Raw genomic sequence first — 115,343 nt, forward strand, 5'->3', positions numbered from 1 at the left:
ATCTAATTTTTCAATAATACGATCCATATCTATTGCACTACCTTTGCTTCACTGGCATGTTGTTAACATTATATTTACATTTTGGTGAGCAGATTTTAAATCAAAACTAGCGGAGTCAATCATGCTAAACCAGCTGGAAAACCTGACGGAGCGCGTTGGCGGTAGTAATGAACTGGTCGATCGCTGGCTACAAGTGCGTAAGCATCTGCTCGTGGCTTACTACAATCTGGTTGGCCTGAAACCGGGCAAAGAGTCATTTATGCGGCTAAACGAAAAGGCGCTGGATGACTTTTGCCAAAGTTTGGTGGATTACCTCTCATCCGGTCATTTTAGTATTTATGAACGCATTATTGGCGAAATGGAAGGCGATACCCCACTTTTAGCCGCCAACCGGCTTTACCCACAGCTGGAAGCCAATACCCAGCAGATGATGGACTACTACGATACCTGCCTCGAAAACGCTATCGATCACGATAACTACCTTGAATTTCAGCAGGCGTTGTCGGATATCGGCGAATCGCTGGAGGCGCGTTTCGCGCTGGAAGATAAACTCATCGCCCTCGCCGTCGCCCATAATCTGAGCAATGACGTGCGCGATAATATTGCGCCGACCGCTTGAGTTGTGAACCGTTAACGAGTAATTTACGTACATTATCCCTCTGCGGAGGGATTTCATCTTGTCGGAGTGCCTATTTTCCACACGAAAGCTGAAGTGGAAAAGGCTGAGACCGTTTATTCGGGATCCGCGGAACCTGATCAGGCTAATACCTGCGAAGGGAACAAGAGTAAACTGCTGGTCGCACCTGCCCGTTCCGGGCTGGTCGCATCTGTTACTCCATCCGTCGTCTGACAAGCCATCTCCTTTTTTAACTGGAATGCGCTATGTCTACTACCAAACTCACCCGTCGGGAACAACGCGAGCACGCGCAGCGATTCATTGATACGCTGGCAGGTACCGCTTTTCCCAATTCGCGCCGCATCTACATTCAAGGCTCACAGGCTGATATCCGCGTCCCGATGCGTGAAATCCAGCTCAGCCCGACGCTCATCGGCGGCGATAAAGATAATCCCCGGTACGAAGCCAATGAACCGATACCGGTGTACGACACCTCCGGCCCTTATGGCGACCCGGAGATCAACATTGATGTCCGCCAGGGACTGGCAAAACTACGCCAACCGTGGATCGACGCGCGTAACGACTGCGCGCCGCTCAGCGAACGCAGCTCGGCCTATACCAAAGCGCGGCTGGCCGACGATGGCCTTGATGAACTGCGCTTCGGCGGCCTGCTGACGCCTAAACGCGCCGTCGCTGGCAAATGCGTGACGCAACTACACTATGCCCGCCAGGGGATCGTCACCCCGGAGATGGAATTCATCGCCATTCGCGAAAACATGGGCCGCGAGCGTATCCGCAGCGAGGTGCTGCGCCAGCAGCATGCCGGAGAAAGCTTTGGCGCCCGCCTGCCGGACAACATTACCGCCGAGTTCGTCCGCGATGAAGTCGCTGCCGGGCGAGCCATCATCCCGGCCAATATCAACCACCCGGAATCCGAGCCGATGATTATCGGTCGCAACTTCCTGGTGAAAGTGAATGCCAATATCGGCAACTCGGCGGTGACCTCTTCCATCGAAGAAGAGGTCGAGAAGCTGGTCTGGTCAACCCGCTGGGGCGCCGACACGGTAATGGACCTCTCCACCGGCCGCTATATCCACGAGACCCGCGAATGGATCCTGCGCAACAGCCCGGTGCCGATTGGTACCGTCCCGATTTACCAGGCGCTGGAGAAGGTCAACGGCATTGCCGAGAACCTGACCTGGGAAGCCTTCCGCGATACCCTGCTGGAACAGGCCGAACAGGGCGTCGACTACTTCACGATTCATGCCGGGGTGCTGCTGCGTTACGTGCCGATGACCGCGAAGCGGCTGACCGGGATCGTCTCGCGCGGCGGTTCCATCATGGCCAAGTGGTGCCTGTCGCATCATCAGGAAAACTTCCTCTACCAGCACTTCCGCGAAATCTGTGAAATCTGCGCCGCCTATGACGTGTCGCTGTCCCTCGGCGATGGCCTGCGCCCCGGCTCGATTCAGGATGCCAACGACGAGGCGCAGTTCGCCGAGCTGCATACCCTCGGCGAACTGACGAAAATCGCCTGGGAATATGACGTGCAGGTGATGATTGAAGGCCCCGGCCACGTGCCAATGCAGATGATCCGCCGCAATATGACCGAAGAGCTGGAGCACTGCCACGAAGCGCCGTTCTACACTTTAGGCCCGCTCACTACTGATATCGCGCCGGGCTACGACCATTTCACCTCCGGTATCGGCGCGGCAATGATTGGCTGGTTTGGCTGCGCCATGCTGTGCTACGTCACGCCAAAAGAGCATCTCGGCCTGCCCAACAAAGAGGATGTCAAACAGGGGCTGATTACCTACAAAATCGCCGCCCACGCCGCCGACCTCGCGAAAGGCCACCCCGGGGCGCAGATCCGCGACAACGCGATGTCAAAAGCGCGTTTTGAATTCCGCTGGGAAGACCAGTTTAACCTCGCGCTCGACCCCTTCACCGCGCGGGCCTATCACGATGAAACCCTGCCGCAGGAGTCCGGCAAAGTCGCCCACTTCTGCTCCATGTGCGGGCCGAAATTCTGTTCGATGAAAATCACTCAGGAGGTCCGCGACTACGCCGCGAAGCAAAGTATCGAAGCCGGCATGGCCGATATGTCGAATAACTTCCGCGCCCGCGGCGGCGAAATCTACCTGAAACAGGAGGAAGCCTGATGTATCAACCTGATTTTCCACCCGTCCCGTTTCGTCTCGGACTCTACCCGGTGGTGGACAGCGTGGCGTGGATTGAACGCCTGCTTGAAGCTGGGGTACGTACCCTTCAGTTACGCATCAAAGACCGGCGCGACAGCGAAGTGGAGGATGACGTCATCGCCGCCATCGCCCTTGGTCGCCGCTATCACGCCCGACTGTTCATTAACGATTACTGGCAGCTGGCGATTAAGCACCAGGCCTATGGCGTGCATCTCGGACAAGAAGATCTGGAAACCACCGACCTGAGCGCCATCCGCCAGGCCGGGCTGCGTCTTGGCGTCTCTACTCACGACGATATGGAGATTGATGTCGCCCTGGCGGCACGCCCCTCTTACATCGCCCTGGGTCACGTCTTCCCGACGCAAACTAAACAGATGCCTTCGGCGCCGCAGGGCCTCGAACAGCTTGCCGGGCATATTCAGCGTCTGGCCGATTATCCGACGGTAGCGATAGGCGGCATCAGTCTGGAAAAAGCGCCGGGCGTACTGGCGACCGGCGTCGGCAGCATCGCCGTAGTCAGCGCTATTACCCAGGCGGCGGACTGGCGGGCAGCGACCGACCAGCTGCTGGCACTGGCGGGAGCGGGCGATGAATGATCATGACTTTATGCGCTATAGCCGCCAGCTGCTGCTGGAAGATATCGCCATCGAGGGGCAGCAGAAACTGTTAGCCAGCCGGGCGCTGATTATCGGCCTTGGCGGGCTGGGATCTCCGGCGGCGCTCTATCTTGCCGGGGCTGGCGTCGGGACGCTGATCCTGGCCGATGACGACGCCGTACATCTCAGCAACCTGCAGCGGCAAATCCTGTTCACCAGCGAGGATATCGACCAGCCAAAAGCCGCGGCGGCACAGACCCGGCTTAGCCAGCTAAACCCCCAGATCAAACTGGTTGCGCTGCAGCAGCGTCTGAGCGGTGAGGCGCTGCGCGCTGAGGTGGCAAAAGCGGACGTGGTGCTGGACTGCACCGATAACATGGTGACCCGCCAGGCGATCAACGCTGCCTGCGTGGCCCTCGATACCCCGTTAGTCACCGCCAGCGCCGTCGGCTTCGGCGGTCAGCTGATGGTGCTCACCCCGCCCTGGACGCAGGGCTGCTATCGCTGCCTGTGGCCGGATAGCGACGAACCGCAGCGTAACTGCCGCACCGCGGGGGTCGTCGGTCCGGTGGTCGGCATGATGGGCACGTTGCAGGCGCTGGAGGCCATAAAGCTCCTTATCGGCATGGCGACGCCGCGCAACACGCTACGGCTGTTTGACGCCCGCACCAGCAACTGGCGCAACCTTGCGCTGCAAAAAGTGCAGAACTGCCCGGTATGCGGAGGGCAACATGCAGATTTGGTTTAACGACGAGCCGCTGGCATGTGCGGACAACCTCAGCGTCAGCGCCCTGCTGACCCAGCTCGAACAGCTGCAGCCGGGCGTTGCGCTGGCGCTCAATCAACACATCCTGCCGCGCGAACGGTGGGAAGATCATCTCTTGCAGGAAGGCGATCGAGTCCTGCTTTTTCAGGTTATCGCTGGAGGCTGACATGTTACGTATTGCAGACAAAACATTTGAATCCCATCTTTTTACCGGTACCGGTAAATTCGCCGCCCCAGAGGTGATGGTCGAAGCGATTCGTGCCTCGGGCAGCCAGCTGGTAACCCTGGCAATGAAGCGCGTCGATTTACGCCAGCACAATGACGCCATCCTCGCCCCGCTGCTGGCGGCGGGGGTCAGCCTGTTGCCGAATACCTCAGGCGCCAAGACGGCGGAAGAAGCGGTGTTTGCCGCCCGCCTGGCGCGGGAAGCCTTAGGCACCCACTGGCTGAAACTGGAGATCCACCCGGACGCCCGCTGGCTGCTGCCCGACCCGATTGAAACCCTGAAGGCGGCGGAGCTGCTGGTGCGCGAAGGGTTCGTGGTGCTGCCCTACTGCGGTGCCGACCCGGTGCTGTGTAAACGACTGGAAGAGGTGGGCTGCGCAGCGGTGATGCCGCTGGGCGCGCCGATCGGCTCCAATCAGGGGCTGGAAACCAAAGCCATGCTGGAGATCATTATCGAGCAGGCGACGGTCCCGGTGGTGGTCGACGCCGGGATCGGCGTCCCGAGCCATGCGGCGCAGGCGCTGGAGATGGGCGCGGATGCGGTACTGGTCAATACCGCTATTGCCGTCGCCGACGATCCTGTCGCCATGGCTCGCGCCTTCCGCATGGCGGTCGAGGCAGGCTTGCTGGCCCATCAGGCCGGACCGGGGGCGCGCAGCGCGCAGGCCCAGGCCACCAGCCCGCTCACCGGATTCCTGGAGGCGCTGGCATGAAAACCTTTAGCGATCGCTGGCGGCAGCTGGAGTGGGACGACATCCGCCTGCGCATCAACAGCAAAACCGCCGCCGATGTCGAACGGGCGCTGGCGGCAAAACAGCTGACCCGCGATGACATGATGGCCCTGCTTTCGCCGGCGGCGGCTAACTATCTTGAACCGCTGGCCCAGCGCGCGCAGCGGCTTACCCGCCAGCGCTTCGGCAATACCGTCAGCTTCTACGTGCCGCTGTATCTCTCCAACCTGTGCGCCAATGATTGCACCTACTGCGGCTTCTCAATGAGCAACCGCATTAAGCGCAAGACGCTGGATGCCGCCGAGATTGCCCGCGAGTGCGCCGCGATCCGCGACCTCGGCTTTGAGCATCTGCTCCTGGTGACCGGCGAGCATCAGGGCAAGGTGGGAATGGATTATTTCCGCCAGCACCTGCCAGCTATCCGCCGCCAGTTTGCCTCGCTGCATATGGAGGTGCAGCCGCTGGCGACCGAAGAGTATGCCGAGCTGAAAACCCTGGGGCTCGACGGGGTGATGGTCTATCAGGAGACCTATCATGAAAGCATGTACGCCCAGCACCATCTGAAAGGGAAAAAGCAGGATTTCTTCTGGCGACTGGATACGCCGGATCGCTTAGGCGCGGCGGGGATCGATAAGATCGGTCTTGGCGCGCTCATCGGCCTTTCCGACAGCTGGCGGGTGGACTGCTTTATGGTCGCTGAACACCTGCTGTGGCTGCAGCAACGCTACTGGCGCAGCCGCTATTCGGTCTCCTTCCCGCGCCTGCGTCCCTGCGCTGGCGGCATTGAACCGGCCTCGCTGATGGATGAGCGCCAGCTGGTGCAGACCATCTGCGCCTTCCGCCTGCTGGCGCCGGAGGTTGAGCTGTCGCTCTCGACCCGCGAATCACCCTGGTTCCGCGACCGGGTTATCCCGCTAGCGATTAACAACGTCAGCGCCTTCTCTAAAACCCAGCCTGGCGGCTACGCCGACGATCATCCGGAGCTGGAGCAATTTGCCCCGCACGACGATCGCCGCCCTGAAGAGGTCGCCAGCGCGCTGGCCGCTCGCGGTCTGCAGCCGGTATGGAAAGACTGGGATAGCTGGCTGGGACGCGCTTCGCAAACCTCATGATGCACAGTGTAAGCGCCTGATAATTTTGCGTGCCTGCACGAGAGATGAAAAACCGAGGCTGGTCCGCCCAGCGCCGTTTTTCTATTCTGCCCGGGTCAGCAGCGGACGCTGACCAGGGCGAACCTTTTCTTCCTCATTTTCGCCCTGCCTCTCCGCGCTGCACGGGCTCAATTCATCATCAAAAAATATAAATCACGATAGATGAAAGTCTCAGAGTTATAATTAAGCGATAGTTAACTGATTCGATCGGCAGGCGTCGCAGACGCAACCTGCGTTCGGACCCTTGGTTTATACATCCGGGACGATTAACGATTCATGGCGCTACACAACAGAAAGCTCTCTTTTACGACACCGATCGTCGTAGGGTTTGCCGGAATTTTGCTCAGTTTTATGATGATTGCTGTTTTTGTCACCCTGGCGCAGCGGAAAGATTTTCTCGAAGATTATCACGATATTAACCGCAACTTTACCCATAACCTGGCGATCAACTATACGGAAACCCTGCTGCGGGAAAACGATTTTATTCTCGGGCGCGCGGCCATCTTCTTTGCCCGCAATGACGAACTGAATCGCGCGGTAAACGTGGAGCCGGAGAAAGGGTTAACCACGCTGATGCAGTTACAGAACATGATGCCAAGCGTCTCTTCCATTTCACTGGCGGATACCGAGGGCCACTATCTGCGCGCCCCGGAGGTGCTGGAAAATGAAGACAGCCGGGCTTTCGATCCCAAAACGCGGCCCTGGTTTATCAAACAGGCGGAAGCCAGCACCTTCAGCCATTACACCAGCCCGTATATGGACTATTTCACCCACCATCCGACGATTACCATTTTCAAACCTGTCATCACCCCAGAGGGGAAACTCAAGGGAAGTCTGGCGTTTCATCTCGATCTCACCTCCATGGGTTTCGCGCTACGGCAGATGGTGGCGCCCGTGCAGGGGGAATTTTTTGTGGTGCAGCGGGATGGCAAAGTGGTCCTGCACTCCGACCCGGGGGCGCTGTTTAAACCCTTCGTCAGCGACGAGCTGATGGATAAAATGACCAGCGGCGAGGGGCAGCTTTACGATACTAAAAGCGACACCTGGTATTACTACTACTCTTTTACCAATCCCGACTGGTTCGTGATTTTCCGTGTCGATAATACAACCCTGGTCAATCTGACGCGCCATGAGACCAATTTAGTGATCGGCGGTTTCACCCTCGCAGCGATCATCATCATCCTGTTCGGCCTTTATCTGCGTCATGCCTCCCGTACCGTGCTGATGAATATCATCAATGCGATTAAAACGGGCGATGTCAAACGCGCCCCGCGCCTTGAGGCGATGCTGAGTAAAGCGATTGAAACCAATAAACAGCGTGAACTGACCTACGTCCGTCAGGCGACTATCGACGCCCTTACCGGCTGTAAAAACCGCCGCGCCTTCGACAGCGATATCGCGGCGTTGATGAACGATCACCAGCCGTTTGCTCTCGCGCTGGTCGATATCGATAACTTTAAATCGATCAACGATACCTGGGGGCACCTGAACGGCGATATCGTCCTGCGCAACGTCGCCCGCGAAGGGCTGCAGGTTCTCCAGCCGCTGGAAATATCCCTTTATCGCTACGGCGGTGAAGAGTTCGCCGTGGTCTTTCCTGCCGAACATATCGATAACGCTCGTACGCTGCTGGAAACGTGGCGGGTCAACGTCGAGCGGCGCACCTGGCGCGAAGATGGCCTGACGGTCACCTTTAGCGCCGGACTGGGGGAATGGAATATGGAGCCGCTGGATAAACTGGTGGTGAGCGTCGATGAGGCACTTTACAAAGCCAAGCAACAAGGTAAAAACCGCATCCTCCGCGCGTGAGACAACAGGACGCGGCCGCCCACTTCGGTGGGCTTTTTTATTTTTATCGGCAAAAATGAAACCGGTTTCAATTTTTGTGTGATGACTTACACACAATCATGGTAAAGCGGTTGTCGCATCGCCAGGGCCGCGATAAAGATAAGACATCACGGAACACAAGGGCCACTGACTATGAAGAATATCGTTTTGTGCTGTGCCGCCGGTATGTCTACCAGCATGCTGGTTCAGCGTATGCAAGATGCCGCGCAGAAGAAAGGTGTTGAAGTCTCAATCAAGGCCGTACCGGTCGCCGAGTTTAAAGATAATCTGGCCGCCGCCGACATTATTCTGCTCGGCCCGCAGGTGAAATATGAGCAGGCGAAGCTGCAGGCGCTGGCCGATCCGTTCGGCAAGAAGGTCGCGGTAATCGATATGATGGACTACGGCATGATGAAAGGTGATGCCGTCCTGGATAAAGCCCTTAAGATGCTGGAGTAAGCGATGGAAGATTTAGAAACGATCATCATGGAGCTGTTGGTCAATGCCGGTTCCGCACGCAGCGCGGCGCTCACCGCACTCCAGCTGGCGCGCAAAGGTGATTTTGCCGCAGCCGAACAGGCCATGGCCGAGTCGCATGAGTTCGTCAAACATGCGCATAAAATCCAGACCCAGCTTATCGGCCTGGATGAAGGCAGCGGTAAGTTACCGGTCAACCTGATCACCGTGCATTCTCAGGACCACCTGATGAACGCGATGGTCATCCAGGATCTGGCGACCGATATGATCGAGCTCTATCGTCGTCTGCCCCTCGCGCAATAATCTCGCGGATTTAACGGGCGTCGCTGCCGGCGCCCGTCCTCTCTTACAGAAAGCCGTACATCGCAGCGAATACCCAGCCAAACACGCAGGAGACGCCGACGCCGATGAGCCCGGGCAGGATAAAGCTGTGATTAATGACAAAGCGGCCAATATGGGTGGTGCCTGAGCGGTCAAACTGGATCGCCGCCAGATCGCTTGGGTAAGTCGGCAGAATATAGTAGCCATAGCAGGCCGGCGCAGAAGCCACGATATAGGCCGGATCGACGCCGATGGCCAGGGCCACCGGCACAATCGCCGCCAGCGCTGCCGCCTGTGAGTTCACAAACTTCGATACCAGTAGCAGCACAATGGCATAAGCCCACGGGTACTCTTTTACCATCTCCCCGAGTACGCCTTTAATTTCGGTCATGTGCGCGCCGAACATGGTCTCCGCCATCCACGCGATGCCGTACACCGCGACGATAGCGATCATTCCCGAACGAAAGACCTCATTTTTGGAAATCGACGCCGGGTTAGTTTTGGTGATGATAATGATCAGCGCTCCGGAAAGCAGCATGAACATCTGGATCACCAGCACCATCGACAGCGGCTTACCGTTAAATTCCGGGCGCAGTTCGGAAAAGGCGCCGAGCAGAGCAACCACGGCAATGGAAGCCAGAAAAATCCACATCGCAATCCAGTTACTGGTGGGCAGCTTTTTATCCAGCAGCGTCGCCGTATCGCCATAGACGTAATGGCGGTTCTCCGGTACCGCAATAAACGCCTGGAAGGCTTCATCTTTATCCAGATCTTTGCCACGGAACCAGCTGAAGATGCCGATAGCTAAAATGCCCAGCAGTGTGGACGGAATGGTTATCGCCAGCAGATCGAGAAACTCCAGGTGTTTCCCGTTAAAGGTAAAATTCCCCAGCATCGCCACCAGCGAGACCACCGCCACCGAAACCGGGCTGGCGATGATCCCCATCTGGGCACCTATGGAGCTGGCCGCCATCGGCCGCTCCGGACGAATGTTATTCTTAATCGCCACATCGTAGATAATTGGCAGGATCGTGTAAACCACGTGTCCGGTACCGCAGAGGATGGTCAACGTACAGGTGACAAAAGGCGCCACAATAGAGACATATTTCGGGTTACGCCGCAGCAGCTTCTCGGCAATCTGTAACATGACATCCAGCCCGCCGGACGCCTGTAGCGTCGCCGAGGCGGCCACGACGGCAATGATCACCAGCATTACATCAACCGGCGGTTTTCCCGGCTGAAGATGGAACACAAAGACGAGGATAACCAAACCGATGCCGCCCAGCAGCCCCAGCGCAATACCGCCTTTTCGGGCACCATAAAACAGACAAATTAAGATAATAATGAGTTGTATCGCAAATTCCATGCAGCCCCCAGAGCCTGTCCACGCAGACCAAAAGAAATGACCAACACCTGCCTGCCGGTATTATTTCTGCGTCTTATCGGGAGAAGCATGAGATGCGGCGATCCCTCTCCAGAGCAGTCGCTCCGAAGATAAAGCAGCAGAAGTAATCCCATGATTCATTAGGTATTTTGAATATATCCCCTTTGAATTGATTATTTTTTGATATGAGTAGAAGTTTTACCCATATATAAACAAAGGTTTTAGGAATAGGCTTTTAATTGATATTTTGTATTAATTAATTGCTAAGAAAATGCAGATTTAATATGGCGCAAATGTAATTAGAGGCAAGTAAGGCGGCGAACAGACAATAAAAAAGCCGGTCAGGGAACCTGACCGGCTTTTTAGCAGTGCATCAACGATTAATCGTTGTCAGAACCGCCCAGACCTGCGTTCAGCAGCTCTGCCAGGTTGGCAGACGCTTCTTCCACGCTCACCTGCGGTGCTGCCGGCAATTCGCCAGCCGCACGACGGCGCATACGATCCTGGTGGTACGCATAACCGGTACCCGCCGGGATCAGACGACCCACGATGACGTTCTCTTTCAGACCGCGCAGCTCGTCGCGTTTGCCCGCAACGGCGGCTTCGGTCAGCACGCGAGTGGTCTCCTGGAACGATGCCGCGGAGATGAAGGACTCGGTGGCCAGAGACGCTTTGGTGATACCCAGCAGATCGCGGGAGAACGTTGCGCCCACTTTGCCATTCGCTTCCAGTTCGCGGTTCGCGATCTTGACGCGGGAGTATTCAACCTGCTCGCCTTCGAGGAAGTCGGAGCTGCCTGCGCTTTCAATGGTGGCTTTACGCAGCATCTGACGAACGATAACTTCGATGTGTTTATCGTTAATCTTAACGCCCTGCAGACGGTATACGTCCTGGACTTCGTTAACAATGTAACGGGTCACAGCATGTACGCCACGCAGACGCAGAATGTCGTGCGGTGCTTCCGGACCGTCGGAAACCACGTCACCACGTTCTACACGTTCACCTTCGAACACGTTGAGCTGACGCCATTTCGGGATCATCTCTTCGTACGGCTCGCTACCGTCTACCGGGGTGATAACCAGACGACGTTTCCCTTTGGTTTCTTTACCGAAGGAAATGATACCGCTGATTTCAGCCAGGATCGCCGGCTCTTTCGGACGACGTGCTTCGAACAGGTCCGCAACGCGCGGCAGACCACCGGTGATATCCTTGGTACCGCCGGATTCCTGCGGAATACGCGCCAGGGTGTCACCGGAGCTGATCTGTACGCCATCTTCCAGCTGAACAATTGCTTTACCCGGCAGGAAGTACTGAGCAGGCATATCGGTGCCTGGGATCAGAACGTCATTGCCCTGAGCATCAACAATTTTCAGTGCCGGACGCAGATCTTTACCACCTGCGGTACGTTCTGCAGAGTCCAGAACCACCAGCGAAGACAGACCGGTCAGCTCGTCGGTCTGACGAGTAATGGTCTGGCCGTCGATCATGTCAGTGAAGCGGATGAAGCCGCTAACTTCGGTGATGACCGGCATGGTATGCGGATCCCAGTTTGCGACGGTTTCACCGCCGGCAACCTGCTCGCCGTCGCCTTTCGCCATAACCGCACCGTAAGGCACTTTATAGCTCTCTTTGGTACGACCGAATTCGTCGATCAGCTTCAGCTCGGTGTTACGGGAAGTGATGACCAGTTTACCGCTGGAGTTCACAACCGACTTCGCGTTGCTGAGCTTGATGCTACCTTTGTTTTTCACCTGGATGCTGGATTCAGCAGCCGCACGAGATGCCGCACCACCGATGTGGAACGTACGCATCGTCAGCTGTGTACCCGGCTCACCGATGGACTGTGCCGCGATAACGCCGATAGCCTCACCTTTGTTGATGATGTGGCCACGCGCCAGGTCACGACCATAGCAGTGCGCACATACACCAAAGTCGGTGTCACAGGATACAACGGAACGCACTTTGACGGAGTCAACGGAGTTCGCTTCCAGCAGATCACACCAGTGCTCGTGCAGCAGCGTGTTGCGTGGAACCAGAATATCCGCGGTACCCGGCTTCAGAACGTCTTCAGCAGTCACACGACCCAGTACGCGATCGCGCAGCGGCTCTTTAACGTCGCCACCTTCGATAACCGGCGTCATGGTGATGCCTTCCAGGGTGCCACAGTCGTCTTCAGTAACAACCAGGTCCTGCGCAACGTCAACCAGACGACGCGTCAGGTAACCGGAGTTCGCTGTCTTCAGTGCGGTATCCGCCAGACCTTTACGCGCACCGTGGGTCGAGATGAAGTACTGGAGTACGTTCAGACCTTCACGGAAGTTCGCGGTGATCGGCGTTTCGATGATGGAGCCATCCGGCTTCGCCATCAGACCACGCATACCAGCCAGCTGACGAATCTGTGCCGCAGAACCACGCGCACCGGAGTCGGCCATCATGTAAATGCTGTTGAAGGAAACCTGCTGTTCTTCCTGACCGTCACGGTTAATCACGGTTTCGGTTTGCAGGTTATCCATCATCGCTTTGGATACACGATCGTTCGCCGCAGCCCAGATATCGATAACTTTGTTGTAGCGTTCGCCCGCGGTCACCAGACCAGACTGGAACTGTTCCTGAATCTCAGCAACTTCCGCTTCCGCTTCGCTGATGATTTCGTATTTTTTCTCCGGGATGACCATGTCATCGATACCAACGGACGCACCTGAACGCGCTGCATAAGCAAAGCCGGTGTACATCGTCTGGTCCGCGAAAATAACGGTCGGTTTCAGGCCCAGAATACGGTAACAGGTGTTCAGCATCTTGGAGATCGCTTTCTTACCGAGCGCCTGGTTCACGATAGAGAACGGCAGACCTTTCGGTACGATCATCCACAGAATGGCACGGCCAACGGTCGTGTCTTTCAGGCTGGTTTTCGCGACAAATTCACCATTGTCGTCTTTTTCGTATTCAGTGATACGCACTTTAACGCGCGCATGCAGAGAGGCCAGGCCAGCGCGATAAATACGCTCAGCTTCTTTCGGGCCAGTCAGCACCATGCCTTCGCCTTTGGCGTTAACACTGTCACGGGTCATGTAGTACAGACCCAGTACAACGTCCTGAGACGGAACGATGATTGGTTCGCCGTTCGCCGGGGACAGGATGTTGTTGGTAGACATCATCAGCGCACGCGCTTCCAGCTGGGCTTCCAGCGTCAGCGGTACGTGAACAGCCATCTGGTCACCATCGAAGTCGGCGTTATAGGCCGCACAAACCAGCGGGTGCAGCTGGATGGCTTTACCTTCGATCAGAACCGGTTCGAACGCCTGGATACCCAGACGGTGCAGGGTCGGCGCACGGTTCAGCAGTACCGGGTGTTCGCGGATAACTTCATCCAGGATATCCCAAACGACAGCTTCTTCGCGCTCAACCATTTTCTTAGCGGCTTTGATGGTGGTGGCCAGGCCACGCAGTTCCAGCTTGCCGTAGATGAACGGTTTGAACAGCTCCAGCGCCATTTTCTTCGGCAGACCGCACTGATGCAGACGCAGGTATGGACCTACGGTGATAACAGAACGACCGGAGTAGTCAACACGCTTACCGAGCAGGTTCTGACGGAAACGACCCTGTTTACCTTTGATCATATCGGCCAAAGATTTCAGAGGACGTTTGTTAGAACCGGTGATCGCACGACCACGACGACCGTTATCCAGCAGGGCGTCAACCGCTTCCTGCAGCATACGTTTTTCGTTGCGTACGATGATATCCGGCGCAGCCAGATCCAGCAGACGTTTCAGACGGTTGTTACGGTTGATCACGCGACGATACAGATCGTTGAGGTCAGACGTCGCGAAACGACCACCATCCAGCGGAACCAGCGGACGCAGATCTGGCGGCAGTACCGGCAGAACGGTCAGGATCATCCACTCCGGCTTGTTGCCAGACTGTACGAAGGCTTCCAGCAGCTTAATGCGTTTGGTCAGCTTTTTACGCTTGGTTTCGGAGTTGGTTTCGTTCAGCTCTTCACGCAGCTGCTCGCATTCCTGCTCCAGATCCATATTGCGCAGCAGCGCCTGGATCGCTTCCGCACCCATCTTCGCGTCGAATTCGTCACCGAACTCTTCCAGCGCGTCCAGGTACTGTTCTTCCGTCAGAATCTGGTTGCGTTCGAGGTTGGTCATGCCACCTTCGATAACCACATAGGATTCAAAGTACAGTACACGTTCGATATCGCGCAGCGGCATATCCAGCAGCAGGCCGATACGGGACGGCAGGGATTTCAGGAACCAGATGTGCGCAGTCGGACATGCCAGCTCGATGTGGCCCATGCGCTCACGACGCACTTTGGTCTGGGTCACTTCAACGCCGCACTTCTCACAGATCACACCGCGGTGTTTCAGGCGCTTGTACTTACCGCACAGGCACTCATAGTCTTTTACCGGCCCAAAGATACGGGCGCAGAAAAGGCCGTCACGCTCAGGCTTGAACGTACGGTAGTTAATGGTTTCCGGCTTTTTAACTTCACCGAAAGACCATGAACGGATCATGTCTGGCGAAGCCAGAGCAATTTTGATCGCATCAAACTCTTCGGTTTTAGTTTGCGCTTTCAGAAACTTTAATAAGTCTTTCACGGATTTGCTCCCGTCGGAGTTAGCACATTCCGCTGCCGGGGGTTAACCCGGCAGCAGTGACCTGTTTGAGCGAGAATTACTCGTCTTCCAGTTCGATGTTGATGCCCAGCGAGCGAATTTCTTTCAACAGTACGTTGAAGGATTCCGGCATGCCCGGTTCCATCTGGTGATTGCCGTCCACGATGTTTTTATACATCTTGGTACGACCGTTCACGTCATCAGACTTAACGGTGAGCATTTCCTGCAGGGTGTAGGCCGCGCCGTATGCTTCCAGCGCCCACACTTCCATCTCACCGAAGCGCTGACCACCGAACTGCGCCTTACCACCCAGCGGCTGCTGAGTAACCAGGCTGTAAGAACCGGTGGAACGCGCGTGCATTTTGTCGTCGACCAGGTGGTTCAGTTTCAGCATGTACATGTAACCCACGGTTACCGGACGCTCGAACTGCTCACCGGTGCGGCCGTCAAACAGGGTGATCTGACCGGAAGTCGGCAGGTCGCCCAGCTGCAGCAGCGCTTTAATTTCCGCTTCTTTCGCACCGTCGAACACCGGCGTTGCGATCGGCATACCTTTACGCAGGTTTTCAGCCAGACGCAGAACTTCTTCATCGCTGAAGGTATTCAGGTCAACTTTCTGACGAACGTCAGCACCCAGATCGTAGGCACGCTGGATGAACTCGCGCAGTTTCGCGACTTCCTGCTGCTGTTTCAGCATGGCGTTGATCTTATCGCCGATGCCTTTCGCAGCCATACCCAGGTGAGTTTCCAGGATCTGACCGATGTTCATACGAGACGGTACGCCCAGCGGGTTCAGTACGATATCTACCGGCGTACCGTTAGCATCGTGCGGCATATCTTCGATCGGGTTGATCTTAGAGATAACACCCTTGTTACCGTGACGACCTGCCATCTTGTCACCAGGCTGGATACGGCGTTTAACGGCCAGGTATACCTTAACAATCTTCAGCACGCCCGGTGCCAGATCGTCGCCTTGGGTGATTTTACGGCGTTTCGCTTCGAGTTTTTTCTCGAACTCGTGTTTCAGTTCGTCGTACTGCTCAGCCAGCTGTTCCAGCTGATTTTGTTTCTCTTCGTCGGTCAGGCCCAGTTCCAGCCAGCGATCGCGCGGCAGTTTGTCGAGCTTCTCAGCTTCAACGCCACCGGCAACCAGCACGGCATAGATACGGCTGAACAGACCAGCTTCGAGGATCTGCAGTTCTTCAGACAGGTCTTTTTTAGCCTGCTTCAGCTGCATCTCTTCGATCTCAAGAGCACGCTTGTCTTTTTCTACGCCGTCACGGGTAAACACCTGAACGTCGATAACGGTACCAGAGACACCGTTCGGTACGCGCAGAGAAGAGTCTTTAACGTCAGACGCTTTCTCACCGAAGATCGCGCGCAGCAGTTTCTCTTCCGGCGTCAGCTGGGTCTCGCCTTTCGGGGTTACCTTACCAACCAGAATGTCGCCGCCGGTCACTTCCGCACCGATATAAACGATACCGGATTCATCCAGTTTGGAGAGCGCAGCTTCACCCACGTTCGGGATATCAGCGGTGATCTCTTCCGGCCCCAGCTTGGTGTCACGGGACACGCATGCCAGTTCCTGAATGTGGATGGTGGTGAAACGGTCTTCCTGGACCACACGCTCGGATACGAGGATGGAGTCTTCGAAGTTGTAGCCGTTCCACGGCATGAACGCTACGCGCATGTTCTGACCCAGCGCCAGTTCACCGAGGTCGGTGGACGGGCCGTCGGCCAGGACGTCGCCGCGTTCAATGGGTTCGCCCAGGGACACGCAAGGCATCTGGTTGATGCAGGTGTTCTGGTTAGAACGGGTGTACTTGGTCAGGTTATAGATGTCGATACCTGCTTCGCCCGGGTACATCTCGTCTTCGTTAACTTTGATAACGATACGGGAAGCATCCACGTACTGAACGGTACCGCCACGTTTAGCCACCGCAGTAACACCGGAGTCAACGGCAACAGCACGTTCCATACCGGTACCAACCAGCGGCTTATCAGCGCGCAGAGTCGGAACCGCCTGACGTTGCATGTTCGCACCCATCAATGCACGGTTGGCGTCATCGTGTTCCAGGAACGGGATCAGGGACGCACCGACGGATACCACCTGCTGGGTGGATACGTCCATGTAGTCAACCTGGTCGCGGCTGAACAAGCTGGATTCGCCTTTACTACGGCAGGTAACCAGATCTTCAACAAAGTGGCCTTCGTCATCCAGGTTGGAGTTCGCCTGAGCGATGACGTAGTTACCTTCTTCGATAGCAGACAGGTAATGAATTTCGTCGGTAACAACACCGTCGGTCACTTTACGATACGGGGTCTCAAGGAAACCGTATTCGTTAGTCTGTGCGTACACGGACAGGGAGTTGATCAGACCGATGTTCGGACCTTCAGGCGTTTCGATTGGACATACGCGACCATAGTGAGTCGGGTGTACGTCTCGAACTTCGAAGCCTGCGCGTTCACGGGTCAGACCGCCTGGGCCGAGTGCGGAGATACGACGTTTGTGCGTAATCTCAGACAGCGGGTTGTTCTGGTCCATAAACTGGGACAGCTGGCTGGAACCAAAGAACTCTTTCACTGCTGCGGAAATCGGCTTGGCGTTGATCATATCCTGAGGCATCAGGGTATCCAGATCGCCCAGAGACAGACGCTCTTTCACCGCACGCTCTACACGCACCAGGCCAACGCGGAACTGGTTTTCCGCCATTTCACCAACGGAACGGATACGACGGTTGCCGAGGTGGTCGATATCATCGACTTCGCCTTTACCGTTACGGATATCGATGAGCTTCTTCATCACTTCGATGATGTCGTCTTTGCTCAGGATACCGGAACCTTCAATTTCGTCACGCAGCAGCGAACGGTTGAACTTCATACGACCAACCGCGGACAGATCGTAGCGGTCTTCGGAGAAGAACAGGTTCTCGAACAGACTTTCAGCGGCTTCACGAGTCGGCGGCTCACCAGGGCGCATCATACGGTAGATTTCTACCAGCGCGCTCAGACGATCGTTAGTCGGGTCGACGCGTACCGTTTCAGAGATGTACGGGCCGTGGTCCAGATCGTTGGTGAACAGCGTTTCGATACGCTTGTGGCCAGACTGGCTCAGCTTAGCCAGCAGATCCAGGCTCAGCTCCATGTTCGCCGGGCAGATCAGTTCGCCAGTCGCTTCATCGATATAGTCTTTAGCCGCCACTTTGCCCGCGATGTATTCAACCGGCACTTCGATATGCTTGATATCGTCTTTTTCCAGCTGACGGATGTGACGCGCCGTGATGCGACGACCTTTCTCAACGTACACTTTACCGTTGGCTTCGATATCGAAGGAGGCGGTTTCACCGCGCAGACGCTCCGGAATCAGCTCCATCTGCAGCTTGTTGTCGCGAATTTCAAAGACCACTTTTTCGAAGAACAGGTCAAGGATCTGCTCAGTGGTGTAATTCAGCGCGCGCAGGATGATGGTAGCCGGCAGCTTACGACGACGGTCGATACGAACGAACAGGTTGTCTTTCGGGTCGAATTCGAAGTCCAGCCAGGAACCGCGGTAAGGAATGATACGTGCGTTATACAGGACCTTACCGGAAGAGTGGGTCTTACCTTTGTCACTGTCAAAGAAGACGCCCGGGCTACGGTGCAGCTGAGAAACGATAACACGCTCGGTACCGTTGATGACAAAGGTACCGTTGTCGGTCATGAGCGGGATTTCGCCCATGTAGACTTCTTGTTCTTTGATGTCTTTGACGGTGCCTTCCGGCGCTTCACGCTCGTAGATCACCAGACGCAGTTTTACACGCAGCGGTGCAGAATAAGTCACGCCACGGATCTGACATTCTTTAACATCAAAAACCGGTTCGCCCAGACGGTAGCTGACGTATTGCAGCTCGGAATTACCGCTGTAGCTCTGAATCGGGAATACGGAACGGAAAGCAGCTTCCAGACCATACTGCCCTTCAGGATCTTGCTCGATAAACTTCTGGAACGAGTCAAGCTGGATAGAAAGGAGATATGGAACATCCAGAACTTGTGGACGTTTACCAAAATCCTTACGAATACGTTTTTTCTCGGTATAGGAGTAAACCATAGGGTTCCTCAGCTCGCTGACAAGTCGACCCATCTGCCCGCAGAGGGCAGTTTTTTATGCAACACTATTTTGTTGACCGGAAAATGGAACACTTTCCGCAATGCCTGTTGCTATCACGCTTAAACCATTTCATTGCGATTTACACAGCCCAGGAACCCTAACCTGTCGCAGTATATTAAGTCGTCGATAGAAACAAGCATTGAGAGGCAAACCAGTAGTCAAACAGCGTGAAACGCTACTGGCGCCTTACAGCGCAAAAAGGCTGGTGACCAAAAAGTCACCAGCCTCAGCCTGATTTCTCAGGCTGCAACCGGAAGGGTTGGCTTATTTAACTTCAACTTCAGCGCCAGCTTCTTCCAGAGATTTTTTCAGAGCTTCAGCGTCGTCTTTGCTGATGCCTTCTTTCAGTGCAGCCGGAGCAGATTCTACCAGGTCTTTAGCTTCTTTCAGACCCAGGCCAGTTGCGCCACGTACTGCTTTGATAACAGCAACTTTGTTAGCGCCAGCAGCTTTCAGAATTACGTCGAATTCAGTTTTTTCTTCAGCAGCTTCAACCGGGCCAGCAGCTACAGCTACAGCAGCAGCAGCGGAAACACCGAATTTTTCTTCCATTGCAGAGATCAGCTCAACAACGTCCATTACGGACATAGCGGATACTGCTTCAATGATTTGATCTTTAGTGATAGACATTTAAATTGTTCCTGAATATCAGAATAAGTTTATACGTAAGCGAATGCTTTACAAAGATAACTGCGATTAAGCAGCTTCTTTCGCATCGCGTACAGCAGCCAGAGTACGAACCAGTTTGCCAGCCGAAGCTTCTTTCATGGTTGCCATCAGGCGTGCAATTGCTTCTTCGTAGGTCGGCAGAGTTGCCAGGCGGTCGATCTGCGACGCCGGGATCAGCTCACCTTCAAAGGCAGCGGCTTTGACCTCAAATTTTGCATTCGCTTTCGCGAACTCTTTGAACAGACGAGCAGCAGCGCCCGGGTGTTCCATAGAGTATGCAATCAGGGTCGGACCAACAAACGTGTCTTTCAGGCACTCGAACTGAGTACCTTCAACGACGCGGCGCAGCAGGGTGTTACGAACAACACGCATGTATACGCCAGCTTCACGACCTGCTTTACGCAGTTCAGTCATTTTATCTACAGTTACGCCACGGGAATCCGCAACTACTGCAGACAGCGCGCCTTTGGCTACTTCGCTGACTTCAGCAACAATCGCTTGTTTGTCTTGAAGATTTAAAGCCATTAGCTTTGCTCCTGGATGTTTGCCAGAGCCTATGCTCTGGAACTCACTTCACTCAATTCAACGAAAAGAGCGTCTAAATACGGTGAGCAGAAACAAGCCAGAATATCCAAAAATAATCTTAGCGTTCTGTCACCGTCTACGCAGGGGATTAAGTTTCTTGCGAAACACCTGCGGTCTTCGACGGAGGCCTGGATAGGCCAGGCTCCAACGAACAAATTCTTCCTATGCCTTCGTTCTTCGAACCGCAGCGGCGTTAGCTGCTCTCGTTCACACCGGTCATGTAGTTAACTACACTCCCGGTGATTCACCCGATTGCTGCCTTGCTGCAATTCAAATGACTCGCATAGCGTCTGTCTTATTGACAGAATCGTGGGGGTAAGATTGTAGACAAAATCACCGCCCACGTAAAGGCATTAGTTTGCAGAAGCGTTCAGGCCAGCCTGATCTACTGCAACACCTGCACCCATGGTGGTGGAGATGCTAACTTTCTTGATGTACACGCCTTTCGCCTGAGTCGGTTTTGCTTTTTTCAGCGCAACCAGCAGAGCTTCCAGGTTTTCTTTCAGTTTGTCAGCGTCAAAGTCCACTTTACCGATGGTGGTGTGGATGATGCCGTTTTTGTCGTTACGGTAACGAACCTGACCTGCTTTCGCGTTTTTAACCGCTTCAGCAACGTTCGGCGTTACGGTACCTACTTTCGGGTTCGGCATCAGGCCACGCGGACCCAGAACCTGACCCAGCTGGCCAACAACGCGCATTGCATCCGGGGAAGCAATAACAACGTCAAAGTTCATTTCGCCTTTTTTGATCTGCTCAGCCAGATCTTCCATACCTACCAGCTCAGCGCCTGCAGCTTTAGCAGCTTCAGCGTTTGCGCCCTGGGTAAATACGGCTACGCGAACGGAACGGCCAGTACCGTGCGGCAGTACAGTTGCGCCACGGACGTTCTGGTCAGATTTACGCGCGTCGATGCCGAGGTTAACGGCAACGTCTACGCTTTCGGTAAATTTAGCGGTGGCCAGCTCTTTCAGCAGAGCGATGGCTTCGTTGATGTCGTACTGTTTAGTTGCATCAACTTTCTCACGGATCACGCGCATGCGCTTGGTCAGTTTAGCCATTTCTTAGTCCTCCACTACCAGGCCCATGGAACGTGCAGTACCTTCGATGGAGCGAGTCATCGCTTCAATGTCGGCACCAGTCATGTCGGCAGCTTTGGTCTGCGCGATTTCCTGCAGCTGAGCGCGGGAGATTTTACCCACTTTATCTTTGTTCGGCTTACCGGAACCAGACTTGATGCCTGCAGCTTTCTTCAGCAGAACAGCAGCCGGCGGAGTCTTGGTAACAAAGGTAAAGGAACGGTCAGCGTAAACGGTGATAACAACCGGGATCGGCAGACCTTTCTCCAGGGAATCAGTTTTGGCGTTGAACGCTTTGCAGAATTCCATGATGTTCACGCCCTGCTGACCCAGTGCTGGGCCGACCGGCGGGCTCGGGTTCGCCATACCAGCTGCAACCTGCAGCTTGACGTAGGCTTGGACTTTCTTAGCCATTCTTAAATCCTCAAATTGGGTATTAACGCTTCAGAGAAGCTCCCCGTGATTAAACATCGTTTTACGGGCCGGGCCCATAAAAACAAAAGGCGCGAAATTGTATGCCAATTTCGCGCCCTATGCAACGATTAAATCGCTGCTTTTTTGATCGCCGGCTTACGCCTTCTCAACCTGGCTGAAGTCCAGTTCTACCGGGGTCGCGCGACCGAAGATAGAAACGGAAACTTTCAGGCGAGACTTCTCGTAGTCCACTTCTTCAACCACGCCGTTAAAGTCAGCGAACGGACCGTCGTTAACACGAACCATTTCACCCGGTTCAAACAGCGTTTTCGGACGCGGCTTATCGCCAACCTGCTGCAGGCGGTTCATGATAGCGTCGACTTCTTTGTCGCTGATCGGCGCCGGACGGTCAGAGGTGCCGCCGATGAAGCCCATCACGCGCGGTACGCTGCGCACCAGGTGCCAGCTTGCGTCGTTCATGACCATCTGAACAAGGACATAGCCCGGGAAGAATTTACGTTCGCTTTTGCGACGCTGACCGCCACGGATCTCAACCACTTCTTCAGTCGGAACCATGACTTCGCCAAACAACTCTTCCATGTTGTGTAATTTGATATGTTCACGCAGCGACGTGGCTACGCGACCTTCAAAACCGGAAAACGCCTGAACGACGTACCAGCGCTTTTTAGGAGCTTCAGACATCTCAGAACCTCAGGCCAGTGATAAAGGAGACCAGGCGAACCAGAATACCATCCAGTCCCCACAGGATCAGTGACATTACTGCAGTCACGGCAGCAACAATCAGCGTAGTATGCAGCGTTTCCTGGCGAGTCGGCCAAATCACTTTACGAACTTCGGTTCTCGCTTCGCGAGCAAAAGCAACGGTCGCCTTACCTTTCGTCGTCAACAGCGCGACGCCACCGGCAGCAGCAATAAGAATAACCACGGCCAGCGCACGCACCGCCAGCATAATGTCGCGATAAAGGAAGTTGCCCACGATCGCCACGATCAGCAGCACGGCAACGATAATCCACTTCATCGCTTCCAGGCCGCGCCCGCTCCCTTGAGCTTCGGTATTCGCACTCATAAACCAACCTGTCAGAAGTATTCTACAAACAATTTCACCCCGCGGGGGCGAGGCGATCCAAACCGAAATTAAGTTTCGGATTATACACTTAACTATTCAAATTGCTTCAATGTTGACGGTCGTGTCACCCCTGCCCTGCTGTTGCAAAAAAGGAGTTGATTGGCCGTCGCCCTGACGCTCGAATGGTTTGGTGTATAAACGCCCTCTTCAGAGCCTGTCTCAGCAATGATTATGACAAATAAAATCACTGATGAGCCAGGTTCTGGTGTGAAAGCGTGCAAAAAGGGCATCAAATGATGCCCTTTTATTGCGCATTGCGTCAAATGTTATCAGCAATTAGCCGAGAACTTTAGCAACCACGCCCGCGCCAACGGTACGACCGCCTTCACGGATTGCGAAACGCAGACCATCGTCCATCGCGATCGGGTGGATCAGGGTAACAACCATTTTGATGTTGTCGCCCGGCATTACCATCTCTACGCCTTCCGGCAGTTCGATGGTGCCAGTCACGTCAGTAGTACGGAAGTAGAACTGCGGACGGTAGCCTTTGAAGAACGGAGTATGACGGCCGCCTTCGTCTTTGGACAGAATGTACACTTCAGATTCGAACTTGGTGTGCGGGTTGATGGTGCCCGGCTTAGCCAGTACCTGACCACGTTCGATTTCTTCACGTTTGATACCACGCAGCAGAACACCTACGTTCTCACCAGCACGGCCTTCGTCCAGCAGTTTGCGGAACATTTCAACGCCAGTACAGGTGGTTTTCGCGGTTTCTTTGATACCAACGATTTCAACTTCTTCACCTACTTTGATGATACCGCGCTCTACACGACCGGTAACAACGGTACCACGACCGGAGATGGAGAATACGTCTTCGATCGGCAGCAGGAACGGCTTGTCAATCGCACGCTCTGGTTCCGGGATATAGGTATCCAGGTGGCCAGCCAGTTCGATGATTTTCGCTTCCCACTCTGCGTCGCCTTCCAGCGCTTTCAGAGCAGAACCACGAACGATCGGGGTGTCGTCGCCCGGGAAATCGTACTGAGACAGCAGTTCACGAACTTCCATCTCTACCAGTTCCAGCAGCTCTTCGTCATCAACCATGTCGCATTTGTTCAGGAACACGATGATGTACGGAACGCCTACCTGACGACCCAGCAGGATGTGCTCACGAGTCTGCGGCATCGGGCCGTCAGTCGCAGCAACAACCAGGATCGCGCCGTCCATCTGCGCAGCACCGGTGATCATGTTTTTAACATAGTCGGCGTGGCCCGGGCAGTCTACGTGCGCGTAGTGGCGAGTCGGGGTGTCATATTCAACGTGAGAGGTGTTGATGGTGATACCACGAGCTTTTTCTTCCGGCGCGTTATCGATCTGGTCGAATGCGCGAGCGGAACCACCGTAGGTTTTAGCCAGTACGGTAGTGATGGCAGCGGTCAGCGTTGTTTTACCATGGTCAACGTGGCCGATAGTACCGACGTTAACGTGCGGTTTTGTACGTTCAAACTTTTCTTTAGACATCGATTGTCCCTCTAAGACACGGATAAATCGGTGATATCACCACATCAACCAGGCAACATGCCCGACTTGTTGAATGAAAATAACAGAAGAGAAACAGGGAAGGAGAGAAAAGAAGTGGTGCTGATACCCAGAGTCGAACTGGGGACCTCACCCTTACCAAGGGTGCGCTCTACCAACTGAGCCATATCAGCACGTCTGGAGCGGGCAGCGGGAATCGAACCCGCATCATCAGCTTGGAAGGCTGAGGTAATAGCCATTATACGATGCCCGCATCCTGAAACTCGGCTACCCAGTTCTTTCTGTAACACTAAAGAGACTGCTCTCTTTAGTATTGAGCTGATTAGTTTACCCAACCAACTCCGGCTACGCAAAGCGTCGCCAGAAAGTGGTGGTGGGGGAAGGATTCGAACCTTCGAAGTCGATGACGGCAGATTTACAGTCTGCTCCCTTTGGCCGCTCGGGAACCCCACCCAAATTGTTATGGTGCCGACTACCGGAATCGAACTGGTGACCTACTGATTACAAGTCAGTTGCTCTACCTACTGAGCTAAGTCGGCATCAAGTAGCGCGCATTCTAGGGAGAGGAGCGAGTTCATGCAACTAAAAATTTGCATAAAACGTTCTCTTGCTCACATTTTGTGCTCTTACGCGAAAAAACGGTGTAATTTCAAACAATGGAGTGCAAATAATCGCCAGCATAGCGGCCCATCAGGCGCGGTTTCCATCATCCACTGATGCCCTGGAGGCATGACTGAGTGCTGGTAGAAAGGTAACGGGTCGTTAGCAGTATCCAGCGGGCAAAGGATATTCTTTACAAAGAATAAGAAACTTATTCCGCTCTTGTGATGCTGGCGCGAGAAAGCAGCATTCGATAAGTTTTTTTCTTATTATTCCCGGCAATCTGGTGTTACCCTCCTGCCCATTGTCCTGATTAACTCGTGTGAAGCATCGCCGTTTCAACGTATACGGTGATGGTAAGAACATGCTTATGAGCCAAAAAGAGCAGACGTTAATGACACCGTACTTACAATTTAACCGCCACCAATGGGCTGCACTTCGTGATTCTGTCCCGATGACATTGACCGAGGAAGAAATCACGCGGTTAAAAGGCATCAACGAAGATCTCTCTCTGGAAGAGGTTGCCGAGATCTATTTGCCGCTGTCGCGTTTGCTCAACTTCTATATCAGTTCTAACCTGCGTCGTCAGGCTGTTCTTGAACAATTTCTTGGCACTAACGGCCAACGAATTCCCTATATTATTAGTATCGCTGGCAGCGTTGCGGTAGGAAAAAGCACCACCGCTCGCGTACTTCAGGCCTTGCTGAGCCGCTGGCCGGAGCACCGTCATGTCGAACTCATTACCACTGACGGATTCTTGCACCCTAACTCGGTTTTAAAAGAACGCGGGTTAATGAAGAAGAAAGGCTTCCCGCAGTCCTATGATATGCATCGGCTGGTGAAGTTTGTCTCCGATCTCAAATCAGGGGTACCACAGGCAACTGCACCTGTTTATTCCCATTTGATTTATGATGTTATTCCCGACGGCGATAAAACCGTCGCGCAACCGGATATTCTCATTCTTGAAGGATTGAACGTTCTGCAAAGTGGAATGGATTATCCACACGATCCCCATCATGTATTTGTATCCGATTTTGTCGACTTTTCTATTTATGTTGACGCCCCGGAAGAATTATTAAAAAGCTGGTATATCAACCGCTTTCTTAAATTCCGGGAGGGAGCATTTACCGATCCGGACTCTTATTTTCACAATTACGCCAAGCTGTCTAAGGAAGAAGCTGTGGATATCGCCACCTCGCTATGGAATGAGATTAACTTAATGAATCTAAAAGAAAACATTCTTCCAACCCGCGAGCGAGCCAGCCTGATCATGACCAAGAGTGCCAATCACTCAGTGAATCAGGTACGCTTACGTAAATAACGAAAAAGGGAGCCGAAGCTCCCTTTTTTATTCTGCACTGCGCAATGATATTTCACCACCAACCCAGGCTTTTATTACACCATCCTGTTCCAGCAATAGTGCGCCCTGGGCGTCAATGCCACGGGAAATGCCGTAAATTTCTTTATCGCCGATAATCAGTTTTACCGGGCGATGAATAAAGTTATCCAGTTTTTCCCAGCGCGGCAGATAGGGCGCCAACCCCTCCTGCTCGAACAGCTCCAGACCCAGACGCAGCTCTTTTATCAGCCGCGCAGCGAGGAGGTTGCGATCAATGACAACCCCTGCTTCCTGAAGGCTGATCCACCCCTGATTGACAACATCAGACTCCACACGACGCATCACAAGATTGATACCTGCACCACTGACGATTTGCGCAGCATCGCCCGTCTTCCCCGTCAGTTCCACGAGGATCCCGGACAGCTTACGATCCTGCAGGTAAATATCGTTTGGCCATTTCACGCGAACCTGTTCAGCCCCGAGCTGCTGCAGAACTTCAGCGATCACGATACCGATCACCAGGCTGAGTCCAATGGCCGCTGCCGGGCCCTGCTCCAGTCGCCAGTACATCGAGAGATAGAGATTAGCGCCAAAGGGGGAAAACCATTTTCTGCCTCGCCGGCCTCGTCCTGCCTGCTGATATTCAGCCACACAGGCATCACCGGACGTCAGCTCGTCAAGCCTGTCCAGCAAATACTGGTTAGTGGAGTCGATGACGGGAAGAACTGTTACTCGGCCATGTTCTATCTGTTGGGAGATCTTTTTCTCATCCAACAGATGAATGGGCTCTGGCAGGCTGTAACCCTTGCCCGGCACGGTAAATACATCGACACCCCAGTCGCGCAAGGTCTGGATATGCTTATTAATCGCCGCCCGGCTCATGCCTAACTGCTCACCAAGCTGTTCGCCTGAGTGGAATTCACCATCAGCAAGGATAGAAATCAACGTTAAAGGGATAGTATGGTCTTTCACGCAATGCTCTCCTCTGCGTTGACTTCCCCATGTGTTCCTATGAAGCGCACCTCGGGCTGAAGCCATACATCGAATTTCGTCCCTACCTGCTGGCGAACGTAGTGGGCTAGTTTTACCACATCTTCGCTGGTCGCTCGATCTTCGTTAACCAGTACCAGCGCCTGCTGTCGGTGGACGGCTGCGCCGCCGATGCGTTGCCCTTTCAGCTGGCATTGATCGATTAGCCAGCCAGCGGCCAGCTTGACGGTACCATTTGCCTGCGGATAGTGCGGTGCATGAGGAAACTGCGCCAGCAGTGTTTCAGCAACCTGAGCACTAACGATAGGATTCTTAAAGAAGCTTCCGGCATTACCGTTAATCTTGGGATCCGGTAACTTAGTCATTCGCATATGACAGACGGCATCAAACACCTGCTGCGGGGTGACGGTCTGCGGATCGAGACGCGTTAGATCACCATAACTCAGTACAGGCTGCCATGCTTTCGCTAACGTTAAGCCAATCGCGACGATGGCGTAGCGATCCTGGTATTCATGTTTGAAGATACTATCGCGATAGCCAAAACGGCATTCCGCTGCTGAAAGACGTTGCTTACGCCCGGTTTCCAGCTCAACGCAGTCAACATATTCGCAAACCCGCTGTAGCTCAACACCGTAAGCGCCAATATTCTGGATCGGCGATGATCCTGCGCATCCAGGGATTAATGCCAGATTTTCCAGACCTGGCATCGCATGCTGTAGTGTGAACTGCACCAGTTTATGCCAGTTTTCACCGGCACCAACGTGCAAACGCCAGGCTTCAGGGGTTTCGCTCACCTCGATCCCCATAATCCGGTTGAGGATCACCGTACCGGCATAGTCGTTCAGAAACAGGACATTACTGCCTTCCCCAAGGATCAGCGTGGGTTCGCCTACCGCGACAGCGGTTTGCCAGGCGCTTAGCAACTGTTGCTCGGTTTCGGCGCGAACTATCGTCCTGGCGGAGCGTTCAATGCCAAAGGTATTCCAGGGTTTGAGGGAGTGGTTCATAGTGGCTTCCTGATGCAAAATCGGCGTTAGTTTACCGTATCTGGCGGGGGAAGGCTTGCCTGATTGCAGGGGCAATAACATTGCGGGGCGTTACCGGTGGTGATGCGAGGTACCGGTCCAGGCTACAGGTTGTGCAGGGCGGGTACGAATCCGTAGCCCCGGTAAGCGCAGCGCCACCGGGGGAGGCATGCCGGCACGCTGGCCGGACCACAAAAACGCAAAAAGCCCATCCGTCAGGATGGGCTCTTCACTTGTTTGATGCCTGGCAGTTCCCTACTCTCACATGGGGAGACCCCACACTACCATCGGCGCTACGGCGTTTCACTTCTGAGTTCGGCATGGGGTCAGGTGGGACCACCGCGCTAGTGCCGCCAGGCAAATTCTGTTTTATCAACACGTCTCACGGACGCATCGATTAATCTGAATCAGAGCTGAAAATCTTCTCTCAATTCCGCCAAAACATCTTCGGCGTTGTAAGGTTAAGCCTCACGGTTCATTAGTACCGGTTAGCTCAACGCATCGCTGCGCTTACACACCCGGCCTATCAACGTCGTCGTCTTCAACGTTCCTTCAGGAGACTTATAGTCTCAGGGAGAACTCATCTCGGGGCAAGTTTCGTGCTTAGATGCTTTCAGCACTTATCTCTTCCGCATTTAGCTACCGGGCAGTGCCATTGGCATGACAACCCGAACACCAGTGATGCGTCCACTCCGGTCCTCTCGTACTAGGAGCAGCCCCCCTCAATTCTCCAGCGCCCACGGCAGATAGGGACCGAACTGTCTCACGACGTTCTAAACCCAGCTCGCGTACCACTTTAAATGGCGAACAGCCATACCCTTGGGACCTACTTCAGCCCCAGGATGTGATGAGCCGACATCGAGGTGCCAAACACCGCCGTCGATATGAACTCTTGGGCGGTATCAGCCTGTTATCCCCGGAGTACCTTTTATCCGTTGAGCGATGGCCCTTCCATTCAGAACCACCGGATCACTATGACCTGCTTTCGCACCTGCTCGCGCCGTCACGCTCGCAGTCAAGCTAGCTTATGCCATTGCACTAACCTCCTGATGTCCGACCAGGATTAGCTAACCTTCGTGCTCCTCCGTTACGCTTTGGGAGGAGACCGCCCCAGTCAAACTACCCACCAGACACTGTCCGCAACCCCGATAAGGGGCCAACGTTAGAACATCAAACATTAAAGGGTGGTATTTCAAGGTTGGCTCCACGCAGACTGGCGTCCACGCTTCAAAGCCTCCCACCTATCCTACACATCAAGGCTCAATGTTCAGTGTCAAGCTATAGTAAAGGTTCACGGGGTCTTTCCGTCTTGCCGCGGGTACACTGCATCTTCACAGCGAGTTCAATTTCACTGAGTCTCGGGTGGAGACAGCCTGGCCATCATTACGCCATTCGTGCAGGTCGGAACTTACCCGACAAGGAATTTCGCTACCTTAGGACCGTTATAGTTACGGCCGCCGTTTACCGGGGCTTCGATCAAGAGCTTCTCCTTACGGATAACCCCATCAATTAACCTTCCGGCACCGGGCAGGCGTCACACCGTATACGTCCACTTTCGTGTTTGCACAGTGCTGTGTTTTTAATAAACAGTTGCAGCCAGCTGGTATCTTCGACTGGTCTCAGCTCCGTCCGCAGGGACTTCACCTACACACCAGCGTGCCTTCTCCCGAAGTTACGGCACCATTTTGCCTAGTTCCTTCACCCGAGTTCTCTCAAGCGCCTTGGTATTCTCTACCTGACCACCTGTGTCGGTTTGGGGTACGATTTGATGTTACCTGATGCTTAGAGGCTTTTCCTGGAAGCAGGGCATCTGTCACTTCAGTACCGTGGTACCTCGTCATCACACCTCAGCCTTGATTATCCGGATTTGCCTGGATAACCAGCCTACATGCTTAAACCGGGACAACCGTCGCCCGGATGACATAGCCTTCTCCGTCCCCCCTTCGCAGTAACACCAAGTACAGGAATATTAACCTGTTTCCCATCGACTACGCCTTTCGGCCTCGCCTTAGGGGTCGACTCACCCTGCCCCGATTAACGTTGGACAGGAACCCTTGGTCTTCCGGCGAGCGGGCTTTTCACCCGCTTTATCGTTACTTATGTCAGCATTCGCACTTCTGATACCTCCAGCAGCCCTCACAGGCCACCTTCACAGGCTTACAGAACGCTCCCCTACCCAACAACACATAGTGTCGCTGCCGCAGCTTCGGTGCATGGTTTAGCCCCGTTACATCTTCCGCGCAGGCCGACTCGACCAGTGAGCTATTACGCTTTCTTTAAATGATGGCTGCTTCTAAGCCAACATCCTGGCTGTCTGGGCCTTCCCACATCGTTTCCCACTTAACCATGACTTTGGGACCTTAGCTGGCGGTCTGGGTTGTTTCCCTCTTCACGACGGACGTTAGCACCCGCCGTGTGTCTCCCGTGATAACATTCTTCGGTATTCGTAGTTTGCATCGGGTTGGTAAGTCGGGATGACCCCCTAGCCGAAACAGTGCTCTACCCCCGAAGATGAGTTCACGAGGCGCTACCTAAATAGCTTTCGGGGAGAACCAGCTATCTCCCGGTTTGATTGGCCTTTCACCCCCAGCCACAAGTCATCCGCTAATTTTTCAACATTAGTCGGTTCGGTCCTCCAGTTAGTGTTACCCAACCTTCAACCTGCCCATGGCTAGATCACCGGGTTTCGGGTCTATACCCTGCAACTTAACGCCCAGTTAAGACTCGGTTTCCCTGCGGCTCCCCTATACGGTTAACCTTGCTACAGAATATAAGTCGCTGACCCATTATACAAAAGGTACGCAGTCACACCCGAAGGTGCTCCCACTGCTTGTACGTACACGGTTTCAGGTTCTTTTTCACTCCCCTCGCCGGGGTTCTTTTCGCCTTTCCCTCACGGTACTGGTTCACTATCGGTCAGTCAGGAGTATTTAGCCTTGGAGGATGGTCCCCCCATATTCAGACAGGATACCACGTGTCCCGCCCTACTCTTCGAGTTCACAGCCTGTGCATTTTGGTGTACGGGACTATCACCCTGTACCGTCGGACTTTCCAGACCGTTCCACTAACACACAAGCTGATTCAGACTCTGGGCTGCTCCCCGTTCGCTCGCCGCTACTGGGGGAATCTCGGTTGATTTCTTTTCCTCGGGGTACTTAGATGTTTCAGTTCCCCCGGTTCGCCTCGTTAACCTATGTATTCAGTTAACGATAGTGTGACGAATCACACTGGGTTTCCCCATTCGGACATCGCCGGCTGTAACGGTTCATATCACCTTACCGACGCTTTTCGCAGATTAGCACGTCCTTCATCGCCTCTGACTGCCAGGGCATCCACCGTGTACGCTTAGTCGCTTAACCTCACAACCCGAAGATGTTTCACTTCTGATTGCGAAAATTTGAGAGACTCGAACACACTTAAACAGTGTGTCGTTTCAATTTTCAACTTGATCCAGATTTTTAAAGAGCAAAACTTCGCAGTGAACCTTTTCAGGTACACTCTGAAGTTTTCTTGTTTTTGCAGTAAAGATGGTGGAGCTATGCGGGATCGAACCGCAGACCTCCTGCGTGCAAAGCAGGCGCTCTCCCAGCTGAGCTATAGCCCCATCGTAGTATCTCATCAACCTTAATTCTTTCTGAGACAAGGCGTGGAACGGCGAAGCATACTCAGGTATGCGAGTCGTTTCACAACGCGGTATCAGGAAGAATTTGGTAGGCCTGAGTGGACTTGAACCACCGACCTCACCCTTATCAGGGGTGCGCTCTAACCACCTGAGCTACAAGCCTGCAGAGATTACTTACTGCTCTATTTTCATCAGACAATCTGTGTGAGCACTACAAAGGCAGGTTCTTTAAGGTAAGGAGGTGATCCAACCGCAGGTTCCCCTACGGTTACCTTGTTACGACTTCACCCCAGTCATGAATCACAAAGTGGTAAGCGCCCTCCCGAAGGTTAAGCTACCTACTTCTTTTGCAACCCACTCCCATGGTGTGACGGGCGGTGTGTACAAGGCCCGGGAACGTATTCACCGTAGCATTCTGATCTACGATTACTAGCGATTCCGACTTCATGGAGTCGAGTTGCAGACTCCAATCCGGACTACGACATACTTTATGAGGTCCGCTTGCTCTCGCGAGGTCGCTTCTCTTTGTATATGCCATTGTAGCACGTGTGTAGCCCTGGTCGTAAGGGCCATGATGACTTGACGTCATCCCCACCTTCCTCCAGTTTATCACTGGCAGTCTCCTTTGAGTTCCCGGCCTAACCGCTGGCAACAAAGGATAAGGGTTGCGCTCGTTGCGGGACTTAACCCAACATTTCACAACACGAGCTGACGACAGCCATGCAGCACCTGTCTCACAGTTCCCGAAGGCACCAATCCATCTCTGGAAAGTTCTGTGGATGTCAAGACCAGGTAAGGTTCTTCGCGTTGCATCGAATTAAACCACATGCTCCACCGCTTGTGCGGGCCCCCGTCAATTCATTTGAGTTTTAACCTTGCGGCCGTACTCCCCAGGCGGTCGATTTAACGCGTTAGCTCCGGAAGCCACGCCTCAAGGGCACAACCTCCAAATCGACATCGTTTACGGCGTGGACTACCAGGGTATCTAATCCTGTTTGCTCCCCACGCTTTCGCACCTGAGCGTCAGTCTTTGTCCAGGGGGCCGCCTTCGCCACCGGTATTCCTCCAGATCTCTACGCATTTCACCGCTACACCTGGAATTCTACCCCCCTCTACAAGACTCTAGCCTGCCAGTTTCGAATGCAGTTCCCAGGTTGAGCCCGGGGATTTCACATCCGACTTGACAGACCGCCTGCGTGCGCTTTACGCCCAGTAATTCCGATTAACGCTTGCACCCTCCGTATTACCGCGGCTGCTGGCACGGAGTTAGCCGGTGCTTCTTCTGCGGGTAACGTCAATCGATGAGGTTATTAACCTCACCGCCTTCCTCCCCGCTGAAAGTGCTTTACAACCCGAAGGCCTTCTTCACACACGCGGCATGGCTGCATCAGGCTTGCGCCCATTGTGCAATATTCCCCACTGCTGCCTCCCGTAGGAGTCTGGACCGTGTCTCAGTTCCAGTGTGGCTGGTCATCCTCTCAGACCAGCTAGGGATCGTCGCCTAGGTGAGCCGTTACCCCACCTACTAGCTAATCCCATCTGGGCACATCTGATGGCATGAGGCCCGAAGGTCCCCCACTTTGGTCTTGCGACGTTATGCGGTATTAGCTACCGTTTCCAGTAGTTATCCCCCTCCATCAGGCAGTTTCCCAGACATTACTCACCCGTCCGCCGCTCGTCACCCGAGAGCAAGCTCTCTGTGCTACCGCTCGACTTGCATGTGTTAGGCCTGCCGCCAGCGTTCAATCTGAGCCATGATCAAACTCTTCAATTTAAGTTTGATGCTCGTGAATTAAACTTCGTAATGAATTACGTATGTTCACTCAGAGACTTGGTATTCATTTTTCGTCCGAGGACGTTAAGAATCCATGTCACTTTGAGTGCCCACACAGATTGTCTGATAAATTGTTAAAGAGCAGTGCCGCTTCGTTTTTCGCTGCGGCGCGGGGTGTGCATATTACGCTTTCCCGCTGCAGAGTCAAGCATTTATTTTTGCTTTTCTCTGCGAGGTTCTCACCGGAACCCCGCTGACCCGGCGGCTTGCTTGCCGTTGTTCCGTGTCAGTGGAGGCGCATTATAGGGAGTAATTCTGAAGTGACAAGGGGAAATTTAAAAAAACTTTTCGTTCGCTCGATTTTCCATCAAGGCGCTGTTTAAACGCCCTGTTTGCGGATCATTTGCGCGATTTCGCGGGCAAACCGGGATACCTGTTGCCAGTCGGTATAGACCACTTCTTTACGGATATCCGTTTCCCCCCCGGTCATTTTCATAATCAGGCGGATCATAAGCCGATCGTACCAGCGGTAACGTGGGTAGCGCAGCGCGCCGGCAAACACCGCGCAGCTCTGCGGCTGCCACGGCGAATTAAGGAGAAACTTGCGTGTATAGCTGTTGGTCTGTGGCGTGCGCTTCTCAGGTTTGCGCGCCACCAGGTTGACCGAGAAGAATGCGCCCGGCAACGCCTGCAATGATGTGAGATGCTTTTTGACAAAGCGATCTACGGCCGGATGAAAGTGCCCATAGCGAATCGACGCGCCAATCACCACCCGATCGTAGTGATGCCATTCGACGACATCGGTACGGTTCAGGTTCAAGGTATCCGCGTCGATGCCCAGCTCTTTCAGCTCGGAGGCGAGAAACGAAGCGATTTCACGGGTCTGCCCGTCGCGGGTGGAGAAAAGAATTAAAGTTTTCACGAGCACTCCTGTTATTCGCGCCAGAAAGTGGGGGTAAAGAGCACCAGTAAGGTAAACACTTCCAGACGACCAAACAGCATATTAGCAATCAGGATCCATTTCGCGACCGGGTTCATGGTGGCAAAGTTGTCCGCGACGACGCCGAGCCCAGGCCCGAGGTTGTTCAATGTCGCTACCACGGAGGCGAAAGCAGAAAAGTCATCCACCCCGGTGGCGATAATAGCCAGCATGCTAATGATAAAGACCAGCGCATAGGCGGAGAAAAATCCCCATACCGCTTCCAGAATACGCTCTGGCAGCGCGCGGTTGCCTAATTTGATGCTATACACCGCATTCGGGTGAACCAGACGCTTCAGCTCACGGTTGCCCTGCTTAAACAGCAGCAGGATACGGATCACCTTTAAGCCGCCGCCCGTGGAGCCAGCACAGCCGCCGATGAATGCAGAGCAGAGCAGCAGCACAGGCAGGAACAGCGGCCAGCGCGCAATGCTATCGGTGGTAAAGCCGGCGGTGGTCGCCATCGACACCACCTGGAAAAACGCCTGGTTCAGCGTCGTCAACACCGAGCCGTACACGTTATGAAGCCATAGCACCAGCGTACAGACGATGACCAGCGTCAACTGGACGCCAATGAACATGCGAAACTCAGGATCACGCCAGTACACCTTCAGGCTGCGTCCGCTCAACAAAGAAAAATGCAGACCATAGTTACAGCCGGAGATCAGCAAGAAGATGGCAATGATGGAGTTGATCATCGGACTGTTGAAATAGCCGACGCTGGCATCGTGAGTCGAAAAACCGCCGATGGCGATAGTGGCGAAGCTGTGCCCAATCGCATCGAACGCCGGCATACCGGCAAACCAGAGCGCCAGTGCGCAGGCTATCGTCAATAACACATAGATAAGCCAGAGGGTCTTCGCCGTCTCGGCGATACGCGGACGCATCTTGTTATCCTTCAGCGGGCCGGGCATTTCCGCGCGGTAAAGCTGCATCCCCCCGACGCCAAGGATAGGAAGAATCGCCACCGCCAGCACAATGATCCCCATACCGCCGAACCATTGCAGCATCTGCCGATAAAAGAGGATCGCATGCGGTAACGAGTCCAGCCCCACCAGGGTGGTCGCCCCGGTCGTCGTCAGGCCAGAAAATGATTCGAAGAAAGCATCCGTCACCGTCAGGTTCGGCTGCTCGGCGAAAATAAAGGGCAAGGCCCCCACGCTCCCCAGCACGGTCCAGAACAGCACCACGATGAGAAACCCTTCACGGGATTTCAGTTCGCCTTTTTGCTTACGGTTCGGCCACCACAGCATGGAGCCAATCGCCAGCGCGACAAAGAAGGTTTGAGTGAAGGCCCGTCCCGCACCGTCGCGATATATCAGGGCCACTAATCCCGGGACGATCATCGTCCCCGAAAACAAGATGACCAGCAGTCCAACGATTCGGGTTATGGCGCGAAAATGCATCTCTGGCGCTTCCTTTGATAGGCAAAAAACAGAGGGGATTATTCGTTAATCTTCAGTAATTGCAATGAACCGCGACTAAAATCAGCCAGTTTTGCTGAAAAAGCCGCCACTTCGGCCTGGGGAAGCGCCACGCGCAGTCGAACCGACGCCAGATATTCGCTTTCAACAACCTTTCCGGAGAATTGGGCGAGCAGCGCTTCGACACCGGCCAGTTGCCCATACTCACATTGCAAAGTATATGCCGTTAACGGCGTCTTGCGCAGCGTCGTCAACTGCGCCAGCGCCTGATGAACACCGCCGCCATACGCCTTCACCAGCCCGCCGGTGCCCAGCAGGATACCACCGTAGTAACGCACGACGACAGCGGTTATCTCGCCGACGCCGCACCCCATCAGCTGCGCCAGCATCGGTTTACCTGCGGTCCCCGCCGGTTCGCCATCGTCAGAAAACCCCAGCTGTTGCGAATCATCAGGCGGCCCGGCGACCCACGCCACGCAATGGTGGCGGGCATCAGGGTGATCCGCTTTGACGGACTCGACAAAAGCTTTTGCCGCCGCCACGCCGTCGGTATGCGCCAACAGCGTGATAAAACGGCTTTTTTTAATCTCCTCAACGACGGTAACCGGCGCCGCCGGGATTAACCAGCTCTCCATCAGGCCAGCTTCAGATCGCGCGTCATATTTTCGATGCTGTTTTCGTGAACCACCACGTTATCTTCGATACGGATCCCGCCAAACGGCTTCATGGCGTCAATTTTTTGCCAGTTGAAGTGCTTGCTGAATGGGCCTTCACGCCACGGCGCCAGTAACGACTCGATGAAGTAGATGCCGGGTTCAATGGTCAGCACCATACGCGGCTCGATAATACGGGTGCAACGCAGGTACGGATATTTCGACGGCGCCGCCAGATGCGTACCGGTATCGTCCTGCATAAAGCCCGCAACATCATGCACCTGCAGACCCAGCGGATGACCAATCCCGTGCGGCATAAATGGCCCGGTCAGATCATTCTCCACCATCGCCTCTTCGCTTATGTCAGTGACTAACTGGTGTTTACGTAACAGCTTCGCAATGCGCTGATGGAACTGAATATGATAATCAACGTAGCGCGTCCCGGCTTTCATGGTGCTAATCAGCGCCAGCTGCTCGTCGTTAACGTCTTTAATCAGATGGGCAAAGTCGTTGTCGCCGTGTGCCGCCCAGGTCCGGGTCAGATCCGCGGCATAGCCGTTATATTCTGCGCCAGCGTCGAGCAGGAAGCTGCGCATCTCCGCCGGGGCGCGATGATCCAGTTTGGTGTAGTGCAGGACGGAGGCATGCTCATTCAGCGCGACAATGTTGCTGTAAGGCACGTCGGTGTCACGATGGCCGGTGGCGGTAAGATAGGCCTGGTTGATATCGAATTCGCTCATTCCGGACTGGAAAGCTTCGTAGGCCGCACGATGGCCATTGACCGCTGACTTCTGCGCTTCACGCATGCAGGCCAGCTCGTAATCGGTTTTGTAAGCCCGGTAGTAATGCAGGTAATCGATAACCCCTTTCGGATTGATCTTATCCGCGGCGATACCCAGGCCCAGCGCGCGCTCCGCTACCGGCCCAATATAGCCGATATTACCGCGAGCGGCAGGTAACTGGCTGCCGATACCATCGGCCTTCGGCAGCGCAATGACGTCAATCTCTTCGGTCCAGAACGAGGTTGGCAACGGCTCGACGTTATGCCAGTAATCGACCGGCAGATAGAACCACAGCTTCGGTTTGTTGACGCCATCCACCAGCAGCCAGCAGTTAGGCACCTGGGTCACCGGCACCCAGGCTTTAAACTGCGGATTGACCTTGAACGGGTACGGATGGTCATCGAGGAAGACGTTAACCAATTCACCGGAGTGAATCAGCAGAGCATCCATCTGAAAACGGGCCAGGACGTCGCGGGTACGTTCTTGTAGGGTAACAATATGATTTTTATAGAGCGCGGCCAGGGATTCCATCTTTTGTCCTTTGCTTTTATGGGATCGTGATACACCGCATCTTAGCACATCGCCCTGCGTGCGGGTGATTTCCGCCGGATGTGATCCGACCAGCAATTATTTAAAGAGTTATTTGCAATTCTTTAACATAAATTCCACACTCCGTTTCATCTGGTATGACCAGATCATATTGCTGGATTCAGGAGACTGACATGCTCTACAAAGGCGACACCCTGTACCTCGACTGGCTGGAAGATGGCATCGCCGAACTGGTGTTCGATGCCCCAGGTTCGGTCAACAAGCTTGATACCGCAACCGTAGCCAGCCTCGGTCATGCGCTGGACGTACTGGAAAAACAAAGCGATCTCAAAGGTCTGCTGCTGCGCTCTGAAAAAGCGGCGTTTATCGTCGGCGCGGATATCACCGAATTCCTCTCGCTGTTCCTGGTCCCTGAGGAGCAGTTAAGCCAGTGGCTGCATTTTGCTAACAGTGTCTTCAATCGTCTGGAAGATCTCCCCGTCCCCACTATCTCTGCCGTCAATGGCTACGCGCTGGGCGGCGGTTGCGAATGTGTGCTGGCGACCGATTACCGCCTGGCGACGCCGGACCTGCGCATTGGGCTGCCGGAAACCAAGCTCGGCATTATGCCCGGGTTTGGCGGCTCAGTCCGTCTGCCACGCCTGCTCGGCGCCGATAGCGCGCTGGAGATCATTGCTGCCGGGAAAGATGTCAGCGCCGATCAAGCCTTGAAAATCGGCCTGGTGGATGGCGTGGTCGCCGCGGAAAAACTGCACGACGGCGCGCTGGCGATCCTGCGTCAGGCCATGAATGGCGACCTGGACTGGAAAGCGAAACGTCAACCGAAGCTGGAGCCGCTGAAGCTCAGCAAAATTGAAGCCGCCATGAGCTTTACGATTGCCAAAGGCATGGTCGCGCAAACGGCCGGGAAGCATTACCCGGCGCCGATCACCGCGGTGAAAACTATTGAAGCCGCTGCACGTCTTGGTCGTGAAGAAGCCCTGGTGCTGGAAAATAAAAGCTTTGTCCCGCTGGCCCATACCAACGAGGCCCGCGCGCTGGTTGGTATCTTCCTGAACGACCAGTACGTCAAAGCGAAAGCGAAAAAGCTGACCAAAGATATCGAGACGCCGAAGCACGCTGCCGTATTAGGCGCCGGCATTATGGGTGGCGGCATTGCTTACCAGTCAGCCTGGAAGGGCGTGCCGGTGGTGATGAAAGACATTAACGACAAATCGCTGACCCTGGGCATGACCGAAGCGGCGAAACTACTGAATAAACAGCTGGAACGCGGCAAAATCGACGGTCTGAAGCTGGCAGGAGTGATAAGCACCATTCAGCCAACCCTGGAATACAGCGGTTTTGATCGCGTGGACGTGGTTGTTGAAGCGGTGGTCGAAAACCCGAAAGTGAAAAAAGCGGTACTGGCGGAAACCGAGGCAAAAGTACGTCCGGATACCGTGCTGGCCTCTAATACCTCAACGATTCCCATTAGCGAGCTGGCCAGCGTTCTGCAGCGCCCGGAAAACTTCTGCGGTATGCACTTCTTTAACCCGGTGCATCGCATGCCGCTGGTTGAAGTCATCCGTGGCGAAAAAACCTCGGATAAGACCATTGCCACAGTCGTGGCCTGGGCCAGCAAAATGGGCAAAACGCCGATCGTGGTCAACGACTGCCCCGGCTTCTTCGTCAACCGCGTGCTATTCCCTTACTTCGCCGGCTTTAGCCAGCTGCTGCGCGACGGGGCGGACTTCCGCAAAGTCGACAAAGTGATGGAGAAACAGTTTGGCTGGCCAATGGGCCCGGCTTATCTGCTGGACGTGGTCGGCATCGATACCGCGCACCATGCTCAGGCGGTCATGGCGGCGGGCTTCCCGCAGCGGATGCAGAAAGATTATCGCGACGCTATCGACGCCCTGTTTGACGCCAGCCGTTTCGGCCAGAAGAACGGCCTCGGCTTCTGGCGCTATAAAGAAGACAGCAAAGGCAAGCCGAAGAAAGAAGAAGATGCCGCAGTCGACAGCCTGCTGGCCGACGTAAGCCAGCCGAAGCGCGATTTCAGCGATGAAGAGATTATCGCCCGCATGATGATCCCGATGGTTAACGAAGTGGTTCGCTGCCTGGAAGAAGGTATTATCGCCAGCCCGGCGGAAGCGGATATGGCGCTGGTATACGGCCTGGGCTTCCCTCCGTTCCACGGCGGCGCATTCCGCTGGCTCGATACCATTGGCAGCGCGAAGTATCTCGATATGGCACAGCAATACCAGCACCTTGGCCCGCTGTATGAAGTGCCAGCCGGTCTGCGTGACAAAGCGCGCCATAACGAAGCGTATTATCCCCCGGTAGAGCCAGCCCGTCCGGTTGGCGCTCTGAAAACGGCTTAAGGAGTCACAATGGAACAGGTTGTCATTGTCGATGCTATTCGCACCCCGATGGGCCGTTCAAAGGGCGGCGCATTTCGCCACGTGCGCGCGGAAGATCTTTCCGCCCACCTGATGCGTAGCCTGCTGTCGCGCAACCCGTCGCTTGAGGCAAGCGCAATAGACGATATCTACTGGGGCTGCGTGCAGCAAACCCTTGAGCAGGGCTTTAACATCGCCCGTAACGCGGCGCTGCTGGCGGAGATCCCGCACTCGGTACCGGCAAACACGGTTAACCGGCTGTGCGGTTCCTCTATGCAGGCGCTGCATGATGCCGCCCGTATGATCATGACCGGCGATGCCAACGTCTGCCTGATTGGCGGCGTGGAGCACATGGGCCATGTGCCGATGAGCCACGGCGTTGATTTTCACCCGGGACTGAGTCGTAACGTGGCGAAAGCCGCCGGTATGATGGGGTTGACTGCGGAAATGCTGGCACGTCTGCACGGCATTAGCCGCGAAATGCAGGATCAGTTCGCCGCACGCTCTCACGCTCGCGCCTGGGCAGCGACGCAATCCGGCGCATTCAAAGCCGAGATCATCCCGACCGGCGGCCACGATGCCGATGGCGTGCTGAAGTCCTTCAATTACGACGAAGTGATCCGCCCGGAAACCACCGTCGAAACGCTGTCCACGTTGAGACCGGCGTTTGACCCGGTGACCGGCACGGTAACGGCAGGTACCTCTTCCGCCCTTTCCGACGGCGCGGCGGCGATGCTGCTGATGAGCGAAAGCCGCGCCCGCGAGCTGGGGCTGAAGCCACGCGCCCGCGTCCGTTCAATGGCGGTGGTCGGCTGCGACCCGTCCATTATGGGTTATGGCCCGGTTCCAGCCTCGAAGCTGGCGCTGAAAAAAGCGGGCTTATCCACCAGCGATATCGACGTCTTTGAAATGAATGAGGCTTTTGCCGCGCAGATCCTGCCGTGCATTAAAGATCTGGGCCTGATGGAGCAGATCGACGAGAAGATCAACCTCAACGGTGGGGCGATCGCTCTGGGTCACCCGCTCGGCTGTTCCGGAGCGCGCATTAGTACTACGTTGATCAACCAGATGGAGCGTCAAGACGCACAGTTTGGTCTGGCGACTATGTGTATCGGCTTAGGTCAGGGGATCGCTACTGTATTTGAGAGAGTGTAAATCAGGAAAAGTATCTCAAAGCCAATGACGTCAGAACAAGGCGGCAAGCGAGCGAATCCCGATGAGCTTACTCAAGTAAGTGATTCGGGTGAGCGGGCGCAGCCAACGCAGTGATGGCGTCATTGGCGAAGAGAGACAGTTTAGTTGCCGTTCTTCCCGCCTGTCAGGGGCGGGTTTTTTATTGTCAGATAAAGGCAAACGCGTCGCCAAACAGGCGTTCTTCGCGCGCGCCGCGTTCGTTGCAGAACAGATCGCGGGCGATCTTGGCCATCTCAAAGCGCCCGGCAATATAGATGTCGTGGTCGGCCAGGGTACCGTAATCCTGCAGCACCGCGGTCAGTACCGTACCGGAACGCCCGCGCCATCCCTCTTCCGGCTGCTCAACCACGGGTTCGATACGCAGATTCGCATGCTTGATACTCAGGGCTTCCAGTTCGGCCAGATCGTACAGGTGCTTGGCCTCGCGGCCGCCCCAGTAGATGGCGATATCGCGGTTCGGATTACGCGCCAGCGCGGTTAACAAAATAGAACGCACATAAGAGAAGCCGGTACCGCCGGCAATTAAAATCAGCGGACGGTCTTCATCTTCACGCAGCCAGGCTTCACCGTGTGGGATATCAACCTCAATTTCACGCTCTTGCAGAATGCGATCCATGACCGCCATCGCGTACAGATTGAGCTCAGAGGCGCCGATATGCAGCTCGATAAATTCCTGTTCCGCCGGCGTGGAAGCCATGGAGAACGGGCGCTTGTCGCGCTCATCCATTACTACCATCAGATACTGGCCAGCACGGAAGGAAAATGCCGCTTCCGGCACTAATCGAACACGATATACGGTATCGGTAATCGCCTCCACCGAGGTCACTTTACAGCTTAAGGTTGTCATGCGTCCCCTCTGTCGGGTCAATAGAGCAAAACAGCGGCGTTAGCCCCGCTTACGGTTGTTTAAAGATGGCCAGCTCATCCCAGATGGCGTCAATCCGCGCCGTGACGGCAGGATCTTTTTTGATTGGACGACCCCATTCACGCTGGGTTTCGCCAGGCCATTTATTCGTGGCATCCAGCCCCATTTTTGAACCCAGGCCGGAAACCGGCGAGGCAAAATCCAGATAATCAATTGGCGTATTTTCTACCAGTACCGTATCACGAGCCGGGTCCATACGGGTAGTGATCGCCCAAATCACATCGTTCCAGTCGCGCGCATTGACATCGTCATCGCAGACAATCACGAACTTGGTATACATGAACTGCCGCAGGAACGACCAGACGCCCATCATCACGCGCTTGGCATGACCTGCGTACTGTTTTTTCATCGTCACTACCGCCAGGCGATAGGAACACCCTTCCGGCGGTAGATAAAAGTCGACGATTTCCGGAAACTGCTTTTGCAGGATCGGCACAAAGACTTCGTTCAGCGCCACACCCAGTACTGCAGGTTCATCGGGCGGTCGGCCGGTATAGGTCGAATGATAAATCGCGTCTTCACGCTGGGTTATATGGGTCACCGTAAATACCGGGAAGCTGTCCACTTCGTTGTAGTAACCGGTGTGGTCGCCATACGGCCCTTCCGGCGCCATTTCACCGGCCTCAATGTAGCCTTCAAGCACAATTTCCGCGCTGGCCGGGACTTCAAGGTCATTGGAAACGCACTTCACCACTTCGGTCTTGGTGCCGCGCAACAGGCCTGCGAAAGCATATTCCGACAGGGTATCCGGCACCGGGGTCACCGCGCCAAGAATGGTTGCCGGATCGGCGCCGAGCGCCACGGAAACCGGGAAGCGTTCGCCCGGACGCGCCGCACACCACTCCTGGAAATCCAGTGCGCCGCCGCGATGAGACAGCCAGCGCATAATCAGTTTGTTTTTACCAATCAGCTGCTGGCGATAAATCCCCAGATTCTGCCGCTCTTTGTGCGGCCCGCGGGTCACCGTCAGCCCCCAGGTGATCAGCGGCGCGGCATCTTCCGGCCAGCAGGTCATTATCGGGATTTTATTCAGGTCGACGTCATCGCCCTGGATGATTTTTTGCTGGCAGGGCGCGCCGCGCAGGCGTTTGGTCGGCATATTCAGCACTTGCTTGAACTGCGGCAGCTTATCAAACAGATCGCGGAAACCTTTGGGTGGCTCAGGCTCTTTCAGGAAGGCTAACAGCTTACCCACCTCGCGCAACGAACTGACATCCTCCTGGCCCATCCCCAGCGCCACGCGCCGCGGCGTGCCGAAAAGATTGCACAGTACCGGCATGCTATAGCCTTTTGGGTTCTCAAACAGCAGCGCCGGGCCACCGGCGCGCAGGGTCCGGTCGGCAATTTCAGTGATTTCCAGATGAGGATCGACCGGCAGAGTGATACGTTTCAGTTCGCCCTGTTGTTCCAGTAGTGTCAGAAAGTCGCGAAGATCGTGGTATTTCATGAAAGTGTTATTGACCTCTATACAGGCGGCTAATTATACGGTGTTCAACGGCGCGATGCTGTAATTTTGTTAAATTAGCGTGAAAGAACGCTGAAATTTGGATTTCAATTATAATGGCTTTCGCGATTACACCAGCCATTTGTTATGCTTGCCGTTATTAGAAGTGGAATGAGTTATTATGCAAGCCTGGTACTTACTGTATTGCAAACGTGGGCAGCTACAACGAGCCCAGGAACATCTGGAACGTCAGTCAGTTAAGGAAGGTGCGAATAAGCAGGTCATTTCTTCCCAAGCTGACTCGCTGATTAAAATTTCGCGGATCTGGGCCGATTTTTTTCCCGCAAACACATCGAATCAGCCTATTTAGGCTATTTTTTCCACCATTTCTGGCGTTATTTCCGGTTTTTACTGAGATCTCTCCCACTGACGTATCATTTGGTCCACCCGAAACAGGTTGGCCAGGGTGAATAACATCGCCAGTTGGTTATCGTTTTTCAGCAGCCCCCTGTATCTGGCTTTCACGAAGCCGAACTGCCGCTTGATGATGCGAAACGGGTGCTCCACCCTGGCACGGATGCTGGCTTTCATGTATTCGATGTTGATGGCCGTTTTGTTCTTGCGCGGATGCTGCTTCAAGGTTTTTACCTTGCCGGGACGCTCGGCGATCAGCCAGTCCACATCCACCTCGGCCAGCTCCTCGCGCTGTGGCGCTCCTTGGTAGCCGGCATCGGCTGAGACAAATTGCTCCTCTCCATGAAGCAGATTACCCAGCTGATTGAGGTCATGCTCGTTGGCCGCGGTGGTGACCAGGCTGTGGGTCAGGCCACTCTTGGCATCGACACCAATGTGGGCCTTCATGCCAAAGTGCCACTGATTGCCTTTCTTGGTCTGATGCATCTCCGGATCGCGTTGCTGCTCTTTGTTCTTGGTAGAGCTGGGTGCCTCAATGATGGTGGCATCCACCAAAGTGCCTTGGGTCATCATGACGCCTGCTTCGGCCAGCCAGCGATTGATGGTCTTGAACAATTGACGGGCCAGTTGATGCTGCTCGAGCAGGTGGCGGAAATTCATGATGGTGGTGCGATCCGGCAGGGCGCTATCCAGGGATAATCGGGCAAACAGGCGCATGGAGGCGATTTCGTACAGGGCATCTTCCATGGCACCGTCGCTCAGGTTGTACCAATGCTGCATGCAGTGAATACGCAGCATGGTCTCCAGCGGATAGGGCCGTCGGCCATTGCCCGCCTTGGGATAAAACGGCTCGATGACAGCGGTCATATTCTGCCATGGCAGAATCTGCTCCATGCGGGAGAGGAAAATCTCTTTTCGGGTCTGACGGCGCTTAGTGCTGAATTCACTATCGGCGAAGGTGAGTTGATGGCTCATGATGTCCCTCTGGGATGCGCTCCGGATGAATATGATGATCTCATATCAGGAACTTGTTCGCACCTTCCTTAACTGCCTGATGCCGACGATTGCGCTGGAAAAAATCATTCGCGGTAAACGCACCATGGTCAGCGAACCGCTGTTCCCGAACTACCTGTTTATTGAGTTCGATCCAGAGGTGATTCATACCACCACCATCAGCGCCACCCGCGGGGTTAACAACTTCGTGCGCTTTGGCGCGCTGCCCGCTGTCGTTCCCTCGGCGGTTATTCATCAGCTCTCTATCTATAAACCGGAAGGTATCACCGACCCGGAAACGCCGCACGAGGGCGATAGCGTGCTGATCACCGACGGCGCGTTTGAAGGCCTGCAGGCTATCTTTACCGAGCCGGACGGCGAAGCACGCTCTATGTTGCTGTTAAACCTGCTGAATAAGCAAGTCCTGCAGAGCGTTAAAAATACCGACTTCCAGAAAATCTAAACGCCGTTAACGTCGACGCCAAACAGCGCCCTGACGTTTGCGTCCGTTTGCGCCTCCAGCCATTGTGCCTCTTCGCCGCGCCAGGTCGCGACGCTTGCCAGGATATGCGGCAAATACGCAGGCTCGTTACGCCGCGAGGCCGGCTTTGGCTTGAGGTCGCGCGGCAGTAGATAAGGCGCATCGGTCTCCAGCAGCAGACGATCTGCCGGGATCGCCGGCAGCAGCTCGCGCAGCTCGAGCCCCCGCCGCTCATCGCATACCCAACCGGTAATACCGATAAACAGGCCCAGATCCAGGCATTCCTGCACCTCGCTGCGGCTGCCGGTAAAGCAGTGCAGCACCGCGCCCGGGAGCTTCTCGAGCCAGGGTTTAAGCAGCGTCAGAAAGCGGTCGTGGGCGTCGCGGCAGTGTAAAAACACCGGCATCGACAGCTCGGCCGCCAGCGCCAGCTGGGCGCTGAACGCAGCCTCCTGCTCCTGCGGCGTGGAAAAATTCCGGTTAAAATCCAGACCGCACTCGCCTATCGCTACTACCTGCGGCTCGCGGGCGAGGGTATAAATCGCCTCGGCGACCGCTGGCGTCCAGCTGCTACCGTCATGGGGATGAACCCCCGCCGTGGACCAGCAGCCGGAATAGCGGCTCGCCATTCTCTGGGCCTGTTGGCTCTCCGGCAAGTTTGTACCGGTCAGCAGCATGCCGTGAACCCCCGCCGCCCGGGCGCGCGCCACCACCTCATCATGGTCGCGGGAAAACTGCGAACTGGTCAGATTAACGCCGATATCAAACATGAACACTCCTATATGACAACCGCCCTGGCGGGCGGTTGGCGGTATTACTCTTCTCTGTGCTCTGTGGCTTCAGCTTCGGCCGCGGCGTCATCATCGCGCGTCAGGCGCTTCCCGGTGTAGAAGCGGGCGAAGAACACCCCGACTTCAAACAGACAGTACATCGGAATGGCCAGCAGCGTCTGCGAGAATACGTCCGGCGGCGTCAGCAGCATGCCCACCACGAAGGCGCCCACCAGCACATACGGCCTTTTTTTACGCAAGTCTTCCGGCGTGGTAACGCCCATCCAGCAGAGCAGCACGATGGCGACCGGCACCTCAAAAGAGACCCCGAAAGCCATAAACAACGCCATCACGAAGTCAAGATAGCTGCGGATATCGGTCGAGACCAGCACCCCTTCCGGCGCCGCATGGGTCAGGAAGCCGAACGCCAGCGGAAACACAACAAAATAGGCGAAAGCCATGCCGATATAGAACAGCAGGGTACTGGATACCAGTAAAGGCACCACCAGCCGGCGTTCGTGCTTATACAGCGCTGGTGCGACAAAGGCCCATACCTGATAAAGAATAATCGGCACCGACAGGATCACCGACACCATGAAGGTCAGCTTTATCGGCGTAAAGAAAGGTGAAGCGACATCAGTGGCGATCATCGTCGCGCCCACCGGCATCTTGCTGATAAGCGGGGCCGAGACCAGCTGATAGATATCATTGGCGAAATAGACCAGCGCCAGGAAGATCACCAGAATAGCAATGATGCTGTTGAGCAGACGCTTGCGCAGCTCAATCAGATGCGAAATTAGCGGTTGTGTATCGTCTACGCCCATGTTTACGGTTTATCACTCGATGCGGGGGAAGATTGAGGGGCTGCCGCCGTAGCGGATGTTTTCTCTGCCGGAAGTTCAGCCGGTGACGCGGGTGGCTCATCGACAACCGGATCCGGCACATGAGCCGGAGCGCTGACCTGATGTTCTGCCGTCGCCGGCGTGACGTCCTGGCGTTGCGCTTCGCTGCCTTTGACCACCGGATTATGGATGGTATTGGCTTCGTCGCTGGCCTTTTCAGGATCGTGGGCGCTATAGGAGCGCTTCATCGACTCTGCGGCTTCGCGCAGTTCATCCATGGAGGCTTTCAGCTCCGGCGTCAGGTTATTCAGACTGGCCTTCTCCACCTTCTTAAGGCTCTCCTGAAACTCCTGCAGTTTTAGCTCCTGGGCCAGTTCATTCTGTACCGTGGTCGCCAGCGAGCGTAACGTCCGGATCCAGCCAACCACCGTTTTAACCGCGACGGGAAGCCGCTGTGGCCCCAGAACAATGAGGCCAATTACAAACACCAGCAGTAGTTCACTAAAACCAATATCGAACACGAATTACACCTGCTCTTTGTCGTGGCGTTTTGTCTCGTCTTTTTTTGCATCATCCTGTTTATCGGCGATGGTTTTCGCCGTGAAATCTGCATCTGGCGCCGACTTTTCAGGTTTGTCATCATCACTCATGGCTTTTTTAAAGCCTTTGATCGATGCCCCTAAGTCCGACCCCAGCGAGCTCAGCTTCTTCGTCCCAAAAAGCAGAACTACGATGACGACAACAATTAATAACTGCCAAATACTGATACCACCCATACACGTTCCCCTATGACAGATGATGAATTGTGTGGACGCATTATACACGCCATCCTGCGGGCCGCCTCTTCGTCAGGCCACCGGCATGATTTTGCGCAAATAAGCCTGCGTCATGAAGAGGCGAACCGATCAGCGGGTTTTCCGCCAGCCAATCAGCCAGGTCACAATACCGCCGGCCATCAGCCAGCCGGGCATCATTCCCCACTCAGGGCGGTGGATAAAGAGCAGCGTACCACTGAGCAATAAAACCGCGCCTATACCAAACAGGTAACGGGACTGCCCCTGGCGGACATGACGCACATGCATATCCCGCACGATGGTATCGACGCTGGTCTGCAGCTGTTTGCTCTGCTGCAGGCTCTGATACACCAGCTCAGGTATTTCCGGCATTCTTTCGATCCAGAACGGCGCTTTATCTTTAAACGCACGCACCAGCGCCGGAATGCCGACCTGATCTTTGATCCACGACTCGAGGAAAGGCTTCGCCGTTTTCCACAAGTCTAACTGAGGATAGAGCTGCCGGCCTACCCCTTCTACGTAAAGTAATGTCTTCTGTAGTAAAACGAGTTGCGGCTGGACTTCCATATTGAAGCGCCGCGCGGTGTTGAACAGATTAAGCAGCACGTGGCCGAACGAGATCTCCGCCAGCGGCTTCTCAAAGATCGGCTCGCAGACCGTGCGGATCGCGAACTCAAACTCTTCGACGTTGGTATCGGGCGGAACCCAACCGGAATCGACGTGCAGCTCGGCAACCTTACGATAATCGCGGTTAAAGAAGGCGATAAAGTTTTCCGCCAGATAGCGCTTATCTTCTTTGTTCAGCGAGCCGACAATACCGCAGTCGATACCGATATACTGCGGATCTTCCGGGTGCTCGTAGCTGACAAATATATTGCCAGGGTGCATATCGGCATGGAAGAAGCTGTCGCGGAACACCTGGGTGAAGAAGACCTGCACACCCCGCTCCGCCAGCAGCTGCATGTTGGTCCCCTGGGCCTCCAGCGCCTCTACGTCAGACACCGGGATACCGTAAATGCGCTCCATCACCATCATGCTTTCGCTGCAGTAGTCGGGGTACACCTCCGGCACGTACAGCATCGGGCTGTCTTCGAAATTGCGCCGCAGCTGAATAGCGTTGGCGGATTCCCGCAGCAGGTTCAGCTCGTCCAGCAGCGTTTTTTCATATTCGCGAACTACCTCCTGTGGGCGCAGACGGCGGCCGTCAGGCAACAGACGCGGTACCCAGCGCGCCAGGCGATAGATGAGCTTCATGTCCGCTTTAATGATCGGCAAAATATCCGGGCGGATAACCTTGATCACCACCTCTTTGCCATTCTCTTTCAGACGCGCAGTATGCACCTGAGCAATAGACGCCGAGGCTAACGGCTCAACGGAGAAATCATCAAACCAGGCCTCCACCGGCAGGCCCCCCATCGCTTTCTCTATCTGCTGCTGCGCGAGCTTTCCTTCAAAGGGCGCCACGCGGTCCTGCAACAGCGCCAGCTGATCGGCAATTTGTGGCGGAAAGAGATCCCGGCGGGTGGATAGCATCTGGCCGAATTTAATCCACACCGGCCCCAGCTCCTGGAGCGCCAGACGAAGACGAGCACCGAGGGGTTGGTCCTGATGACGGTTTGGCATCCAGAACAGCATCCGCCGCCAGATACGCAGCGGTAGCGTGATCCGCATTTTGGGGATGAGCTCATCGAGCCCGTAGCTCAAAAAGGTGTGGATGATGAAATACAGGCGCCGTAATTCTCCTGGCGTCATTTGCCCTCCAGCGTTTCCAGCCGTTTTTCCAGTGCGGCCAGCGCGCGTTCAATAGCCGTTGTCTCTTCAGCAAACCAGGCTAGCTCCAGCGCCCCCGGAGCCAGTCGCCACTCTTCAGTGATCGCTTCCGCGACATAGCGCTGCTGGCGCTGCGCGCCCTTCAGCAGAAACTGAGCGCCACCGCGCAGAACTTTGCCGACGCCTTCGGCCACGATATCGCCGGTATAGGGCGCCAGCAGTTCAGCAGGATCGAACTCCGCCAGGTCGCACAGGGAGACCAGGTTTTGCACCACCTGCAGATCGCCCTGCACTTCCAGCTCACCGCTGCGAATAAGCGCCGTGAGCTGCTGACGATTGCGCAGTTTTGGCAGCACGCTGAGCCGGGTAATCACAGTGCAGTCGGCCTCTCCGTCCCAGGCGCTCAGGACATCGACCTGGCGTTCGCTGAACACCAGCACCACGGGCGTGGCGAAATCCTGCAGCTGGACCCGCAGCACCTTGCCCAGCAGGCGCTGGCGAGCGGGTTTGAGCGCTTTGTCGCGCCAGAGGAAAGCATTTAGCGCCGTTTCAATGCCAGCGGTCACCAGGGGTGTGAAAGGCATAGCGTCCCTCCTGTCAGAACTTGTAACCGCGATGCAAAGCAACGATACCCGCCGTCAGGTTGTAGTAGTCCACGTTTTCGAAACCCGCATCCTGCATCATCCCTTTCAGCGTTTCCTGGTCGGGATGCATGCGGATAGACTCCGCCAGGTAGCGATAGCTGTCGCCGTCTTTTGCCACCAGCTCGCCCACCTTCGGCAGAATATGGAAGGAGTAAGCGTCGTAGGCTTTGCTCAGCGGTTCGATGATGGGTTTAGAAAACTCCAGCACCAGCAGGCGTCCGCCCGGTTTCAGCACACGATACATCGAACGCAGCGCTTTCTCTTTGTCGGTCACGTTACGCAGACCGAAAGAGATGGTGATGCAGTCAAAGGTGTTATCAGCAAACGGCAAGGCTTCCGCGTTGGCCTGAACATACTCCACGTTACCCACGATACCGATATTGCGCAGCTTTTCGCGGCCCATTTTGAGCATCGAATCGTTGATATCAGCAAGCATGACGCGGCCGGTTTCCCCTACCAGACGGGAGAACTTGGCGGTCAAATCACCGGTACCGCCAGCCAGATCCAGCACGGTCTGCCCGCGACGTACGCCGCTGCAGTCGATGGTGAAACGCTTCCACAAACGATGGATCCCAAACGACATCAAGTCATTCATCACATCATATTTTGCGGCGACAGAATGGAATACATGCGCCACCATATCTGCTTTCTGCTCTTTAGCGACCGTCTGAAAGCCAAAGTGCGTCGTTTCTTGTGAATCCTCAACCATCTCTATGCCTGCTTGCTTTTCAAGAAAATGTTCACTGAGTGTATCAGACTCAGCGCATTTCCCATACGTTTCAGCGTGGCGGAGCCGCTTCGCGATTGCGCAATGCCTCAGCAGAGTCGGGGGAAAATTCGTCATTTTCCGGGAGGTTATCCTCGTCTTCGAGACGATATTGCTCGTCCTGGGCCGTGGCTTGCTCGACTAAATCAGGATTAATCCCGCGCTTTACCTCCACGCCCAGGCCGCGAAAGGCCTCCGCCTGGGCCAGCAGATTACCGCGCCCGGAAGCGAGCTTTTTCATCGCCTGGCGATAGTTCTCCTGCGCCTTATCCAGGCTCTGGCCGATGGCGGACATATCATCCACAAACAGGCGCATTTTGTCGTAAAGGCGCCCCGCCCGCTCGGCAATCTTTTGCGCATTACGGCTCTGGTGCTCATAGCGCCACAGATTGGCGATAGTGCGCAGAGCCACCAGCAGCGTCGTCGGGCTGACCAGCATAATATTATTTTGCAACGCCTCGCTGATGAGCTCAGGCTGGCGATCGATGGCCAGCAGGAACGCCGGCTCAACGGGAATAAACATCAGCACATAGTCGAGAGAGCGCAGGCCAGGCAGCTGTTGATAATCCTTGCGTCCCAGCAGGCGAATATGGTTTCGCACCGAGGCAAGGTGTTCCTGCAGCGCGACTTCGCGAGTGTAGTCATCTTCGGCGTTAAAATAGCGCTCATAGGCGACCAGGGTCATTTTGGCGTCGATCACCACGTCCTTACCCTGCGGCAGGCGCACGATGACGTCCGGCTGCATCCGCGAGCGGTTGTCGGTCTCAATACTGACCTGGGTTTGGTACTCATAGCCTTCACGCAGGCCGGAGGCTTCCAGCACGCGGGTTAAGACCACTTCCCCCCAGTTGCCCTGGGTTTTGTTATCCCCCTTCAGCGCTTTGGTCAGGTTCAGCGCCTCCTGCGCCATCTGCGCGTTCAGCTGCTGCAGATTGCGGATCTCATGCGCCAGAGTATGCCTCTCCCGCGCCTCCTGGCCAAAGCTCTCCTGCACCTGACGACGGAAACCGTCGAGCTGTTCGCGTAGCGGCGTCAGCAGGCCATGCAGGCTCTGGCGATTTTGTTCATCAACGCGCCGGTTACTGTGTTCGAAAATGCGGTTAGCCAGATTTTCAAATTGCTCGCTCAGGCGCTGCTCGCTGTTGACCATCTGGCGGATCTTATCTTCCGCATGCAGCTGGGTGGATTCGAGCCGGGTGGTGACCTCACGCAGATCGGCTTCCAGCGAGGTATTGATATCCCGCAGGCTGCGCAGCTCGTTGTTCAGCAGCTCGCACTCCTCACGCCAGTGGGCCTCCTGCACCAGCTGCTGGCGGGCGGCGCTCAGCTCAATATCCAGCTCTCGCCGTTCCTCGATCAGATCGGCCCGAATTTGATCGGCACGCGCTTTGGTCGCCAGCCAGCCGACAATTAACCCGGCAGCCAGTGCGATAACCGCGCTGATAATGATTGAGAGATCCACGACGCCCCCTGCGATAACCTGATGGCACAAAATAGAATTGTGCTGTACAAACGTCCAGTTTAAAAGGAATTTCCTGCGAGGAGCAACGCAAAAAAGAAAGGCCGGAGGACCCGGCCTGACAGGGAAAGTGTTGAATTACAGCAGACGGCGCGCCGCTTCCACGACGATTTTCACCGCGTGGCTTTCAGTTTGCTTCATAGTTTCTGCGTTAGGGATCTCTTGCTGGGTACGGTTAACGATAACCCCGGCTACCATCCCGGCGCGCAGGCCCTGGCTGGCGCACATGGTCAGCAGCGTGGCGGATTCCATTTCATAGTTCATCACGCCCATTGCCTGCCACTCTTCCATTGAGCCCTTGAAGCGGCTTACCACGCGGCCGGAGAAGGTGTCGTAACGCTCCTGGCCCGGGTAGAAGGTATCAGAGGAAGCGGTCACGCCGATATGAGTGGTCGCGCCAATAGATTTCGCGGCTTCCACCAGCGCGGTGGTGCAGGCGAAGTCAGCGACGGCCGGGAACTCCATCGGTGCGAAGTGCAGGCTGGCGCCGTCCAGACGAACAGAGGCGGTAGTGACCAGCACATCGCCAACGTTAATGTGCGGTTGAATCGCGCCGGTGGTGCCGATACGCAGGAAGGTACGTACCCCCAACTGCGCCAGCTCTTCCACAGCGATAGACGTAGACGGACCGCCGATGCCGGTAGAGCAGACGATCACCGGTTTGCCGTCCAGCTCCGCGCGCCAGGAGGTAAATTCGCGGTGGGATGCCAGCTTAACCGGCTTATCCATCAGCGCGGCGATCTTTTCCACACGCTCCGGATCGCCAGGGACGATAGCCAGCGTAGCCCCTTGTAAATCGTTCTTGGTGAGGCCGAGATGAAAAACATCAGACTTGGACATAAAAAACTCCTCTGTGGGTCGAATTATCAGCAGAAGCAAAACGGTACTGTACAGAAGCCCCTGGCAACATTTTGTGATGATAGTCACCAAGACCAACAATGATTGCAGTTGTTTTTCAGTAAATAGTGATACACATCACATTAACAAGTTATATTCATCGTCACAGAACAAAAGATAGCCGCTTTCAGGCACTGTGCTTTATTACCGCCCGAACTAAAGGTAAAGGGTCTATAGTTACTGATGCGCTAATAAATAAGGGTACGGAGAATACCATGACCACCACCAAGCAACCTGGATTCGCACCTGCTGCTTCACCACACGCTTCAACCGCCGTTCATACGCCGGAAGATCATATTGTTGCCGGAGAGACTTCGATCCCCTCCCAGGGCGAAAACATGCCGGCCTACCACGCCCGCCCGAAAAACGTCGATGGCCCACTGCCGATCGTCATTGTGGTGCAGGAAATTTTCGGCGTGCATGAGCATATTCGCGATCTTTGTCGCCGCCTGGCGCAGGAAGGCTACCTGGCTATTGCGCCTGAATTGTACTTCCGTCAGGGCGATCCGAATGAGTACCACGATATCCCGACCCTGTTTAAAGAGCTGGTTACCAAGGTGCCGGACGCGCAGGTGTTGGCGGATCTCGACCATGTCGCCAGCTGGGCGGCACGCCACGGCGGCGATGCCCATCGTCTGCTGATCACCGGCTTCTGCTGGGGCGGACGCATTACCTGGCTGTATGCCGCGCATAACCCGCAGCTGAAGGCAGGCGTGGCCTGGTACGGCAAGCTGGTGGGAGAAAAATCGCTGAATTCACCGAAGCATCCGGTAGATATCGCTGTCGATCTCAACGCCCCGGTGCTTGGTCTGTACGGCGCTAAAGACGCCAGTATTCCACAGGACACCATCGAGACCATGCGTCAGGCACTGCGGGCGGCCAACGCCAAAGCGGAAATCGTGGTCTATCCCGAAGCCGATCATGCCTTTAACGCCGACTATCGCGCCAGCTATCATGAAGAGTCAGCCAAAGATGGCTGGCAGCGAATGCTCGCGTGGTTTGCTCAGTATGGCGGTAAAAAAGGGTAATCCATAAACGCCGTCATACCGACGGCGTTTTCTCCTTAACCGCCACAGCACTTTTTATATTTTTTACCGCTACCGCAGGGGCATGGTTCGTTTCGAGAAGGCGTCTTCGACGGCTTACGCTCCTCGTCAGCAAGCCATGGCATTATTGCCGCCAGCGGATACCCTGTTTCCAGCAACTGCTGAAAGACATTCATATACGGCGTGATGTGCTGGAAAAAGTGCTTATAACCGGCACACAGATAGTTGTGCCCTGGATGGCCGCTCGGCGAAACCGCAAAACGATGTTTGGGACAGCCGCCGTGGCAAACAAAGCGAAACTCGCAGCTGCGGCACTCCGCCGTTAGCGTCTCCCTTTTCGCCTGACCAAAGGCTATCGCCTGTGCGCTGTTATTGAGCGTCTTAATGTCCGAATGATGAATGTTACCCAGCTTATGCTCGGGATAAACATAGTGGTCGCAGTTGTAGAGATCGCCATTCGACTCCAGGGCAAAAGCGTGGCCGCACGTTGGCGAATGAACGCACAAAACCGGGGGCTGGCCCATCCACGCCGCCAGGGCGACCTCAAACATCTGCACAATAACGCGCTCGACATCGCGCCGGATCCAGATATCGAATATCTGATTCAGGAAATCGCCAAACTGCCATGATGGCACGGTCCAGGAAGCAAGCCTGGCGGCGCTTTCTCCCGGCATAACCAGCTGCAGGAGTGATGATTCGTCGCTACTGACGCGCTCAACCAGAGGGATAAACTGAATATGACGTGAACCCGTGGCAAGCAGAAAATCATAAACTTCACGCGCGTGCCCCACATTGTGTTTACCCACTACGGTCAACGTATTGAACTCAACGCGATGCTTTTTGAGAAGCGCAATCGCCGCCATCACTTTATCGTGAGTGCCTTTACCGGCACGATTAACACGATACTGATTATGGAGATGTGCTGGCCCATCAATAGAGATGCCAACCAGAAAATTCGCCTCGGCAAAGAAACGCGCCCACTCTTCGTCAATAAGCATGCCGTTGGTTTGCAGAGCGTGTTCTATCTTCTTGCCCCTGGCATATTGGTTACTTAGTGCAACCACCCGGCGGAAAAAGGGCAACCCCATCATAGTCGGTTCGCCCCCCTGCCAGGCGAAGGTCACCGTCTCCCCCATCTGGGCCTCAATATGCTGGCGAATGTAACGCTCCAGTGTCTCATCCGACATCCGCCAGTTTTTGTTTCGTTCCGGATACAGCGCTTCTTTTTCCAGATAAAAACAGTAGGTACAATCGATATTACACACCGACCCCGTCGGTTTCGCCATCACCTGGCAACCCGCTAATTCCATCTAAACGACTCCTTCCCTTAACAGGCTCAATACCGCGGATAGCACCAACGAAATAGCTTCTAAGCCGAGTACGACACTCAACAAGCGTTTTATCATGACGGAAGCAAACGTCGTTAATGCTGTGTTTCCGCCAACCTGACGCTGCTGATTTCGCACGACGATCGCCAGTATAACGGTTAGCCCGAGAGCGATACCGGCAATCCCCCCGGAAACCAGGTCGCCGCGGGCGAAACCAATACGCGTCGAGGCTAATGCCAGAACAAAAACCGAAAACAGAGTCCGCTGCCAGGCAAGCGCGGTACGCTCCGGTTGCAGGCCGGGATCACGTGTGCGGAGAGACAACGTCATAGCAGAAGCATCACTCCCAATGTCATCATCATCACCGCCGCTAAACCTGCACTTAGCCAAATCAATAGACGAGGGTAGGTCAGCGCCGCGTCATCGCGCATTGCGCGTTCATTCACGGACCAGCGCAGATAGGCGTACCACGCGAGAATCGCTGCCGTGATGCCCAACGCGCACACCAGTAATTCCTTAGCCATTGAGGGCGCCAGATTTTCCGCGAGCTGATCGATGCCTATCGCGGCAGCCATAAAGGCCAGCGCGGTGCGGATCCATGCCAGAAACGTACGTTCATTCGCGAGAGAGAAACGATAGTCGGGATCCTTTCCCTGTGTCAGCCAGCTCATCGGCTATTCTCGACAACGTATTGATAGCAATGCGCGATATGTTTCGCGATGCTGAATTCCACCAGTTCTCCGCGATCGTTATAGCCCTTACGGGTTTTCACCAGTAGCGGCTCATGAGAATCAATATGCAAGATGCGGCAATCGTCTTCCGTGGGCATTTCGGCGGTAATAACATCCTGGAAACTTTCAATATTTTCATTATTATTTTCCAGCATGCTGTAAAGGCCGTTCTTCAGCGCATCAAGCGTAAGGTGGTGCAGACGCGTCGTTAGCCAGATGTAGTTCACTTGCGCAGGCTGCTCGTTTTGTCGGTAAATGGTGCGGGTTAACAACCACAGCGGTGTCTTATCATCATTAAGTTCAAACGCCTGAGCAGCTCCCCCTGACGGCACAAGTTGTTCCAGCTTGAGATTGTTACGTTCAATGGGATGCTGCTGTTGTCCATCAACCAGCCGTATCCGGGCCTTCACCTCCTGCTTCTCTGAGGTGCTGATCACCATGGTGCCAATGCCGGCCTGTCGTTTTACCAACCCTTTGGCGGCCAGCTCGGCGAGCGCGCGACGGGCAGTGATGCGGCTGACGCCAAAGATCTCTTCAAACTCAGCCTCTGTGGGCAGCACATCGTTCTTTTTGTATTCTCCGGCTTTCAGTTTTCCCAGCAAAATATCGTGCAACTGAGCATAGAGCGGTTTGGCTCCTGGCGAATAATCCAGTTCTTCTTTCATTGTTCCCCTACTCCTTTTCCCCGGCCTGAGCCGGGGATCCTGCTTAATCAAGCCTCATTTCTAACGCCATTTTATAGTACACGCTTTGATGCTGCTCCTGCGGAACCTCGTTCTGGACGAAGGCCCACAAATTTTCTGTCGTCCAGCCAGGCTGACTGATTGACTGCAGTCGCGTCATCAGCTCGTTCTGACCACTGCCCTCCAGATGTTGCAACAGCGCAAAGAGACCGTAACGGACAACTGGCGCAAAGGCGGCCAGTTCAGGCAACAGATGCGGATCCAACCCTAACAATGGCCCTCCAGCATCCTCCAGGTCATAGCGTGGGTACAGCTCCGATGGCGCGTCGCTCTGCGCCATCATCGCTTTCATGCTGGTGCAGAGACGTTCTGCTGCGGCAGTATCACGGCTTTGCGTTTTCTGCAGCGGATCGTCGTGCAAGTCGTACAGACGATGGCCAAATCGATCTGCCCCGCGCGTCATTACAGACTCCGCAGGGATCTTCAGTACCTGGCATCCCTTGGTAAAACCGAATGGGGGATGCAGCGTCATGCCCTGAAGTTCGCTCGGCGTAAAGCGTCGATTAATACGGGTAGGCATCAAGGTATATTCGTACAAACCGCTCACACCTTGAGTGACTGGCGCGCGCATATAGACGTAGCGGCCATCGGTAATATTGATGTGGCAGCCATGATAGCCAAACAGCGCGTAATTTCGGACCGGTGTGTCATCACGCAGTACCGGTAGTAAAGACACGCCTTGCATATCTTTTGGTTTGGGCAGCCCAAAGCTATCAAGCAGCGTCGCCGGAATATCAATCGTCTGCGCCAGCGCCTGCCGTGACTCTCCCGCGCAGCCATACTGTGGATGCCAGATAAAGCAGGGTATATTGGCCACTTCGTTATACAGCGGCATGATGTTTTTCCCCCACCATTCATGCTCGCCAAGCAGGAACCCATGATCCGTATTGACGATAAGCATCGTGTCCTGCCACAGATCGTAACGATCCATATAGTCCAGCACTTTACCCACGTAGACGTCCACCATCGTCAGCAGGGCCATATAATATTTCTGGATGACGCTTTTCCGCTCCGGGCTTTCCGTTACGAAATAGTAAGGTGGCCACCCATCGAACTGCGAGGGATCCTCAATCCCGTACATCCGCAGATATTTTTCCGGTACGAAGAAGGGCTCGTGCGGATCAAAACACTCTACCTGCAGGAACCAGTTATCGCTGGCATGGTTGGTATCAATAAACTCCAGACCTTTATTGATTGTCCGCGCCAGATGGTGATCCTCCTCATTCTGCATAAACTGTACGTTTATCTGATGCTGGACCCGGCTGGTGATACGGCGCTGCTTGATCTCCTCCGGTTCCCCTGACTCGTAGCGATATTCAGGTTTATCAACGACACCTTTCCAGGCATCCCCTTCCTGCCCGCGAATAAACTCATAGGTGCTGTAGCGAGAGTGGTAGGTTGCCCCGCCATCCCGCCAGTAGTGCTTGTGATCGGTCACCAGGTGGGTATGAATCCCGTTTTTTTTCAGTATTTCCGGCACGGAATCATCAAACGGTTCCAGCGGCGACCAGCCCCGATGGAGAAAGTTGTAGCGCCCGGTATGTAACTCTCTGCGGGCAGGCATACAGGGCATGCTGCCAACATAAAAATTATCAAAGCGTACCGTACGTTCTTTTAAGCGCTGGAAATTCGGCGTGATAGCGCGATCGCTTCCATAAGCTGACAACAGACGTTTGTTAAGCGAATCAAACATCAACATAATTGCTTTCATGCATGAGTCCTTTTTTCACACCGTTTCTTTATCGTAACCGCGAACTTTGCCGACGATGTAAGTCAAAGCAAAAGCCGCTGCACAGCCAACCAGCCATGCCAGGATGTACTGAAGATATTTCCCATCAGCAATCAGCGGGAGTGCTGACAGCCCCGCCGCGCCGACCCCATTTGTGGATACGCCAAGCAGTACCACCATGACCCCACCGAAACCAGCGCCAATAGAGCCGGTAATAAACGCAAATCCTGCGGGGATATTGACGCCAAATATTGTCGGTTCACCCACCGCCAGAATGGAGGTTGGGATCGCCCCCCTGGCAATTTTCTTCATCACCGGATCGCGCGTCAGCAAGAGAACCGCTGTCGCCGCACCGACCATCCCAGCATTAGACATGATTTGAATAGCAAACAGGGGGGCATGGCCAGTGGCGTTAATCATCTCGAGGTGGATCGGGAACAGACCATGATGCAAACCTAGCGATATCAGGAAGGGGAACAGCGCCGAAAGCACAAAGCCAGCGACAATACCGCCATGCTCCAGTAGGCCGTTCAGACCGCTGAGTATCCCGTTAGACACAATTCCGGCCGCGGGCATGATGATGAAAAGGAGCGCTGCCGCCATGACCAACAGCACCAGCGTTGGCGTGACGACAACATCGACAATATCAGGAACAAATCGACGTACTTGTTTCTCCAGCAGGCACATAAGCCAGACGGCAAAGATCACGCCGATAAGGCCACCCTGCCCGGGGATCAGTCCGAGGGTCGTCACCTGCGGCATGATGGTAATGGCGCCCAGCAGGCCACCCAGAATCAGGTTACCTTCAAACTCTCGTGCCGACGTTACTCCCGCATAGATGGCTAAAAAGCCAAATAGCGCTTTCGAGACCACATCAAGAAACTGGCTTAGACCCAAAAGATGGCGCTGATCGAGTACCACCTGAGTCGGGGAAAGATCGCCCACTGAAGCAACATGATGGGTTAACGCCCAGGACGCTGCCGAGTTGAATATCACATTGTTCAGTCCCATTAAAATCCCGGCTGCAATCAGCGCGGGCAGAATGGGAACAAAAATATTGGCGATATGTTTGAGTATGACTTTAGTCCGGGTCTGTTTTTTGGCTTTTTCACGTGCTGTTTTCGCTTTTTGCTCAACGGCGCTTAATGCCTCTCCACTGTCTGGCTGACCCTTTAAACGAGCATTAATAACCCCAGCCACTTTTGTCGATTTCCCCGGACCAACGATCACCTGCAGGGTATCGTCTTCGACAACGCCTAATACCCCCTCGATCGCTTTCAAGGCAGTCATATCCACCAGGGATGTATCGGCGATGGTCATTCTTACCCGGGTCATACAGTTGGTGACATGAATAAAATTAGCGAGCCCGCCACAGTGCTTAACGATGGCGTCCCCCACCATGTTGTAGTTCATACAGAGGTTCCTTTTCTTTGTTATCTCCATTTGTTATAACAATATAATATTATACTTTTTGTGAGTAACCTCAAAAATAAAAACATAGCGAAGGCGTATTGGATTTTGGAAAAAAGGTGCCCCATGAATATTTGAGCAAGAGCCGTCGCCTCCTGCCCACCAGACGTGCGGGTGGTACCGTTAATGTCTGTCTTTAATCAGGGGGAAATATTATTGAGAGTGAGAAAAACGAGGCGGGAATAAGAAAATAACTTTCACACGGCGAGAAAAGATATCAACTAGCTGAAAAATAAGTAGTATCTGTGTAATTTCTTCAAATTTAAATGAAAATGCGCTAATCATAAAAAGCGTGAACAATATTTTATAATTTCCGGCAAAATTGCGGCATTGCGCACCACTGACTCCCTGGCGGGCCGTCATGTCTTCCGATCCTGCTACATGCCGCACTCTGTGGAATAATCGAATAAACGCCAGCGACACTGCTGGCGTTTTTATTAGCTTATGCCTGGCGCAGGTTGTGCGCCGCTTGCACCATATTCGCCAGCGCGGCGCGGGTTTCCGGCCAGCCGCGAGTTTTCAGGCCGCAGTCCGGGTTAACCCACAGCCGCTCCGCCGGAATACGCTGCGCGGCTTTCTTCAGCAGCGCTTCGATCCACTCCACGCTCGGCACGTTCGGCGAGTGAATATCATATACTCCCGGCCCGATCTCATTGGGATACTCGAACGCTTCGAACGACTCCAGCAGCTCCATATCGGACCGCGAGGTTTCAATAGTGATCACGTCGGCATCCAGCGCGGCAATGGAGTCCATGATGTCGTTGAACTCGCAGTAGCACATGTGGGTGTGGATCTGCGTGTCGTCTTTGGCAACCGCGGCGTTGATGCGGAAAGCTTCCACTCCCCACTGGAGATAAGCATCCCAGTCACTGCGCTTCAGCGGTAACCCTTCGCGCAGCGCCGGCTCATCAATCTGGATGATGCCGATCCCCGCCGCCTCCAGATCCGCCACTTCATCACGCAGCGCCAGCGCAATCTGTTTCGCGATGGTTTCACGGCTGACGTCTTCCCGCGGGAAGGACCAGCACAGAATCGTCACCGGACCGGTCAGCATGCCTTTCACCGGCTTGTCGGTCAGCGACTGTGCGTACTTCGCCCATTCGACAGTGATCGCCTGCGGACGGCTGATGTCGCCGATTACTACTGGCGGCTTCACGCAGCGGGAACCATAGCTCTGCACCCAGCCGTTTTGCGTGAAGATAAAACCGTCCAGATGTTCACCGAAGTATTCCACCATATCATTGCGCTCGGCTTCCCCGTGCACCAGTACGTCTAAACCCAACCGCTCCTGTTCGACGATCGCCTGCTTAATATGTTCCGCAATCCCCTTCCGATAATGACTGGCGTCAAGGTTGCCCTTTTTGAAGTCCAGGCGCAGGCTGCGGATCTCGGTCGTCTGCGGGAATGACCCGATGGTGGTGGTCGGCCACGCCGGCAGCTTAAAGCGTTGGCGCTGTGCCTGCGCGCGAACCTCGTAGGGGCTGGCACGCTGGCTGTCCTGAGCGGTGATCGCCGCCAGCCGTTTTTCCACTTCCGCGTTGTGCACGCGGGTCGAATGGCGACGGGCCTGGATTGGCGCGCTCCACTCGGTAATCGCCGCCGTATCGCCGCTGTTCAGCGCATCGCGCAGCAGCGCCAGCTCACCACACTTCTGCAAAGCGAAGGCAAACCAGCTCTTCACTTCCGCATCAAGGCGCGTCTCTACGCTCAGATCGATCGGGCTATGCAGCAGAGAGCAGGATGACGCGACCCAGAGGTCGCGTTTACCGACGAGGTCTTTAATTAGCGCATACTTTTCAGTGAGATCGGCGCGCCAGACGTTACGCCCATTGATCAGGCCCGCGGACAACAGCCAGTCGGCCGGCAGGCGGTTGTGCAGTTCGGCAACATCATCTTTGCCGTGCACCAGGTCAACATGCAGCCCCTGAACCGGCAGCGCAGCAATGGTCGCGAGATTGTCGCTAATTCCTTCAAAATAGGTGGTCAGCAGCAGCTTCACCTGGCCCTGCAGGGCGTCATAAGCCGGTTTAAAGGCCTCCCGCCACGCAGGCGGCAGCTCCAGCACCAGCGCCGGTTCATCAATCTGTACCCACTCGATGCCGCGCTTCGCCAGTTCGGCCAACACCTGCTGGTAAACCGGCAGGATGGCATTCAGCAGGCTCAAACGATCAAACGGTTCGCCTTTCACTTTACCCAGCCACAGGTACGTTACCGGCCCCAGCAGCACCGGTTTCACGTTGTGGCCCAGCGCCAGCGCTTCGTCTACTTCATCCAGCAGCTGGGTCCAGGTCAGTGCGAACCGCTGGCCCTTCACGAACTCCGGCACCATATAGTGATAGTTGGTGTTGAACCATTTGGTCATTTCCGCAGCGGCGGCCGGTTCGCCAGTCGGCGCGCGGCCGCGGCCAATGCGGAACAGGGTATCGATGTCGATGGATCCGTCTTTGTTCTGATGACGAGCCGGCACGTTGCCAAGCAGCAGGCTGGTAGTCAGAACATGGTCGTACCAGGCGAAATCCCCCACCGGCAGCAGATCAACGCCCGCCTGTTTCTGCTGCTCCCAGTGACGGGCGCGCAGCTCACGGCCTACCGCCAGCAGTTCCTCGCGAGTGGCGTTGCCCGCCCAGTAGCTCTCTTGCGCTTTTTTCAGCTCGCGGCGCAGGCCAACGCGAGGAAAACCAAGGGTGTGGTTAATAATTGTCATTTTTTGAGCCTCATAATTGCAATCCGAAAGATTTCGGATTTAGGGAAGGCGGCAAACTTGCTCATCCCCAGGAGCTTACTGAAGTAAGTGACTGGGGTGAGGAAGTGCTGCCAACGCACCATAAATTCGAAAGATAAAGGATTTAGCCGTCCAGATGTTTACACATCCATAATTGACAGTTACTGTATATTCCTCAAGCGCAAATTGCTCATGGCGAAGTGAAGGACTTTCATGATCGAAATTAAACATCTGAAAACGCTGCAAGCGTTGCGGAACAGCGGTTCACTGGCGGGTGCGGCAGCGGCCCTGCACCAGACCCAGTCCGCTTTGTCTCACCAGTTCAGCGATCTGGAACAGCGCCTTGGCTTTCGTCTCTTTGTGCGTAAGAGCCAACCGCTGCGTTTTACCCCTCAGGGGGAGATCCTCTTACAGCTGGCCAACCAAGTGCTGCCGCAGATCGCTCGCGCCCTGCAGGACTGTAACGAACCGCAGCAGACCAAACTGCGCCTGGCTATCGAATGTCACAGCTGTATTCAGTGGCTGACGCCGGCGCTGGAGAATTTCCGCGCCCGCTGGCCACATGTGGAGGTCGACTTCCATTCCGGCGTCACCTTCGACCCGCAGCCTGCGCTGCAGCAGGGCGAACTGGATCTGGTGATGACCTCCGATATCCTGCCGCGCAGCGGCCTGCACTACTCGCCGATGTTTGATTTTGAGGTGCGTCTGGTGCTGGCGCCCGAGCATCCGTTAGCTATGAAGACGCTGGTTACCCCGGAGGATCTGGCCGCGGAAACGCTGTTGATTTATCCCGTGCAGCGCGGGCGCCTCGATATCTGGCGTCACTTCCTGCAGCCGGCCGGCATCAGCCCGCAGCTGAAAAGCGTCGATAACACGCTGTTGCTGATCCAGATGGTGGCTGCCCGGATGGGCATCGCCGCGCTGCCGCACTGGGTGGTGGAAAGCTTTGAACGCCAGGGCCTGGTGGTCACCAAAACCCTGGGTGAGGGATTATGGAGCCGGTTGTACGCGGCCGTCCGCGATGGCGAACAGCGTCAACCGGTCACCGAAGCGTTTATTCGCTCTGCGCGGAACCACGCCTGCGATCACCTGCCGTTTGTCCGGAGTGCGGAGCGACCCAGCGGCGATGGACCCACAGCGAGGCCAGGATCACCAACGCTCCGCTAATAAAGCTCGGCCAGTGCGGCTGCTCCTGCCAGATGGCAAGGTTAACCAGTAGACCAGCGGGGACATGGACATTGTTCATGATCCCCAGCGTGCCGGCATCCACCTGGGTGGCGCCATAGTTCCACATAAAGTAACCCAGCCCGGAAGCCACCACGCCGAGCCACACCAGCACGCTCCACTGCAGCGTGGTGGTCGGCAGCTTCTGGGGGTTGCCCAGCATAAACCACGCTGCCACCGCCACGATAAAGGCCCCGACATAGAACCAGGCAAAGGCATTGTGCTGCGGCATCGGACGCACCTCCATCAGGCGCTTATACCCCACCATACCGATAGCGAAGCAGAGGTTTGAGAGTTGGACCAGTAACAGCCCGGTCCAGAAGTGATCGCTGACCTTGTCATAACGGATAATCGCCGCCCCCAGCACTGCCAGCGCGGCACTCAGCAGATAGCCCCAGCGCAGCTTACGTCCGCTGAGCAGGTCATAGATCAGCGTGATATACAGCGGGGTAAATACGGTAAACAGCAGAAATTCCGAAACCGTCAGATAGAGATAGGCGCGGAAAGCCAGCAGATACATAATGCCAAGCTGCATCGCGCCCACCAGCATATAAAGCACGATCGTGCGTGGAGACTGGCCGCGCGTGCGCAGGAAAGGCAGGAACACCAGCGCCGCCAGGCCCACGCGCATCAGCACCGAAAAATAGCTGTCGACGCTACCGGCCAGGTATTCGCCAATCAGGCTAAAAGAAAAGGCCCACAGGATAGTGGTGATAATTAACAGCGCCACAATGGTCGTCTCGTTGGGTAAAGAACAGGCATTGTAGCGAAGAGTCAGGTTGACGACTGGACAGTTATTAGCCAGTCGTCAATCTTTTTTAATCGAGGTATAGCTTACGCAGGTAGTGCGGGACGGCATCGTCGGCGTTGCTGCCGATCACTTCCAGCTCCGGATGCAGATCCTTCAGCCGCTGATGGGCGTTGGCCATAATGCAGCCTTTGCCGGCCATCGACAGCATCTCGGCGTCGTTCATGCCGTCGCCGAAGGCGATGCAATCGGAAAGACGGTAGCCAAGCATTTTCGCCACCGCCTCCAGCGCATGCCCCTTCGATACCCCACCCGCCATGACCTCAAGACAGGTTAAGGTGGAGAAGCTGACGTTTACCCGATCGCCCCAGCGGGCGTTCATCGCCTGCTCCAGCGGCAGCAGGTGCTCGTGATCCTCGCAGGTAAAGAACACCTTGCTGATCCCCTGCGGATCCAGTTCGCCCGGCTCATACAGCTTGTAGTTAAACACCGCCTCTTTGAAGAAACGCATCTCTTCCGGACGATGACGATTCATGTACCATTCGTCTTCCCGATAGACGTTAGTGACGATTTTCGGATCGTTACGCACCATCTCAAACAGGTCGGCAGCAATATCGCGATCGAGGTTATGGGCGAAGATTTGCTGGCCATCGCTATCGTGAACGCGGGCGCCGTTAGAGGTGATCATGTACGACCGGATGCCGAGATTATCGCGGATCTGGCCGACGTCGATGTAGTGACGGCCGGTGGCGAAAACGAAATTGATCCCACGGGCGGTGAGCAGCTTCAGCGTCTCTTTGGCATACGGGGTCAGGAAATGATCGGGGGAAAGCAGCGTGCCGTCTAAATCAGACGCAACAACCTGGTACATAAAAAAGTTAACCTCTAAGCAGGGCGACGAGCGTTATCGTCGGATTAAGTATGTCGATTGAAAAAATCGACGATGGCATTGAGCGCGACTGAGCGCATAGCGTCCTTTTCAAAAAGGATCTCATGATATGCCCCTTCAATGACGAGCGGTTTACCGCCCTCGCAGGGATGGCCGGCAGCGGCCCGTAATTCACAATAGCGGTCGTGCATCAGATTATCGACCACCCGCTCCTCTTCCGCCTGTAAAAGCAGCGTCGGGGCGGTATCTTTTTCCACATTCGCCAGCACTTCGTCGCCAGCCAGCATGCCCTCACGCACCCAGTGCCAGGTCGGGCCGCCGACCTGCAGCCGCGGCTCATCGGCATAGAAGCGCAGGTTGCGACGATAGCGTTGTCGACTGTGTGTCAGCACGTTAACGGCAAAAGGCAGCGCCCGCCAGCGCCCGGTGCCGATGGCATACTCTTCGCGAATGCGCTGATGGCCCTCAGCCCAGTCGAGAATATGGCGCACCATCCAGTCCGGCAGCCGAATAATAATTCCGAACATCGGCGCGCAGAGCGCAATCGCATCGCAATGCGCCTGGTAACGTTGCAGAAAAAGCGTGGCAATCGCTCCGCCCATAGAGTGAGCGAGGATAAACCGTTTTCGCCAGTGTCCGGGAACCACCTGCTGCTGCCAGAGCGCCGCCAGGTCATCAACATAGTCGCTGAAGTTAACGACGTGTCCGCGGTGGGTATCTGAGAGCAGGCGGCCCGAGCGTCCCTGCCCGCGATGGTCAATGATCATCACGTCAAAGCCGCTGTGAAAGAGATCGTAGGCCACTTCAGCATACTTCACGTAGCTTTCAATGCGCCCGGGGCAAATCAGCACCAAACGATCGTTATGTTGCGCGCAAAAGCGGACAAAGCGTACCGGTACATCGTCGACGCCTTTAAATTCAGCTTCTTCGCGCTGTCGCCAGAAATCCGTCAGCGGCCCCATACTAAAGGCCGCAAACGCGTTTTCTCGTGTTTCCCAGTCCTTTTTCTGCCCAAACATCGGGTTTACACCCCTGTTAACCGCTGAAAATCGTTTTTTTACCGTGTATCACACAATGCTGACACAATAGCGTATTGTGGCATAAAAACAGACAATCAGGGAGTTTCTCATGACCATTGAGTGGTGGTTCGCCTACCTGCTGACATCCATTATTCTCAGCCTGTCGCCGGGTTCCGGAGCGATTAATACCATGACCACCTCCATTAACCACGGTTATCGCGGCGCGGCGGCGTCGATTGCCGGTTTGCAGACTGGGCTGGCCATTCATATCGTGCTGGTTGGCGTTGGTCTCGGCACTCTCTTCTCCCGCTCGGTACTGGCCTTTGAGGTGCTGAAATGGGCCGGCGCCGCCTATCTTATCTGGCTCGGGATCCAGCAGTGGCGAGCGGCAGGAGCCATCGATCTGAATACGCTGGCAAAAGCGCAGACGCGCGGCAAACTTTTCCAGCGCGCGGTGTTCGTGAACCTCACCAATCCTAAAAGCATCGTTTTTCTGGCCGCCCTGTTTCCACAGTTTATTCTGCCCCACCAGCCGCAGGTGATGCAGTATCTCATTCTGGGCGTCACCACCATCGTCGTCGATATCATTGTGATGATTGGCTATGCGACCCTGGCGCAGCGCATTTCAGCCTGGATCAAAGGGCCAAAGCAGATGAAGGCGTTGAACAAAGTGTTTGGTTCGCTGTTTATGCTGGTCGGGGCGCTGCTCGCCTCCGCCCGTCACGCCTGAATCATGGAATCTCGCTCGCAAAGAGAGGTTTGCCGGGCAAAAAACGCGCACTCTCTGCACGAGCCGGCACGCAAAGCGGGTAATTAATTTTTTTGCCCGCTATCGGCGTTGAACCCACCGTGTCAGGATGCCGCCAGATACGTGATTCATGGATGAACGGCAATGGCGGAAACGGCGACTCCTCATGATGCGGTATTTAAAAGTTTTCTCTCGCGAGTAGAGACGGCGCGCGATTTTATCGAGCTCCACCTGCCTTCGTCGTTAATACAGATCTGCAAACTGGATACCCTGCGTCTGGAATCCGGCAGCTTTCTCGAAGACGATCTCAGGCCTTACTACAGCGATATCCTTTATTCGCTGGAAACCACCCGCGGTGCGGGCTATGTCCATGTTCTGATCGAGCACCAGAGCGCACCTGATAAGCTGATGGCCTTTCGCTTAATGCGCTATGCTGTCGCCACCATGCAACGGCACCTGGAGAGCGGCCATAAAACGCTGCCTCTGGTTATCCCTATTCTCTTTTATCAGGGACGACGCAGCCCCTATCCCTGGTCGATGCGCTGGCTGGATAATTTTGCCGATCCTGAGACCGCCCGCCAGCTCTATAGCGGGGCGTTTCCGCTGGTCGATATCACGGTGATCCCCGACGACGACATCATGCAGCACCGCAGCATGGCGGCCCTGACGCTGGTGCAAAAACATATTCGCCAACGCGATATGGCACAACTACTGGACAAGTTGACCCACCTCTTAATGTTGGAGCAGATGAGCGGACAACAAATCGCCGTGCTGATAAAATATATGGCTCAGGCGGGAGAAGCACAGGATATTCGGGCGCTATTTTATGGGCTGGCACAGCGTGTGCCGCAGCATGGAGGAATGCTAATGACTCTGGCAGAAACGTGGCTCGCAGAAGGCAGAGAGAAAGGCATCAAAGAAGGCATCAAAGAAGGAAAACTACAGGCCCTTTTACAGGTCGCCGCAGCGATGCTCAATCGCGGCATTGATGACGATGCGATCCTGGAAATGACCGGTTTGACCAGCGATGAGCTACAGCGTCTTCGTCACTAATATCAACCCCACCCGGAAACAACCGGGTGGGGACACAGCATGCCGGTTAACGCGAGATAATCAGGTGGATGCCAAAGCCCGCAAACAGCGTACCGGCGATACCATCGATCCACTTCGCCATCCGCTGATAGCCGCGGCGCATCCCCGGCAGGGCGAACAGGCTGGCAACCACCATAAACCAGGCCAGCGTCTCGACGATAATTAGCAGGAAAATACCCCAGCGCGCGCCGGCGCCGACGCTATCACCGACGAACAACGAGAACACCGAGCCGAAGTAGATGATTGCTTTCGGATTCGCCAGATTGGTCAGCAGTCCCTTCACGAAGCTGCGTCCACTGCGGGCCAGCTCCACCTGCGGCTCCGCCGCGGCCACCGCCTCTTTTTTCAGCGCGCCGCGCAGCATCTGGTAGCCCATCCAGCACAGATACAGGCCCCCACCGACCATAATGATGTTATGCAGCCACGCCATCTGCGCAAGGATCAGGTTCAGGCCGAGCAGGGCAACCCCCGCCCAGATCATTACGCCGCAGGTGATCCCCAGCACACCCATCATCGCCTCTCTGCGCGAGCGGCTGATGGCCGTTTGTGAGACAAAGAAAAAGTCCGGCCCCGGGCTCATCAGCGCAATGATATGCACCAGCGCCACGGTGAGGAAAAGCATCAGCATAGTTAACTCGCAGGAAAATAATGAAGAGGGTAACTATTCTGGCACTTTTTCAGCCAGCTGACTACTCATCGTCGCCATCAACATGCGCCCGGATCAGCGCCATAAACGGCTTCCCGAAACGCTCGAGCTTGCGCGTCCCCACGCCGTTGACGCTGAGCATTTCACCGGCGGTGAGTGGCGACTGTTCCGCCATCTCGATAAGCGTCGCGTCGTTGAAGACCACGTATGGCGGGATATTCTCTTCGTCGGCGATCGCTTTGCGCAATTTGCGCAGCTTGGCAAACAGTTTACGGTCGTAATTACCGCCGAAAGATTTCTGCATCGCCTTCGGCTTCAGCGCCACGATACGCGGCACAGCGAGCTGCAGCGGCACCTCGCCGCGCAGCACCGGTCGCGCGGCTTCGGTCAGCTGCAGCGCGGAGTGCTGGGCGATATTCTGCGTCACCAGCCCGAGGTGGATCAGTTGGCGGATCACGCTCACCCAGTGCTCGTGACTTTGCTCCCGGCCGATACCGTAAACCGGCAGCTTATCGTGGCCCATCTCACGGATACGCTGATTGTTGGCGCCGCGCAGAACCTCCACCACGTAACCCATCCCGAAGCGTTGATTCACCCGGTAAATCGTTGAAAGCGCCTTGCGGGCGTCCATTAAACCATCGTACTGCTTTGGCGGGTCAAGACAGATATCACAGTTGCCGCACGGCTCCTGGCGCCCTTCGCCAAAGTAGTTCAGCAGCACCAGACGACGACAGGTTTGCGCTTCGGCAAACGCCCCCATCGCATTCAGCTTATGCCGTTCGATATCCTGTAGCGGTCCGGCGGGCTTTTCTTCCAGACAGCGGCGCAGCCACGCCATATCCGCCGGATCGTAAAACAGCATCGCTTCTGCCGGCAGACCATCGCGTCCGGCGCGGCCGGTTTCCTGATAGTAAGATTCAATATTACGTGGAATATCAAAATGCACGACAAAGCGGACGTTCGGCTTGTTAATGCCCATACCGAAGGCCACCGTCGCCACCACGATCTGCAGGTCGTCGCGCTGGAATTTCTCCTGCACGTCGGCGCGCACATCGTTTTCCAGACCGGCATGGTAGGCCGCCGCGCTGATGCCGCGGCTTTGCAGCCTGGCGGCGGTATCTTCCACTTTCGAACGGCTGTTGCAGTAGATTATGCCCGATTTGCCGCGCTGATCCTGAACGTAGCGCATCAACTGGTCGAGCGGTTTGAATTTCTCCATCAGCATATAGCGGATGTTCGGCCGGTCGAAGCTGCTGACCTGAATCAGCGGATCGTTCAACCCCAGCAGGCGGACGATATCGCGGCGGGTGGTGTCATCGGCGGTGGCGGTCAACGCCATAAACGGGATCTGCGGCATCCGCTGGCGCAGCTGGCCCAGCGCGGCATATTCCGGGCGGAAGTCATGGCCCCACTGGGAGATACAGTGCGCTTCGTCTACCGCCAGCATCGCCAGGTTCCAGTTCGCCAGATGCTCAAGGAAGTTGTCGAGCATTAGCCGTTCCGGCGCGATATACAGCAAACGAACCTGCCTGCTGCGGCAGCCGGCCATCACCTCCTGCTGCTGCTCGCGGCTCTGGGTCGAGTTCAGACAAGCCGCCGCCACGCCGTTGGCCAGCAGTTGATCGACCTGGTCCTTCATCAGCGAGATCAGCGGTGAGACCACCACCGTCAGGCCGCCCATCACCAGCGCCGGCACCTGATAGCACAGAGACTTACCGCCGCCGGTCGGCATGACCACCAGGCAGTCACGGCCCTCAAGGACCGTCTCGATAATCGTTTCCTGGCCAGGACGGAACTGCTGGTAGCCGAAGGTCTCTTGTAAAACCTGCTTAGCCAGCGATTCCTGATTTAATACTTCCGCCTGTGCCACGTTGACCCCATTTGCCTGAAAAGAAAACAGGCGCTATTTTCAGCGCCTGCGAGCCAGAGTGCAACGATTAAAACAGATCGTTGAGCATTAGCCCGACGCCGACGCGCGTTTGATTAAAGTTGTAGTCGATAAGCGACTCACCATAGCCGCTGTAGATCTGCGTATAGGCGCGAACATGTTTGGTGATGGGATAGCTCACCCCGAGCTCCGCCCCACCGTAGCCGGTGTTCCAGTTATATTGTCCCTGCGCGCTGAGGATCGCCTCCCCCAGCTGATAGCCTACCTTCAGTCGGTAATAGCCCATGTATTTAGTAATGTCCGGGTTATCATCGGTGTTGCCCACCACGTACCAGGGCTTCACTTCCACCAGCCAGTTGCCATTTTGCGCCATCAGGCGGGCATAAAGCCGATTCCAGCTGCGCGAGGTGGGATCGGAACGACCATTCGAGTCGTGGTTATATCCCATCTCAATGTCGCGCAGCGTCCAGCCGGCAAACTGATAGTCGGTCGCAAAACCAAGAAACAGCTGGGGTTCGTAGTTGGTTTCGCGAAACGGCGCCGACTCTTTGCTGTTGGAGAGCTGCCACCAGGATTTCTGGGTGTACGACGCGCCAAGCAGCGAATTATCGCCCAGGATGCCGCGCCACAGCGGGAACGCCAGGCTCAGCTGGAACTTCACTTCATCTTTACGGGCGTTTTCGGCCCAGTCATAGCTGCGGATCGCCTCTTTATTGAGGTCGCTGGTCCATGTGTAGAGCAGGTAGTTGCTCTCATAAGGGTAGAGCAGGAAAGGATTATCATGGTCCTGTAGCAGGTTGGCGATAATGCTGCCGCGCACTGCAGGTTTGTCGTGAACCGACGCGTCCTGCGCCATAACACCAGCCGGTAGCGCACACAGCGCCACCAGGCAGGCCAAAGAGATACGCATGCTGGTCTCCTGATAAATAGTTTTTATTTTTGTTTAACCTGAAGCCATTCTACCTGTTTATTAATCACCTGCCCCCTAATCCGTTCCGAAAGTGGAAATCAATATTTTAGAAGCATAAAATCAACATTTTGTTAACGAATGGAACCGGTGTTATGTCTGAACTTACTGCTGAAGCAGCCCTGAAACTGGTGGGGGAGATTTTCGTCTATCACATGCCGTTTAACCGCGCCCTCGGTCTCGAACTGGAACGCTATGAAAAGGCGTTTGCCCAGCTCAGCTTTAATAATCAGCCGATGATGGTCGGTAACTGGGCGCAGAGTATTCTGCATGGCGGGGTGATCGCCTCCGCGCTGGACGTCGCCGCTGGCCTGGTCTGCGTCGGCAGCACCCTTACCCGCCATGACACCATCAACGAAGAAGAGCTGCGCCAGCGGCTTTCCCGCATGGGAACCATCGACCTGCGCGTGGACTACCTGCGTCCGGGCCGCGGCGAACGTTTTACCGCCACCAGCACCCTGCTGCGCGCCGGCAATAAAGTGGCGGTTGCCCGCGTGGAACTGCATAACGAAGCGCAGGTCTATATTGCCAGCGCAACGGCCACCTATATGGTGGGTTGATTGGCCAAAATCGAGTAACATCACTCTCTTTGGCAATGGATTTTACCGATGGATGCGAAACAGACGCGGTTGGGGATCATTCTGGCCCTCGCCGCCTACTTTATCTGGGGTATCGCGCCGGCGTACTTCAAACTTATCTACTATGTTCCCGCCGATGAAATTCTGACGCATCGCGTGATCTGGTCTTTCTTCTTCATGGTGGCGCTCATCAGCGTCAGCCGCCAGTGGCCGCAGGTGAAAAAGCTGCTGAAGACGCCGCGCAAGATCTTCCTGCTGGCGCTCTCGGCGGTGCTGGTGGGCGGCAACTGGCTGCTCTTCATCTGGGCGGTGAATAACCACCATATGCTGGAAGCCAGCCTCGGCTACTTTATCAACCCGCTGGTGAATATTCTGTTGGGGATGATTTTCCTCGGCGAACGCTTCCGTCGCCTGCAGTGGCTGGCGGTGCTTCTTGCCTTTTGCGGCGTGCTGGTCCAGCTGTGGACTTTTGGTTCGCTGCCGATAATCGGCCTTGGGCTGGCCTTCAGTTTTGCCTTTTACGGCCTGGTGCGGAAGAAAATCGCTGTCGATGCGCAGACCGGCATGCTGGTGGAAACGCTGTGGCTACTGCCGGTGGCGGCAATCTGGCTGTTCGGCATCACCGATAGCCCAACCAGCCATATGGGAGACAACCCCTGGTCGCTCAATCTGCTGCTGATGGCGGCGGGCGTGGTGACCACCATCCCTCTGCTGTGCTTCACCGGGGCGGCAACGCGGCTGCGGCTCTCCACGCTGGGCTTTTTCCAGTACATCGGCCCGACGCTGATGTTCCTGCTGGCGGTGACGTTCTACGGCGAAGTGCCGGGCAAGGATAAAATGGTCACCTTCGGCTTTATCTGGGTCGCGCTGGCGGTATTTATCGTCGATGCGCTGTATACCCAGCGCCGGCTGCGCAGAGGCTAAGCCGGCCTCTGACAATAAAAAAGGGAGCCGACGCTCCCTTTTTTTACAGCCAGTTTTTACGCTTAAAGTAGAGATACGGCGCCAGGCCGGCCAGCATCATAAAGACGATCGCCCCCGGGTAGCCGAAGCTCCAGTGCAGCTCCGGCATAAATTCAAAGTTCATTCCGTAGCTGGAGGCCACCAGAGTTGGCGGCAGGAATACCACCGAGACCACCGAGAAGATCTTGATGATGCGGTTCTGTTCGATGTTGATAAAGCCCATCGCCGCCTGCATCAGGAAGTTCACCTTCTGGAACAGCGATTCGTTATGCGGCAGCAGGGATTCGATATCGCGCAGGATCTCCCGCGCCTGTTCCAGCTGGCCCGCCGGCAGGCGCGCCTTGCGTACGAGAAAGTTCAGCGCGCGCTGGGTATCCATCAGACAGAGGCGCACCTTCCAGCCGATATCTTCCAGTTCTGCCAGCGTCGACAGCGCTTCATCGTACTCGTCGCCCTGATGGCCTTCCATAATCACGCGGCTCAGCTTTTCCAGGTCGCTGTAGATGTTTTCAATTTCATCCGCCAGCTGCTCGATTTTGGTCTCGAACAGGTCGAGCAGCAGTTCGTAGGCGTTACCGTCGACCAGCGTCTGGTTACGCACGCGCATACGGTAGAGGCGAAAAGCCGGCAGTTCGCGCTCGCGCAGCGTGAACAGGCGGCCTTCGCGGATGGTAAACGCCACGGTAGAGTTGCCGGCGTGATCGTCGGCATCTTCAAAAAAGAAGAACGAGTGGATGTGTAACCCGTCTTCATCTTCAAAGAAACGCGCGGAGGCTTCGATATCTTCCAGTTCCGGGCGCGTCGCCAGGTTTTGACCCAGTTCCGTCTGCACGCGGCTTCGCTCATCGTCGTCAGGCTCGACCAGATCGACCCACACCGAGCTGGCGAGGTGCTTGATCTCATCGGCTTCCAGACGCGTTAAACGATTGTTTTCCAGTTGAAATGCGCTCAGCATGACCGGGACTCCCAATGCAAAAAAATTATCGGACAGTTCGGTGGGCACACAGAAACAAATTGGGTTTCAGACCATTAAGCCTGACTCAGCGCGACGGGAATGGGACAGGTCGCTGACAACCGCTAAGGCTATCAGCATAAGAGGATAGCCTTAGGAGTTGTTCCTGAATGACAGGAAGTTGAGCCAGCATCTACTGGGTGTGTCCAAGGCGAATGTCCTCTTAGCGTAATCGTGCGCGCATGTTACGCCAGCGCAAAATCGGCGTCAACACGCATCGGAACGCGAAAGCGCAAATCAGGCGCCTTAACGTATAAAGGTAGCAGAATATTACAAAATAGTGATATTTTTCTTAAAGTTACACTGCCTCAAGCCGAGCGTAAGCCGCCACCAGCCATTTGATTCCCTGCCCCTGAAAAGCCACCTGTAGCCGGCTGTGCTCGCCGCTACCTTCGAGGTTGACGATGGTGCCTTCGCCAAACTTTGGATGGCGTACGCGCTGGCCTAACTTGTAGCCGGTATCGCTCTCGGCGATCGGCGCCCCCAGTCGCTGATGGTTCACCGGGCGGCTCACCGTAGCCCGCAGACGCACTTCTTCTACACACTCCTGCGGCAACTCCCCGATAAAGCGCGACGGGCGGTGATAAACCTCTTTCCCGTACAGACGGCGGGTTTCGGCGTAAGTCAGCGTCAGCTTCTGCATGGCGCGCGTTACGCCAACGTAGGCCAGGCGACGCTCTTCTTCGAGGCGGCCGCCCTCATCAAGCGCCATCTGGCTCGGGAACATCCCCTCTTCGACGCCGACGATAAACACCTGCGGGAACTCCAGCCCTTTCGCCGAGTGCAGGGTCATCAGCTGAACCGCGTCCTGCCAGGTGTCCGCCTGCCCCTCGCCCGCTTCCAGCGCGGCGTGAGAGAGGAACGCCTGCAGCGGCATCAGGTCTTCATCTTCTTCGTTGTAGCTGAACTGGCGCGTCGCCGTCACCAGTTCCTCTAAGTTTTCAATACGGGTCTGGCCCTTCTCGCCTTTCTCCTGCTCGTACATCGCGCGCAGGCCGGAGTCTTTAATCACCCGATCGGTCTGGACGTGCAGCGGCATATCGGCGGTTTCCTGCGCCAGCGCGTCAATCAGCTCCATAAAGCGCTGCAGGGCGCTGGCGGCGCGACCGGCCAGCACTTTCTCTTTCAGCAGCTCGCGACAGGCCTGCCACAGCGTCAGCTGACGATCGCGCGAGGTCTGGCGTACCACGTCCAGCGTACGATCGCCGATGCCGCGAGTCGGCGTATTGACCACCCGCTCAAACGCTGCATCGTCGTTACGGTTGGCAATCAGGCGCAGGTAAGAGAGCGCATCTTTGATTTCCTGACGTTCGAAGAAGCGCATACCGCCGTAGATACGGTACGGCATGCTGGCCTGCAGGAGCGCCTCTTCCAGCACGCGCGACTGGGCGTTACTGCGATAGAGGATAGCGCACTGCTCCAGCGCGCCACCGTTCTCCTGCCAGGTTTTAATTCGGTTCACCACGAAGCGTGCTTCGTCGAGATCGTTGAAGGCGCAGTACAGCGAGATCGGCTCGCCGTCGGCGCCGTCGGTCCACAGTTTTTTGCCCAGGCGCCCGTTGTTGTTTTCAATCAGGGCGTTGGCGGCGCTGAGAATATTGCTGGTTGAACGATAGTTCTGCTCCAGACGAATAGTTTCCGCGCCCGGGAAGTCATTGAGGAAGCGCTGAATGTTTTCAACCTGGGCGCCGCGCCAGCCGTAAATCGACTGGTCATCATCGCCGACGATCATCACCTTGCCGGTATCGCCCGCCAGCAGGCGGATCCAGGCGTACTGGATGTTGTTGGTGTCCTGGAATTCGTCAACAAGGATATTGGTGAAACGCTCGCGGTAGTGCTGCAGGATATGCGGTTTGTTCAGCCACAGCTCATGGGCGCGCAGCAGCAGCTCGGCGAAGTCCACCAGCCCGGCGCGATCGCAGGCTTCCTGATAGGCCTGATAGACCTTCTGCCAGGTCTGTTCGACCGGGTTGCCGTAGCTCTGAATATGGTGCGGGCGCAGCCCTTCATCTTTTTGGCTGTTGATGTACCACATCGCCTGACGCGGCGGCCATTGCTTCTCATCCAGGTTCATCGCCTTAATCAGGCGCTTCAGCAGGCGTAGCTGGTCTTCGCTATCGAGGATTTGGAAATCTTGCGGCAGGTTGGCATCCAGATGATGGGCGCGTAGCAGGCGATGGGCCAGGCCGTGGAAGGTGCCGACCCACATGCCGCCCTGGGTGGTGCCCATCAGCTGACCAATACGATGGCGCATCTCCGCCGCCGCTTTGTTGGTAAAAGTCACCGCCATAATGGAATACGGCGAGCAGTTCTCCACGCTCAGCAGCCAGGCGATACGGTGCACCAGAACGCGCGTCTTACCACTGCCCGCCCCTGCCAGAACCAGCATGTTGGTGCGCGAGGCCGCAACGGCTTCACGCTGTTTGTCATTAAGGCTGTCGAGCAGGTAAGAAACGTCCATTGGCACCGCCGGAAGAGAAGGGGTTCCACGAACCCCTGTTAATATATACAGAGTGACTGGTGATTATATCAGCGAGGTCAGAGATGCCAACCGTGAAATTTCAATATGCGGCAGCAGGCGGCTGTCCGCGGTGTGCATCAGGTCCGCGCCTTGCGGTTTGATCCAGCAGGCCTGCATCCCGCAGCGTAGCGAACCGGCAACGTCGGTCGTCAGGTCATCGCCGACATGCAGAATCTGCCCGAGCGGTAAATCCAGACGCTCCGCCGCCAGGTGGTACATATCGGCAAACGGCTTGGAACGACCATCCGGACCGGCGCGCAGCACGAAGCGGAAATAGTCGCTCAGGCCGAACAGCTCGGGGCGGGCGTTACCGTTGGTAATCGCTACCAGCGGCCACTTTTCCGCCAGCTTCGCCAGCGTATCGTGGGTCTCCTGCGGGACATCGACCCGGCTGCGCCAGTGGGCGAAATTTTCCATCGCCGCATCGGCGCCGGCTTTCGCCTCGGCGGCGGAAAGTCCAGCGTTACGCATGCCGAGCTCCAGCGCACGATGGCGCCAGACGGTCACGTCGTGGTAGATCTCCGGCTCAGATGCCAGCAGCGTCTGACGCAGCTGGTTAAGCTCATGGGCATCGAACTGGCTGAGCGACGGATGGTAATTGCGCACAAAGGCCAGCGACTCGTGCATCGTCCGGTCAATCACCGGGCGGTTATCATATAGGGTGTCGTCCAGGTCGAACGTCAGTGCGGAAATCTGGCCCAGAGGTCGGTAAAAACGCATTATTTCCCCCGTTTAGCGCGCGGATGCGCGGCATCGTACACCGAGGCAAGGTGTTGAAAGTCAAGATGGGTATAGATTTGAGTGGTGGAGAGGTTAGCATGGCCCAACAGCTCCTGCACGCCGCGCAGATCGCCGCTCGACTCCAGCATATGGGTAGCAAAGGAGTGGCGCAGCTTGTGCGGGTGCACATGGCTGTTCAGCCCCTGCTTAATCCCCCACTCGGCAAATCGCTTCTGCACGTTGCGCGCCGAAATGCGTTTACCCAGCTTCGACAAAAACAGCGCGTCGTCGTCAGTGCCGAACAGGCCGCGCAAATCCAGCCAGTGCTCAATCCACGCCACCGCGTTACGACCGATCGGCAAACGGCGTTCTTTGCTGCCTTTGCCCATCACCCAAACCTCACCGCTTTCGAGGTCGAGGTGCTTAATATCAAGGTTGACCAGCTCAGACAGACGCAATCCCGCGCCGTACATCACTTCCAGCATCGCCCGGTCGCGCACCGCGAGCGGATCGTTGAGGTCGATATCCAGCAGCCGATTTACATCATCGACATCGATATTTTTCGGCAAGTGGCGGGGAATTTTCGGCGCCGCAATTCCCTTCGCCGGGTTAGCGGCCAGCTCGCCCTGACTGACCAGCCAGTCGAAGAAACTGCGCAGCGCCGACAGGCGAAGCGCCAGGCTCGCCGGGCCTAACCCCGCGCGGCGACTACGCACCGCGAAGCTTCGCACCTGAGCGGCATCGCACTGCGACCAGCTTTTCAGGCCCGCCTCATCCGCCAGGGCGATCAGCGCGTCCAGCTGCCGCTGGTAATTCAGTAATGTGATCGGGCTGAGCTGGCGTTCAACGCCAAGGTGACGCAAAAAGCGAGCGACGGCGGAGAAGAGAGGCGAATCGGTCATGCGCGTTCAATCCAGCGCTCCAGCAGGCCAGGCAGCATCTGCGCAATCTCCTGCAGCAGCTGGGTCCCCTGCCCTGGCTGATAATGCTGCGCATCGAGGCTGCTAAAGAGCATCACGCCGGGGGCATTATCGCCGCCCAGCAGCGACATCGCCACGGATCCAATGGCTTTCGCCTCCGGCAGCACCACCAGCAGCTCCGGACCGTTCAGCGGCCCAAGGTAGTGGCGCACCTGGCCCAGACGTTGAATACGGATCGGCTCAAACGCCTGCCGGCTTAACGCCAGGTGGGTAAACTTCGAGGGCGCGCCGAGGCGCCAGCTGTCAGGGAACAGGCGCACCGTGGCGCCTGCCAACCCCAGCTCGCGTGCCCAGCGGTGCAGGCGGTTGAGCATATCGTCGAGGCTCTCCGCGGCCGCCAGCCGCGTTTGCAGCTGCAGCAGACGCTGAAACAGGCTTTCATTGGCGACCGCCTGCTCCATTAGCAGCGACATGTTCTCTTCCAGCACATGAATGTGGTTACGCGCCCGTATCATGTGCCACTCCACCAGCGAAATCGTACCGCGTACCGGATGCGGGACGCGGAGATGTTCGACCTGGGCGGCATTACGAATAAAAAATTCAGGATGTTGCAACAGATAGTCCACCACCGCGCGATCGTTCAACGCGCTGGCGACCTCCTGCTGTTCTTCCCCGATTGGTTTCATAAATGAATAAATCCATCATAGACATGGGCCGCCGGGCCGGTCATAAACAGCGGCTGGCCCGGGCCTTTCCAGGCGATATCAAGACGACCGCCGGGTAATTCCACGCGTACTGTTTCCGCCAGCAGCCCCTGCTGGATCCCCACCGCCACCGCGGCGCAGGCGCCGCTGCCGCAGGCCTGGGTTTCCCCCGCACCGCGTTCGTAGACGCGCAAACGGATATGGGACCGGCCGACCACCTGCATAAAGCCGATATTGGCGCGCTCCGGAAAACGCTCATGGCTTTCCATCACCGGGCCGAGGGTTTCCACCGCTGCCGTCTCCACATCATCCACCTGGATGACGCAGTGCGGGTTGCCCATGGACACCACGCCGCACAATACTGTCTGCTCGGCGGCACGCATGATATAGGTCTTTTCCGCTTTGTTGGCGCGGAACGGCACCTGGGACGGCTCGAAGTTGGGCTCGCCCATGTTCACCCGCACCAGATCGTCTTCCGTTACGCTTAATACCATACGCCCGTTGGCCGTACTCACGCGGATATCACGTTTATTGGTCAGGCCTTTCAGCCGGACAAAGCGGGCAAAACAGCGCGCGCCGTTGCCGCACTGCGACACTTCGCTACCGTCGGCGTTAAAGATCCGGTAATGGAAATCCAGATCGGGATCGTAGGGCGGCTCGACGACCAACAGCTGATCGAACCCGACGCCAAGGTGGCGATCCGCCAGACGGCGAATCAGCTCCGGCGAGAAAAAAACATTCTGCGTTACCGCGTCAACGACCATAAAATCGTTGCCAAGGCCATGCATTTTAGAGAACTGCATCATCTACTCCAGTTGCGCGGAACAGAACGTTATCGTTAGTAATTGACCTGGCTCGGACCGCCGGTATCGCCACGATCGTTACGATCCGGCGTTGAGCTCTGAATGCCTGGGTTAACCGGTTTAGTCGGCGGCGGCGCGGTTTTGTCCGCCGGCGGGAAATAAAGAGGCCCTTTCAGACCACAGCCAGTCAGGCTGAAGATCGCAAACAAAACGGCAAGCGTAGGAAAAACGTTTTTCATTGATAGTTGCCCGTGATTCATTCTTTCTGCTTTCTATCATCGCAGGAGAAGATGTAAAAGCAAGCGTTTAGCATCCGACTGCGCGCGCTTTTGTTTCGCGCTATACTGCGACCCATCTTCAAAAATCAAAAAAGCAGAATAAAATTATGAACGACAGTGAATTCCATCGCCTGGCCGATAGCCTGTGGATGACCATCGAAGAACGTCTGGACGACTGGGACGGCGACAGTGACATCGACTGCGAAATCAACGGCGGCGTGCTGACCATCAGCTTTGAAAACGGCAGCAAAATCATTATTAACCGTCAGGAGCCGCTGCACCAGGTGTGGCTGGCCACCAAACAGGGCGGCTACCATTTCGATCTCAAAGGCGACGAGTGGATCTGCGATCGCAGCGGCGAGACCTTCTGGGATCTGCTGGAGCAGGCGGCGAGCCAGCAGGCCGGTGAGACGGTGAAATTCCGTTAATGACGTGTTTCCCGGATAGCGGCGCATCGCGCTTTATCCGGGCTACCCAACGACATAGAACCGTAGCCCTGCTAAGCGCAGCGCCAGCAGGGAATATCTCCGGATAGCGGCTCACGCCTTATCCGGGCCAAATCTACGAGTAGCGCTGCTGCAGCACCGGCGAGGCGGTAACGTCCTGGCTGGTAGGTATCGCGGCGGCAATCGCCTGGGTACGGAAGGGGATCACCTGCGTACGCCCGTCTACCTCGACAATCTGATAGAACTGCGGCAGGTTGAAGTTAATAAAGCTGGAACCGTAGGTGAAACGATCGTGCGATGACGAATAGAAGCGGCTGACGTCGCGCACCAGCTCCTCTTTACTGCCCTCGCAGTGATGATAGACCTCAGCGCGGTTGCTCTCATCAAGAATATAGATGTTAAAGCCGCTGTCGTTGTTATCCGCGTCTTCAAAGAAGAACTGAATAATCCCTTCGCTGGCAAAGCCATCCACCACCGCCGGCAGCTTAACGTGATTGGTTTCCACCTGCACCGACAGCCCGTGCAGCTTGTTGTGCGAGATAGCGCCGTAGAACTCAATGGCGTTTTCCAGCTTCTGCACCGAAACATTGAGACGCTCAAAGAACAGCCCCCAGGTCTGGCCGGAGACGCGCAGCGCTTTAAAGCGCCCGGTATCCTGGCGGGTACTGGACAGACGAAGTTCGATGCACTCGGAGATCATCTGCTGCACGCGGGTGCGGATCAGGCCGCGCAGGTGCTGGCTATAGCAGAACACCTCCACGCTGTCCGGCGGCGCGGCGTCCTGATGCATTTTGCCGAGGATCGTTTTCAGCGCTTCGATCATCGCCTGCTCGCCGTTAAAGTGCAGCGTACGCACTTCATTCCACGAGTTGCGATACAGCAGGTCGACGCTGCCGATCAGGCATTTTTGCTCTTCACCGAAGCTAAAGACATCCAGCTTACGGAAATCGAAGTGCACAACCTGATTGCGGAAGGCCGCGGTAGGGTCATATTCGAGGTTGACGATAATCGCCAGGTGGCGGATTTCGCACGGGCTGTACAGTGCTTTTGGCGTCGGCGCCGGCAGGCGCAGCGGGAAGTGGTGCGACACGTCAGCCACCATCTCCTGCAGTTTCGCCAGATCGACGATGCCGTTGCCCTTAATAAACAGGCGGGTGCGTGAGGTCAGCAGGCCGTTAAACCAGGCCCAGGCCACCAGCTTATTAAGATAACGGTTATATTCCAGCGGCTGATGGCTGATGATCGATTCCATATCCGGCGCGCGGTTATACAGATACCAACCGGTACGGTTGGCGCGGCCCGGCGGCACGTGGATAAAGGTCAGATTCGGCTCCGACAGATCCGGCGAAATTTGCGGGTTCACCAGCGTCACTTTGCCCGGCAGCGCTTCAAAGGCCGCATACAGCTTACGCGTCAGCACGCCGATATCCTGCGGGCTGGCGGAGACGCTGAGGTTATTGCGCCGTGCGAAACGGATCAGATTACGGTAGCTCTGCATCATCGCATCGAGCAGTTCGTTGTGCGCTTTGCGCACTTCATCGATTTTCCAGTTGGCGCGGTTGTCGAGCATCATCAGACGCTTTTCATCCCAGCCCCATGCCTTAACCAGCTGGCTGACAACTTCGCGACGCCAGCCGACGCAGGCGCGTTCGCGACTGAGTTTTTCACACACTTTCAGGTAGAAGCAGCGGCGTACCAGGTCGAGGCGGGTTTCATCTTCGATGGCCTGCAGGTAGGTGGTGACGCGCTCCAGCATCATGCAGTACGGATCGAGGCCGAATGAGACAATCTCGCCGTCGTGCAGACGCTGTTTAATATCTTTCGCCAGCAGGCGGTTGTTGGGGTATTCCCAGGAGTAGGCTTCCAGCAGCAGCGTTTTCAGCACCGCTTTATAGGGGGAGTCGATACTCTTATACAGTTGCCACAGGCTGGCGCCAAAGTACTCTTCCGCCGACAGCGAACTGAGGCCGCCAAGATCGAGCCATTCGTTAGGCGTCAGCACGCCCTGGGCATACAGCCCCATAACGTAATCGTCGTAATGCTCTTCTTCGTCGCACGGCACCATATTCCACAGAATACGTTTCCCGGCGAGACGCACGGCGGTGCGGTAGAATTCATCGAGCAATAAAATATGCTGGGTCGAACCGCAGTCTTCGCCGCCAAGGCTGCCGCTTTCGTTATGACGGAAGCGGTTTTCGTCGATCAGGAAGAAACTGACTTCGACGCCAAGCGAGGCCGCCCAGCTCTCAAGCAGGCTACATTTACGCTGCAGCAGCTGGCGCTCTTCGCTATCGAGCCAGGCCTGGTGACATACCCAGATATCAAGATCGGAAGAACAGCTCTGGCCAACCGAGGAGGTACTGCCCATCGAGTAGACGCCGGTGATCGGCAGCTCGCCCTTCGGCGGCTCCTGGGTTTGCATACCGCGATGCAGCTCCAGTTCTTCAAGATAGTGGCGTTGGGTTTCATCAGGCGTGTAGAGGCAAATGCCACGGGGAACGTTACCGTCAAGGTAACCCGGCATCAGCGGGTGATGATAATGTAATAACGTTGGCAGTAGACTGTAAACCTGCTGGAAAGCGGGTCCCATGGCAGCAAGGGCGCGATCCACGCGCAATTGGTTGATGGCATCCAGTCTCTGTTTCAGTGTCTCAATATAGAGGTACAAGACATATCGCCTGATGTTCAAAAACCCGAGGTACAATAGTACGGAGGATTTCAGTATTTCAACAAAAACCGTCACCATTCGTCGTCGGTGTGGTTGTGATGAGCAGCGGACTGACAAATGGTTTAAAACGTGATCAATTTAACACCTTGCTCATTGACCGTAAAGAAAGATGCGCTACATACAAGTGTAGCACCGTTTATTACCTGTAAATTCCTCACTACGCCTCCGGCAACCACCACGCGCATGAAAGGTTAAAAAAAGAGTGAGCCGGGGCCATCTCCCACATAAACCGTGAAAACTAACATCCGTAAGACAACAATGTTAGGATGGATAGTGGTCGATAATGACGGTAACAAGCATGTTAGACAAAGTTTTGAAAATTGCCACACGGCAAAGCCCGCTTGCGCTATGGCAGGCGCAGTATGTTAAAGCGCGCCTCGAACAAGCGCATCCCGGACTGAAGGTCGAGCTGGTGCCGATGGTCACGCGCGGGGATGTCATCCTTGATACCCCCCTGGCAAAAGTGGGGGGCAAGGGCTTGTTTGTAAAAGAGTTAGAGCTCGCCATGCTCGAAGGGCGCGCGGATATCGCTGTCCATTCGATGAAAGATGTGCCGGTGGAATTCCCGGAGGGCCTGGGGCTGGTGACCATCTGCGAGCGCGACGATCCGCGCGACGCGTTTGTCTCCAATCACTATGCTTCAATTGATGAACTCCCGGCCGGCAGCATCGTTGGCACGTCAAGTTTACGCCGCCAGTGCCAGCTCGCCGCTACTCGTCCGGATCTGGTGATCCGCTCTCTGCGCGGTAACGTTGGTACCCGGCTGAGTAAGCTGGATAACGGCGAGTATGACGCCATTATCCTCGCCGCCGCCGGGTTGAAGCGCCTGAAACTGGAAGCGCGTATTCGCCAGCCGCTGTCGCCGGAGCAATCCCTGCCAGCTGTCGGCCAGGGCGCGGTCGGCATCGAATGCCGTCTCGACGATGAATGGACCCAGGCGCTGTTAGCCCCTCTCAACCATGCGGAAACCGCGGTACGTGTGCGCGCCGAACGGGCGATGAATACCCGCCTCGAAGGCGGTTGCCAGGTGCCAATTGGCAGCTATGCGGAACTCATCAATGGCGAACTGTGGCTGCGGGCGCTGGTTGGCGCCCCGGATGGTACACAGCTGGTACGCGGCGAACGCCGCGGGCGGCCGGAAGAGGCAGAGGCGCTCGGCGTCTCCCTGGCGGAAGAGCTACTGGATAACGGCGCCCGCGACATTCTCGCGGCGGTTTATGATGGAGAAGCCCCACGATGAGCATCCTGGTCACCCGTCCGCTACCGCAAGGTGAAGAGTTAGTCAGCCGCCTGCGCGCGCTGGGACGCGTGGCCTGGAGCTTTCCGCTAATAGAATTTACGCCCGGGTGGGAGCTCCCCGCACTGGGCGGCCATCTTACCCATCTGGGGTCCGACGATCTGCTGTTTGCGCTATCCCAGCATGCGGTGGAATTCGCCCATGCCCGTCTGCAGCAGCAGGGCCTGCCCTGGCCCACTTCTCCGCGCTATTTTGCCATTGGCCGCACGACGGCGCTGGCCCTGCACACGGTCAGCGGGCAGCATATCCGTTATCCGTTAGATCGGGAAATTAGCGAAGTCTTGCTACAATTACCTGAATTACAAAACATTGCCGGAAAAAATGCGCTGATCTTACGTGGCAATGGTGGGCGGGAACTCTTAGGCGCGACGCTGACCGAGCGCGGCGCCAGGGTCACATTTTGTGAATGTTATCAACGTAGTGCAAAACATTACGATGGCGCAGAAGAAGCGATGCGCTGGCAGTCTCGCGGGGTCACCACGCTGGTGGTCACCAGCGGCGAGATGCTGCAGCAGCTGTGGTCGTTAATACCGCAATGGTATCGCGAACAGTGGCTCCTGCACTGCCGCGTTGTCGTTGTCAGCGAACGTCTGGCCCTTCAGGCCCGGGAACTGGGCTGGCAGGCGATTCAGGTTGCCGATAGCGCCGACAACGATGCGCTGCTACGCGCATTACAATAACTCTCAACATTGGAAGCCATAATGACGGAACAACAAAATCAATCCGCCGTGGTTGAAGAGACCAGGGAGGCCGTGGATACCACACCACAGCCAGAGAACACTGAGAAGAATAAGGCAGGCAATAAAACCAGCCTGGCGCTCAGCGCGATCGCTATCGCCATTGCGATAGCCGCCGGTATCGGCCTGTATGGCCTGAACAAACAGCAGGCCACGCGGCAAAACGAAACCACTTCGGAATTATCAAGCCAGGTCGCGGCGCTGCAAAAAGCGCAGGAGAGCCAAAAGAGCGAACTGGAAGGCATTATCAAGCAGCAGGCCGACCAGCTGAACGAAGCCAAACACCAGCAGGAAACCCTGACCAAACAGCTTGATGAGTTGCAGCAGAAAGTCGCCGTGATTTCGGGCAGCGATGCCAAAACCTGGCTGCTGGCCCAGGCCGATTTCCTCGTCAAGCTGGCGGGACGTAAGCTGTGGAGCGATCAGGATGTCACCACCGCCGCCGCGCTGCTGAAGAGCGCCGATGCCAGCCTCGCCGACATGAATGACCCTAGCCTGATTGGCGCCCGCCGGGCGATCACCGACGACATCGCCACCCTTTCCGCGGTAAGCCAGGTGGACTACGACGGCATTATCCTCAAGGTGAATCAGCTGGCCAACCAAATCGACAACCTGCGGCTGGCCGATAATAACGATGACGATTCGCCGATGGACTCTGATAGCGATGAGCTCTCCAGCTCTATCAGCGAATGGCGCGTCAATCTGCAGAAAAGCTGGCAGAACTTCATGGACAGCTTTATCACCGTGCGCCGCCGCGATGAAACGGCGGTCCCGCTGCTGGCGCCGAATCAGGATATCTATCTGCGGGAAAATATTCGCTCTCGCCTGCTGGTCGCCGCGCAGGCAGTGCCGCGCCATCAGGAAGAGACCTGGAAACAGTCGCTGGATAACGTCTCGACCTGGGTACGCGCCTATTACGATACCGATGATGCCACCACCAAAGCCTTCCTCGACGAGGTGGATAAGCTCAGTCAGCAAAGCATTACCATGACGGTACCGGAGACGTTGCAGAGCCAGGCGTTGCTGGAAAAACTGATGCAGACCCGGGTGCGTAACCTGATGGCACAGCCCGCCGTTACCGCGGGCAGCGCCCCCTCGCCGGCACCGTCTGCACCTGCGCCTGCTGCGCCACAAGGAGAGTAACGCATGCTGAAAATTCTCTTACTCTTCGCACTGTTGATCGCCGGGATTGTACTCGGCCCGATGATCGCCGGGCATCAGGGCTACGTCCTGATCCAGACCGATAATTACAATATCGAAACCAGCGTGACCGGGCTGGTGATCATCCTGATCCTCGCCATGGTAGTGCTGTTCGCCATTGAATGGCTGCTGCGCCGCATTTTCCGCACCGGGGCGCACACCCGTGGCTGGTTTGTCGGCCGTAAACGCCGTCGCGCGCGTAAGCAAACCGAGCAGGCGCTGCTCAAGCTGGCGGAAGGTGATTACCAGCAGGTTGAGAAGCTGATGGCGAAAAATGCCGATCACGCCGAACAACCGGTGGTGAACTATCTGCTGGCGGCGGAAGCGGCCCAGCAGCGCGGCGATGAAGCGCGGGCCAACCAGCATCTGGAGCGCGCCACCGAGCTGGCGGGCGATGACCTGATCCCGGTGGAAATCACCCGCGTTCGCCTGCAGCTGGCACGTAATGAAAATCACGCCGCGCGTCATGGCATCGATAAGCTGCTGGAAATTACCCCGCGTCATCCGGAAGTGCTGCGCCTCGCCGAACAGGCATATACCCGCACCGGCGCCTGGCAGTCGCTGCTGGACATCATTCCGTCGATGGCGAAAGCGAACGTCGGCGATGAAGAGCACCGCGCTGCGCTGGAACAGCTGGCGTGGGTTGGCCTGATGGATAAAGCGCTGGCCGACGGCGGCAGCGAGGGGCTGCGCGAATGGTGGCGCAACCAGAGCCGCAAAACGCGGGCGCTGGTGCCGCTGCAGGTGGCGATGGCCGAGCGCCTCATCGAGAGCGACGATCACGATACCGCGCAGCAAATTATCATTGATGGTCTGAAGAAACAGTATGATGACCGTCTGGTGATGCCGATCCCGCGTCTGAAGACTAATAACCCGGAACAGCTGGAGAAAGTGCTGCGCCAGCAGATCAAAGCCGTTGGCGACCGCCCGCTGCTGTGGAGCACCCTGGGCCAGTCGCTGATGCGACACGGCGAATGGCAGGAGGCCAGCATCGCTTTCCGCGCCGCGCTTAAGCAGCGTCCGGATGCCTTTGATTACGCCTGGTTAGCCGATGCCCTGGACCGCCTGCATCAGCCAGAGGAAGCCGCTACGATGCGCCGCGATGGCCTGCTGCTGACGCTGCAGAAGAACCCTCTGCAATAACCTGCCTTTGCTATCGCCTCTTGGGGGGCGATAGCCCTTCTCCCCCGCCTTCGCTTTGACAGATCCCTGAAAGAAAAAAACGCCTGCGCTGAAATCAGGGCAGGCGTTAAAACAGGTCTGTTTGACAACAAATTGGGTGCTTCACTCAACGTAATGTCCATGGTGTTTGATGAGGCATAAATGCGACATCTGTCAGTGGACGATAAGCACCGTAAGAACGGCTCTGCATCATTCCGGAGTTTATGAGGCACGAAGGCGAACATAAGAGATGGAATGAGCATCTACCCGATTATTATCGCACAGGATCCGGGGAAATTGCATCTACCACAGTGATGAATTGAGAGTTTTCCTGACCCGTATTCTTATGCGCGTCGAAAATTTTTTATTAGCAAGATCAGGGGAATAAATAATGGCGTGCGGCGACAGAAAACAAAAAACCCCGCCGAAGCGGGGTTCAAAATTGGTCGGCGAGAGAGGATTCGAACCTCCGACCCACTGGTCCCAAACCAGTTGCGCTACCAAGCTGCGCTACTCGCCGATATACTGCTTTTTGAATTTTTAGTTCAATTCGTTAAAGTCGTGGTGCGAGGGGGGGGACTTGAACCCCCACGTCCGTAAGAACACTAACACCTGAAGCTAGCGCGTCTACCAATTCCGCCACCTTCGCAAATTCACAACTCTATCAAATAATGGGGTGGCTAATGGGATTCGAACCCACGACAACTGGAATCACAATCCAGGGCTCTACCAACTGAGCTATAGCCACCACTGCAAACCTTTTACGCGGTATTAAAACCACCGCAGCTCCAGCACCGGGTTAATGGTGCGCCCGACAGGATTCGAACCTGAGACCTCTGCCTCCGGAGGGCAGCGCTCTATCCAGCTGAGCTACGGGCGCTTAGCGCCGTTGCGGGGTCGGATAATACGGACTTCCTACCCCGCTGTCTAGTGCCTTTTTAAAGAAAATTATCGTTTGCTCATGCTTTGTTCGTTTTGACGCTTATTCAGCCGGATTATTAACTTGCCCCTGTCTACCAAGACCAAACACCTTATAAATCAGGGTCACGGCGGCCAGGAAAATAATGCCAACAAACAGCGACATCCGGGTTTCATCATTCAGCCCCATCCCCACCAGCACACAGATCAGGAAGGCCATGGTGAAATAGTTGGCCCACGGAAACAGCAGCGAACGGAACGGATGGCTGGCTATCGCCGCCCGATGCACGCGGCGAAAACGCAGCTGGCTAATCAGGATCACAAACCATGGCACCATCCCCGGCAACACGCTGGCGCTGTAGACATAAACAAACACCCGCTGCGGATTAGGAATGATGTAATTCAGGCAGGAGCCCACCAGCAGGATCAGAATCGACAGCGCCACGCCGACCGCCGGAACGCCGTTGCGCGAAACCTTACCGATCGCCGCCGGCAGCTGGCGGTTCTTCGCCAGGGCGTACAGCATACGTCCACAGCTGTACATCCCACTGTTGCAGCCGGAAAGCGCCGCCGTCAGCACCACGAAGTTGATAATTCCCGCCGCCGCGGTAATCCCGATTTTGGCAAACGTCAGTACGAACGGGCTGCCGTTGGAGCCAATTTGATCCCACGGGAAGATAGTGACAATAACGAAAATCGCGCCGACGTAGAAAATCAGGATCCGCCACAGCACTTTGCCCACCGCGCTGCGCAGCGTCACCTGCGGATTTTTCGCTTCACCCGCGGTAATACCGATAAGCTCTACGCCCTGATAGGATGCGACCACGATACACAGCGCCGTCAGAAAGCCCTTCCAGCCGCCGGCAAAGAAACCGCCATGTTCGGTCAGGTTGCCAAAACCGATGGAGTGGCCGCCGTTGCCAAAGCCGAAGAAAATAACGCCCAGGCCCACGACGATCATCACGATAATGGTGGTCACTTTAATCATGGCGAACCAGAACTCGATTTCACCGTACAGCCGGACCGCAGCCAGGTTAGCCAGCGCCACCAGCCCCACGGCAATCAACGCCGGGATCCACTGCGCCATCTCCGGGAACCAGAACTGCACGTATACCCCGATGGCGGTGATCTCCGAGATGCCCACCGCCATCCACATAAACCAGTAGGACCAGGCCGTGAGATAGCCGAAGAACGGGCTCATGTAGCGATGTGCGTAAACGGCGAATGAGCCGGTTACCGGTTCGAGGAACAACATTTCGCCCATCGAGCGCATAATGAAAAAGACGAACAGGCCAGCGATAATGTACGCCAGCAGCACGGAAGGTCCAGCCCACTTCAGCGTACTGGCCGCCCCCATAAACAACCCCACGCCAATCGTCCCACCAAGGGCGATCAGTTCAATATGCCGGGCCTCCAGTCCACGCTGGAGCTCCGCTTTTTTCTCAGTCATATATCCTCTTGTGTTTGCCGTATTCCGGGTACTCCCGGTTATTGTTATTAACTGAACTCATAGCCTTGCCGACGCGCAGGTCTCCCCCGCGCGTATAAAGCCTGCGAATGGTTAATTAATTTTGCGGAAATGGCAAATAAAGTATCAGGCGAGTGAAGAGATTACACAGAATATGTATGCAAACTCGCCTGGTTGCAGTGGAATATCAGAGCTTGCCGGAATAATGCCAACGTAAATAGCGCAGCAGACGGAACTGTCTTTTGATGCGGCTCGGCTGCAGGAGCAGGCGATAGAACCACTCCAGCCCCAGGTTCTGCCAGAATTTTGGCGCCCGGTGTACGTGGCCGGTAAAGACGTCATAAGTGCCGCCGACGCCCATATACAGCGCGTGCGGGTACAGGCGTCGGCAGTCGCGCATGAAGATCTCCTGGCGCGGCGACCCCATCGCGACGGTGACGATTTTCGCCCCGCTGTCGCGAATGCGTTCGAACAATGCCTCGCGCTGCTCAGGCGTGAAATAACCGTCCTGACTGCCGACGATATTCACCTGCCAGCGCTGTCGCAGTCTGGATTCTGTCTGCGCCAGGACCTCCGGTTTACCACCGACTAAAAACACCGGTGTCCCTTCAGCGCCGGCGCGCTGCATGAGCGCTTCCCAAAGATCGGCCCCGGCGACGCGGGAGACCTGCGCCTGCGGGTATTTTTTGCGCAGCGAACGCACCACGCTGATGCCATCGGCATATTTAAACTCTGCCGCCTCAATCAGCGCCCGCACCTCCGGGTTATCCTCTATGGCCAGCATTTTCTCGGCATTAATCGCCACCAGCGTTCCCTCCCGGAGAGCGCCGTCGGCATACAAATAATCCAGAGCGTGCTGCATATCGCGCCAGCCTATGAGCTGCAGCCCTCTTAACAGGTACAACGGCGCGGAAATGGTCCCAGTCATGTCCATCCTTCTCAGACTTGCGGTTGCGAAAGCGGTTTCACCCGCTTATGAATCAGTCCCACGCTATCCAGGAACCAGTACAGCAGTTTCGCCGCCAGCAAGCAGATACCAAAGATCACGAGGAAAAACACCACGCGTGAGCCGAACGAATCCAGCCCCTCGCGCGCCAGCACTATCATGTTGAAGATAGCGCCGAAACAGAAACTGTGCAGGATAGCCGCTTTATAGCGATTGCTCTCCCGATTGCCCAGCTCATACAGCCAGTCGAACCATTTAATAATCAACCCTACCGCCACAGCGCCCAGCGGCACAAACCAGACGCCGCCCATCACCACCAGCGAGCCAATCAGCGTCGGCGAAATCGCCAGCCCCGAATGGTTGTTTAACACTTCCCAGGTGAAGTAGTTGGCGGTATTGAGCACCATTGTCGGGCGACCGTGCCACATCCAGCTGGGGATAAAGACGTAGAAGTCGCGGATCATCGGCGCCAGCCCCTGGAAATCGATCTTGTCGTAGTTCTGCAGCAGCAGCGCCAGGTTTTCCCACGGCGAGAAGGTATCACGCGTGAGATACAGGAAGGTATAAAACGCTTCGTCACCGCTGACGTTCATTCCGTAGCGCTTCAGCGCCAGCCAGAACATGCCGACGATGCCCAGCACGCCCGCTGCCGCCAGCATCCACAGGCTGATCCAGCCGCGAATAATACCGATAAACAGGAAGATGGCGAAGGCGATGATAATGTTGGCCCGGGTCCCGCCGACGATGGCGTAGGTCAGCAGGCCAAAGGCCACGGTGCTGACGAGGAAGAAGATCCACGCCTTATAATCCTGGCGCAGAAAATAGACCACCAGCATCGCCGGAATAAAGAAGTAGAAGAAGCGCTTCAACGCCACGCCGGAGACTTCGGCAGAGAAGATCTGGCTGTAGGAGTTGAGCTTAAACAGCAAGAAACCGTTGTGGGCGAAGAAGATGCCGACGCATAGCAGCGCCAGCCCCATCAAAATGCCCCACGCCAGATGGGTTTCCACCCGGTTCATGGTAAACAGCGGCCGACGCGCAACCTCGTGCGAGGCCGGGCGCAGCCGCGTTTTATAGGTCACGTAGTAGATCGCGTAGAAGCACACCGCGATCAGCAGCGTCTGCAGCAAAATCTCCGGCGGCGCCACGCTGACGTCAAACCGGAACACCAGAATACTGGTCAGCGGGAAGCCGAAGAAAAAGGTCAGCAGAAACAGCAACGAGAAAAAGACGTTGAAGTTAAAGCGTACCCGACGGAACTCAAACCAGGTGGCGGTGGCGATAAACAGCGTCGACAGCAGCCAGACCACCAGCAGCCCGCTAAATTGCATTAACGTCATGCCTGCCCCTCCGCCGCTAACCGTAGCGCCCGCTGCCAGCCTGCCAGATAGTTCGGCCGGAAGAAGGCGATAGCAGATTTATCCACGTTCGCCAGCTGGCGCTGCGCTTCGCGCACCACGCTGACGTCCAGCGCATCGCTGGTGAACAGCACTGGCACATGCTGCTCGGTCATATCCTGCCAGAACGGGTTTTCCCGGTTGAGCACGCAGGGAATGCCCGCCTGAATCAGCAGGCACAGCGTGCCGATCCCCTGCTGGCGGGCAAACAGGAAATAGCCTAGATCGCAGTGGCGCAGCAGCGCCAGATAATCATTAAACTCAAGCTTCTCACTGAGGATCTGCAGATGCTCATCGCTAAACAGCGCCGCGCCCGCCTCACGAACCTCGTTGATATAGGCGTCGTTGTTAGCCGGATAGCCCATCGGTACGATGACGTTTACCGTATCGCCAAACTGCTGATGGATCGCCTTCAGCGCGGCAATATGCTCATTGCTGCGATCCCCGGAGTTGCCAACCAGAATGGTCAGGGTATCGCCGCGCGGCGCGTTATCGGCCAGAGTATTCAGCGCCGGATCCATACGGGTCGGGAAGTAAAGCAGCTCGCCTGGTACACGCGGATGGCGGTTAGCGAACCAGCTGAGATCGCCGCGGGTGGCGAAAACGCGCCCTACCCGCCCTTGCGCCATGCGGCGCAGCGGATAGAACAGGCGAAACTTCAGGCTGGTGGCGTTTTCGTACAGATCCGCCCCCCAGATATGCCAGTTAAACTGCGACGGGCGGATGCCGCCGCTCAACAACGCCAGCCACAGACCGGTATTAAACTGGCCGTGGAAGAAAAAACGCTGCTGGCGGTTGGCTTTGGCTTTTGCAATCACCGCCTGCGCCAGCGATTTCTTCCCCGGATAGCAGGTGATGTCCAGCGCCGGATACCCATCACGCACGCTGGCCTCATCGCCGACGATCAGAAATTTCCGCGCCTGCGGGTCGACGGCCAGCTCGTCGTTAAAAAACCGCAGTACGGTCTGGTTGTGGTGCGGGATATCCGATCCCAGTACATGTATCAGTGCTGTCATGCCCGTTTACGCCAGAGTAAAAACACGCCACTACAGAGGGCGAAATAAACAATATACGTGGCCATATACGCCTGCGCCGCGCCAATTGCGCCATGCGCCGGAATAAGCCAGTGTGAAAATACGGTCAGCAGCGTGAACTGGCTGATTTCCGTCAGAATATAAAAACGCAGCGACGCTTTGGCGATCACCAGATAGCCGTAGACGTAGGCGCCCACTTTTAAGACGTCGCCCACCAGCTGCCAGGCGAACAGGTCACGCATCGCGGTAAAGCGATCGGAAAACAGCAGCCAGATGGCAAAATCGCGCAGCAGCCAGACCGTCAGGCTCGCTGCCGCCACCGCGGGCAGAACGAATTTCAGCGATTTGACAATCTCGCGGGTGATATCCGTTTTGGCGCTCAGCCGCGACAGCGTCGGCAGCAGATAAACGCTAAACGAGGCGGTAATAAACTGCAGGTAGGCATCGGAAATGCTGCTCACTCCCTGCCAGATGCCGACCGCCTCCCAGCCGTAATGCGCCGCCAGCAGATTACGCATCATCACATAGGCCACCGGCAGGGTCACTGAGGTGATCAGCGCCATCAGGGTAAATTTCGATAGCTGTCCCGCCAGACCGTTATCCCAGCGCGGGCGCAGGGCGCTCAGCGGGATATTCCCCCGCCGCCAGAGCATGATGCCCGCCGGGACCACCACCAGCGCCGGCACTAACGCCAGCCCCAGCAGCGCCCCCTGGTAACCACCGAAGTAGTAACAGGCATAGTAAGCCGCCACGCCAATCAGGCTCCCGGCAATCAGCGAGAAGGCGTTACCCGCCGCATCGCGAAAGCCTTTCATCAGCGCCAGCAGGAAGTTCGCCCAGGCGATCCCCATCTGCACCAGCGCCACCAGCCGTACCAGATTTTGATAGTGCGTATGGCCGAACAGCCCCTGGCTTATCGGTGCCGCCGCCAGTAAAAACACCAGCGCCAGCAGCGTGGAAAAGCCAAGCACCATCGCCGACGACGTGCCCACCACCTGCTTCAGGCGCGGAGTATCGTCGTGATACTGGGCCACCAGCTTCGTGACGCCGTTAAATATCCCGGCCCCGGCCAGCACGCCGAGCACGGTGACCAGTTGCCGGAAGTTACCGGCCTGGCCCACGCCCGCCGGCCCAAACGAGACGGCCAGCAGCTTGACGACCAGCAGCCCAGCGCCGATTTTGACCAGCGTCGATGCCGCCGTCCACAATGAGGCTTTTGCTAACGACATATCAGGAGAAATAGCTCAGCAGCGAGTTAATCACCGTCCGCTGGTTCACCACAGACAGATTGTAAAACAGCGGCAGGCGCACCAGGCGCTCGCTTTCCTGGGTGGTGTAGCAGTTTTCACCGTGGAACTCACCGAAGTGCTCGCCTGCCGGGCAGCTGTGCAACGGAATGTAATGGAATACCGCGAGGATCTCCGCCTCTTTCAGCCAGGCGATCAGTTTGCTGCGATCCTCGATATCGCGCAGCTTAATGTAGAACATGTGCGCGTTTTGCCCGCAGTCGGCCGGAACCGTCGGCAGTTCGATACGCCCCGCGCGCGCCAGCGGCAGCAGCGCATCATAGTAGTTCTGCCACAGCGCCAGGCGCTGTTGGTTGATGCGCTCCGCTGCTTCCAGCTGCGCCCACAGATAGGCAGCCTGCAGGTCAGACATCAGATAGCTGGAGCCAATATCCCGCCAGGTATATTTATCCACCAGGCCGCGAAAGAACTGACTGCGGTTGGTGCCTTTTTCGCGAATGATCTCCGCGCGCTCCACCAGCGTGCGATCGTTGATCAGCGTCGCCCCACCCTCACCGCCGGCAGTGTAGTTTTTGGTTTCATGGAAGCTAAAGCAGCCGATATGGCCGATGGTGCCCAGCGCGCGTCCCTTGTAGGTAGACATTACCCCCTGCGCGGCATCTTCCACCACGAACAGGTTGTATTTGGCGGCGATGGTCATGATGGTGTCCATCTCGCAGGCTACGCCAGCATAGTGCACCGGGACAATCGCCCGGGTTTTATCGGTGATGGCGGCTTCGATGAGCGTTTCATCGATATTCATCGTATCGCGGCGGATATCGACGAAGACGATTTTCGCCCCGCGCAATACAAAGGCATTGGCAGTGGAGACAAAGGTATAGCTGGGCATAATCACTTCGTCGCCCGGCTGGATATCCAGCAGCAGCGCCGCCATCTCCAGCGAAGCCGTGCAGGACGGGGTCAGCAGGGCTTTTGCCGTGCCAAATCGCTGCTCCATCCACTGCTGGCAGCGGCGCGTAAAGCCGCCGTCGCCGCACAGCTTGCCGGTGTTCATCGCAGACTGCATGTAATCAAGCTCGGTTCCAACCACCGGCGGCGCGTTAAATGGGATCATGGGGTCACCTGTATAGCCAGTAGGCGGTGCTTTCCACATTAGCACCGCTGAGAATATAACGTTTAAGCGCGGCGGTGTTGCCCATCTGGGTCGCCACCCGCAGTGTAGAAAGTCCGCGCGAAGCGGCCCAGTGCCGCGCCGCCTGCATCAGCTGCGCCCCAGCGCCGCGCCCGGCCAGCAGGCCAATACGCGCTTCGGTGGCATTGAGCTGGCGCAGGGAGACAAAGGCGCGAATATCACCCTCAGGATGGCGGTAAATCAGGCACTGATGATCGAAGGTGCCGCGCACCGCATTTTCAATCCACTGGGCATAGAAGCGGCCGCTGGCATCGGCGGCGTACCAGGGCGCGCGAAAGCGGCTCATGGCAAAGGCCTGCGCCGCCTGCTCGCGCAGCGGCGCAATATCCGCCTCCACAGCGATGTCGGCACCGGCATCAGCAGGGTTGCCCACCGGTAGCGCCAGATCGACTTCGCCTTCCACCAGCTGAAAACCCAGCTGCTGGAGCGCGTCCAGCCGGACGGTATCGCTGGCGGCGATTTTCGCCTGCACTCGCGACCATCCCGCCAGCGCCTCAGGCGTCAGCCGCGGCGCGCGCTCGTCAAAGCGCACGATGGCGCTGTTCACGGCAAAGAAGCGGTTCTCCCACTCCAGGGGATCAATACTGGCGCGGACGGGCACGGAGCAGATCCAGCAGATATTGGCCGTAGCCGGTTTTTTCCAGCCGCTTCGCCGCACGTTTGACACCATCGTCGTCCAGCCAGCCATTACGCCAGCCGATCTCTTCCAGACAGGCGATTTTAAAGCCCTGACGCTTCTCTACCGTCTGCACGAACATGCTGGCCTCAATCAGGCTATCGTGGGTGCCGGTGTCCAGCCACGCAAAACCGCGCCCGAGCAGTTCGACGGTCAATGCGCCATCTTCAAGATACATCTGGTTGATGGAGGTGATTTCCAGCTCGCCGCGCTCGGACGGCTTGACCCGTTTGGCGTACTCCGTCACCTTGCCATCGTAGAAATAGAGGCCAGTGACCGCCCAGTTCGACTTCGGCTGCTTCGGCTTCTCTTCCAGCGACAGCGCGCGGAAGTTATCATCAAACTCCACTACGCCAAAGCGCTCAGGATCCATCACCTGATAGCCAAAAATCGTCGCCCCTTCCGTGCGAGCAGCCACGCTGCGCAGCTTCGGGCTAAAACTCTGGCCGAAGAAGATATTGTCGCCTAATACCAGGCACGCCGGTTCGCCGTTAAGAAAGGCTTCACCAATGATAAACGCCTGAGCTAAACCATCCGGCGTCGGCTGTACGGCATAGTGCAGCGCGATGCCAAACTCTGAACCATCGCCGAGCAGGCGCTGGAAATCGCGCAGATCGTCCGGCGTAGTGATGATCAGGATCTCACGGATCCCGGCCAGCATTAAGACCGACAGCGGGTAGTAGATCATCGGCTTATCGTAGATCGGCAACAGCTGCTTCGATACGCCGCGGGTGATGGGATGCAGTCGCGTTCCGGAACCGCCCGCCAGAATAATACCTTTCATCATTCCCCCCAGAGATGTTTAGCCTTGCAGCCCAAGACGCTCGCCCTGATAGCTTCCGTCCTGAACCTGACGCCACCATGTCTCATTCGCCAGATACCACGCCACGGTCTTACGCATACCGGAGGTAAAGGTCTCTGCCGGCGTCCAGCCCAGCTCGCGGGCAATCTTCGAGGCATCAATGGCATAGCGCAGATCGTGGCCCGGACGATCGGTAACGAAGGTGATCAGATCGCGATAGTGCGCCACGCCCTGCGGTTTATGCGGCGCCAGCTCTTCCAGCAGCTGACAAATGGTTTCCACCACCTCGATGTTTTTACGTTCGTTATGACCGCCGATATTATAAGTTTCACCCGGTTCGCCGCGGGTCGCCACCAGATACAGCGCCCTGGCATGATCTTCCACATATAGCCAGTCGCGGATCTGCTGCCCATTGCCATACACCGGCAGCGGCTTGCCCGCCAGCGCGTTGAGGATGGTCAGCGGGATCAGCTTCTCGGGGAAGTGATACGGGCCGTAGTTATTGGAGCAGTTGGTGATAAGCGTCGGCAGGCCATAGGTCCGCAGCCAGGCGCGCACCAGGTGGTCGCTGCTGGCTTTCGAGGCCGAATAGGGGCTGCTTGGCGCATAGGGCGTGGTCTCGGTAAAGAAATCATCGCTGCCGTGCAGATCGCCATACACTTCGTCGGTCGAGATATGGTGAAAACGGAACGCCGATTTTTGCGCCGTAGCCAGGGTATTCCACCAGCTGCGGGCCGCCTCAAGCAGCGTATAGGTGCCTACGATATTGGTTTCGATAAACGCCGCCGGGCCGTCAATCGAACGATCGACGTGGCTTTCCGCCGCCAGGTGCATCACCGTATCCGGTTGATGCTGACGGAAAATACGGTCCAGCTCGCGGCGGTCGCAGATATCCACCTGTTCAAAGGCGAAACGCGCATCCTGCGCCACTGGCGCCAGCGACATTAGATTGCCGGCGTAGGTCAGTTTATCCACCACCACCACGCGATCGGCGGTGCGCTGAATAATTTCCCGCGCTACCGCCGAACCAATGAAGCCCGCGCCGCCGGTGACCAGAATGGTTCTCACCGCCACACTCCTTTGGTGTCGATGATATACGCCTGGGTGACGCTATCGCCGCTAACGGCTTTAAATTGGTTATGATCGACCAGCATCACCAGCACATCGGCGCTGGCCAGCGCCGCATCGAGGGTCGCCAGCGTACACAGGCCGTCGAGTTTCTTCGGCAGCGTATGAATATTGGGCTCAACCACCTGGGTCGTGCCGCTGTGCCAGCGGGCAATCTGCGCGGCAATTTCCATCGCCGGGCTTTCGCGCAGGTCGTCAATATTCGGCTTAAAGGCGAGGCCAAAACAGGCGATCGTCAGTTCGCTGGCCCGTTTGTTGGTGGCATTCAGGCAGTCCGCGACCTGGGCTTTCACCTGTTCGATAACCCATTCCGGCTTGTGGTCGTTGACCTCGCGAGCGGTGCGGATCAGACGCGCCTGCTGCGGGTTTTGCGCCACGATAAACCACGGATCGACAGCAATGCAGTGGCCGCCGACGCCCGGCCCCGGCTGCAGGATATTGACCCGTGGATGGCGGTTTGCCAGGCGGATCAGCTCCCAGACGTTAATCCCCTGGTCGGCGCAAATCAGTGACAGTTCGTTAGCAAAGGCGATGTTGACGTCGCGGAAGCTGTTTTCCGTCAGCTTGCACATCTCGGCGGTGCGCGAGTTGGTCACCACGCATTCGCCTTCGAGGAAAATTTTATACAGCTCGCTGGCGCGAGCGGAGCAGACCGGCGACATGCCGCCGATAACGCGGTCGTTTTTAATCAGCTCGACCATCACCTGACCGGGCAATACCCGCTCCGGGCAGTAGGCGATATTCACGTCCGCGGCGTCGCCCACCTGCTGAGGGAAGCTGAGATCCGGGCGCATCTCCGCCAGCCACTCGGCCATCTGTTCGGTCGAGCCCACCGGCGAGGTGGACTCAAGGATCACCAGCGAGCCTTTCTTTAACGTCGGCGCAATGGATTTGGCGGCCGACTCAACAAACACCATATCCGGTTCGTGGCGGTCTTTAAACGGCGTCGGCACGGCAATCAGATAGGCATCTGCCTCCACCGGGGTGGTGGTGGCGCTTAAATACCCCTGTTCGACCGCGGTCTTCACCACGCTCGCCAGATCCGGCTCCACGATATGAATCTCTCCACGGTTAATGGTCTCCACGGCATGTTGATTAACATCAACGCCGACCACCCGCTTCTGCCGGGAGGCGAACGCGGCAGCGGTTGGCAGCCCGATATAGCCAAGGCCAATCACTGAAATGGTAGAAAAACTCATAACGTTACCTGATTATTTTTAAGTGCAGACAAAATTCGACGACATGCTTCACCATCGCCATAGGGATTGTGCGCGCGGCTCATCGCCTGGTATGCGGCATCATCCTGCAGCAGTCGCGTGACTTCCGCCACGATGCGCTGGCTGTCGGTGCCGACCAGGCACACCGTGCCAGCGGCCACCGCTTCCGGACGTTCGGTCATATCGCGCATGACCAGTACCGGTTTCCCGAGAGAAGGGGCCTCTTCCTGAATGCCGCCAGAGTCGGTCAGGATCAGCCAGGCACGATCCATCAGCCAGACGAAGGGCAGGTAGTCCTGCGGCTCAATCAACATCACATTGTCGATATGGCCGAGAATGCGGTTCACCGGCTCGCTGACGTTAGGATTCAGGTGAACCGGATAGACAATCTGCACCTCTGGATGCGTATGGGCTATCTCGGCCAGCGCCTGACAGATCTGCTCAAAGCCGAGCCCGAAGCTTTCCCGTCGGTGGCCGGTGACCAGAATCATCTTTTTACCGTGGCTAATAAAAGGGTAGCGCTGCAGCAGCGTCTCCCGTAGCGTTTCGTCACCCAGCACCTGGTCGCGGACCCAGAACAGGGCGTCAATGACCGTATTCCCGGTCACTGTGATGCGGCTGTCGGCAATATTTTCCCGCAGCAGATTCTGCCGTGAAGTTTCGGTCGGCGCGAAATGGTACGTCGCCAGACGCCCGGTCAACGTACGGTTGCCCTCTTCCGGCCACGGCGAACTTAAATCGCCGGTGCGCAGGCCAGCTTCTACGTGGCCCACCGGTATCCGCTGGTAAAACGCCGCCAGGCTCGCCGCCATCGTGGTGGTGGTATCGCCATGCACCAGCACCACATCGGGTTTAAACGACTCCAGGACTGGCTTCAGCCCTTCAAGGATGCGGCAGGTGATCTCGGTGAGCCCCTGGCCCGGCTTCATGATGTTGAGATCGTAGTCGGGGGCGATTGAGAATAATTTCAACACCTGATCGAGCATCTCCCGATGCTGCGCGGTTACGCATACTTTCGCCTCAAAATGAGGGTCCTTTGCCAGCGCATGAACCAGAGGAGCCATCTTGATGGCTTCCGGCCTCGTGCCAAATACAGTTAGTACTTTCACATCGATTCTCTTCGATTAGGCGATGAAGGTCATCTGCCCTTCACCACAGGCCGCAATCACAGGACACGACGACGCGATAACGCCACGCCTGCGCCGATGAGCGCACCCACAATCCCCCACATCACCATCAGAAATACACGGCGCGGGCTATCGCGTTTTACAGGTTCTTCCGGCGTACGCAAATACCGGTAAGTCTGAAAACGCGGATCCAACGTTGGACCGACGTTCAACGTGCTCAGCATGGCGCGGTTCTGGTCGTAATCGAGGTCATATTCCGGCCCGACGGCCTGCAGGTTTTCCAGCCTGGCCTGCAGCATCGGCCTGCCCAATAAAAATAGCTCTGAATCCGGCAACTGATCGGCAGGAACGTCGGTTTCGCTACGTGAGATATTGTGTTGCTGGGCCACCTTCAGCGCCTGTTCCACGCTGTGCGTCCGGCGGTTGAAGATGGCCTCAGCCACCTCTTCCTGCCGCTTCACCTGTGCCTTCATCTGCACGGTCCGCGCCGCCCAGGCGCCTTTGAGCTCGTCGTTAAGATGACCGGCCGCCCGCTGGCTGGCGAAAGCCACGTACTGACGCAGCAGATTATTGGCATCCTGCCCGGTCTCAGCGGTCAGTTTAACGCTGTCGTTAATGCTCTTGGCCGCATCGCCTGGCATAAACTGGATATTGTTAATCAGATCATCGAGCATCGCCGCATCAGCGCGGGCATTACCCGACTGACGCTGCTTGTAGTAGTCCGTTTGCAGCCAGAAGTCGCGCCGGGTATCCCAGGAGGCCAGCTGCATGATGAACTCTTTATATGCTTCATCCATGGCGGAAGGCTGATCGACCGAGGCGAGATCGGCTTTAATGTCCAGATTGCGTAAGAATTGCTGCTGGGAATAATATCCTCCCAACATGTTGACAGTAGGCCGATCGGTAATCGCCGTGGCGCTCCACTCCTGGCGAGCAAAGAAGGTATACACCAGCACGATAGCGGCGAAGAGTACGGCGCCGCCGACTATCCAGCCTTTTCCTGCCCATAAAGCGCGAAACAGCCCGCGAATATCCAGTTCATTCTCAACGTTCACTGCTTGTGCTCCCGGTAATGGTTGAGTCATCACATCCCCAGCTTTACTTGGTTAGTTTCGGATTATTGCCGCTGTGTCGCCGAATTCTGCGTCTGATGCGCTTAACCAGGCGCGCCACTTTCCAGGCGCGTTTAATACAGTAGCCATAAAGGAAGAAAGCTACCAAAAAGAGAATTAACATCACCCATTCCGGCACGATGCGGGTATATTCCGCCGCGACGCCAACCAGCGCCAACAGGGCGGCAGCCAGGGTAATCAGGACAAACGCCTGGCGGGAAGTAAACCCGGCGCGCATGATCAAATGATGAATATGCTGACGGTCCGGTGAGAATGGGCTCATGCCTTTGCGCAGACGGCGATACATAATCGCCACCATGTCCATCAACGGGATAGCGATAATCCACAGCGCAGTGACCGGGCTAATGGGGTGCGTTTTACCTTGCGTGGTTTCCAGCAGGATCCAGATGATGGTGAAGCCAATCATGGTGCTACCGGCATCACCCATAAAGACTTTATAGCGGCGGCCGAGGGCGCCAAGATTGAGAAGAATATAGGGCAAAATGGCGGCGATCATCGCGAAACACCACATCGCCAGGCTGTACTGACCATCAAACCAGAGGATGATCCCGGTGGCCGCAAAGGAGACCGAAGAGAGACCGCCAAGCAGGCCGTCGATACCGTCGACCATGTTAAACGCATTGATGGCGGCCCACACGGCAAACAGGGTCAGGAAGAAGCCAAAAGGCCCCAGCACCAGCTCCCACGAGCCAAAAATAAAGCCCAGACTACTCAGATGCAGATTCCCTGCCATCATCATAATCACGGCGATAGCAGCCTGGATGACCGCGCGGATTTTTACGCTGATGTCGAAGCGATCGTCAAGGGCGCCAACCAGCACCAATACCCCCGCACAGGCCAGATATAGCGAGGCGTGAGGAATATAATAATCGGCGATGGCGAAGGTAAAACAGATGCCTGCATAAACTGAGATACCACCGACCAACGGAATCAACCCCTGATGCCGTTTGCGATAGTTTGGTTTATCCACTAACCCAATCTTTTTTGCCACTTTCCGCGCGACAAAAATAAAGAGGGTCGTGAATAAGAAAATACTGATTAATTCAGTAATAGCAGTGAGTAAATTCACAACGCATGTGCTCTCAGCATAGTTAATCCGGGAAGTATAGCGATGATGCCCCAACTCCAGAAGGGGAAAAGCAGAACATTACAAATTTATTGTATAGATTTTAGTCTGTTAAAGCTGTCTCCGCCTGCGATCCGGCGCCATTATACGACAACTTTTGTCCGGCTTTCTCTGTCTCTGGATCATACAAACCCAAAAATGAAAACGCCACGCAGAGGCGTGGCGTTTTTGGCTTTTTTTACCTTACGAGCGCTTCATCATGTCGAAGAAGTCATCATTCGTCTTGGTCATTGCCAGCTTATTGATGAGGAATTCCATCGCATCAATCTCACCCATCGGATGGATAATTTTGCGCAGGATCCACATTTTCTGCAGCTCTTCCTGAGTCGTGAGCAGCTCTTCTTTACGGGTACCGGAACGGTTGTAATCGATAGCCGGGAAGACGCGTTTTTCAGCAATCTTACGGGAGAGATGCAGCTCCATGTTACCGGTGCCTTTAAACTCTTCGTAGATAACTTCGTCCATTTTGGAGCCGGTGTCGATCAGCGCCGTGGCGATGATGGTCAGGCTGCCGCCCTCTTCGACGTTACGTGCCGCACCAAAGAAACGCTTCGGACGGTGCAGGGCGTTGGCGTCCACACCACCGGTCAACACTTTACCGGAAGCCGGAACCACGGTGTTGTAGGCACGCGCCAGACGGGTAATGGAGTCGAGCAGGATGATAACGTCTTTCTTGTGTTCAACCAGACGTTTTGCTTTCTCGATAACCATCTCGGCAACCTGCACGTGACGGGATGCCGGTTCGTCAAAGGTGGAAGCAACCACTTCACCTTTCACCAGACGCTGCATCTCGGTCACTTCTTCCGGACGTTCGTCGATCAGCAGCACCATCAGCACGCAGTCCGGATGGTTGTAAGCGATGCTCTGCGCGATGTTCTGCAGCAGCATGGTTTTACCGGCTTTCGGCGGCGCGACGATCAGACCACGCTGGCCGCGGCCAATCGGGGAAGCCAGATCCAGTACGCGAGCGGTTAAGTCTTCGGTAGAACCGTTACCACGCTCCATACGCAGACGAGAATTCGCGTGCAGCGGCGTTAAGTTCTCGAACAGAATCTTGTTACGCGCGTTTTCCGGCTTGTCGTAGTTAACTTCGTTAACTTTCAGCAGTGCAAAGTAACGTTCACCCTCTTTCGGAGGACGAATCTTACCGGAAATGGTGTCACCAGTGCGGAGGTTGAAACGGCGGATTTGGCTGGGGGATACGTAGATGTCGTCAGGGCCGGCGAGGTAGGAGCTGTCTGCGGAGCGGAGGAATCCAAATCCATCCTGCAGTATCTCCAGTACGCCGTCGCCAAAGATATCTTCGCCACTCTTCGAATGCTGCTTGAGGATGGCAAAAATAATATCCTGCTTACGCATACGAGCCAGGTTTTCCAGCCCCATATTTTCGCCGAGAGTAATCAGCTCAGAAACCGGCGTATTCTTTAATTCGGTAAGATTCATAATGGTGTGGGTTCTTAAACTCGGGGTAAATCTCGAACTTAATGTTGTGAATGGTATGGCAGGAACTTCCATGCCTGTTAACGGCCTTCATCTCGTGTCTGTACGTTGCCTGGTCACAGGAAAAAACGCAGAACTGAAACGACAAGACGGAATGAGTGATAAGCCCGGAATTATTAGCCTCACGCGCATCGTCTGCGGGACGCTTTGGGTAAAACAAGATTCAAACAATAGGTATGTTTAAAACGAAGTCTGTGGATTAACTTAGCACGACTCCTGCCGGGCGTCCAGAGTTCCGCAAAAAATAGGAATCTGGACGCCGGACCAGCAATTCGCTTACGCCAGGTTGGCGTCGAGGAACTCTTTCAGCTGACCCTTGGACAGTGCGCCAACTTTAGTGGCCGCCACTTCGCCGTTTTTGAACAGCAGCAGGGTTGGGATACCGCGAATGCCGTATTTCGGCGCGGTGCCCGGGTTCTGGTCGATGTTCAGCTTAGCTACGGTCAGTTTGCCCTGATACTCTTCAGCGATCTCATCCAGAATCGGGGCGATCATTTTGCACGGACCACACCACTCTGCCCAGAAATCGACGAGGGTCAGCCCGTCAGCCTTGAGTACGTCCGTGTCAAAACTGTCGTCAGTCAGGTGAATAATTTTATCGCTCATATTTAACTCCACAGGAATAAGCCTGGTGTGTTGGTGTCGTAGCCATCAACGACGTGCTGCGGCTACGTTATGCACGCTATTCTTCAGGATACCTCAATTCTCTGGGCTGCCAACTGGCGCAATCCATCATGGACTCGCCTGTTGACGCCAGGGTGCCCGAACGCGAACTGCATGCTGCAGATTTATCGCTCCCGACTCGCTTAGTAGTCTAAGCTATCCTGGATTCGTTCAGTTACCGTAGACGTACCTTGAATAATTTCGTACACCGCCAACGAAAGGTTGACGTTATTTCACCGGATACGCTTTCTTAATGCAATAGTTAGCTGATATTCTACCACACTATGAGCAAAACACATTTAACAGAACAGAAGTTTTCCGACTTCGCCCTGCACCCGGCAGTCATTGAAGCCCTTGAAAAGAAAGGGTTTCATAATTGCACACCCATTCAGGCCCTCGCCCTTCCGCTGACGCTGGAAGGCCGCGATGTCGCCGGGCAGGCGCAAACCGGTACCGGTAAAACGATGGCGTTCCTGACGTCAACGTTTCATTATCTTCTCTCTCACCCGGCTATCGCCGATCGCCAGGTTAACCAACCGCGCGCGCTAATTATGGCACCAACGCGTGAACTGGCGGTACAGATCCACGCGGATGCTGAACCGCTGGCGCAGGCCACCGGTCTGAAGCTGGGTCTGGCTTACGGCGGCGACGGCTACGACAAGCAGCTGAAAGTGCTGGAAAGCGGTGTCGATATTCTGATCGGTACCACTGGTCGTCTGATCGATTACGCGAAACAGAACCACATTAACCTCGGCGCGATTCAGGTTGTCGTGCTGGACGAAGCCGATCGCATGTACGATCTCGGCTTTATTAAAGATATCCGTTGGCTGTTCCGTCGCATGCCGCCGGCCGCGCAGCGTCTGAACATGCTGTTCTCTGCAACCCTCTCCTACCGCGTCCGCGAACTGGCGTTCGAACAGATGAACAACGCCGAGTACGTCGAGGTGGAACCGGAGCAGAAAACCGGCCACCGTATTAAAGAAGAGCTCTTCTACCCTTCCAACGAAGAAAAAATGCGTCTGCTGCAGACGCTGCTGGAAGAAGAGTGGCCCGATCGCGCCATCGTCTTTGCCAACACCAAGCACCGTTGTGAAGATATCTGGGGCCATCTTGCCGCGGATGGTCATCGCGTAGGTCTGCTGACCGGCGACGTGGCGCAGAAAAAACGTCTGCGTATTCTCGACGAATTTACTCGTGGCGACCTCGATATTCTGGTCGCGACTGACGTTGCCGCTCGTGGCTTGCACATTCCGGCCGTGACCCACGTCTTTAACTACGATCTGCCGGACGATTGCGAAGATTACGTTCACCGCATTGGCCGTACCGGTCGCGCTGGCGCCAGCGGTCACTCTATCAGCCTCGCCTGTGAAGAGTATGCGCTGAACCTGCCGGCAATCGAAACCTATATTGGTCATTCCATTCCGGTCAGTAAATACAATCCGGACGCGCTGATGACCGATTTGCCTAAGCCACTGCGCCTGACCCGTGCGCGCCCAGGCAACGGCCCGCGTCGCAGCGGCCCACCGCGCAATCGTCGTCGTTCAGGTTAAGAAATCTATGTCATACGCTCAGTCATTCAGAATCAGCCAGGGCGCCTTTGTCCGGCATCCCGCTCAGTTATATGGATTGGGCACCAGTGCCCCGTCGACCAGGGAGCATTCTGAACGATGAAGAGTATGAGCTCCACCTCGCTGTATGCCGCCATTGATTTGGGTTCCAATAGTTTTCATATGTTGGTGGTACGCGAGGTGGCAGGCAGCATTCAAACGCTGAGCCGAATTAAGCGCAAGGTACGTCTCGCTGCCGGGCTGAATAGCGACAATACGCTCTCCGCTGAGGCGATGGAGCGTGGCTGGCAGTGCTTACGCCTGTTTGCCGAACGCCTGCAGGATATTCCGCCGACGCAAATCCGCGTCGTAGCCACCGCCACGCTGCGTCTTGCCGTCAATGCGGGTGATTTTCTGGCGAAAGCGCAGGAGATCCTCGGCACCCCAGTGCAGGTGATCAGCGGCGAAGAAGAAGCGCGTCTGATTTATCAGGGTGTGGCCCACACTACCGGCGGCGCCGATCAGCGTCTGGTGGTCGACATCGGTGGCGCCAGTACCGAGCTGGTGACCGGGACCGGCGCACAAACAACCTCGCTGTTCAGCTTGTCGATGGGCTGTGTCACCTGGCTTGAACGCTATTTCGCCGACCGTAGTCTGACGAAAGAGAATTTCGATCTCGCCGAAGCGGCTGCACGCGAGGTGTTACTGCCTGTCGCCGATGTGCTGCGCTATCACGGATGGAAAGTGTGCGTCGGCGCCTCCGGTACCGTTCAGGCTCTGCAGGAAATTATGATGGCGCAGGGGATGGATGAACGCATCACCCTGGCCAAACTCCAGCAGCTTAAACAGCGCGCCATCCAGTGCGGCCGCCTGGAAGAGCTGGAGATCGAAGGCTTAACCCTTGAGCGGGCGCTGGTGTTTCCCAGCGGGCTGGCGATCCTGATCGCTATCTTCAGTGAACTCAATATTCAGTGTATGACTCTCGCGGGCGGCGCATTACGCGAAGGTCTGGTGTACGGCATGCTCCATCTCTCTGTTGAACAGGACATCCGCAGCCGCACCCTGCGCAATATTCAGCGTCGTTTTATGATCGACACTGAACAGGCCCAGCGAGTGGCCGGTCTCGCCAGCCATCTGCTAAGCCAGCTGGATGGTAGTTGGGAGCTGGATCCGCTGAGCCGTGATTTGCTTCTCAGCGCCTGTGCCCTGCATGAGATTGGGCTGAGTGTGGATTTCAAACGCGCGCCGCAGCACGCCGCCTATCTGGTCAATAACCTTGACCTGCCGGGCTTTACCCCGGCGCAGAAGAAGCTGATTGCCACGCTGCTCCTTAACCAGACTAACGCCATCGATCTGTCTTCGCTTCATCAGCAGAATGCCGTCCCGCCGCGGGTGGCTGAGCATCTGTGTCGTCTGCTGCGGCTGGCAATCCTGTTTGCCAGCCGGCGGCGCGACGATCTGTTGCCCGCCATTCAGTTGGCCGCTCAAGACGAACAGCTGACGCTGACATTGCCGGGAAACTGGCTGGATGAACATCCGCTGGGCCGGGAAATGATCGATCAGGAGTGTCAGTGGCAAAGCTACGTCCACTGGACGCTACGGGTCACCAGCGGCGATACGCTGCGATAATATCCAGCCAGGAGGGCGGATGCGGGAAGAACTGGATTTCAAATCGCTACGCTTTTTCTCTGCGCTCTACCGGTTGGGTAATGTCTCCCCGGCGGCGGACGCGCTCGATATCAGCCAGCCCACCGGCAGCCTGTTGCTAAAGAAACTGCGGGATCATTTTGCTGACCCGCTGTTTGTCCGGGTCGGGCAGCGGATGATCCCGACGCCGCGCGCCGACGCAATCGCCCCCACTATTTTTACGCTTCTTCAGCTTGCCGATAACGATTTGGCCATCAAACCTGAGTTCCTTCCTCAGCAGAGTCAGCGTAATTTTACGATCGGTATGACCGATATCAGCCAAATGACGCTGCTGCCTTTATTGCAAATCGCACTCCAGCAGCAGGCGGCTGATGGAGTAACGTTTACGGTGCAGAATCTTGATGAACAGACTCTCAGCGCCCTCGAATCCGGAAAATGCGATTTAGCGATCGGCTATCTGACCCAGCTTCCGGACAGCATCTATCAGCAACATCTCTTCGATCAATCATATGTCTGCCTGGCAGCGGAAAATCACCCGCGTATTCGAACGCAGCTTCGCGCCGAAGACTGGCGGCAGGAAAAACATCTGGCGATCCGCGTGGAGGGTACCGCCCATGGCGATATGGATAAACTGCTGGATGAACACAGTATGCCCCGGCGGATCGCACTGACGCTGCCGAGCTTTTTAGGTACTGGCGAGCTGGTGGCTGAGAGCGACATGATCGCCGTCGTCCCGGAACAGGTGGCGCGGCATATTACCCGGCGCTACCCCTGCCGCAGCTGGCCGCTGCCTTTTCCTCTCGCCAATATTGCTATCCGTCAGGTCTGGCATCCACGACTGCACCGCGATCCGGGCCATATCTGGCTGCGCTCGCTGATCGCCACGCTTGCCGATCCCGCTCAGCAGAGTGACTCTATTAAGAATTAAGCTGCAAAATATCCCGCTGTATTGGTTTTATTGATAACCCGTATTATGTTTGGGTTATTGCTGTCAATACGTGAAAACTTCTATTCTGCTCGCATCACGTCACACTGACTAATATAGTAAGGAATATATCATGCGCGGAAAAATCGCTTTAAAAGAACACGTCTCCACTCCTGAAAATAACCGTCTGTGGGATTCAACTGGTGAAGCGGGCCGTAACGGCACAGAATATATGAAAGACGTTGAGCGTCGCCTGCTGGATCGCAGTATTCAGCTGGAAGAAATGGCACAACGTAATATTGACCATGTAATTCTTTCCCTGACTTCACCTGGTGCTCAATCTATTTTAGATAAAGCCAAAGCGGTCTCTTTTGCTCGCGACACTAACGATTTTATCGTTGAGAATTATGTGAAGCCAAATCCGGATAAATTCAGCGCCTTTGCGACCCTGGCATTGCAGAATCCAGAAGCCGCGGCAGAAGAACTGGAACGCGCCGTGAAGAAATTGGGTATGAAAGGCGCGTTGATCAACGGCTATACCAACGTTAAAGATAGCGAGCATGGCCTGTATCTTGATGACGAATCAATGCTGGTATTCTGGGATAAGGTCAACGAGTTAAACGTGCCTGTTTACCTGCATCCTCGTGAACCCCTCGAAGGCCCGGCTCGTGGCATTTACACCGGTTACGAAAGCCTGATCGGCTCCGCCTGGGGCTTCGCGCAGGAAACAGCGGTTCATGCTATTCGTCTGATGATGAGCGGCCTGTTCGATCGTTATCCTAACCTCAATCTGGTCCTGGGTCACCTCGGTGAAGGGCTGGTTCATATGCTGCCGCGTACTCAGCATCGTCTCTATCGCCAGCGTTTCGGCTGCGGTCTGGGTAAAGCTGAAAAACCGTTAATGCATTATCTGCAGAATAACTTCATCGTCACCACCAGCGGCCATTTCAATACGCATTCACTGAATAATGCCATTGAAGTCATGGGTGCGGATCGCGTGATGTTCTCTGTCGATTATCCGTATGAAGATATTCATCAGGCTTGTGACTGGTTTGATCCTTTAGAACTTGAAGCAGGCCTGAAAGATAAAATCGCCTGGGGTAATGCCAGCCGCGTTTTTAATATTAAATAATCAAACCAAATATTTCAGGGCCTGTATATTCAGGCCCTGAAGTTTTTTATTAGGGACAATAAATTATGGCTATAGGTATATTTGTCTGTAGCGGTTCACTTCTCGTCGGTGCGCTGGCTGGGGCCTCACTGAATCGCTTTATTCCGGAACACTTCAAAAAAACCTTACCGTTGATCGCTGGACTGATCTCAATCAGTATGGGCATCTTCTTTGTCAATAAATTGCATAATCTGCCACCTATTGCCCTGGCTATTATTGTCGGTACGATTATTGGCGGCCTGCTGAATATCGAAAAATGGATTGAACGAGCCGGTACAAAACTGCGCAGCCCCATTGAACGTATTTTCCCGGCGCAGTCCAGCGCCAGCGTCAGTGCGGAAGACTTTATGAATCAGTTTATTGCCGTGTTGATCCTGTTCTGCGCCAGCGGCACCGGGATCTTCGGTGCGTTGACTGAGGGCATGACTGGCGATCCGACTATCCTGCTGACCAAGTCAATCCTCGACTTTTTTACTGCCGCGATTTTTGCCTCCACGCTGGGGTATATCATCACCGTGATTTTTATTCCCCAGCTGATTGTCTTCATTATCCTTTTTTTCGCGGCAACCTTTATCATGGCATTGATCAATCCGGCGATGATCGCTGACTTCACCGCCTGCGGCGGCATCATTATGCTGGCAACCGGTTTTCGTCTGTGCGGGATCCGCGCCTTTCCCACCGCCAATATGCTGCCCTCGCTAATACTGGTGATGCCCTTCTCCGCCGCCTGGCAACAGTTTATTGTCTGAGGTGTTAACCTTTTTTCGCCTTTGCCAACATCGCCCGAATATTGGCGACGTTGGCCTGACCTTTTTGCATCCGCTCTTCAGGCGTAATGGTTTTGCGTGCCTGCTCCCAGATCAGGTCGTCCTGAGGTAGTTCCAGCAGAAAACGGCTCGGCTCCGGACGCACCAGCTCACCATACTGCCGACGCTCCTTACAGAGCGTAAAGGTTAGTTCTTTCTGCGCGCGGGTAATGCCGACGTAGGCCAGACGGCGCTCTTCATCGACGTTATCTTCATCGATGCTGCTCTGATGCGGGAGTAATCCCTCTTCCATTCCCACCAGATAGACGTACGGGAACTCCAGCCCCTTTGACGCATGGAGGGTCATCAGCTGCACCTGATCGAGCTCTTCATCAGATTCACCCCGTTCCATCATATCGCGCAGGGTAAAGCGGGTAACCACCTGCGTTAAGGTCATCGGCTCATCGATTTCGCTGCCTTCCAGCATCTCGGTCATCCAGGTAAACAGCTGGTTGACGTTTTTCATGCGCATTTCAGCGGCTTTCGGACTGGGCGAGGTTTCATACAGCCAGGATTCGTAGTCGATCCCGCGAATCAAATCGCGCACGGCGTTGACCGGCTCGCGTTCGGCCAGCTGCTGGATCTCCCGTAGCCAGTGGGTGAAACGGGTGAGGGATTCATAGCCACGACCGGTCAGCGTCTGACTCAGGCCCATATCAAAGCTGGCGGTGAATAAGCCTTTGTTACGGCCCATCGCCCATTCGCCGAGTTTTTGCAGCGTCGCCGGGCCGATCTCGCGCTTCGGCGTATTGACGATGCGCAGGAAGGCGCTGTCATCATCCGGGTTAGTCAGTACCCGCAGATAGGCCAGCAAATCCTTAATTTCCGGGCGCGAGAAGAACGAGGTGCCGCCGGAGATTTTGTACGGGATACGGTTCTGCATCAGCATCTTTTCAAAAACCCGCGACTGATGGTTGCCGCGATAAAGGATGGCGTAATCTTTATAGTTGGTTTTATTAATAAAGTGATGGGCTATCAGTTCGCCAGCGACGCGCTCTGCTTCATGATCTTCATTGTTGGCGGAGAGCACTTTCAGCTCGGTACCGTATCCCAGTTCGGAGAACAGCCGCTTTTCAAAAACGTGCGGGTTATTGGCGATCAAAATGTTGGCGGCTTTCAGAATACGCCCGGATGAGCGGTAGTTCTGCTCAAGCTTAATCACCTGCAGCGCCGGAAAATCCTGGCTAAGCAGCACCAGATTCTGCGGCCGCGCGCCGCGCCATGAGTAGATCGACTGGTCATCGTCCCCTACCACGGTAAAGCGCGCGCGCTGCCCCACCAGCAGCTTCACCAGCTCATACTGGCTGGTGTTGGTATCCTGATACTCATCCACCAGCAGGTAGCGGATCTTGTTTTGCCAGCGCTCGCGCACCTCTTCATTGCGCTGCAGCAGCAGCGTCGGAAGCAGGATCAAATCGTCGAAATCAAGGACATTGCAGGCCTTCATATGCGCGTCGTACAGCCCATAGCAGTGGGCGAAAATACGATCCCGTTCGCCTTTCGCGCCAGCCGCCGCCTGCGCCGGCGTTTTCAGATCGTTTTTCCAGTTGGAGATCGTCGAGATCAGCTGTTGGAGCACCACTTTGTCATCTTCGATCAACCCTTCGGTTAGCTCTTTCAGCAAGGCCACCTGGTCAGTATCGTCGAACAAGGAAAAGTTAGACTTCATGCCCAGCGCGGCGTATTCGCGCTTAATGATATCCAGCCCCAGAGTGTGGAAGGTGGAAATCATCAGCCCACGCGCCTCTTTGCGCCCCAGCGTTTGCCCAACGCGCTCTTTCATCTCGCGCGCGGCTTTGTTGGTAAAGGTCACAGCCGCGATATGGCGCGCCTGATAGCCGCAGCCGCGGATCAAGTGGGCAATTTTATTCGTAATAACGCGGGTCTTACCGGAACCGGCGCCCGCCAGCACCAGGCACGGTCCGGTGACGAATTCGACGGCTTGTTGTTGGCCAGGGTTTAAACGCATGGGAGTCTTGCTCAATCTTCGAACGGGGTGGGGATTGTAGCAGAAAGCGGAGCCGAGATTTACCGACTGATGGTAAAGTGTCAGCCACGCAAACCATCCTGAGAATGATGTCATGGCAAAAAGCGCAGCAGCCCTGCATATCCTGGTCAAAGAAGAGAAACTGGCGCAAGAGATCCTCGCCAAACTGGAGCGGGGCGTCAGCTTCGATCATCTGGCAAAGCGCTATTCTAAATGTCCGTCGGGACGCAACGGCGGCGACTTAGGCGAGTTTCAGCAAGGCGCGATGGTCGGCCCGTTTGATCAAGCCGTCTTCAGCTGTCCGCTGCTCAAACCCTATGGGCCGGTGAAAACCAAATTCGGCTACCATATCATCAAGGTGCTGTATCGTCGGTAACGCGTGCTACTATGGCGCCCTGATTTATCCCAACTCACTCAAGGCGCAATCATGGCTAAAACCGCGGCAGCACTGCACATCCTGGTAAAAGAAGAGAAACTGGCGCTCGATCTGCTTGAGCAGCTTAAGAACGGCGCCGATTTCGGCAAGCTGGCAAAGAAACACTCTATTTGTCCGTCAGGCAAACGCGGCGGCGATCTGGGTGAATTCCGCCAGGGCCAGATGGTACCGGCCTTCGATAAAGTGG

Annotated in this window: 100 protein-coding genes, 10 tRNA genes, 3 rRNA genes, 2 pseudogenes and 1 riboswitch (2 of these 116 cut by a window edge); of the genes and pseudogenes, 33 read left to right on the forward strand and 82 right to left on the reverse strand. The window is 55.8% G+C overall.

Translation table 11 applies throughout. The features are described from left to right. Positions 1-27, reverse strand: partial view of an NAD(+) diphosphatase gene (nudC, locus tag B8P98_RS26350; protein ID WP_080898035.1) — the beginning only. Its footprint begins 747 nt before the window's first position; only the first 27 of its 774 coding nucleotides appear in the window; it begins with the start codon at positions 25-27; its stop codon lies off the left edge, out of view. 94 nt (positions 28-121) lie between these two features. Here nudC and B8P98_RS26355 point away from each other — a divergent pair, with 94 nt between their 5' ends. The 10 genes from B8P98_RS26355 (at position 122) to B8P98_RS26400 (ending at position 8,893) form a co-directional block, all read left to right on the forward strand. Next, complete coding sequence (locus tag B8P98_RS26355; protein WP_025713269.1) at positions 122-619, forward strand: Rsd/AlgQ family anti-sigma factor; 498 nt, start codon at positions 122-124, stop codon at positions 617-619. A 52-nt stretch (positions 620-671) separates the two neighbouring features. Then, a riboswitch (TPP riboswitch) is annotated at positions 672-796 on the forward strand. An 86-nt stretch (positions 797-882) separates the two neighbouring features. Then, positions 883-2,778 (forward strand): phosphomethylpyrimidine synthase ThiC, encoded by a 1,896-nt coding sequence (gene thiC, locus B8P98_RS26360; RefSeq protein ID WP_025713268.1) that lies wholly within the window; start codon positions 883-885, stop codon positions 2,776-2,778. After that, positions 2,778-3,413, forward strand: coding sequence for a thiamine phosphate synthase (gene thiE, locus B8P98_RS26365; protein ID WP_025713267.1), 636 nt, complete (start codon positions 2,778-2,780; stop codon positions 3,411-3,413). Before thiC ends, thiE begins: the two co-directional genes overlap by 1 nt. Continuing rightward, positions 3,406-4,161 (forward strand): HesA/MoeB/ThiF family protein, encoded by a 756-nt coding sequence (locus B8P98_RS26370; RefSeq protein ID WP_025713266.1) that lies wholly within the window; start codon positions 3,406-3,408, stop codon positions 4,159-4,161. Before thiE ends, B8P98_RS26370 begins: the two co-directional genes overlap by 8 nt. Next, on the forward strand, positions 4,145-4,345 hold the full coding sequence (thiS, locus tag B8P98_RS26375) for a sulfur carrier protein ThiS (RefSeq protein WP_025713265.1): 201 nt from the start codon (positions 4,145-4,147) through the stop codon (positions 4,343-4,345). Before B8P98_RS26370 ends, thiS begins: the two co-directional genes overlap by 17 nt. Before the next feature lies 1 nt (position 4,346). Further along, positions 4,347-5,117, forward strand: coding sequence for a thiazole synthase (gene thiG / locus B8P98_RS26380; protein ID WP_025713264.1), 771 nt, complete (start codon positions 4,347-4,349; stop codon positions 5,115-5,117). Further along, a complete protein-coding gene (gene thiH / locus B8P98_RS26385; RefSeq protein WP_025713263.1) occupies positions 5,114-6,247 on the forward strand; it encodes a 2-iminoacetate synthase ThiH in 1,134 nt (377 codons plus the stop codon). The genes thiG and thiH overlap by 4 nt, the downstream gene beginning before the upstream one ends. Before the next feature lie 315 nt (positions 6,248-6,562). Then, positions 6,563-8,095: a sensor domain-containing diguanylate cyclase gene (locus B8P98_RS26390; protein WP_136088382.1), complete on the forward strand. Its 1,533-nt coding sequence runs from the start codon at positions 6,563-6,565 to the stop codon at positions 8,093-8,095. Positions 8,096-8,311: 216 nt separating this feature from the next. Next, positions 8,312-8,572 (forward strand): PTS sugar transporter subunit IIB, encoded by a 261-nt coding sequence (locus B8P98_RS26395; RefSeq protein WP_004198931.1) that lies wholly within the window; start codon positions 8,312-8,314, stop codon positions 8,570-8,572. Positions 8,573-8,575: 3 nt separating this feature from the next. Beyond that, a complete protein-coding gene (locus B8P98_RS26400; protein WP_004206755.1) occupies positions 8,576-8,893 on the forward strand; it encodes a PTS lactose/cellobiose transporter subunit IIA in 318 nt (105 codons plus the stop codon). Between the two features lie 43 nt (positions 8,894-8,936). Here the strand turns inward: B8P98_RS26400 and dcuB are convergent, their stop codons facing one another. From dcuB to B8P98_RS26480, 14 genes are all read right to left on the reverse strand, one after another. Beyond that, positions 8,937-10,277, reverse strand: coding sequence for an anaerobic C4-dicarboxylate transporter DcuB (dcuB, locus tag B8P98_RS26405; RefSeq protein WP_025713261.1), 1,341 nt, complete (start codon positions 10,275-10,277; stop codon positions 8,937-8,939). Positions 10,278-10,675: 398 nt separating this feature from the next. Then, complete coding sequence (rpoC, locus tag B8P98_RS26410) at positions 10,676-14,899, reverse strand: DNA-directed RNA polymerase subunit beta' (protein ID WP_023291591.1); 4,224 nt, start codon at positions 14,897-14,899, stop codon at positions 10,676-10,678. A gap of 76 nt (positions 14,900-14,975) precedes the next feature. After that, positions 14,976-19,004 carry a DNA-directed RNA polymerase subunit beta gene (rpoB, locus tag B8P98_RS26415; protein WP_025713260.1) on the reverse strand — a complete coding sequence of 1,343 codons (4,029 nt, stop codon included), beginning with the start codon at positions 19,002-19,004 and terminating at the stop codon, positions 14,976-14,978. 324 nt (positions 19,005-19,328) lie between these two features. Then, positions 19,329-19,694 carry a 50S ribosomal protein L7/L12 gene (rplL, locus tag B8P98_RS26420; protein WP_002884142.1) on the reverse strand — a complete coding sequence of 122 codons (366 nt, stop codon included), beginning with the start codon at positions 19,692-19,694 and terminating at the stop codon, positions 19,329-19,331. A gap of 66 nt (positions 19,695-19,760) precedes the next feature. Continuing rightward, positions 19,761-20,258 carry a 50S ribosomal protein L10 gene (rplJ, locus tag B8P98_RS26425; RefSeq protein WP_001207203.1) on the reverse strand — a complete coding sequence of 166 codons (498 nt, stop codon included), beginning with the start codon at positions 20,256-20,258 and terminating at the stop codon, positions 19,761-19,763. Between the two features lie 413 nt (positions 20,259-20,671). Further along, the gene (gene rplA, locus B8P98_RS26435) at positions 20,672-21,376 is read right to left on the reverse strand and encodes a 50S ribosomal protein L1 (RefSeq protein ID WP_002884036.1); all 705 of its coding nucleotides are present in this window, start codon (positions 21,374-21,376) and stop codon (positions 20,672-20,674) included. A 3-nt stretch (positions 21,377-21,379) separates the two neighbouring features. Further along, entirely contained in the window at positions 21,380-21,808 is a 429-nt protein-coding gene (rplK, locus tag B8P98_RS26440; RefSeq protein WP_002884034.1) for a 50S ribosomal protein L11, read from the reverse strand. A gap of 156 nt (positions 21,809-21,964) precedes the next feature. After that, positions 21,965-22,510: a transcription termination/antitermination protein NusG gene (nusG, locus tag B8P98_RS26445; RefSeq protein WP_001287521.1), complete on the reverse strand. Its 546-nt coding sequence runs from the start codon at positions 22,508-22,510 to the stop codon at positions 21,965-21,967. A gap of 1 nt (position 22,511) precedes the next feature. Further along, entirely contained in the window at positions 22,512-22,895 is a 384-nt protein-coding gene (gene secE / locus B8P98_RS26450) for a preprotein translocase subunit SecE (RefSeq protein ID WP_002883772.1), read from the reverse strand. 336 nt (positions 22,896-23,231) lie between these two features. After that, the gene (gene tuf, locus B8P98_RS26460) at positions 23,232-24,416 is read right to left on the reverse strand and encodes an elongation factor Tu (RefSeq protein ID WP_004174069.1); all 1,185 of its coding nucleotides are present in this window, start codon (positions 24,414-24,416) and stop codon (positions 23,232-23,234) included. 115 nt (positions 24,417-24,531) lie between these two features. Next, positions 24,532-24,607 (reverse strand) — tRNA-Thr (locus B8P98_RS26465). Between the two features lie 5 nt (positions 24,608-24,612). Next, positions 24,613-24,687: transfer RNA gene (locus B8P98_RS26470), tRNA-Gly, on the reverse strand. Between the two features lie 115 nt (positions 24,688-24,802). Next, positions 24,803-24,887, reverse strand: a tRNA-Tyr gene (locus B8P98_RS26475). A gap of 10 nt (positions 24,888-24,897) precedes the next feature. Continuing rightward, positions 24,898-24,973 (reverse strand) — tRNA-Thr (locus B8P98_RS26480). A 431-nt stretch (positions 24,974-25,404) separates the two neighbouring features. Between B8P98_RS26480 and coaA the strand changes: the two genes are divergently transcribed. Further along, positions 25,405-26,355: a type I pantothenate kinase gene (gene coaA / locus B8P98_RS26485; RefSeq protein WP_032429237.1), complete on the forward strand. Its 951-nt coding sequence runs from the start codon at positions 25,405-25,407 to the stop codon at positions 26,353-26,355. A gap of 27 nt (positions 26,356-26,382) precedes the next feature. Here coaA and birA read toward each other — a convergent pair whose 3' ends face one another. The 11 genes from birA to pepQ form a co-directional block, all read right to left on the reverse strand. Beyond that, on the reverse strand, positions 26,383-27,345 hold the full coding sequence (gene birA, locus B8P98_RS26490; protein ID WP_004206834.1) for a bifunctional biotin--[acetyl-CoA-carboxylase] ligase/biotin operon repressor BirA: 963 nt from the start codon (positions 27,343-27,345) through the stop codon (positions 26,383-26,385). Next, entirely contained in the window at positions 27,342-28,370 is a 1,029-nt protein-coding gene (murB, locus tag B8P98_RS26495; protein WP_025714690.1) for a UDP-N-acetylmuramate dehydrogenase, read from the reverse strand. The genes birA and murB overlap by 4 nt, the downstream gene beginning before the upstream one ends. A 260-nt stretch (positions 28,371-28,630) precedes the next feature. Continuing rightward, positions 28,631-28,746: ribosomal RNA gene (rrf, locus tag B8P98_RS26500) — 5S ribosomal RNA — on the reverse strand. A 99-nt stretch (positions 28,747-28,845) separates the two neighbouring features. Further along, positions 28,846-31,747, reverse strand: a 23S ribosomal RNA gene (locus tag B8P98_RS26505). A 169-nt stretch (positions 31,748-31,916) separates the two neighbouring features. After that, positions 31,917-31,992, reverse strand: a tRNA-Ala gene (locus B8P98_RS26510). Between the two features lie 104 nt (positions 31,993-32,096). Beyond that, positions 32,097-32,173: transfer RNA gene (locus B8P98_RS26515), tRNA-Ile, on the reverse strand. Positions 32,174-32,244: 71 nt separating this feature from the next. Continuing rightward, a 16S ribosomal RNA gene (locus B8P98_RS26520) occupies positions 32,245-33,784 on the reverse strand. The 16S, 23S and 5S rRNA genes sit together here with 2 tRNA genes alongside, the layout of an rRNA operon. Before the next feature lie 379 nt (positions 33,785-34,163). Then, positions 34,164-34,706 carry a menaquinone-dependent protoporphyrinogen IX dehydrogenase gene (gene hemG, locus B8P98_RS26530; protein WP_025711193.1) on the reverse strand — a complete coding sequence of 181 codons (543 nt, stop codon included), beginning with the start codon at positions 34,704-34,706 and terminating at the stop codon, positions 34,164-34,166. Positions 34,707-34,717: 11 nt separating this feature from the next. Beyond that, positions 34,718-36,169, reverse strand: coding sequence for a Trk system potassium transporter TrkH (trkH, locus tag B8P98_RS26535; RefSeq protein ID WP_025711194.1), 1,452 nt, complete (start codon positions 36,167-36,169; stop codon positions 34,718-34,720). 38 nt (positions 36,170-36,207) lie between these two features. Continuing rightward, positions 36,208-36,822 carry an IMPACT family protein gene (locus B8P98_RS26540; RefSeq protein WP_025711196.1) on the reverse strand — a complete coding sequence of 205 codons (615 nt, stop codon included), beginning with the start codon at positions 36,820-36,822 and terminating at the stop codon, positions 36,208-36,210. Continuing rightward, on the reverse strand, positions 36,822-38,153 hold the full coding sequence (gene pepQ, locus B8P98_RS26545; protein ID WP_087805332.1) for a Xaa-Pro dipeptidase: 1,332 nt from the start codon (positions 38,151-38,153) through the stop codon (positions 36,822-36,824). The genes B8P98_RS26540 and pepQ overlap by 1 nt, the downstream gene beginning before the upstream one ends. 191 nt (positions 38,154-38,344) lie before the next feature. Here pepQ and fadB point away from each other — a divergent pair, with 191 nt between their 5' ends. Next, entirely contained in the window at positions 38,345-40,534 is a 2,190-nt protein-coding gene (gene fadB, locus B8P98_RS26555; RefSeq protein ID WP_080897895.1) for a fatty acid oxidation complex subunit alpha FadB, read from the forward strand. A gap of 9 nt (positions 40,535-40,543) precedes the next feature. Further along, positions 40,544-41,707, forward strand: coding sequence for an acetyl-CoA C-acyltransferase FadA (fadA, locus tag B8P98_RS26560; protein WP_080897896.1), 1,164 nt, complete (start codon positions 40,544-40,546; stop codon positions 41,705-41,707). 184 nt (positions 41,708-41,891) lie between these two features. Here the strand turns inward: fadA and fre are convergent, their stop codons facing one another. Further along, positions 41,892-42,593 (reverse strand): NAD(P)H-flavin reductase, encoded by a 702-nt coding sequence (fre, locus tag B8P98_RS26565; RefSeq protein ID WP_025711199.1) that lies wholly within the window; start codon positions 42,591-42,593, stop codon positions 41,892-41,894. A 49-nt stretch (positions 42,594-42,642) separates the two neighbouring features. Continuing rightward, positions 42,643-44,118 carry a 4-hydroxy-3-polyprenylbenzoate decarboxylase gene (gene ubiD, locus B8P98_RS26570; RefSeq protein WP_025711200.1) on the reverse strand — a complete coding sequence of 492 codons (1,476 nt, stop codon included), beginning with the start codon at positions 44,116-44,118 and terminating at the stop codon, positions 42,643-42,645. A gap of 178 nt (positions 44,119-44,296) precedes the next feature. Between ubiD and rfaH (B8P98_RS30575) the strand changes: the two are divergent. Beyond that, positions 44,297-44,374: pseudogene (rfaH, locus tag B8P98_RS30575) on the forward strand (transcription/translation regulatory transformer protein RfaH); the annotation flags it as partial. Positions 44,375-44,523: 149 nt separating this feature from the next. Here the strand turns inward: rfaH (B8P98_RS30575) and B8P98_RS26580 are convergent. Beyond that, a complete protein-coding gene (locus B8P98_RS26580) occupies positions 44,524-45,504 on the reverse strand; it encodes an IS5-like element ISKpn26 family transposase (protein ID WP_020806188.1) in 981 nt (326 codons plus the stop codon). A 58-nt stretch (positions 45,505-45,562) separates the two neighbouring features. Between B8P98_RS26580 and rfaH (B8P98_RS26585) the strand changes: the two are divergent. Further along, a pseudogene (rfaH, locus tag B8P98_RS26585) lies at positions 45,563-45,985 on the forward strand (transcription/translation regulatory transformer protein RfaH); the annotation flags it as partial. Here rfaH (B8P98_RS26585) and tatD read toward each other — a convergent pair. The 9 genes from tatD to udp all read right to left on the reverse strand — a co-directional run bounded on the left by tatD (position 45,982) and on the right by udp (position 53,948). Further along, positions 45,982-46,785: a 3'-5' ssDNA/RNA exonuclease TatD gene (tatD, locus tag B8P98_RS26590; RefSeq protein WP_167382707.1), complete on the reverse strand. Its 804-nt coding sequence runs from the start codon at positions 46,783-46,785 to the stop codon at positions 45,982-45,984. The pseudogene rfaH (B8P98_RS26585) and the gene tatD overlap by 4 nt on opposite strands. Before the next feature lie 32 nt (positions 46,786-46,817). Then, entirely contained in the window at positions 46,818-47,597 is a 780-nt protein-coding gene (tatC, locus tag B8P98_RS26595) for a Sec-independent protein translocase subunit TatC (protein ID WP_080897898.1), read from the reverse strand. Between the two features lie 2 nt (positions 47,598-47,599). After that, positions 47,600-48,136, reverse strand: coding sequence for a Sec-independent protein translocase protein TatB (tatB, locus tag B8P98_RS26600; RefSeq protein ID WP_095033576.1), 537 nt, complete (start codon positions 48,134-48,136; stop codon positions 47,600-47,602). A gap of 3 nt (positions 48,137-48,139) precedes the next feature. Next, entirely contained in the window at positions 48,140-48,391 is a 252-nt protein-coding gene (tatA, locus tag B8P98_RS26605) for a Sec-independent protein translocase subunit TatA (protein WP_002883425.1), read from the reverse strand. Between the two features lie 129 nt (positions 48,392-48,520). Then, on the reverse strand, positions 48,521-50,161 hold the full coding sequence (ubiB, locus tag B8P98_RS26610; RefSeq protein WP_025711205.1) for a ubiquinone biosynthesis regulatory protein kinase UbiB: 1,641 nt from the start codon (positions 50,159-50,161) through the stop codon (positions 48,521-48,523). Beyond that, positions 50,158-50,763 (reverse strand): ubiquinone biosynthesis protein UbiJ, encoded by a 606-nt coding sequence (gene ubiJ, locus B8P98_RS26615; protein ID WP_080897900.1) that lies wholly within the window; start codon positions 50,761-50,763, stop codon positions 50,158-50,160. The genes ubiB and ubiJ overlap by 4 nt, the downstream gene beginning before the upstream one ends. Before the next feature lie 13 nt (positions 50,764-50,776). Then, positions 50,777-51,532 carry a bifunctional demethylmenaquinone methyltransferase/2-methoxy-6-polyprenyl-1,4-benzoquinol methylase UbiE gene (ubiE, locus tag B8P98_RS26620; RefSeq protein WP_002883421.1) on the reverse strand — a complete coding sequence of 252 codons (756 nt, stop codon included), beginning with the start codon at positions 51,530-51,532 and terminating at the stop codon, positions 50,777-50,779. Positions 51,533-51,602: 70 nt separating this feature from the next. Next, the gene (rmuC, locus tag B8P98_RS26625) at positions 51,603-53,051 is read right to left on the reverse strand and encodes a DNA recombination protein RmuC (RefSeq protein ID WP_080897901.1); all 1,449 of its coding nucleotides are present in this window, start codon (positions 53,049-53,051) and stop codon (positions 51,603-51,605) included. A gap of 135 nt (positions 53,052-53,186) precedes the next feature. Next, on the reverse strand, positions 53,187-53,948 hold the full coding sequence (udp, locus tag B8P98_RS26630) for a uridine phosphorylase (RefSeq protein ID WP_002883419.1): 762 nt from the start codon (positions 53,946-53,948) through the stop codon (positions 53,187-53,189). Between the two features lie 272 nt (positions 53,949-54,220). Here udp and B8P98_RS26635 point away from each other — a divergent pair, with 272 nt between their 5' ends. After that, positions 54,221-55,033, forward strand: coding sequence for a dienelactone hydrolase family protein (locus B8P98_RS26635; protein ID WP_080924829.1), 813 nt, complete (start codon positions 54,221-54,223; stop codon positions 55,031-55,033). Positions 55,034-55,068: 35 nt separating this feature from the next. On the opposite strand, the gene B8P98_RS26640 is transcribed toward B8P98_RS26635, so the two are convergent. From B8P98_RS26640 to metE, 8 genes are all read right to left on the reverse strand, one after another. Next, positions 55,069-56,361 carry an anaerobic sulfatase maturase gene (locus B8P98_RS26640; protein WP_095033577.1) on the reverse strand — a complete coding sequence of 431 codons (1,293 nt, stop codon included), beginning with the start codon at positions 56,359-56,361 and terminating at the stop codon, positions 55,069-55,071. Beyond that, on the reverse strand, positions 56,362-56,709 hold the full coding sequence (locus tag B8P98_RS26645) for a DUF202 domain-containing protein (RefSeq protein WP_041165417.1): 348 nt from the start codon (positions 56,707-56,709) through the stop codon (positions 56,362-56,364). Further along, positions 56,706-57,050, reverse strand: a complete 345-nt coding sequence (locus tag B8P98_RS26650; RefSeq protein WP_012543225.1) for a YidH family protein — start codon at positions 57,048-57,050, stop codon at positions 56,706-56,708. Before B8P98_RS26650 ends, B8P98_RS26645 begins: the two co-directional genes overlap by 4 nt. Continuing rightward, positions 57,047-57,775, reverse strand: a complete 729-nt coding sequence (locus B8P98_RS26655; protein ID WP_095033578.1) for a GntR family transcriptional regulator — start codon at positions 57,773-57,775, stop codon at positions 57,047-57,049. Before B8P98_RS26655 ends, B8P98_RS26650 begins: the two co-directional genes overlap by 4 nt. Positions 57,776-57,818: 43 nt before the next feature. Next, on the reverse strand, positions 57,819-59,564 hold the full coding sequence (locus tag B8P98_RS26660) for a sulfatase (protein ID WP_095033579.1): 1,746 nt from the start codon (positions 59,562-59,564) through the stop codon (positions 57,819-57,821). 15 nt (positions 59,565-59,579) lie between these two features. After that, a complete protein-coding gene (locus B8P98_RS26665) occupies positions 59,580-60,995 on the reverse strand; it encodes a PTS transporter subunit EIIC (RefSeq protein WP_095033580.1) in 1,416 nt (471 codons plus the stop codon). A gap of 210 nt (positions 60,996-61,205) precedes the next feature. Beyond that, on the reverse strand, positions 61,206-61,415 hold the full coding sequence (locus B8P98_RS26670; RefSeq protein WP_095033581.1) for a hypothetical protein: 210 nt from the start codon (positions 61,413-61,415) through the stop codon (positions 61,206-61,208). A gap of 79 nt (positions 61,416-61,494) precedes the next feature. After that, positions 61,495-63,756: a 5-methyltetrahydropteroyltriglutamate--homocysteine S-methyltransferase gene (metE, locus tag B8P98_RS26675; protein WP_095033582.1), complete on the reverse strand. Its 2,262-nt coding sequence runs from the start codon at positions 63,754-63,756 to the stop codon at positions 61,495-61,497. Between the two features lie 231 nt (positions 63,757-63,987). On the opposite strand from metE, the gene metR reads away from it, so the two are divergent. Further along, entirely contained in the window at positions 63,988-64,941 is a 954-nt protein-coding gene (gene metR, locus B8P98_RS26680) for an HTH-type transcriptional regulator MetR (RefSeq protein WP_087805330.1), read from the forward strand. Here metR and B8P98_RS26685 read toward each other — a convergent pair. The 3 genes from B8P98_RS26685 to pldB form a co-directional block, all read right to left on the reverse strand. Next, positions 64,829-65,728, reverse strand: a complete 900-nt coding sequence (locus B8P98_RS26685) for a carboxylate/amino acid/amine transporter (protein ID WP_008807940.1) — start codon at positions 65,726-65,728, stop codon at positions 64,829-64,831. The two genes, metR and B8P98_RS26685, sit on opposite strands and share 113 nt — an antisense overlap. Positions 65,729-65,816: 88 nt before the next feature. Then, a complete protein-coding gene (gene yigL, locus B8P98_RS26690) occupies positions 65,817-66,617 on the reverse strand; it encodes a sugar/pyridoxal phosphate phosphatase YigL (RefSeq protein ID WP_080897902.1) in 801 nt (266 codons plus the stop codon). 44 nt (positions 66,618-66,661) lie between these two features. After that, positions 66,662-67,654: a lysophospholipase L2 gene (pldB, locus tag B8P98_RS26695; protein ID WP_080897903.1), complete on the reverse strand. Its 993-nt coding sequence runs from the start codon at positions 67,652-67,654 to the stop codon at positions 66,662-66,664. 109 nt (positions 67,655-67,763) lie between these two features. Here pldB and rhtB point away from each other — a divergent pair, with 109 nt between their 5' ends. Both rhtB and B8P98_RS26705 read left to right on the forward strand, forming a co-directional pair. Then, positions 67,764-68,384, forward strand: a complete 621-nt coding sequence (rhtB, locus tag B8P98_RS26700; protein WP_025711212.1) for a homoserine/homoserine lactone efflux protein — start codon at positions 67,764-67,766, stop codon at positions 68,382-68,384. 162 nt (positions 68,385-68,546) lie between these two features. Continuing rightward, positions 68,547-69,455, forward strand: coding sequence for an Rpn family recombination-promoting nuclease/putative transposase (locus B8P98_RS26705; RefSeq protein ID WP_087805328.1), 909 nt, complete (start codon positions 68,547-68,549; stop codon positions 69,453-69,455). A 46-nt stretch (positions 69,456-69,501) separates the two neighbouring features. On the opposite strand, the gene rhtC is transcribed toward B8P98_RS26705, so the two are convergent. The 3 genes from rhtC to pldA form a co-directional block, all read right to left on the reverse strand. Continuing rightward, a complete protein-coding gene (gene rhtC, locus B8P98_RS26710) occupies positions 69,502-70,122 on the reverse strand; it encodes a threonine export protein RhtC (RefSeq protein WP_025711214.1) in 621 nt (206 codons plus the stop codon). A 61-nt stretch (positions 70,123-70,183) separates the two neighbouring features. Next, positions 70,184-72,010, reverse strand: coding sequence for an ATP-dependent DNA helicase RecQ (gene recQ / locus B8P98_RS26715; RefSeq protein ID WP_095033583.1), 1,827 nt, complete (start codon positions 72,008-72,010; stop codon positions 70,184-70,186). A 67-nt stretch (positions 72,011-72,077) separates the two neighbouring features. Further along, positions 72,078-72,938: a phospholipase A gene (gene pldA / locus B8P98_RS26720; RefSeq protein ID WP_002883408.1), complete on the reverse strand. Its 861-nt coding sequence runs from the start codon at positions 72,936-72,938 to the stop codon at positions 72,078-72,080. Between the two features lie 152 nt (positions 72,939-73,090). Here pldA and yigI point away from each other — a divergent pair, with 152 nt between their 5' ends. After that, positions 73,091-73,555, forward strand: a complete 465-nt coding sequence (yigI, locus tag B8P98_RS26725) for an acyl-CoA thioesterase YigI (protein ID WP_002883404.1) — start codon at positions 73,091-73,093, stop codon at positions 73,553-73,555. A gap of 48 nt (positions 73,556-73,603) precedes the next feature. Continuing rightward, positions 73,604-74,497, forward strand: coding sequence for an EamA family transporter RarD (rarD, locus tag B8P98_RS26730; protein ID WP_025711217.1), 894 nt, complete (start codon positions 73,604-73,606; stop codon positions 74,495-74,497). A 43-nt stretch (positions 74,498-74,540) separates the two neighbouring features. On the opposite strand, the gene corA is transcribed toward rarD, so the two are convergent. The 8 genes from corA to lptM all read right to left on the reverse strand — a co-directional run bounded on the left by corA (position 74,541) and on the right by lptM (position 81,455). Beyond that, positions 74,541-75,491, reverse strand: coding sequence for a magnesium/cobalt transporter CorA (corA, locus tag B8P98_RS26735; RefSeq protein WP_002883400.1), 951 nt, complete (start codon positions 75,489-75,491; stop codon positions 74,541-74,543). Between the two features lie 150 nt (positions 75,492-75,641). Then, positions 75,642-75,698, reverse strand: a complete 57-nt coding sequence (gene ysgD / locus B8P98_RS32085; RefSeq protein WP_349815745.1) for a YsgD/CorL family protein — start codon at positions 75,696-75,698, stop codon at positions 75,642-75,644. 148 nt (positions 75,699-75,846) lie between these two features. After that, a complete protein-coding gene (gene uvrD, locus B8P98_RS26740) occupies positions 75,847-78,009 on the reverse strand; it encodes a DNA helicase II (RefSeq protein ID WP_080924832.1) in 2,163 nt (720 codons plus the stop codon). Between the two features lie 63 nt (positions 78,010-78,072). Further along, positions 78,073-78,789, reverse strand: coding sequence for a 5-amino-6-(5-phospho-D-ribitylamino)uracil phosphatase YigB (gene yigB, locus B8P98_RS26745; RefSeq protein WP_080924833.1), 717 nt, complete (start codon positions 78,787-78,789; stop codon positions 78,073-78,075). Continuing rightward, positions 78,789-79,691 (reverse strand): tyrosine recombinase XerC, encoded by a 903-nt coding sequence (xerC, locus tag B8P98_RS26750; protein WP_080924834.1) that lies wholly within the window; start codon positions 79,689-79,691, stop codon positions 78,789-78,791. The genes yigB and xerC overlap by 1 nt, the downstream gene beginning before the upstream one ends. Next, positions 79,688-80,395, reverse strand: coding sequence for a DUF484 domain-containing protein (locus B8P98_RS26755; RefSeq protein ID WP_095033584.1), 708 nt, complete (start codon positions 80,393-80,395; stop codon positions 79,688-79,690). Before B8P98_RS26755 ends, xerC begins: the two co-directional genes overlap by 4 nt. Further along, complete coding sequence (gene dapF / locus B8P98_RS26760; RefSeq protein WP_025711222.1) at positions 80,392-81,216, reverse strand: diaminopimelate epimerase; 825 nt, start codon at positions 81,214-81,216, stop codon at positions 80,392-80,394. Before dapF ends, B8P98_RS26755 begins: the two co-directional genes overlap by 4 nt. Before the next feature lie 35 nt (positions 81,217-81,251). After that, positions 81,252-81,455, reverse strand: a complete 204-nt coding sequence (gene lptM / locus B8P98_RS26765; protein WP_004886794.1) for an LPS translocon maturation chaperone LptM — start codon at positions 81,453-81,455, stop codon at positions 81,252-81,254. Between the two features lie 146 nt (positions 81,456-81,601). Here lptM and cyaY point away from each other — a divergent pair, with 146 nt between their 5' ends. Continuing rightward, positions 81,602-81,922: an iron donor protein CyaY gene (gene cyaY / locus B8P98_RS26770; protein ID WP_002883389.1), complete on the forward strand. Its 321-nt coding sequence runs from the start codon at positions 81,602-81,604 to the stop codon at positions 81,920-81,922. 133 nt (positions 81,923-82,055) lie between these two features. Here the strand turns inward: cyaY and cyaA are convergent, their stop codons facing one another. Further along, positions 82,056-84,608, reverse strand: a complete 2,553-nt coding sequence (cyaA, locus tag B8P98_RS26775) for a class I adenylate cyclase (protein ID WP_025711223.1) — start codon at positions 84,606-84,608, stop codon at positions 82,056-82,058. 358 nt (positions 84,609-84,966) lie between these two features. Here cyaA and hemC point away from each other — a divergent pair, with 358 nt between their 5' ends. From hemC to hemY, 4 genes are read left to right on the forward strand one after another with little or no spacing between them, the layout of a single operon-like run. Next, positions 84,967-85,908, forward strand: coding sequence for a hydroxymethylbilane synthase (gene hemC, locus B8P98_RS26780; RefSeq protein ID WP_080897907.1), 942 nt, complete (start codon positions 84,967-84,969; stop codon positions 85,906-85,908). Further along, entirely contained in the window at positions 85,905-86,645 is a 741-nt protein-coding gene (gene hemD, locus B8P98_RS26785) for a uroporphyrinogen-III synthase (protein WP_080924836.1), read from the forward strand. Before hemC ends, hemD begins: the two co-directional genes overlap by 4 nt. A gap of 21 nt (positions 86,646-86,666) precedes the next feature. Continuing rightward, complete coding sequence (gene hemX, locus B8P98_RS26790; protein WP_080897909.1) at positions 86,667-87,845, forward strand: uroporphyrinogen-III C-methyltransferase; 1,179 nt, start codon at positions 86,667-86,669, stop codon at positions 87,843-87,845. A gap of 3 nt (positions 87,846-87,848) precedes the next feature. Continuing rightward, positions 87,849-89,045, forward strand: coding sequence for a protoheme IX biogenesis protein HemY (gene hemY / locus B8P98_RS26795; protein ID WP_025711227.1), 1,197 nt, complete (start codon positions 87,849-87,851; stop codon positions 89,043-89,045). A 461-nt stretch (positions 89,046-89,506) separates the two neighbouring features. On the opposite strand, the gene B8P98_RS26800 is transcribed toward hemY, so the two are convergent. The 20 genes from B8P98_RS26800 to trxA form a co-directional block, all read right to left on the reverse strand. Continuing rightward, positions 89,507-89,583, reverse strand: a tRNA-Pro gene (locus tag B8P98_RS26800). A gap of 42 nt (positions 89,584-89,625) precedes the next feature. Next, a tRNA-Leu gene (locus B8P98_RS26805) sits at positions 89,626-89,712 on the reverse strand. 23 nt (positions 89,713-89,735) lie between these two features. Further along, a tRNA-His gene (locus B8P98_RS26810) sits at positions 89,736-89,811 on the reverse strand. Positions 89,812-89,866: 55 nt separating this feature from the next. Continuing rightward, positions 89,867-89,943 (reverse strand) — tRNA-Arg (locus B8P98_RS26815). A gap of 102 nt (positions 89,944-90,045) precedes the next feature. Then, the gene (gene thrP / locus B8P98_RS26820) at positions 90,046-91,431 is read right to left on the reverse strand and encodes a bifunctional threonine/serine APC transporter ThrP (protein ID WP_025711228.1); all 1,386 of its coding nucleotides are present in this window, start codon (positions 91,429-91,431) and stop codon (positions 90,046-90,048) included. Positions 91,432-91,636: 205 nt separating this feature from the next. Continuing rightward, positions 91,637-92,377, reverse strand: a complete 741-nt coding sequence (wecG, locus tag B8P98_RS26825; RefSeq protein ID WP_080924837.1) for a lipopolysaccharide N-acetylmannosaminouronosyltransferase — start codon at positions 92,375-92,377, stop codon at positions 91,637-91,639. 11 nt (positions 92,378-92,388) lie between these two features. Then, positions 92,389-93,735 carry an ECA oligosaccharide polymerase gene (wzyE, locus tag B8P98_RS26830; protein WP_025711230.1) on the reverse strand — a complete coding sequence of 449 codons (1,347 nt, stop codon included), beginning with the start codon at positions 93,733-93,735 and terminating at the stop codon, positions 92,389-92,391. After that, complete coding sequence (locus B8P98_RS26835; RefSeq protein WP_025711231.1) at positions 93,732-94,808, reverse strand: TDP-N-acetylfucosamine:lipid II N-acetylfucosaminyltransferase; 1,077 nt, start codon at positions 94,806-94,808, stop codon at positions 93,732-93,734. The genes wzyE and B8P98_RS26835 overlap by 4 nt, the downstream gene beginning before the upstream one ends. Beyond that, the gene (gene wzxE, locus B8P98_RS26840) at positions 94,805-96,055 is read right to left on the reverse strand and encodes a lipid III flippase WzxE (protein ID WP_025711232.1); all 1,251 of its coding nucleotides are present in this window, start codon (positions 96,053-96,055) and stop codon (positions 94,805-94,807) included. Before wzxE ends, B8P98_RS26835 begins: the two co-directional genes overlap by 4 nt. A 1-nt stretch (position 96,056) precedes the next feature. Further along, positions 96,057-97,187, reverse strand: a complete 1,131-nt coding sequence (rffA, locus tag B8P98_RS26845) for a dTDP-4-amino-4,6-dideoxygalactose transaminase (protein WP_095033585.1) — start codon at positions 97,185-97,187, stop codon at positions 96,057-96,059. A gap of 4 nt (positions 97,188-97,191) precedes the next feature. After that, positions 97,192-97,866 carry a dTDP-4-amino-4,6-dideoxy-D-galactose acyltransferase gene (gene rffC, locus B8P98_RS26850; protein WP_025711235.1) on the reverse strand — a complete coding sequence of 225 codons (675 nt, stop codon included), beginning with the start codon at positions 97,864-97,866 and terminating at the stop codon, positions 97,192-97,194. After that, complete coding sequence (gene rfbA / locus B8P98_RS26855; protein ID WP_002883307.1) at positions 97,844-98,725, reverse strand: glucose-1-phosphate thymidylyltransferase RfbA; 882 nt, start codon at positions 98,723-98,725, stop codon at positions 97,844-97,846. Before rfbA ends, rffC begins: the two co-directional genes overlap by 23 nt. Positions 98,726-98,743: 18 nt before the next feature. After that, positions 98,744-99,811 carry a dTDP-glucose 4,6-dehydratase gene (rffG, locus tag B8P98_RS26860; RefSeq protein ID WP_025711236.1) on the reverse strand — a complete coding sequence of 356 codons (1,068 nt, stop codon included), beginning with the start codon at positions 99,809-99,811 and terminating at the stop codon, positions 98,744-98,746. After that, positions 99,808-101,070: a UDP-N-acetyl-D-mannosamine dehydrogenase gene (gene wecC / locus B8P98_RS26865; RefSeq protein WP_025711237.1), complete on the reverse strand. Its 1,263-nt coding sequence runs from the start codon at positions 101,068-101,070 to the stop codon at positions 99,808-99,810. The genes rffG and wecC overlap by 4 nt, the downstream gene beginning before the upstream one ends. After that, positions 101,067-102,197: a non-hydrolyzing UDP-N-acetylglucosamine 2-epimerase gene (gene wecB, locus B8P98_RS26870; protein ID WP_025711238.1), complete on the reverse strand. Its 1,131-nt coding sequence runs from the start codon at positions 102,195-102,197 to the stop codon at positions 101,067-101,069. Before wecB ends, wecC begins: the two co-directional genes overlap by 4 nt. Before the next feature lie 56 nt (positions 102,198-102,253). Beyond that, positions 102,254-103,300 carry an ECA polysaccharide chain length modulation protein gene (gene wzzE / locus B8P98_RS26875; protein ID WP_002883296.1) on the reverse strand — a complete coding sequence of 349 codons (1,047 nt, stop codon included), beginning with the start codon at positions 103,298-103,300 and terminating at the stop codon, positions 102,254-102,256. Positions 103,301-103,313: 13 nt separating this feature from the next. Next, entirely contained in the window at positions 103,314-104,417 is a 1,104-nt protein-coding gene (wecA, locus tag B8P98_RS26880; protein ID WP_004886849.1) for a UDP-N-acetylglucosamine--undecaprenyl-phosphate N-acetylglucosaminephosphotransferase, read from the reverse strand. A gap of 240 nt (positions 104,418-104,657) precedes the next feature. Then, on the reverse strand, positions 104,658-105,917 hold the full coding sequence (gene rho / locus B8P98_RS26885) for a transcription termination factor Rho (RefSeq protein ID WP_002883293.1): 1,260 nt from the start codon (positions 105,915-105,917) through the stop codon (positions 104,658-104,660). 87 nt (positions 105,918-106,004) lie between these two features. Then, complete coding sequence (locus tag B8P98_RS32090) at positions 106,005-106,106, reverse strand: rho operon leader peptide (protein WP_049245627.1); 102 nt, start codon at positions 106,104-106,106, stop codon at positions 106,005-106,007. Positions 106,107-106,250: 144 nt separating this feature from the next. Beyond that, positions 106,251-106,580 carry a thioredoxin TrxA gene (gene trxA / locus B8P98_RS26895; protein ID WP_002883224.1) on the reverse strand — a complete coding sequence of 110 codons (330 nt, stop codon included), beginning with the start codon at positions 106,578-106,580 and terminating at the stop codon, positions 106,251-106,253. Between the two features lie 341 nt (positions 106,581-106,921). On the opposite strand from trxA, the gene rhlB reads away from it, so the two are divergent. The 5 genes from rhlB to B8P98_RS26925 all read left to right on the forward strand — a co-directional run bounded on the left by rhlB (position 106,922) and on the right by B8P98_RS26925 (position 112,676). Next, positions 106,922-108,187 carry an ATP-dependent RNA helicase RhlB gene (gene rhlB, locus B8P98_RS26900; protein ID WP_095033586.1) on the forward strand — a complete coding sequence of 422 codons (1,266 nt, stop codon included), beginning with the start codon at positions 106,922-106,924 and terminating at the stop codon, positions 108,185-108,187. Positions 108,188-108,304: 117 nt separating this feature from the next. Further along, the gene (gene gppA / locus B8P98_RS26910) at positions 108,305-109,813 is read left to right on the forward strand and encodes a guanosine-5'-triphosphate,3'-diphosphate diphosphatase (RefSeq protein WP_165931845.1); all 1,509 of its coding nucleotides are present in this window, start codon (positions 108,305-108,307) and stop codon (positions 109,811-109,813) included. Positions 109,814-109,832: 19 nt separating this feature from the next. Continuing rightward, on the forward strand, positions 109,833-110,759 hold the full coding sequence (locus B8P98_RS26915) for a LysR family transcriptional regulator (protein ID WP_025711242.1): 927 nt from the start codon (positions 109,833-109,835) through the stop codon (positions 110,757-110,759). Between the two features lie 130 nt (positions 110,760-110,889). Then, positions 110,890-111,888: an amidohydrolase family protein gene (locus tag B8P98_RS26920; RefSeq protein ID WP_095033587.1), complete on the forward strand. Its 999-nt coding sequence runs from the start codon at positions 110,890-110,892 to the stop codon at positions 111,886-111,888. Positions 111,889-111,953: 65 nt separating this feature from the next. After that, positions 111,954-112,676 carry a DUF554 domain-containing protein gene (locus B8P98_RS26925; RefSeq protein WP_080897915.1) on the forward strand — a complete coding sequence of 241 codons (723 nt, stop codon included), beginning with the start codon at positions 111,954-111,956 and terminating at the stop codon, positions 112,674-112,676. A gap of 4 nt (positions 112,677-112,680) precedes the next feature. On the opposite strand, the gene rep is transcribed toward B8P98_RS26925, so the two are convergent. Beyond that, positions 112,681-114,702 (reverse strand): DNA helicase Rep, encoded by a 2,022-nt coding sequence (gene rep / locus B8P98_RS26930; protein ID WP_025711245.1) that lies wholly within the window; start codon positions 114,700-114,702, stop codon positions 112,681-112,683. Between the two features lie 112 nt (positions 114,703-114,814). On the opposite strand from rep, the gene ppiC (B8P98_RS26935) reads away from it, so the two are divergent. Then, on the forward strand, positions 114,815-115,096 hold the full coding sequence (gene ppiC, locus B8P98_RS26935) for a peptidylprolyl isomerase PpiC (RefSeq protein ID WP_025711246.1): 282 nt from the start codon (positions 114,815-114,817) through the stop codon (positions 115,094-115,096). 51 nt (positions 115,097-115,147) lie between these two features. Further along, positions 115,148-115,343, forward strand: the 5' portion of a protein-coding gene (gene ppiC / locus B8P98_RS26940) for a peptidylprolyl isomerase PpiC (RefSeq protein ID WP_002883180.1). Its footprint extends 86 nt past the window's final position; the window shows 196 of its 282 coding nt (coding positions 1-196); the start codon lies at positions 115,148-115,150; its stop codon lies off the right edge, out of view.

The organism is Klebsiella quasivariicola (assembly GCF_002269255.1).
Lineage (GTDB): Bacteria > Pseudomonadota > Gammaproteobacteria > Enterobacterales > Enterobacteriaceae > Klebsiella > Klebsiella quasivariicola.

Coding starts and splice junctions, on each gene's coding strand:
- B8P98_RS26355 (WP_025713269.1), top strand. CDS start 122: ATGCTAAACCAGCTGGAAAACCTGACGGAGCGCGTTGGCGGTAGTAAT.
- thiC (WP_025713268.1), top strand. CDS start 883: ATGTCTACTACCAAACTCACCCGTCGGGAACAACGCGAGCACGCGCAG.
- thiE (WP_025713267.1), top strand. CDS start 2,778: ATGTATCAACCTGATTTTCCACCCGTCCCGTTTCGTCTCGGACTCTAC.
- B8P98_RS26370 (WP_025713266.1), top strand. CDS start 3,406: ATGAATGATCATGACTTTATGCGCTATAGCCGCCAGCTGCTGCTGGAA.
- thiS (WP_025713265.1), top strand. CDS start 4,145: ATGCAGATTTGGTTTAACGACGAGCCGCTGGCATGTGCGGACAACCTC.
- thiG (WP_025713264.1), top strand. CDS start 4,347: ATGTTACGTATTGCAGACAAAACATTTGAATCCCATCTTTTTACCGGT.
- thiH (WP_025713263.1), top strand. CDS start 5,114: ATGAAAACCTTTAGCGATCGCTGGCGGCAGCTGGAGTGGGACGACATC.
- B8P98_RS26390 (WP_136088382.1), top strand. CDS start 6,563: ATGGCGCTACACAACAGAAAGCTCTCTTTTACGACACCGATCGTCGTA.
- B8P98_RS26395 (WP_004198931.1), top strand. CDS start 8,312: ATGCTGGTTCAGCGTATGCAAGATGCCGCGCAGAAGAAAGGTGTTGAA.
- B8P98_RS26400 (WP_004206755.1), top strand. CDS start 8,576: ATGGAAGATTTAGAAACGATCATCATGGAGCTGTTGGTCAATGCCGGT.
- dcuB (WP_025713261.1), bottom strand. CDS start 10,277: ATGGAATTTGCGATACAACTCATTATTATCTTAATTTGTCTGTTTTAT.
- rpoB (WP_025713260.1), bottom strand. CDS start 19,004: ATGGTTTACTCCTATACCGAGAAAAAACGTATTCGTAAGGATTTTGGT.
- rplL (WP_002884142.1), bottom strand. CDS start 19,694: ATGTCTATCACTAAAGATCAAATCATTGAAGCAGTATCCGCTATGTCC.
- rplJ (WP_001207203.1), bottom strand. CDS start 20,258: ATGGCTTTAAATCTTCAAGACAAACAAGCGATTGTTGCTGAAGTCAGC.
- rplA (WP_002884036.1), bottom strand. CDS start 21,376: ATGGCTAAACTGACCAAGCGCATGCGCGTGATCCGTGAGAAAGTTGAT.
- rplK (WP_002884034.1), bottom strand. CDS start 21,808: ATGGCTAAGAAAGTCCAAGCCTACGTCAAGCTGCAGGTTGCAGCTGGT.
- nusG (WP_001287521.1), bottom strand. CDS start 22,510: ATGTCTGAAGCTCCTAAAAAGCGCTGGTACGTCGTTCAGGCGTTTTCC.
- secE (WP_002883772.1), bottom strand. CDS start 22,895: ATGAGTGCGAATACCGAAGCTCAAGGGAGCGGGCGCGGCCTGGAAGCG.
- tuf (WP_004174069.1), bottom strand. CDS start 24,416: ATGTCTAAAGAAAAGTTTGAACGTACAAAACCGCACGTTAACGTCGGT.
- coaA (WP_032429237.1), top strand. CDS start 25,405: ATGAGCCAAAAAGAGCAGACGTTAATGACACCGTACTTACAATTTAAC.
- murB (WP_025714690.1), bottom strand. CDS start 28,370: ATGAACCACTCCCTCAAACCCTGGAATACCTTTGGCATTGAACGCTCC.
- trkH (WP_025711194.1), bottom strand. CDS start 36,169: ATGCATTTTCGCGCCATAACCCGAATCGTTGGACTGCTGGTCATCTTG.
- B8P98_RS26540 (WP_025711196.1), bottom strand. CDS start 36,822: ATGGAGAGCTGGTTAATCCCGGCGGCGCCGGTTACCGTCGTTGAGGAG.
- pepQ (WP_087805332.1), bottom strand. CDS start 38,153: ATGGAATCCCTGGCCGCGCTCTATAAAAATCATATTGTTACCCTACAA.
- fadB (WP_080897895.1), top strand. CDS start 38,345: ATGCTCTACAAAGGCGACACCCTGTACCTCGACTGGCTGGAAGATGGC.
- fadA (WP_080897896.1), top strand. CDS start 40,544: ATGGAACAGGTTGTCATTGTCGATGCTATTCGCACCCCGATGGGCCGT.
- fre (WP_025711199.1), bottom strand. CDS start 42,593: ATGACAACCTTAAGCTGTAAAGTGACCTCGGTGGAGGCGATTACCGAT.
- ubiD (WP_025711200.1), bottom strand. CDS start 44,118: ATGAAATACCACGATCTTCGCGACTTTCTGACACTACTGGAACAACAG.
- B8P98_RS26580 (WP_020806188.1), bottom strand. CDS start 45,504: ATGAGCCATCAACTCACCTTCGCCGATAGTGAATTCAGCACTAAGCGC.
- tatC (WP_080897898.1), bottom strand. CDS start 47,597: ATGGGCGTAGACGATACACAACCGCTAATTTCGCATCTGATTGAGCTG.
- tatA (WP_002883425.1), bottom strand. CDS start 48,391: ATGGGTGGTATCAGTATTTGGCAGTTATTAATTGTTGTCGTCATCGTA.
- ubiB (WP_025711205.1), bottom strand. CDS start 50,161: ATGACGCCAGGAGAATTACGGCGCCTGTATTTCATCATCCACACCTTT.
- ubiJ (WP_080897900.1), bottom strand. CDS start 50,763: ATGCCTTTCACACCCCTGGTGACCGCTGGCATTGAAACGGCGCTAAAT.
- ubiE (WP_002883421.1), bottom strand. CDS start 51,532: ATGGTTGAGGATTCACAAGAAACGACGCACTTTGGCTTTCAGACGGTC.
- udp (WP_002883419.1), bottom strand. CDS start 53,948: ATGTCCAAGTCTGATGTTTTTCATCTCGGCCTCACCAAGAACGATTTA.
- B8P98_RS26635 (WP_080924829.1), top strand. CDS start 54,221: ATGACCACCACCAAGCAACCTGGATTCGCACCTGCTGCTTCACCACAC.
- B8P98_RS26640 (WP_095033577.1), bottom strand. CDS start 56,361: ATGGAATTAGCGGGTTGCCAGGTGATGGCGAAACCGACGGGGTCGGTG.
- B8P98_RS26645 (WP_041165417.1), bottom strand. CDS start 56,709: ATGACGTTGTCTCTCCGCACACGTGATCCCGGCCTGCAACCGGAGCGT.
- B8P98_RS26650 (WP_012543225.1), bottom strand. CDS start 57,050: ATGAGCTGGCTGACACAGGGAAAGGATCCCGACTATCGTTTCTCTCTC.
- B8P98_RS26655 (WP_095033578.1), bottom strand. CDS start 57,775: ATGAAAGAAGAACTGGATTATTCGCCAGGAGCCAAACCGCTCTATGCT.
- B8P98_RS26660 (WP_095033579.1), bottom strand. CDS start 59,564: ATGAAAGCAATTATGTTGATGTTTGATTCGCTTAACAAACGTCTGTTG.
- B8P98_RS26665 (WP_095033580.1), bottom strand. CDS start 60,995: ATGAACTACAACATGGTGGGGGACGCCATCGTTAAGCACTGTGGCGGG.
- B8P98_RS26670 (WP_095033581.1), bottom strand. CDS start 61,415: ATGACGGCCCGCCAGGGAGTCAGTGGTGCGCAATGCCGCAATTTTGCC.
- metE (WP_095033582.1), bottom strand. CDS start 63,756: ATGACAATTATTAACCACACCCTTGGTTTTCCTCGCGTTGGCCTGCGC.
- metR (WP_087805330.1), top strand. CDS start 63,988: ATGATCGAAATTAAACATCTGAAAACGCTGCAAGCGTTGCGGAACAGC.
- yigL (WP_080897902.1), bottom strand. CDS start 66,617: ATGTACCAGGTTGTTGCGTCTGATTTAGACGGCACGCTGCTTTCCCCC.
- pldB (WP_080897903.1), bottom strand. CDS start 67,654: ATGTTTGGGCAGAAAAAGGACTGGGAAACACGAGAAAACGCGTTTGCG.
- rhtB (WP_025711212.1), top strand. CDS start 67,764: ATGACCATTGAGTGGTGGTTCGCCTACCTGCTGACATCCATTATTCTC.
- B8P98_RS26705 (WP_087805328.1), top strand. CDS start 68,547: ATGGCGGAAACGGCGACTCCTCATGATGCGGTATTTAAAAGTTTTCTC.
- rhtC (WP_025711214.1), bottom strand. CDS start 70,122: ATGCTGATGCTTTTCCTCACCGTGGCGCTGGTGCATATCATTGCGCTG.
- pldA (WP_002883408.1), bottom strand. CDS start 72,938: ATGCGTATCTCTTTGGCCTGCCTGGTGGCGCTGTGTGCGCTACCGGCT.
- yigI (WP_002883404.1), top strand. CDS start 73,091: ATGTCTGAACTTACTGCTGAAGCAGCCCTGAAACTGGTGGGGGAGATT.
- rarD (WP_025711217.1), top strand. CDS start 73,604: ATGGATGCGAAACAGACGCGGTTGGGGATCATTCTGGCCCTCGCCGCC.
- corA (WP_002883400.1), bottom strand. CDS start 75,491: ATGCTGAGCGCATTTCAACTGGAAAACAATCGTTTAACGCGTCTGGAA.
- uvrD (WP_080924832.1), bottom strand. CDS start 78,009: ATGGACGTTTCTTACCTGCTCGACAGCCTTAATGACAAACAGCGTGAA.
- yigB (WP_080924833.1), bottom strand. CDS start 78,789: ATGCGTTTTTACCGACCTCTGGGCCAGATTTCCGCACTGACGTTCGAC.
- xerC (WP_080924834.1), bottom strand. CDS start 79,691: ATGACCGATTCGCCTCTCTTCTCCGCCGTCGCTCGCTTTTTGCGTCAC.
- B8P98_RS26755 (WP_095033584.1), bottom strand. CDS start 80,395: ATGAAACCAATCGGGGAAGAACAGCAGGAGGTCGCCAGCGCGTTGAAC.
- dapF (WP_025711222.1), bottom strand. CDS start 81,216: ATGCAGTTCTCTAAAATGCATGGCCTTGGCAACGATTTTATGGTCGTT.
- lptM (WP_004886794.1), bottom strand. CDS start 81,455: ATGAAAAACGTTTTTCCTACGCTTGCCGTTTTGTTTGCGATCTTCAGC.
- cyaY (WP_002883389.1), top strand. CDS start 81,602: ATGAACGACAGTGAATTCCATCGCCTGGCCGATAGCCTGTGGATGACC.
- hemC (WP_080897907.1), top strand. CDS start 84,967: ATGTTAGACAAAGTTTTGAAAATTGCCACACGGCAAAGCCCGCTTGCG.
- hemD (WP_080924836.1), top strand. CDS start 85,905: ATGAGCATCCTGGTCACCCGTCCGCTACCGCAAGGTGAAGAGTTAGTC.
- hemX (WP_080897909.1), top strand. CDS start 86,667: ATGACGGAACAACAAAATCAATCCGCCGTGGTTGAAGAGACCAGGGAG.
- hemY (WP_025711227.1), top strand. CDS start 87,849: ATGCTGAAAATTCTCTTACTCTTCGCACTGTTGATCGCCGGGATTGTA.
- thrP (WP_025711228.1), bottom strand. CDS start 91,431: ATGACTGAGAAAAAAGCGGAGCTCCAGCGTGGACTGGAGGCCCGGCAT.
- wecG (WP_080924837.1), bottom strand. CDS start 92,377: ATGACTGGGACCATTTCCGCGCCGTTGTACCTGTTAAGAGGGCTGCAG.
- wzyE (WP_025711230.1), bottom strand. CDS start 93,735: ATGACGTTAATGCAATTTAGCGGGCTGCTGGTGGTCTGGCTGCTGTCG.
- B8P98_RS26835 (WP_025711231.1), bottom strand. CDS start 94,808: ATGACAGCACTGATACATGTACTGGGATCGGATATCCCGCACCACAAC.
- wzxE (WP_025711232.1), bottom strand. CDS start 96,055: ATGTCGTTAGCAAAAGCCTCATTGTGGACGGCGGCATCGACGCTGGTC.
- rffA (WP_095033585.1), bottom strand. CDS start 97,187: ATGATCCCATTTAACGCGCCGCCGGTGGTTGGAACCGAGCTTGATTAC.
- rfbA (WP_002883307.1), bottom strand. CDS start 98,725: ATGAAAGGTATTATTCTGGCGGGCGGTTCCGGAACGCGACTGCATCCC.
- wecC (WP_025711237.1), bottom strand. CDS start 101,070: ATGAGTTTTTCTACCATTTCAGTGATTGGCCTTGGCTATATCGGGCTG.
- wzzE (WP_002883296.1), bottom strand. CDS start 103,300: ATGACTCAACCATTACCGGGAGCACAAGCAGTGAACGTTGAGAATGAA.
- rho (WP_002883293.1), bottom strand. CDS start 105,917: ATGAATCTTACCGAATTAAAGAATACGCCGGTTTCTGAGCTGATTACT.
- B8P98_RS32090 (WP_049245627.1), bottom strand. CDS start 106,106: ATGCGCGTGAGGCTAATAATTCCGGGCTTATCACTCATTCCGTCTTGT.
- trxA (WP_002883224.1), bottom strand. CDS start 106,580: ATGAGCGATAAAATTATTCACCTGACTGACGACAGTTTTGACACGGAC.
- rhlB (WP_095033586.1), top strand. CDS start 106,922: ATGAGCAAAACACATTTAACAGAACAGAAGTTTTCCGACTTCGCCCTG.
- gppA (WP_165931845.1), top strand. CDS start 108,305: ATGAAGAGTATGAGCTCCACCTCGCTGTATGCCGCCATTGATTTGGGT.
- B8P98_RS26915 (WP_025711242.1), top strand. CDS start 109,833: ATGCGGGAAGAACTGGATTTCAAATCGCTACGCTTTTTCTCTGCGCTC.
- B8P98_RS26920 (WP_095033587.1), top strand. CDS start 110,890: ATGCGCGGAAAAATCGCTTTAAAAGAACACGTCTCCACTCCTGAAAAT.
- B8P98_RS26925 (WP_080897915.1), top strand. CDS start 111,954: ATGGCTATAGGTATATTTGTCTGTAGCGGTTCACTTCTCGTCGGTGCG.
- rep (WP_025711245.1), bottom strand. CDS start 114,702: ATGCGTTTAAACCCTGGCCAACAACAAGCCGTCGAATTCGTCACCGGA.
- ppiC (WP_025711246.1), top strand. CDS start 114,815: ATGGCAAAAAGCGCAGCAGCCCTGCATATCCTGGTCAAAGAAGAGAAA.